We start from the raw sequence: 113,813 nt of genomic DNA on the forward strand, positions 1-113,813 counted from the left end.
GCTCTCGTTCACCGGCGCGGTGCGTGGCCTGACCGCCGAGCCGCCGTACCTGGTGGTGGACGTGGGCGGCGGCTCGACCGAGTTCGTGGTCGGCACGTCCACTGTGGAGGGTGCGATCTCGGTCGACATCGGCTGCGTCCGGATGACCGAGCGCTACCTGCACAGCGATCCGCCCACCCCCGCCGAGATCGCCGCCGCCACCGAGGACATCACGGCCACGGTCGACCGGGCGCTGTCCGCCGTGCCAGGCCGCGAGGCGAATACCCTCGTGGGGCTGGCCGGCTCGGTGACGACGGTCGCCGCGATCGCGCTCGGCCTGCCCAAGTACCAACCGGAGCGCACCCACCACGCCCGCATCTCGTACGACGAGGTGGCCAAGGTCACCAGCGACCTGCTCGCGATGCCCACCGCCCGGCGCCTGGAGATCCCGGTGATGCACCCGGGCCGCGCGGACGTGATCGGCGCCGGCGCGCTGGTGCTGCGCGTCATCATGGAGCGCGCGGCCATGCCCGCGGTCGTCGCCAGCGAACACGACATCCTCGACGGCATCGCCTGGAGCGTGAATAGCTGATGAGGAGCACCGATGAACGCGAGCCCAGCCATCGTTCCCGCGTCCGCGAGCTCGCCGCAGAGGTCGCTCGCCGCGACGCGGAGCTTCTGGATCGGCTGAGGAGCGAGCGAGGGCGCGGTCAGCCGGTGCGGCGGAGCTCGGCACGGGACTGCTCGCGGGGCTCGGACTCGTCGCGCGACCACCACCACGCGTAGCTGATCGCCCCCGGCTGGGGCAGCCGCAGGATGATCCTGGCCACCAGCGGCCCCTCGTACGCCGTGAACTCGCCCGGCTTGGTCTGCGTGAAGCGCACCACCCCGGGCAGCTCCAGGCAGGCCACGTGCAGCTCGAGCCGGCCCGCCTCGCCGGCCACGAGCACCGTGTGCTCCACGTGTTGGAGGCCGTTGTGGTCGTTGGTCGCCTCGTAGTCGAGCGTGACCGCGCGGCCGCGGACGATCGACGCCACCGCCATCCGACCCAAGAACGGCCCGCTTTCGGGGCCGTCGCCGCGCCCACGGTAGACGCCGGTGGCGTTTGCCAAGCGCCCCAACACATCCTCGGCCTGCACGGCGACACATTAGCTTCTCACCGCAATGCCGCGCCGCACCGCGGGTACCGCGCCGTCCTCGGCCGGATAGGCAGATTGCGCGATCGGGGTGGCGGCCGGCGGGCCGGCTCGCTAGGTTGCCACCGCCGACTCACATACAGCTGGAAGAGGACCCGCCGTGACCAACCTGCCACCCTCGCTGCCGGACCAGGAAGAGGGTGCGGCGCCGGAGACCGCGCCACCCCAGGAGAAAAAGGGCGGCGCGAGCAAGCTGATCATCGGCATCGTGGGCGTGCTCGCGGTCGTGGTCCTCGCGGTCGTCGCCGTCTTCGTGGTGCGCGCCCTGGTCGCCGCGAGCGACCCGACCCAGGACGCCAAGGCCGGCGACTGCCTCTCCAACCTGCCGCAGGCCCCGGAGGGCGAGGAGATCAACGTCGAGGACGTCAAGGTGGTGACCTGCGACTCGGCCGACGCCAGGTTCGCGGTGGTGGGCCGGGTTGACGACGTCACGGCGGAGCAGGCCTCGGTCGGTGAGGTGTGCGCCGCGCACGCGGAGACGACGATGCGCTTCTATGCGATACCGGCCGGCGGCAAGGGTTACGTGCTCTGCCTGAAGCCGGCCTGATTCCCCTCTTCCCCGCGACGGCGAGGCGTACACAGCGCGACAAGGAGGTGTACGCCACGCCGCCTTCGCCTTTCCCCGCCCCGGTACGGCATGACAGGCTACGCGCACGCAAGAACGCCACTGTGCGACCAGCCAACGATGACTGACCGGCAGGAGGACGGGCCTATGGGCGAAATGGTTAGCTTTCCCAGCAATGGCGGGACCAGTGAGGGATATCTCGCTCTGCCAGCCGCCTTAAGTGCCCCAGCCGTCGTGGTGATCCAGGAGTACTGGGGGCTGGTCCCGCACATCATCTCGCTGACCGAGCGGTTCGCCGAGGCGGGGTTCGTGGCGCTGGCGCCCGACCTGTACCACGGCCAGCATGCCACGGAGCCGGACGAGGCAGGCAAGCTCCTCATGGGCCTCGCGATGGACCAGGCCGCGAAGGACATCGCCTGTGCCGGGGCGTACCTGACGCAGCGGCCGGAGACCGGCGGCAAGGTGGGCGCGGTCGGCTTCTGCGCGGGCGGCAGCCTCGCGCTGTGGTCGGCCACGATCTCCGACGAGATCGTCGCGTCAGTCGGCTTCTACCCGGTACTGCCGTGGGAGCGGATGCGTCCCGACTGGTCCGGCTACTCCGGCAAGTCGGCCGTCATCCACTGCTCCGAGGGGACGGCACCTCGGCGGCGGAGGGTGTGGGGCTGGCCCGGCGCTCGATCGAGGCGGCCGGCGGTGACTGCGTCCTGTACGACTACCCGGGCACCAAGCACGCCTTCTTCAACGACGACCGGCCCGAGGTCTTCGACCACGAGGCGGCCGCGAGCTCGTGGGCCCGCACGCTCGACTTCTTCCGCAAGAGGCTGGGCTGACCGTCATACCCCGGATGACCCGTACCCCCGATGAGGTGGCCGACCGCGCGCGGCGGTCGGCCACCCTCGCCGACCTCGACTCCGCCGTCTCCTGCTGTTTCGCCTGCCCCCGGCTGGTGAGCTGGCGCGAGGAGGTCGCCGCGACGAAGCGGGCGTCCTTCCGCGACCAGGAGTACTGGGGCCGGCCGGTGCCCGGCTACGGCCCTGGCGACGCCCGGCTCGGGATCCTCGGCCTGGCGCCGGCCGCGCACGGCGGCAACCGCACCGGGCGGATCTTCACCGGCGACCGGTCCGGCGACGTGCTCTTCGCCGCGCTGTACCGGGCCGGCCTCGCCAACCAGGCGACAAGCGTGTCCCGCGACGACGGGCTGGAGCTGCGCGACACCCGCATCTTCGCCGCGGTGCGCTGTGCGCCCCCGGACAACAAGCCCACGCCGGGCGAACGGGACACCTGCGCGCCGTGGCTGCACCGCGAGGTCGACCTGGTCAAACCCACGCTGCGGGTCGTGGTCGCGCTCGGCGCGTTCGCCTGGGCCGCGTGGTGGCCGACCATGGCCATGGTGTACGGCGTACGCCCGCCCGTGCCCCGCCCGGCCTTCGCGCATGGTGCCCGTTGGAGCGGTCCGGGTGTGCCGGCGTTGCTCGGCTGTTACCACGTCAGCCAGCAGAACACCTTTACCGGGCGGCTCACACCGGCGATGCTTGACGATGTGTTCGCCGCCGCGAAGCGCCTGGCGGGGTTGGCCTGAGGCGGGGCGGTACGGTTACAGGCACGCCCGACGATTAACGTTTCGGACATAACGCCAAATGACTCTTGGTTCGCTGCGCAGGTTGTGGCCCCTGGCCGCGGTCGTGCTGCTGCTCGCCCTCGCGACGGTCGCGGCCGCGCACTCCTCGCCGCAGATCGGGCGGGTCGACGAGCCGGCCGCCGGCATCGATGGGCCCCGGCCCCAGCTCGAAGAGGTCGAGGTCCAGACGCCGCAGACGCCGGAGGACTTCGTCGACACCGACCCGGCCGAGGTGCCCGCCTGGCTCGGCAAGGCCGCGTTGGTCCTCGGCGCCATCGTCCTCGCCGTACTCCTCGCGGTGATGATCTGGACCCTCGCCCGCGAGTTCACCCGGCGGCGCGCGGGCGGCAAGATGCCACCGCGCCAGCTCAGCCGTACCGCGAGCGCCGAGGAGGTCGTCGCCGCGCTAGACGCCGGCCTCATCGACCTCTCCGACGCCGACCTCGACCCGCGGCGCGCGGTGATCGCCTGTTGGCTGCGGCTGGAGCAGGCGGCGGCCGCGGCCGGCACGCCGCGCCAGGCCACCGACACGCCGACCGACCTGGTCAGCCGGCTGCTCGGCGAGCACAACGTGAGCCGCGACGTGCTGGCCGGGTTCGCCGACGTCTACCGCGAGGCGCGGTACGCCACGCACACGGTCGACGAGCGGATGCGCGAGCAGGCCCGCACCGCCCTCCAGCGCCTGCGCGCCGAGCTGACCGCGGGGGTTAAGCCGTGAGCGACGGGGTTACCAGCATTGACGACCTGCTGGGGCACGAGGAGGAGGCGCCACAGCGGCAGAAGCAGGCCGCGTCCGGTGGTGCCGGCTGGTGGATCCGCACGCTGCTGATCGCCGGCGGGCTCGCCGCTGTCGCGGTCTTCGGCATGCGGATGGGCGGGCTGACGCTGTCGATCCCGCTCGCGTTCGCGGGCTGCCTCGCCCTGCTCATGCTCCGCCGCGTGGTCGCGCTCGTCGCGCCGCCGCCGCTGGTCAAGTTGGGGCTGCGCCGCGTGGTCGGCGAGGAGGACGGCACCTACAACTGGACGGCCAGCCAGGACGCGCTCCGCTTGGCCGTGCACCGCTGGGAGGTGCCGCTGGGCTGGTCCCGCCGCGAAGACCTGGACCGTTACCTGCGTACAGTGCCGAAGATGCTCCGCGAGCTCGCCGACGAGCGGCTGCGGCAGCGGCACGGCCTTACCATCGCCAGCGACCCGGAAAAGGCCCGCGTGCTGCTCGGCGAGGAGCTGTGGAAGCTTTTGGTCACCCCGGTCAAGCGCCCGCCGGCCGTACACGTCATGGCGGCGGCCGCCTCCCGTCTGGAGAAGCTATGAGTGAGGATGTCCAACCGGTACCCGTCTACGAAGTGGGCCGGCTCGCGCACGCCGTGCTGGACACGGTCGGCACGGTGGTGGTGGGCAAGCGCGGGGCGTTGGAGCTCGTCCTCTCCGGCATCCTCGCCGGCGGCAACGTGCTGCTCGAAGACCTCCCGGGGCTGGGCAAGACACTGACCGCGCGCTCGTTCGCCCAGGCGCTCGGGCTCGACTTCCGGCGGCTTCAGTTCACTCCCGACCTGCTGCCCGCCGACGTCACCGGCTCGTTCCTGTACGACCAGCGCAACTCCGACTTCACCTTCCGGGCCGGGCCGGTCTTCACCAACCTGCTGCTCGCCGACGAGATCAACCGCACGCCGCCGAAGACGCAGGCCGCCCTGCTGGAGGCGATGCAGGAGAAGCAGGTCTCGGTCGAGGGTGTCACGTACCGGCTGGACGAGCCCTTCCACGTGCTGGCCACCGCCAACCCGATCGAGTACGAGGGCACGTACCCGCTGCCCGAGGCGCAGCTGGACCGCTTCCTCCTGCGGGTCTCGTTCGGCTACCCCGCCCGCGACGAGGAGTGGGACGTGCTGCGCCGCCGCATGTCCCGCCGCCGCGAGGAGGCTGAGCTCCAGGCGGTTGTCAACCCCCAGACGCTGCGCGGGATGCAGGCCGCCCTGGAGGACATCGCGGTCGAGGACTCGATCGGCCGGTACATTGTGGACCTCACCGCCGCCACCCGCGAGCACCCCTCGGTACTTGTCGGCGCATCCCCGCGTGGCTCCCTGGCGCTGCTGTTGCTTTCCCGGGCGCGGGCCGCGCTCGCCGGTCGGGACTTCGTGATCCCGGAGGACGTGAAGGAAGTAGCCGCGCCGGCCCTCGCGCACCGCATCACGCTCCGCCCGGAGATGTGGCTGCGCCGCGTCGATCCGTCCTTTGTGGTCGGTGAGGTACTGGAGAAGGTGCCGGCACCCGCCAGCGGTGCCCTGCCCACGTATGCGGCTGGCTTCGGCGGGCCCGAGTCAGCCGCACGGGCCGGCGATTCGCTCGAGGCCGGCCGCCGCGAGCGCGGCCAGTGAGCGAGACGCGGTGACCGTCCTCCGGCCAGCCGTGCCGGAGGTCGAGCCGAGCGGCGATTTCCTCGACACCCAGCCCGAGTGGGCGCCCACCCGGGCACTTGGGCGTGCCGTGCTGGTGACCGGGCTGCTGCTGATCGCCGGGGTGCTGGCCGGGCGGGTCGACCTGGTGATGCTCGCCATCCCGTTCGCGCTGGGCACCGCCGTGGCGCTGTACCGCCGGCCCCGCGAGCGGCCGAGGATCGCTCTGGACGTCGACGAGGGGTACCTCGTGGAGGGCGCCGAGGCGGTGGCCGCGGTGACCGTCGGCAACCCGGACCCGCCCGCGTATGACCTGGTGGTGGTCCGCGCCCGGATCCCGCGCTGGCTGCGCATCAAGGACGGGGACCGGCCGGTTCTGCTGACCCTCGCGCCGGGCGCGGTCGATCAGGTGGAGCTGCGCGGGACGGCGCTGCGCTGGGGCCGCCACTCGCTCGGCCCGGCCGCCGCACGGGCCGCCGCCTGCGACGGGCTTCTCATCAGCCGGCCGGGCGTCGCCTACCCGAAGGACGTCAAGGTGTACCCGGTCACCGAGCCCTTCGACGCCGACGACGCAATGCCGCGTGCCGCGGGACTGGTCGGTGGCCACCGGTCGCGGCGCCCCGGTGAGGGCGGCGAGCTGGCCGGGGTACGCATCTTCCAGCCCGGCGACCGCCTGCGACGCATCGACTGGCGGGTCTCACTCCGGGCTCGGCAGCTGCACGTGGCCGCCACCCTGTCCGACCGTGACGCCGAGGTGGTGCTGCTGCTCGACGTACTCGCCGAGACGGGTGGCTCCGGCGGCGTCGGCGGCGCCGCCTCGGTGCTCGACACCACCGTGCGGGCCGCCGCGGCGATCGCCGAGCACTACCTGCACCGCGGCGACCGCGTGTCCATGCTGGAGTACGGCAGGTCCGCCCGCCGCCTGCGTCCCGCGACCGGCCGCCGGCAGTACCTGACCGTGCTGGAGTGGCTCCTCGACGTCGAGGCGCAGCCATCCCCGTACGAGCCGTACGACCAGGTCTTCGGCCCACATCTGCTCTCCTCGGACGCGCTGGTGGTGGTCTTCACCCCGCTCGTCGACGGGCGCTCGGCGGAAATGCTCGCCCGGCTGGCCCGCGCCGGCCGCTTCGTGCTCGCCGTCGACACGCTGCCGGAGGGCGTCGCGCCGGCACGGCGCAGCGATTGGACCGATGTGGCCCACCGGCTCTGGCGGCTGGAGCGGGACAACACGATCGGCCAGCTCCGCGAGCACGGCGTACCGGTGGTGCGCTGGGCCGGCGCCGGCAGCCTCGACCTGGTGCTGCGGGACGTCGCGCGGATGGCTTCGGCACCCAAAGGGGCGTTGCGATGATCGGCCGTGCGACGCAGGTACTGTCCCGGGCGACGGCCGGGCCGCTGCTGGCCCGCGTGGGCGTGTTCGCCGTCGCGCTGGCCGCGCTCGTGGTCGCGTTTCCGGCGGAGCTGCGGGCCAGCTACATCACCGGTGTGCTGGTGATCCTGGCCGGCATCGCCGCGATACTCCCGCGCAGCCGCTGGGTCACGGTGACGATCCTGGTCGCGGTCACGGGCTGGATGATCGCCACGATCGGCTACGAGGAGTCGGTCGAGCTGTGGCGGCTTGTCGCGCTGGCCTCGTTCCTCTACCTGACCCACAGCCTGGCGGCGCTCGCCGCGCTCCTGCCGTACGACGCGCGCATCCCGGCCGAGGTCACCGTGCGGTGGCTATCCCGGGCGCTCGCGGTGGTGCTCGGCTCGGCGGTGCTCACCGTACTGCTGCTGAGCGGGGCCAACCTGGGCGGTGAGCGCGACCTGCTGGTGGCCGCGCTGGCCGGGCTCGCGGTGGCGATCGGGGCCGCGACGCTGCTCGCCTCGCTCCTCCGCCGCCGCTGACCGACCCTGGCGCGCACACCCCACACTGCTTAGCCCTCTGGCTGGCCGCCAGACCCCGGATGGTGACGGCGTCCTGAGCAGATTGCGCGAAGAGAACGCGCACCTGAATCCGGTTTACGCCCCAGCGTTGTCGACCTATGCCGCGGATAAAGATCCAAAACCAAGGAAGTCGAGCTACCGCGATGTCCGCGGTGGTCCAGACCGTCGCTCCCGCGGCCTCACCCTTCGCGGTTGGCAAGCTCACCCCTGGGTCGTGGTCGGCCGACCGTGACCTTCGCTGCCAGGTCCGCGGTCCAAGCCCAACCTTGACCTGGCTCGGCGGTTGGGCCGGGGTCCATCCAAGACAGAGACGCGCCCAATAAGGCGCTCGGTTTGCTTGATCGACGCTAGGGCGGACGCCGTCTGGTAGATCGTGGTACTTAGTTGCCCCGGGAGGGGCGGTTGGGTACCACGATCTCTCGCATACCCGAGCGGACCGGGGCAAATATCGTGTCTCGAGAAATCGAACGTGAACCCGACTCTGAAAGATCTCTTGATCATGTGGGCGTAGCCGCCGTCACACCTGTCGTATCGGCGGTCACAGATGCCGGCATGGACCAGGTGTAACGGCGCACACAGGGGAATGATGGAGGTCGTGAGTCCGCAACGGATCCTTGTGGTGGGGGCCGGCCACGTCGGCCTGTACGCGGCCCTTCGGCTGTCCCGGAAGCTTCGGGCGCGCCAGGCCGAGGTCACTGTCGTCGACCCGCAGCCGCACATGACGTACCAGCCGTTCCTGCCGGAAGCGGCGGCCGGAAACATCTCTCCCCGGCACTCCGTGGTGCCGCTGCGTCGCGAGCTGAAGCGCTGCAAGATCGTCTCCGGTGCGGTCACCCGGATCGAGCACAGCCGCAAGACGGCCACTGTGCAGCCGATCATCGGCCCGCCGCTGGAGATCGAGTACGACCAGATCATCGTGGCGCCGGGCTCTGTCTCCCGTACACTGCCGATCCCCGGCCTGCGTGAGAACGGCATCGGCTTCAAAACCATCGGCGAGGCCATCTACCTGCGCAACCACGTGCTCGACCGGCTCGATGTGGCGGCCGCCACGACCGACCCGGAGACCCGCCGGCGCGCGCTGACGTTCGCCTTCGTGGGCGGCGGCTACGCGGGCATCGAGGCGCTCGCCGAGATGGAGGACATGGCCCGCGACGCGCTCAAGTACTACCCGGAGCTGAGCGTCGGCGACATGCGCTGGGTGCTGGTCGAGGCGACTCAGCGGGTGCTGCCCGAGGTCGATCGGGACATGGGTGCGTACACAGTGCAGCAGCTCCTCAATCGCGGCCTGGACATCCGCCTCGACACGCGGCTGGAGTCCTGCGTGGACGGCGTGGTCAAGCTGTCCGATGGGGACAGTTTCGCCTCGGACACGATCGTGTGGACGGCCGGCGTCAAGCCGTCGCCGATGCTCGACGACACCGACCTGCCGCGCGACGACAAGCGCCGGATCAGCTGCCTGCCCACGCTCCAGGTGGTCGACGGCGACAAGGTTGTCGAGGGCGCGTGGAGCGCGGGCGACTGCGCGGCGGTCCCCGACCTCACCGGCCCGCCCGGCACCTTCTGCTCGCCGAGCGCGCAGCACGCGGTGCGCCAGGCGGCGCGGATGGCCGACAACATCCGCGCGGTGATCCGGGGCAAGGAGCCGGTGCCGTACAAGCACAAGCACGCCGGCAGCGTGGCCAGCCTGGGCCTGCACAAGGGCGTCGCCCAGGTGTACGGCATCAAGCTCAAGGGCCCGATCGCCTGGTTCATGCACCGGACGTACCACGTGAGCCGGATCCCGTCGTTCAACCGCAAGGTGCGCGTGGTGATCGACTGGACGCTCGCCTTCTTCCTCAAGCGTGAGGTGGTGGCGCTCGGCCAGCTGCACGACCCGCGAGAGGAGTTCACCGAGGTAACGCCGCGGGTGGGCTAGCTAGCTAGCCCACCTTCCAGGTCCAAGCGTCGGCGATCTTGGTGCTAGGACCGTAGAGCGCCTCCAGCGTGGCCACCAGGTCCTCGTGGTGCGGCTGGTCCGCGGCCACGGCTACGCAGGAGGCGCCCCAGAACTCGACGTCCTCGCGCGCCTCCCGGCGCTGCGGCTCGCCGATCTCGGGGCGCCCGCCCTGCTTCGCGACCAGCGCCAGCAGCTGCGAGGTCGGCTGCTTGTACGTGCCCATCGACGCCCGACCCTCCCGGCCGTACGGCGCGATGAAGAAACCCTCGGGGACGCCGAAGTCCGTGTTGGCCGCCGCCGCCCACCTCATCGGCCACGGCTCCGGCGGCGTCGGCAGGGGTACCGGCACGAGCACGCCACCCGGCTCCACGCACTGCCGCCAGTACCCACCGCTAATGAACTGCGGCAGCGGCGGGCGGTCCTCCGTGGGCAGTGGCTTGGGGAAGATGGCGAGCAGCGATACGACGACCGCGGCCGGCACGAGCAGGCGCACCGGCCGGGACACGTGCGCCCGCGCCCTGTCGAACGCCACCACCAGCAGCGTCGCCACCAGCGGCAGCAGCGTCAGCGCGAAGCGCATCGGGAGCGCGCCCTCGACGACCGGCAGCCCGACCAGCGCGAGGTACGGACCGGGGATGGTCGTGCGCTCTCCGTCGATCACCAGCTTGGGCCCGAGCGCCAGCCAGGCCATGACCACCCCGGCGGCGGTGATCGCGCGGACCAGCGGCTCTCGGACCAGCCAGATCACGCAGCCGGCGGCGACGAGGACCAGGGGCCAGCCGAGGAACGTGTTGTACTCCGCGGACCCCGTGGAGAGCCGGGCCGACTCCTCCGAGCCGAGCACCGAGAGCGGGGAGATCGCGGTGAAGCTGGCCAGGTCGGCGGAGAAGAAGTGCGCGCTGAAGACGCCGTTGGGCACGCTCCCGGGCCCCGGAACTGGAACCAGAGCGGGTAGATCAGCGCCGCGCCGGACACGCAGACCGCGATCATCATGCCGGCCACGAACTTCGGTAGCACCCGGCGGGCGTAGTCGCGCCGGGCCAGCGCGTACCCGATCGCCAGGACCACCATTGTCACGGCGGTGAGGAAGAGGACCTCCTCGCCGATGAAGACCTGGACGATCACGACGGCGGCCAGCCAGAGCGCGGAGGTCACCACCCGGCGGCGGTCGACCCCCTCCGGCCGGGCGGCCGGGTCGGCGGCCCGGGCCAGCCGGATCACCAGCCACACCATCACCGGGACCAGCCACTGGGCGGTCATGTGGAGGTGGCTGTTGTTCTGCGAGACGATGCCCGGCCCGAAGCCGCACAGCCAGGCGCCGAGCGCCGCCGCCAGCCAACTCCCGCCCAGGACGCGGGAGAAGAAGAAATACCAGGCGATCGCGGTACCGGCGAGGCTCGTCCCGGCGATCAGCGCGAACGTCACGGGTACGCCGAACGCCAGCGTGACCGGCGTGAAGACCGTGCCAAGCGCGATCACCGTGGTGTTGTTGAGCAGGTTGACCCCGTCCGGCGCGTTGAGCCGGTCGGTCAGCAGCCCCCAGTCGCCGAAGGCGAACTTCGTGTCCGCGGCCAGAAACCACTCGTAGAGGGTCTGGTCTTCGGGGTTGAGGGCGAGCACCCGCCCATTCGGGTTGGGCCAGAGGCCGTGCGTGACCCAGCCGGCGAGCGCGACGAAGGCGAGGCAGACCGCCACGTCCCGCCCGTGTGACCTGGCCAGCGCCGCCAGTCTGGTCCGCAACGAGCCGATCGCCTCGGCGGTGCGGGAATTGGCCGGAGTGCTGGCATGTGCCTGGCCGTTGGCGGATTGCGCGGCGCGGGCTGTGCTGGTCACGGCCTCGACCCTAGTGCCCACCGTAGTGTCCGGGTGCGCCCCGGTGGGCGTCGACCGGCTACCGTGGCATTCTGCGCGACATTTGCACCTGCGTCGGCCCGGGTGGTGGAACGGCAGACACGGCCGCCTTAAAAGCGGCTGCCGCGAGGCATGCGGGTTCGAGTCCCGCCCCGGGCACAATTCGATACGCGATGGCCGCCGCGGTGCTGGATCAAGTCCCGGCGGCGTCCGCCCAGGGCATAAATACAATCGCGTGCCCAGGTCCGACGCCGGGCTCCCTGTTTGTCGTGATTGGCGTTTACCCTTGGTAGGGCACGAAGCTGTGCACCAACCCCTGTCAGGGAGGCTTGACGTGAAGACAACCAACCCGGTGCTGGCGCGGCTCGGCCAGGCGGCCGAGCGCGAGCGGGCCGCCGGGTACGCGCCGGTCGGCCAGTACGGGCAGCCCGGTTACGGCGGACCGTACCCGACGACCGATTACCCGGCCGCTCCCCCCACTGTGCGGCCGATGTCCGTCGACGACGTTGTCGTCAAGACCGTCACTCTGCTCGGCATCGTCGGCATCTCCGCGGCGGGCGCCTGGGCGCTGGTGCCCGACGCGCTGACCGGTGCGGCCTGGATCGGCGCGGCTGTGGTCGGTCTCGTTCTCGGTCTGATCATCTCCTTCGCCCGGATGGCCAACCCCGCGCTTGTCGTGGCCTACGCCGTCGTCGAGGGCGTCTTCGTCGGCATGGTGAGCAAGACGTACGAGTCGTTCTACGACGGCATCGTGCTCCAAGCGGTCACCGCGACGTTCGGCGTCTTCTTCCTCATGGCAATGCTGTACAAGCTCCGCGTGATCCGGGCGACCCCCGGTTCATCCGCGGTGTCGTGGCCGCGATGGCCGGCCTCTTCGCCGTGATGCTGATCAACCTCGTGCTCGCGCTGTTCGACATCAACACCGGACTGCGTGACGGCAGCCCGCTGGCGATCGTTTTCAGCCTCGTCTGCATCGTGGTGGCCTCGCTGAGCTTCGTGCTCAGCTTCCACGAGGTCGAAGAGGGCGTGCGGATGGGCCTGCCGCAGCGCTACTCCTGGGTGGCCGCGTTCGGCATCCTCGTGAGCCTCATCTGGCTCTACCTGGAGATCCTGCGCCTCCTCAGCTTCCTCCAGGGCGACGACTGACGGGTTTAGCGGTTGCGAGGGCGTCCCCGGGCTTCCGGGGACGCCCTCGCCGTGTCCGAGGCGTGTGTGAAAAGGAGCGTGGCGTGGACCTGCGGCGAGCGGTTGACCTCTTCGTCAGCCAGACCGGGCACTGGACGGCTTCTCGCTGGGTGCAGCCGGCCGGGCCGGCGGGGACCCGGGGTGACCTGACCCATGGGCTCGTGCAGCGGATCGCCGACCGCGCCGCTGACGCCGAGGGCGAGCCGCGCCGCCCGGTGCCGCGCCTGGTCGCCGACCCGGCGCTCACCGACCAGCTACGGGTGGTGGCCGCCGACCTGATCGCCGCCGCCCCGCCCGAGGACGTCAGCGCCGCGGCGGTCGCCGACGTCGAGACGGTCCGGGCCGCGCTCAGCTAGGCCTCCGGGTTGTGAAACCGCGAAGGGTGAGGCCGCGGGAGCAGCGGTCTGGACCACCGCGGACATCGCGGTAGCTCAAATCCTGAAATTGATCTTTTAGCTGACCCGCTCCAGGACCATGGCCATGCCCTGGCCGCCGCCGACGCACATGGTCTCCAGGCCGATTGTCTTGTCGTGCCAGTCGAGCGCGTTGAGCAGCGTGCCGGTGATCCGTGCGCCGGTCATGCCGAACGGGTGGCCGACCGCGATCGCGCCGCCCATGACGTTCAGCTTCTCCAGCGGGATCTCCAAGTCGCGGTAGGACGGGATCACCTGTGCCGCGAACGCCTCGTTGATCTCGACCAGGTCGACGTCGTCGATGGTCATGCCGGCCCGTTTGAGCGCCTGCTTCGACGCCTCGACCGGGCCCAGCCCCATGATCTCGGGGAGAGCGCGGTGACCCCGGTGGAGACGATCCGGGCCAGCGGCGTGATGCCGAGGTCGCGGGCGCGCGTCTCGCTCATCACGACCACGGCGGCGGCGCCGTCGTTGAGGGGGCAGCAGTTTCCGGCGGTGATCCGGCCGTCCGGGCGGAAGACCGGCTTCAGCGCCGCGACGCCCGCCAACGTCACGCCCGTGCGCGGCCCGTCGTCGGCGCTGACCACCTCGCCGGACGGGAGGGTCACCGGCGTGATCTCGCGGGCCCAGAAGCCGTCCGAGATCGCCTTCTCCGCGAGATTCTGGCTGCGTACGCCGAACTCGTCCATGTCCTCGCGGGTCACGCCCTTGATCTGGGCAAGGTTTTCCGCGGTCTGCCCCATCGCCAGGTAGATGTCGGGCAGGTCGCCGCCGTCTCGCGGGTCCTCCCACACCGGCGCGCCGGCCTGTGTCCGCTCCGCCGAGCGGGCCCGCGCCTTGTCGTAGCGCGGGTTTTCCCAGCCGCCGCCGACGAGTGCCTGCGCCTCGGACGGCAGCCCGTCGGAGCTGCCCCGCGCGTACCGGGAGACGCACTCCACGCCCGCCGAGATGAAGACGTCGCCCTCGCCAGCGGCGATCGCGTGGAACGCCATCCGGGTGGTCTGAAGCGACGACGCGCAGTACCGGGTCAGCGTCGCGCCGGGCAGCCGGTCGTACCCGAGCAGCGTGGCCACCACGCGGGCCATGTTGAAGCCCTGCTCGCCGCCGGGCAGGCCGCAGCCGAGGTAGAGGTCGTCGATCTCGGCTGGGTCGAGCTGGGGCACCTTGTCGAGCGCGGCGCGCACGATCGTGGCGGCCAGGTCGTCGGGGCGTACCTCCCGCAGCGAACCCTTGTGTGCCCGACCAATGGGGGAGCGGGCGGTGGCGACGATGACGGCGTTCGGCATACCGACACCGTACTTGCCGGTAACTTCAGCGGGACGTAGGGACCGCGGCCCGGATCACGGCCGGGAGCAGCGCGTGCGCCCACACCCGGTAGCCGTCGGCGGAGGGGTGGAAGCCGTCGTAGCAGAGCGTGCCCGCGTCGGCCCGGAACACCGCGCCCGTCTCGTCCGCCAGGTCGACCACCGTGCCGCCCGCCGCGCGTACGGCCTTGGCCTGTGCCCGAGCCATCCGCCGCCCCAGCCACCCGGTGACCTGCCGCAGGGGCGGGGCGATCGCGCGGACCGCACCGAGGTCGGGACACGTGCCGACCACTACCTCGACACCCGCGTCGCGCAGCCGCCGCACGGCCGCGCCGAGGTAGGCGGCCGATTCGGTGGGTCGACGCAGGGTGGTCGCGTCGATGGCCCCGATCAGGATCACCACCACGTCGGGGCGGCCGCCGAGCAGCGCCCGCGCGACCTGGGTGGCCAGATCCGTGGCACGGGAGCCGGACACGCCCACCGAGGAGAGCTGGACGTGCCGCGGGGGCAGGGTCTGGGTGCCGTCGGCGAGCAGCGTGGCGAGCTGGCCACCGACGGTGTCGGCGAGCTGCTCGACACCTACGCCGAGGGAGGAGGAGTCGCCCATCAGCACCAGCCGCAGGGGCGGGGCGCTGTCGGGACCCATCGTCGTGCGCAGCGCCAGCCCCATCTCCGGCTGGGCGTACCGCCGGTTGCGTGCGATCACCGCCTCGCCGGCCAGCAGTGCCGCGCTGCCGAGCGTACCGGCGACCAGCGTGATCACCGTCGCGCGGCTCAGCTGTCGCGCCGTGGGCATGCCGTGGTCCCCTCCTTCTGGTTGAGGTGGTACCCGCCCGCCCGCGGGTTGTACCACCGCCGCCCCGTTCAATCTCGCTCGTGGCCGCCGGGGACGGACCGTTCTAAGCGTACGGCGGTATCGATCGTGGTCTCGGGATCTCCCGGGCGCGGGTGGCCGAACCACGCCGAGCGCCGCCGAAGCCGCGCCCACCGCCCCGCCGGACCGCGGTCACGGCCGGCCACCTGTGCCCCACTGACCTCGGTGCCAGGCTGGCGGGCAGCCTCCTGCGCGGCCTGTGGCAGCGACCGTACGCCCTCGTCGGGCGCGAGCACCTGGCGCCGCTCCTCGGCCGTGCCCAGGGCCGCCAGCACGGTGGGAAACAGGGCGGACGCCGCCACCGCGTACCCGTCGGCGGACGGATGGAAGTGGTCCCACGAGAAGAGCCGGGTGGGGTCGGCCGTGAAGCGGGGCCGAGCAGGTCGCCGAGTGACACAGTCCAGCCACCGGCCTCGACCACCGCCATCGTCTGCGCGGTCGCGAGCTGGCGGCTCCAGTGCCGGGTCAGCCACCGCAGCGGCGGCTTGATCGGCCGGATCGTGCCCAGGTCGGGGCAGGTGCCGACGACCACCTCGGCGCCGGCCGCGCGCAGGTCCCGTACCGCGTTGACGAGATAGCGCACGGAAGTGCTGGTGGGCACGCGGTGGGTGACGTCGTTGCCGCCCACCAGGATGATCGCGAGATCGGGCTGGACCTCCAGCGCGGCCTCAACCTGGCGGCCGAGCCCGACGGACGTCGCGCCCACCACGGCGAACCTGTGCAGCCGTACCGGCCGGCGCAGCCGCCGGGACACACCTGCGGCGAGCATGGCGCCGGGCGTCTCGCGCGGCCGGTGCACCCCGTACCCCGCGGCGGAGGAGTCGCCGAGCACCACCATCGTGATCGGCTTCCCGCGCAGCCGCGGGCCGTAGACCCCGTCACCGCGCGGCGGCGGCGCCTCGGCCTGCGGGATCACCCGGCGGGCCGCCTTGGCCTGGCCGAAGAGCACGCCAGCGCCCACCGCCACGGCCGCACCGGTCATGCCGGCACCGACCGCCGTCACCTTCGCCGCGCGCCGCGCGCCGCGCAGCCACGGATCGTCCCGTCTCGGACTCATCAGCGCCCCCGCCGCCGTATAACCCCCTGAGGCTTACGAGGTTATCGCGGCGTGACGACACGCTTGGGGTTTGTCAGCGCGGGGCACACTGGGCCAATGGGTAGGACCTTGAACCGCACGGCGGCGTTCACCGCGCTGGGCCGGGCGCTGACCGCGGGGGCGCGGGGTGGGCCGTCGCTGGGCGCGCGCCTGGCCGCCCTGCCGCGCATGATGTGGGCGACGTTCACCGGCCGCTACGACGGCGGGATGCGGCTGGCTCTGATGGCGGCCGCGACGGCGTACGTGGCATCCCCGATCGACCTCGTCCCCGAGGCGGTCCTGTTCCTGGTCGGTCTGATCGACGACGCGGTGGTGGTCGCCTGGTTGGCCGGTGCGATCCTGGCGGAGACCGAGCGGTTCATCGAGTGGGATGCCAGGCGACGGAGCGTCGTCCCCGGGCACGTAGTCTGACCAGGTGCGCTACTACGACAACGTCGTCGAGTTGATCGGCAACACCCCGCTGGTCAGGCTGCGAAACGTTACCGCCGGCATCCAGGCGATGGTCCTTGCCAAGATCGAGTATGTGAACCCGGGCGGCTCCGTTAAGGACCGCATCGCGCTGAAGATGGTCGAGGAGGCCGAGGAGGCCGGCCTGCTCAAGCCGGGCGGCACGATCGTCGAGCCGACCAGCGGCAACACCGGCGTGGGCCTAGCGCTCGTCGCCCAGCTGCGCGGGTACCACTGCGTGTTCGTCTGCCCCGACAAGGTCAGCCAGGACAAGCAGGACGTGCTCCGGGCGTATGGCGCGGAGGTGGTGGTCTGCCCCACCGCGGTCGCCCCGAGGACCCCCGGTCGTACTACAACGTCTCCGACCGGCTGGCCCGGGAGATCCCCGGCGCGTGGAAGCCCAATCAGTACGCCAACCCGGCCAACCCCCGCTCGCACTACGAGACCACCGGCCCCGAGCTGTGGGAGCAGACCGACGGGCGGATCACGCACTTCGTCACGGGCGTGGGCACCGGCGGCACGATCTCGGGCGCGGGGCGCTACCTCAAGGAGGTCTCGGGCGGCGCGGTGCGGGTCGTCGGCGCTGACCCGGAGGGCTCGGTGTACTCCGGCGGCACCGGCCGGCCGTACCTGGTGGAGGGCGTCGGCGAGGACTTCTGGCCGGAGACGTACGACCGCGGGATCTGCGACGAGATCGTCGAGGTGTCGGACAAGGCGTCGTTCGAGCTTACCCGGCGGCTGGCCCGCGAGGAGGGGCTGCTGGTCGGTGGTTCCTGCGGGATGGCGGCCCAGGCGGCGCTGGAGGTGGCCCGCCGAGCCAAGCCGGACGACGTGGTGGTCGTACTGCTGCCGGACGGCGGCCGCGGCTACCTCTCCAAGATCTTCAACGACGAGTGGATGGCACGGTACGGCTTCCTCGACAGCGGCGGTGCGGAGCCGACCGTGCTGGACGCCCTGACCGCCAAGCCCGGCGGGATGCCGTCGCTGGTGCACGTACATCCGACCGAGACGGTCCGGGACGCGATCGACTACATGCGCGAGTACGCGGTCTCCCAGCTCCCCGTGCTCAAGGCCGAGCCGCCGGTGGTGACCGGCGAGGTGGCCGGCTCGATCGCGGAAAAGGATCTGCTCGACGCGCTCTTCACCGGCCAGGCCCACCTGCACGACACGATTGAGCGCCACATGGGCCCGGCGCTGCCGATGGTCGGCGGCGGGCAGCCGGTGAGCGAGGCGGTGCGCCTGCTGGAAAAGTCGGACGCGGCGCTGGTGCTCGTGGACGGCAAGCCCCAAGGCGTCCTGACCCGCCAGGACCTGCTCGCCCACCTGGGCGCCCGCTAGCGACCAATCCCAAGACAGAAGATTTGAGCTACCGCGACGTCCGCGGTGGTCCGGACCGCTGCTCCCGCGGCCTCACCCGCCGCCGTCCACAACCCCGCCGCGAGGCCGCCGCCGCATGCTCCCGACCAGTCGGGGCCGGATCAGATTCGATCAGATCTTGGTGTGGGACCGGGTGGTCCCACACCAAGATCCGCTGCCGCTGCCGAGCGGGGCCTGCCCCGGGCGCCCGGAAAGGGTTTGCGGTAATCGCTGAGGGCCTGAGGGCCTGGCGCGCGGACGGGACGAAACAGATCGCGGTATTTGTCGGCCCTTCGGGCACCTGCATATAACGATCCGTTTCATTAGCAGCGCCAAGGCGCCGATCATGGTGCTTGGTTGCGGATTTCCCTTGATCGCGCGCAAGCGGCATCGTCTCGCGCTGCGATCGTGGCGAATAATTGCCTCTCCAGAGCCTGTCGCAAAATTGCCCAACTACAGCGTGTGTCGAGAAAAACACGGCTGTGTCCGCCGCTGGCCGCCGAACGGCGGCCGGCGAGGGTCAACGAGACCCTCATTTCAAGCGAATCTGGCGATTCTGCGACAGGCTCTCCAGGGGCGGTAAATCGCCACGGACGATTAGAGCGCCCATTGATCAAGGACTTGTCCTTCGACGGGCCCGCCACTAACGACCCGTGGCAGAGGCGCAATGCGCAAGCTTGAGGGGAGCGGCCGGAGCGACGAGCTCACCTCAACTTCGACAGGTCTAGAGATCTTTCGGGGTCGAGGTGATCCCTGTTGTTGCGGTGCCGCGCGGCTCGGGCGGTTTTGTGAAGACTAATTGCTGTTCTGGCAGCAATTAGTCTTCACGATCCGATCGACGCGCAACCGCGCGCCCCTCATGTCGTGCGCATCTAGCGATTCTGCAACGGGCTCTAGAAGGGGCGGTTTTTATCGCGATCTGCTGGTGGGCGGGTTGTGAAACGCGGAGGGTGAGGCTGCGGGAGCAGCGGTCCGGACCACCGCGGACATCGCGGTAGCTCTGAACTGTTTTCTTGAATTGATCCCTTAGTGCCCCAGCTCCGCTGGCACGGTCACGACGTCGACGAGTGCGCCCTTGCGGAGCACGGTGAGCGGTAGGCGGGTGCCGATCGCCGGGCCGAGCATGAGCCGCTGGAGCGCCTGGACGTTGGAGACCGGGCTGCCGCCGGCGGAGAGGATCACGTCGCCGAGGTAGATCCCCGCCACGCCGGCGGGGCTGCCGGGCACGACTTCGACCACGCGCAGGCCCACCTTCTGGCCCAGCCGCTCAGCCAGTCCGGGCTGGAGTGGCATCGGCACACCGGCCACGCCAAGCCACGCCCGGCGTACCCGGCGGTTGGCGACGAGCTCGCCGATGATCTGGCGGGTGGTCGAGTTGATCGGGACGGCGAGACCCAGGCCGTAGCCGGCGACCGCGGTGTTGACGCCCACCACCCGGCCGGCGGAATCGGCGAGCGCGCCGCCCGAGTTGCCGGGGTTGAGTGCGGCGTCGGTCTGGATCACGTCGTCGATCAGCCGCATGTTGCGGCCGTCGCGGGCCGGGATCGACCGGCCGAGGCCGGACACCACACCTGCGGTGACCGAGCCGGCCAGGCCCATCGGGTTGCCCACCGCGACGACGAGCTGTCCGATCCGTAGCCCGTCGGCGTCGCCAAGCTCGGCCGGCGGTGCGCCGGTCGCGTGCGCGCGGAGGACGGCGAGGTCGGAGAGCGGGTCGGCGCCGACCACGTCGAACCGCGTCTCCAGGCCGTCGCTGAAGGTCGCCGTGCCGCCGGTCGCGCCGGCGACGACGTGTGCGCTCGTGAGAAGGAATCCGTCATCGGTAAAGGTGACCGCCGAACCGGCGCCACCACCACGCGCGGTACGTACTGCCAGGGCGGCCACGCTCGGTAGCACTCGCTCGGCCACACCGGTGACAACCTGCGAGTACGCGTCGAGCGCCGTCCGCTCGGCTTCGCGTTCGGTACTCATGAAGCTGGTAACGCCGGCCCTGGGCGGCCCATGCCCGGGCGGCATCCGCTCTGAGCGAACGCCCCAAAAGTGGCAATCTGGCCGTGTCGCACAGGCTGTCCGATCAAGGTCCTTGCGCACCACGTTGACTAAGCGTGGCTCCCGAAAGGGGGACGGACGGAAATGTTCAGCACTGACCACACGGACATCTTCAGACTTCTCACCCGCGGTTGACGCCGACGGTGCCCCGCCAGCACCTCGGCGCCCCGCAAACCCACCCAAGCTTGGGGACCGGCAAGCCTCCGTCGGTCCGCGCCTCCGGCCAGGCGTTCCCCCGGTTTGGGTTGGGGTACGGCGGGCGAGGGTACGTGATCACCGGTTCCCCGCATACATCGGTCACGTACTCTCGCCCGGCCGATTTCTCGGGCACACGAATGGCAGGCTCTGTGGGCATGCTGATCAGACATCGCGGCGCCCAGCCCACCGTCGACCCCACCGCCTACGTCGCGCCGAACGCGACTCTCGTGGGCGACGTCCGCGTTGGGCCAAGGGCCCGCATCATGTACGGCGCGACGCTCGACGCCGAAGGCGCGCACATCGAGGTCGGCGAGGCCTGCGTGATCGCCGAGAACGCGGTGCTCCGCGCCACCGCCGTCGCCGACCCGGCCCACCCCGTGGTCCTCGGCGACCACGTCTTCGTCTCACCGCACGCGACGCTGCTGGGCTGCCAGGTCGGCCGGTGCGCGTACCTGGCCACCGGCGTCACCGTCCTCCAGGGCGCACGGCTTGAGCCTGGCGCGGTGGTAGCGGTCGGCGCGCTTGTGCACGCCCGCGCCGTGCTGCCGGCCGAGTTCTTCGTGCCACCGATGTCGGTCGCGGTGGGCGATCCCGTCCAGGTGATCGGCTCAGATCGCCCGGAGGAGCTGACCGCCGCGGTACGGGACGTCAACTTCGCCGCCGCCGCGTTCGGCCTTCAGGCGGAGTGGACCGACCGGATCGCACGGTACGAGCGGATCACCGAGGTACGGGTGGCGGAGTTCGGCGCGCACGCCGACGACGAGGTGCTTTAGAGCGGCCTGGCGTACCGCACCTGGCGGACCGGCGCGGGGCCGACGAAGTCTTCGCGCTGTACGCCGTCGGGCGCCCAGCCGCCGTGCTCGTAGAAGCCGCGCGCGTGTGCGTTTTCCGCCAGCACCCACAGCACGGCGTGGCGCCACCCAGCCGCGGCCAGCTTGTCCAGCGCGTCGGCCATCAGCGCGCCGCCCAGCCCTCGCCCCACCACGTCCGGATCCAGGTGGATCGCGTGCAGGATTCCGGTGTCGGGCTCCTCGTCCGGCCCCAGGTAAGTGAAACCGACCACCTCGTCGCGCTCGGTGGCCACGGTCAGCTGGTGCGTGTCCTGTTCGTACCGCCAGCGCTCGGTCCAGTACTCCACCATGCTGGAGGCGGGAACGGCCTCGAGCGCGTGGGCGGGAATAAAGCTTGAGTACGCGGCGGCGCGCGACCGGTAGTGCAAGGTCCCGACGGCGGTCAGGTCCCGCTCACCCGCGGATCGGATCGTGAACGCCATTGTTCCGAGGCTATCGTCTGCGGTGGCGGCAGCTGTCGCCGCGGCGGCACCGGCACCCGCATCAGGTCCTCCGCGACCACCAGGTCACCGTCGTACTGCTCGCGCGCCTCGGCAACGAACCGGGCCGGATCGTCGTACCGCTGCGAAAAGTGGGTGAGCACGAGCTGCCGTACCCCCGACTCGGTGGCGACGCGCGCGGCCTGCGCCGCGGTGAGGTGCCCGACCTGCGCGGCCATCACCGCGTCCTCGGACAGGAAGGTGGCCTCGATGACCAGCATGTCGACGCCCTCAGCCAGCGCGAACACGTTGTCGCACAGCCCGGTGTCCATGACGAACGCGAACTTCTGCCCGGGTCGCGGCGCGCTCACGTCCGCGAGCTCCACGCGCCGCCCGTCGACGTCGAGGTAGCCCTGTTCGATGAGCACCCCCACGTCTGCGCCGGCCACCCGGTGGGCCGCCAACCGCTCCGGCAACATGCGGCGCCCGTCGGGCTCGACCAGCCGGTACCCGTAGGTCTCGACGGAGTGGTAGAGGCGGCGCGCTTCGAGGCTTGGCGCGATCGGGCCGTCACCGGTGATCGGCGCCTCGCGGATGTCGGCGTTGTCGTAGAAGCTGGTCGCGTACCGCAGGCGCGCGAAGAAGTGCGCGCCGCCAGCGGGAAAGTGGGCGGTCACCGGGTGGGGCACCCGGTCGAGCGAGATGCGCTGGATCACGCCCGGCAGCCCCAGACTGTGGTCGCCGTGAAAGTGCGTCACGCAGATCCGCGTGACGTCCGAGGCCGCGACGCCAGCCCGGAGCATCTGGCGCTGGGTCCCCTCGCCGGGGTCGAAGAGGATGCCTTCGCCGTCCCAACGCAGGAGGTACCCGTTGTGGTTGCGGTGGCGGGTGGGCACCTGGCTGGCGGTGCCGAGGACGACAAGCTCGCGCACTCGCCCTCCTCCGTCCGGCCCGTGTGTTTCGTTTGCTCAACCCCGGAATAAATAGCGACCCCCGGGGTTTCCGAGCGCGGACGCGCACGGGCCGGCTGGACTGGGCCGGCACCCCGGGGGTCGGGTGGCTGACTTGCATTCGCCGCACCGCTGCCACACGGTCTCGACGACGTGCTGTGTCAAGGACAGCGGCTAGCGGACAGCCACCTCACGAGTCCTATTGCTACACAAAGCCGGACCACCTCCCTTCCCGTGTACCGCAACGCTATCCACCAGGCCCGTTGATCGGCAACGCCTATTTCGCCACACGGGCGTGGCCGCTCCCGGCGGCCGTAGGCTCGCTCGTCACCGCTGCTTGGACGCGTAATCGGTCCAAAGGTCGACTGCTGCTCTACGACCTTGGCGAGGGCAGCGAGCTCGGGCCTGGCTTCGGTCGCGCCGCGGAGGCGCGCGGTCGCCTCAAGGTACATGTCACGGCAGGCGGGCGCCTGAGATCAGAGCTGTAGAACGGTGCGGAGCGCGTCGTCCACGGCCGACATCTCCTGGAGGGACAGGTGGCCCACGAGGCGGCCGAGGCGTTCCGGCTGTATCGCGGCGGTCTGCTCGGCGAGGACGTAGGTTGACTTGCCTTCGATCTCGATTTCGGGGCGGAAGCTTGCCGGCCGCGCGCTCGTCGACGTGGGCGCGACAAGCCAGGTTGACAGCGGCAGGAGGTCGGACTGGACGACGACAGCGTATCGGTTGCCGCGCTGCTCGTGTCCGCGTGCGTCGCGTGGAGCCTTCAGCTCGTAGACGTCACCACGCACGGAGGGACTCCATATCGGAGAGCACCGCGCGGGCCTCGGCTATGTCGTCTGGGTCGTTGGCGATGGCCTCGGCTTCGGCGCGGACCTGCTCGTCGCGGCGGGCCCGCCAGGCGGCGAGGATCGCCTCGCGAATGACCTGGGAGCGGTCTCGATCGCCGGATGTGAGGTCGGCCAAGGCCCGGTCGACATCTTCGTCCGCCCGGAATGTAATCGTGGACATAAGACAAAGTGTAATACAAGAAGTGTCGCGCGGCCATCGTCGCTGGCTAGCTCGCTATGGCCGCGCGACGCGATGCCCTAGGACTCGACCCTGCCCACGCCGATCGGGCAGCTCATGCCGGTCGGGCCGTGGTTGCAGTAGCCGTTCGGGTTCTTGGCGTCCGAAAGGTACTGCTGGTGGTAGTCCTCGGCGAAGTAATACTCGCCCAGCGGGGCGATCTCCGTCGTGATGTCGCCTCGGCCGGTGCGCTTCACCACCGGGGCGAAGGCGTCGCGGGACGCCTCGGCCACCACGCGCTGCTCGTCACTCGTGGTGTAGATGGTCGAGCGGTACTGGGTGCCCACGTCGTTGCCCTGCCGCATGCCCTGGGTCGGGTCGTGGTTCTCCCAGAAGACCTTGAGCAGGTCCTCGTACCCGATCATGCTGGGGTCGTACACGACCTGAACCACCTCGGCGTGGCCGGTCATGCCGGAGCAGACCTCCTCGTACGTGGGGTTCTGGGTGTACCCACCGGCGTAGCCGACCGAGGTGGTGATCACACCCGGCAGGCGCCAGAACAAGCGCTCGGCGCCCCAGAAACAGCCCATCCCGAAGACCGCTACCTCGGCGTTGGCCGGCCAGGGCCCGCGCAGAGGAGTGCCGAGCACCGTGTGGCGGTCGGCAGTCGGCATCTCGATCGACCGGCCGGGGAGGGCCTGGTCCGGAGTAGGTACCTCAAGCTTCATGCGCCGCAGAAACACTGCACGCTCCTTTCTCCGCTGTCTGCAACACCGTGTGCCCGCCAACCCTTACCCAGTGTCCGCGGGCGGCCGGGCCAAACCCGCGGCGGGCGGGCCAGACCCCGACACGCGCTCAGGACAGGGCGGCTGAGATCTTTTCGGCGTACTCGCGGGCCTCTTCGTCCGACGCGTACTTGGTGCGCGGCCAGAAGAAGCCGCGGAGGCCGTCGCCCTTCGTGCGGGGGACGACGTGGACATGGAGGTGGGCGACCGACTGCGACACCTTGTTGTTCATCGCCACGAACGTGCCGCCGGCGCCCAAACCCTCCTCGACCGCCACGGAGACGCGCTGCACAAGCCCGAAGTAGGGGGCGAGCTGGTCGGCGGGGAGGTCGGCGAGCACCACCGAGTGCCCGCGGGGGACCACGAGCGTGTGCCCCTTGAATACCGGCCGGATGTCCAGGAACGCGAACCCCGCCGGCTCGTCCGCCACCACGAAACCGGGCACCGAACCCGAAACGATGTCACAGAACAAGCACTCAGCCACCCGGAAGAGTAGGCCAGCGACCGGGCTAGCCTGGTGTCGTGACGAGGCGAGCGGTGATCGCGGTGCTGGGGCCGGTGGCCTGGAGCCCGCCGGGCGTAGACCTGGCGGCGTGGCGCGCGGCGCTCGCCGAAGACGTCGTGGACCTGCTGGCCACGCTCAACGAGGTGGAGCCGGCCATCGCCGCGCTCGCCGCCGACCGGGCACTGGCCGAGTCGGTGGCATGGCCTTCCATGCCGGTGTACGAGGTGCCGGACCTCACCGCGGGCGCGGTCTTCGCGGCGGCGGCCAAGGACGGGTACGAGCAGGCGGCCGCCGTGGTGGCCGACGCGCCCGACCTGCCCGGGCTGCTGGTCGGCAAGCTGCTGCGGCCGCTCACCACCCGGCCGCTCGCGGTGGCGCCGGCCGACCCGGGCCCCGGGCTGCTGGGGGTGGCGTCGCGGCTGCCGGCGCCGGACTGGCTGCCCGCCTTCGACCTCGATGATGGATCGATCCCGCAGGTGCGTTCGGCGGCGCCCCAGCTGCCGGACGTGGGGTCGAGCCCGGGGTGGCGGCGCCTGCGCGGCCCCGCCGACCTCGCCACGCTCGACCCCGCCGTCGAAGGCTGGGAAACGACGCGGGCCCTACTGTCCGCGTAAGGCAGCTACAGGCCGAGCTCGCCCAGGTCGCCGAGGTCGAGCTGGGACCTCGCGAACGTCTGCGGATCGGCGAAGTCCTCCTCCGACGGCAGCAGGTCCGGGTGGCCCCACAGCGCGTCGCGACCCGCTGTACCCCGGTGCTCGGTGAGCGCCGCCCACAGCGCCGCGGCCTCGCGGAGCCGGCGCGGGCGCAGCTCCAGACCGACAAGCGCGGCGAACGTCTGCTCCGCCGGGCCCCCCGCCGCGCGCCGGCGGCGGAACGCCTCACCGAGGCGGACCACATTGGGCAGGCGGTCACCGGCGGCCTGGTCGACGACGTGGCACACCCAGCCCTCGACCAGCGCGAGCGCGGTCTCCAGCCGAGCCAGCGCGGCCTTCTGCGCCGGGCTGTCCTCGGGCGTGAAGATGCCCTCGAGCGCCATCGCCTGCATCGACTCCGGGTTGGTGGGGTCGATGCGGCCCATCGCCTCCTCGACGGCCTCGCGGTTGACGGTGATGCCCGCCGCATACGTCTCCACGGCGGTCAGCACATGCCCCCGCAGCCACGGGACGTGCTGGAAGAGGCGCTGGTGGGCCGCCTCGCGCAGGGCCACGTAGAGGCGCACCTCGTCGAGCGGGAGCTCGAGGCCCTCGCCGTACTCCTTGATATTGGTCGGGACGAGCGCGGCCGTGCCGGCCGGTCCCAGGGGGAGTCCGATGTCGCCGGCCGAGAGCACTTCGGCGGCGAGTGAGCCGAGCGCCTGCCCCAGCTGGCCGCCGAAGAGCGCGCCACCGAGCGTGGTGACCATCGACTGCATCGGACCGAGCTGGGCGCGCGCCTCCGGCGGCACCAGGTCACCCATGGCGGCCACCATGCGGCCGGCGACCGGGTCGCACAGCTTGCGCCACACGTCGAGCGTGTTGTAGATCCACTCGTTGCGGGTCCAGGCGACCGAGGTGCGGATGCCCGAGGGAAGCGCGGCGGCGGGCTCAAGCCACAGGTCGGCCAGGCGGAGCGCCTCGTCGACCTCGTTGCGCTCGTAGATGTTGACCGCCGGGTCGGCCGCGCCGAGCTGACTCACCGCGACCTGGCGGGCAAGGTCCCAGTTGACCGGGCCGCTGCCCGGCGACGCGAGCAGCTGCTGCAACTGAGCCATGAACTGCTGCATCTGCTGCGGGTCGTTGGGGTCGGGTGGCTGTGCGCCCGGGAGGGCGAAGCCGAACGGGATATCAGGCACGTAACCCACGGTACGCCCGGCACTGTGCCCGCGCCCTGTCCGCGCTGTCAGCTCAGGGTGAAACCGGGGTATGTACGCTTCGCGCATGAGACGTCGCGGTGTCACGGTTCTCATCGGTGCGTTGATTACCGCGCTGCTGAGTGTCGGGGTGCTGGCCGCCCCGATCCCGTACGTGGTGCTCGGTCCCGGCCCAACCGTCGACACGCTGGGTAAAGAGGACGGCAAAGAGGTCATTCAGGTCAATGGCACACAGACCTCCACCTCGGCGGGACAGCTGCGGCTGACCACTGTGGGTGTACAGCCGGACGTCAAGCTGCTCGCCGCGGTCGTGGGGTGGTTCAGCGACGAGGAGGCGGTCGTCCCGCGCGAGCTGATCTACCCGCCGGACCAGACCGAGGAGCAGGTCGAGGAGCGCAACGCGGAGGACTTCAAGGCGTCGCAGAGCAGCGCGGAGACCGTCGCGCTGCGCGAGCTGGGCTATCCGGTACAGGTGACGATCACGAAGGTGACGGCGGGCGGACCCTCCGACGGCGTCCTCAAGCCCGGCGACGTGGTCACCAAGGTCGACGGCCAAGCGGTGACGAGCGCGCCGAAGCTCACCGAGCTGGTGCGGGCCAAGCCGGCCGGGACGGCGCTGACTATCGAATACACGCGGAGTGGCAAGGCGGCCGCGACCAAGATCACCACGCGCGCGGCCGACGGCGAGCCGCCGCGGATCGGGGTGGAGATCGAGTCGAAGCAGCCACACCCGTTCGAGCTGAAGATCGACCTGGGCGAGATCGGTGGGCCGAGCGCCGGCCTGATGTTCGCGCTGGGCATCATCGACAAGATCCAGCCCGACGACCTCACCGGCGGCAAGGTCATCGCTGGTACAGGCACCATCGACGACGAAGGCAACGTCGGCCCGATCGGCGGTATCGCCCAGAAGCTCGTCGGCGCCAAGGACGCGGGCGCGGTTTTCTTCCTGACCCCGGCCGACAACTGCACCGAGGCAAAGGCCAACGCGCGTCCTGGGCTCCCGTTGATCAAGGTGGGAACGCTCGACGAGGCACTCGGGGCCCTCAAAACGCTCCGTGACGGCGGTCAGCCCGCGCTCTGCTGACCTGGCGTGTCCCTGGCGACACGCCCTGGGACTCGACCCTCAGAAACACCCCGTACTGTAGGTGCCTGATCGGTGCGGATCAGACATCAAGCGTGCGGAGCATACCGTGGTCATGCGTAGTAGTCCTCTGCCGAGAATGAGCCGGCGGGGGCGCGTCACTGTCGGCGTCCTCATCGGGGTCTTCCTGCTCTTCACATTGATGGGCTGGGCAGTCGAGGTCTGGACCGACTGGCTTTGGTTCGACGAGGTCGACTACACGCAGGTCTATACCGGCGTGCTCACCACCCGGATCCTGCTCTTCTTCGCCATAGGGCTGGCCATGGCGGTGGTGGTCGGCGGCAACCTTTACCTGGCGTACCGGTTGCGCCCGCTACTGCGCCCCCACTCGGCCGAGCAGGCGACGCTCGAGCGGTACCGGATGGTGCTCACCCCCGCATCGGCACCTGGATCGCGGTGCTTTCCGTGATCATCGGCCTCTTCGCCGGCCTCTCCGGGCAGAGCCGTTGGCGTGACTGGCTGCTATTCCGTAACTCCGTGCCGTTTGGTGCCAAAGACCCGGAGTTCGGGATCGATGTCGGCTTCTACGTCTTCGAGTACCCGTTCTGGCGCTATCTGCTCGGTGTCGGCTTCACCGCGGTCGTGCTCTCGGTGCTCGGCGCGCTGGCCGTCCACTACATCTTCGGCGGCGTGCGGCTTCAGGGCATCGGTGACCGCATGACGGCCGCCGCGCGGGCCCACCTGACGTCGCTGGTAGCGGTGTTCGTGCTGCTCAAGGCCATCGCGTACGTGCTGGACCGGCGCGCCCTCCTCCTTGAGCAGGACCCGCCCAACCTCTACGGCGCGGGCTACGCCGACATCAACGCGCTGCTGCCCGCCAAGGAGATCCTGGCGTACATCTCGGTGGTGGTCGCCATTGCGATCATCGTGTTCTCCAACGCGGTCATGCGGAACCTCGTGTGGCCCGGTGTCTCCCTCGCACTGCTCGCCATCTCGGCGGTGGCGATCGGCGGCATCTACCCGTGGGCGGTGCAGACCTTCGAGGTCAACCCCAGCGTGCGGGACAAAGAGCGGGACTACATCGAGCGAAGTATCAACGCCACAAGAGATGCCTTCGGGATCACCGATACAAAGATGACCGGGTTCTCCGCCGGCAACCTGAGACCACCGGCGGAGCTGGCCACCGATCAGTCGGTGGTGCCGAACATCCGGTTGCTCGACCCCGAGCTCGTCTCCCAGTCGTATACGCAGCTTCAGCAGGTCCGCGGCTTCTACGACTTCGGGCAGAAGCTCGACATCGACCGGTACACGGTCAACGGCAAGACCCAGGACTACGTGGTCGGCGTCCGCGAGATCAACTACAGCCGCCTCACCGCGCAGCAGGGCAACTGGCTCAACCGCCACACCGTCTACACCCATGGGTATGGGCTTGTCGGCGCGCCGGCCAACGAGGTGGTCTGCGGTGGTCAGCCGTACTTCGTCTCCGGCTTCCTCGGCGACGACCAGACCTCGGAGGACTGCGCGTCGCAGGCCGAGCGGATCGCCGTCGAGCAGCCGCGTATCTACTACGGCGAGCGGGTCGGCGGCGGCCAGCAAGGGGCCGACTACGCGATCGTGGGGCAGACCGACCCTGAGCGCAACGTCGAGTACGACCGGCCGACCGGCGGCGGTGACGACCAGGGCATCAACTACACGTACACCGGGCAGGGCGGCGTCGAGATCGGCTCGTTCACGCGGCGGCTGCTCTACGGGATCAAGGAGCGGGAGTCCAACTTCCTGCTCTCCGACGCGGTCAACTCAAATAGCAAGCTGCTGTACGTCCGCAACCCCCGCGACCGTGTGGAAAAGGTGGCACCGTTCCTCACGATGGACGGCGACCCCTACCCGGCCATGGTGGACGGCCGCATCGTCTGGATCCTCGACGGCTACACGACCGCCGGCACCTACCCGTACTCCCAGCGGGTCAACCTCCAGACGGAGACGGCCGACGAGCTGACGAACGTGGGCACGTTCCAGCTCGCTCGGGAAAACGTCAACTACATCCGCAACTCGGTCAAGGCCACTGTCGACGCGTACGACGGCACGGTGAAGCTGTACGAGTTCGACGAGACCGACCCGGTGCTCAAGGCCTGGAACAAGGCCTTCGGCGGCGACCTCGTGACCCCGAAGTCGCAGATCCCGCCGGAGCTGAGCGCGCACTTCCGGTACCCGGCCGACCTCTTCAAGGTGCAGCGCAACCTGCTGGCCCGCTTCCACGTCACCGACCCGGGCGAGTTCTTCAACGGCTCGGACTTCTGGGAGGTGCCGAACGCGCCGGACGCGCCGGACTCGGGCGTGAAGCAGCCGCCGTACTACCTGCTCACTCAGTTCCCCGAGCAGAACGAGCCGCGTTTCCAGATAACTTCCGCGGTCACCCCACTAGGCCGGCAGAACCTTGCCGCGCTCATCTCGGGCTCCTATGTGGACGGGAAGCCACAGCTACAGGTGTGGGAGCTGCCTGACCAAACAGCGGTACAGGGCCCGGTGCAGGTCCATCAACGGATGACCAACACCAACGCCCAAATTAGACAGGACCTCAACCTGCTCTCGTCGAACCAGGCTCAGGTGCTGTACGGCAACCTGCTGTCCCTGCCCTTCGGCGGCGGCATGTTGTACGTCGAGCCGGTGTACGTGAAGAGCAACCAGGAAAACGCGTATCCGGTGCTGCAAAAGATTCTGATGTCGTATGGCGACGGCGGCTCGTATGTCGTGCTGGCCAACAACCTGGAGGACGGCATCAAGGAGCTTGTGGCGCAAGGCAAAGTGGGCGCGCCACCACCACCGGAGACGGGTGGTGGAAACAACCCACCCCAGCAGCCACCGAACCTCAGTGGCCAGCAGCTGACGCCGGAGCTCGCGGCCGCGGCCGACAAGGTCGAGGCAGCCTGGGCCGAGGTCAAGGCAGCACGGGCCGCGGGCGACTTCGAGCGCGAGGGCAGGGCGCTGAAGGCATTCGACGACGCGATGTCCGAGTTCCAGAGCGCCATGGACGCCGCCCAAAGGCCCGGCAACGGCAACGGAAACAACGCCACACCGGCCCCGACGGCCACGGCAACCCCGCCACCCGCAAGCCCGTCACCCACCCCAGGGGGCGGCTGAGCAGCACTTTTCCCGCGTGCGCCACGACACGTTCGCCCCGTTTTGCAGGTACGACGACGGGTGCGCTAGTGTTAACGAGCCGACGCGGGGTGGAGCAGCTCGGTAGCTCGCTGGGCTCATAACCCAGAGGTCGCAGGTTCAAATCCTGTCCCCGCTACGAAGAAGTTGCAGGTCAAGGGCCGGTTCTCGAAATCGAGAGCCGGCCCTGATCGTTTGTCCGTCATCCGCCTGTGGGACTGAACGTCAGACCATGGCACTCGGCGGCAGGCCGCGCCATCGCCTCGTGCATCGTGGCCGCCCGGCCGGTCGCCTGAATGGGGTCTGTCGCCGCCCGTACCGGTTTAGGGAGTGTTTGGCTCAGGACGGGCGGCGGTCGGCCTTTGTAGGCCGGCTCAGGGCTACTGGCCGGGTTTGCCGGTGGTGTGGGTGCGGCGGGCGTAGCGGCGATCGGAACCGCGTGATGCCGGGCGTCCAGAGGTCGCGGCGATTGACTGAAACACCGCGCGGTGGATCTGGCTGTGGGCATGATGAGGTCCGGAACGTCGAGCGGGGATGGCCTCGCGAAGGAGGTGTCCGGTGGCCGCCGTCCGGATTCCGGCGTACTTCTTCGGTATCCCCTTCGGCCTCGCCGGCCTGGGCAACACCTGGATCGTGGCCGGGCGTGACGGCGACGTGCCGACGTGGATCGGCAACGCCCTGCTGGCGCTCGCCGCGCTGACCTGGCTCGCCGTTGTGGTGGCGTACGCGGCGTACGCCCTGCCCAGACCGAGAGCCCTCGTCGGCGACTTGGTGGATCCGGTCGCCGGTGCCTTCGTCTCGCTTGCCGTAATCACCCCGATGCTGCTCGCCGCGCTGGGCGTCGCCCCGCACAACCTGGGGTCGGGCGGGTTCTTGTCGACGTGTTCCTGGTCCTCACGCTCGTCTTTGGTGGCTGGATAACCGGGCAGTGGATGTACGGCCGGATCGACATCGATCAGATCCACCCGGGATACTTCCTGCCTACCGTTGCCGGCGGGCTTATCGCCTCGGCCGCCGCCTCCGCCGTCGGGCAGCACACCCTGGCGAACATCATGCTCGGGCTCGGACTCATCTGCTGGTTCCTGCTCGGCTCGCTGATCCTGAACCGTCTCTTCACCCGGCCGCCACTGCCGGCGGCACTCGTCCCGACCCTCGCGATCGAGGTGGCTCCCCCGCCTTGGCCGCGCTCGCGCTCTTCGTCCGCAGCGGCGGCCGGATCGACATCTGGGTGACGCTGGCCTCCGGGTACGGGCTGTTGTTGGTCCTCGCGCAGATCCGCTTGCTGCCGCTTTACCTGCGGCTGGCCTTCGCGCCGAGCTTGTGGGCGCTCACGTTTCCTTGGGCAGCGGTGGCGACGACCGCCCTGCGCTGGATTACCGGCTACGAACCGCCGGGTCACCGCGTCTACACATACCTCGTCCTGGCGGCCGTCTCGGCGCTGATCGGCGGCATCGCCGTATGGTCGATCGTGGCCGCGGCGCGCGGACGATTCCTGCCGCCGGCCGCCCCACCGGCGGCGGCCTGACCGGGAGCCTGCGTCACCGCCGTCCGGAACCCGCTCCAGCCGGTCCAGCGCGGCGACCAGCGACCACTGCGAATCGGCTGCGGACCGGGTCTGGCGACGGGCAAGATGAGGCGATGGTCCGTTGACAACCGAGGTGGAGTTGGCCGTGACGGGACTGGTGACCAGGCGCAGCGCCCACGACGTCGCCGAGACGATCTCCGCAATCCATGCCGAGGCGGAACGCCGAGGCGCCACGGTGGTGGCCGTAGTCGACCATGCCGCCTCGGCGCGGAAGGCCGGGCTTACCATGCCCGAAACGCAGGTGATCATCTTCGGCAATCCCCGTGCGGGCACTGCGCTCATGCAGGCGAGTCCGGACATCGCCATTGACTTGCCGCTGCGGGTCATGGTCCGGGACGATGGCCACCCTGGTTCGCTGGTCTCGTGGCAGGATCCTGCGTACGTCCTCCAGCGATACGGGCTTGGCGAGGATCAAGGAACGCCACTGAACGTTCCGGCGGCCGTTGCCACCGCAGTGCTCGATGGCCGGTGACGCATCACAGACACGCCGACCTGGGCGCGGGTGACACGCCACAGGTTCGAGGTGTGTCGCACATCCGTCACTCTGTCCGCCAGGCACTAAACCCATTTACCATCGTTGGGCGTGACGTCGCCCGATTCGCCGCAATACCGTCGCCCACGGCATCCGAGAAGATGGACAATTGATACCGTTGGAACCCTGAGTATAATAGTCAGCCTCCTCGGTATTGTAATCGCGTTGGTAGCGTGGCTTTTCCCTCAGTCATTTCGTTCAGGAGGACAACAACCTCATGCGACACCTCCTGTAAGGACGAGCACGCCGGTGCCTACATCGCCACCGGCAGCAACCGCCGCGCCGACGACTACGCCGCCCGCTTCTACGACACCCGGTCCGCCAGTCCAGCGGGTCGAAATAGTCGTCATTCCTGGAACGCCGGCAGTGGATAGTCGAAGCCCCGAGAATGGGCCAGATTGGTTCTCGCGACTTGGCACGCTGGCTACCGGCCTCGGTGCACTATTCGCGGGCATGGCGGCGGTCGTCGCTCTGCGCCGCCGTCCTAACGGTTCTCCCTAAGCCTGACTTCCAATCCGACCCTTAGAGAGACGGGCGGCGGCCTTTCCGACTACCTTGCCTCGAAGAAGAAGACCTGGATCTGGACCTTGCCCACGGGGCCTTGAGACCAGTAGGACCTAAACCGTGCCCGTTCGAAGCCTGGGACGCTGCCCACCACGACCTCGTTGACCTTTTGGGCAAGGTTGCGTCCGAGGCTGTTCCGGTATCCGGGCTGTTCGGCGTAGCCGAATGTCAGCATGAAGCCCGCCTCGCGGCCGGCCAACCGTTCCGCCCGCAGCTTCCGTTTGAACTCTGCTACCAGCGCGCTCGACGCCGCGCTGCGGCCGCCCATCAGCGCGTCGACGTTCACGGTGAAATCGAACGTCACGGCGTCGAGCTCCAGCGCCGGCGGGCCAGGAGTCGCCGTCGGCGAAGGAGACAGCGATGGGCTGGCGGCCGCGGTCTCGGGGGACGGGCTCGGGTCGAGCGCCGCCATGGGCGCGATCGGTGCGGAGGCCAGCGTGATGATGAAGAGCACCAGCAGCAGGTCTGCGAAGAGCCAGCCGGCCAGGTGGCCGATCCAACGCCGGTCCCCGCCGCGGGGCGTATCGGAATCAGTGCCCATTGTCCGCGAGGTCCCAAAGGCAAACCGCCGCGCGGTCGTCGCGGCTGGTCTGGGAGTGGATGTTGAGCTGCCACAGGTACCTGGGTAGCGGCGCCGGGTCGATCCACTGCTCGGCCAGGAAGCCGCCCGTCTCCGGGTTGCGGGTCAGGCCGGCGGTGCTGGCCGTACAGAGTGCGACGACATCGCCCGGCTTGGTCTCGAACGCGTCCCACGAGACGTCCGGTGAATGGTGGGGCAGCGACGGCGTACTGCCGGTCGGGTCGAGGATCGGCGCCCACGACTGGTCCGGGCTCAGCCGCAGCACCGGTCCGCCACCCACCCCGAAGGCCAGGTGCTGCCGCCGGTCGGTGTCGCCCAGCCGGCTGAGTACACAGGTCAGCTCCACCGCCAGCGCATCCGGCGCCTGGTTGCGGCGGCGGCCCAGCTCGCTCAGCGGGTCAGTCAGCGCGGCCACCACCGCCGTCAGTACCTCGCCGAGCGCTCGCTTGTCGCCGTTGCCGGAGACGAGCGCCGTCCAGGCACCATCGAGGTCGGGCGCGCGCTCGTTGATCCGGGTCCGGATGCTGCGCAGCACCTGCACCGAGGAGAGCTGGGGACCGCGCTGCCCGGCCGCCCGGCGGCGACCGCCGACAGCAGCAGCGGCGGATCGCACCGGTTGATCACCGCGAGCGCCGCGTGCTGGCGGCGGAGCCTGCGGTCGCGGCGGGGGACCGCGCCGCGGGTGGCGCCGGCCCGGGCCACCAGCCGGCCGAACCGGGCGCCGTCCACCACGCTGTCCGGGATCGTGTCCGGCTCGTCGGGCAGCGCCTGCACCTCCCCGTGGTGCTCACCACCGTCCGGCAGCGCCTTGTCGTCGACCAGCGGTGCTACCGGTGCGGGCGCCGGGACGGGTACGGGGGCCAGGTCGGGCCGGGGCATCGGGTCGGGCTGGGGCACCGGCGGCAGGGGCACGGGTGGCACGTGCACCGGATACGGAGGGCCGGGCACCAGGACCGTGCGCGGGTGCGTCCACAGCCACAGCGCCGCACCGCCGAACCCAAGGGTCGTCAGAGCTAGCGCGAACACCGCGTACTCCATGTCAGCTCGCCTCTCCATCGCCGGCGCCGACCAGGTCGGCGCCTTCCAGGGCCGTCGGGACGTCCGGGCGCCGGGCCAGATCCCCGCGCAACGCGGCGACGTCCGCGCTGAGCCTCTCCATCGCCTCGGTGAGTACACCGGCGGCGGCCGCCGCATTCGCCGCCGCGCCCAGGTCGGCGGAGAGCTGTCGCACCGCGCCAGCCAGCGCTTGCTCCGTCGTGGTGCCGGCTTCGCGGGCGGCCGTGACGTCGGCGGAGAGCTGCCGTACCGCACCGGCGAGGGCGCCTTCGCTGGCTTCGCGGGCGGCGGCGACATCGGCGGAGAGCTGTCGCACGGCGCCGGCCAGCGCTTGCTCTGTCGTGGTGCCGGCTTCGCGGGCGGCCGTGACGTCGGCGGAGAGCTGTCGCACGGCGCCGGCGAGGGCGCCTTCGCTGGCTTCGCGGGCGGCGTCGACGTCGGCGGAGAGCTGCCGTACCGCCTCGGCCAGAGTGCCGGCGGCACCGGCCGTCCGGGTGGTGTTGTGTTCCAGCGCCGCGGTGTGCTCGGCCGCGCCCGCCGCCACGGCGTCGCGCAGCACGTCACCGGCACGGGCCATCTCACGGGCCAGTGACACGGCCGCCGCCGCGACCGCCTCCTGGTAGAGCTCGGTGACGTCGGTCGCCGCCCGTACCCCCGCGGCCTGGATGTCGGTGGCGAACGTGCCGGCGGCCTCACGCAGGCCGGACGTGGCCGCCTCGATCCGCGTGTGCAGGCCGGACAGCGAACCGTCGATGCGTTCGCCGAGCCCGGAAAGGGACGCCTCGATGCTCCTGTCCAATCCGGACAGTGAAGCCTCAAGGCGGTTCGTCGCGGCGGCCAGCGCGGCGGCGCCCGCGTTCTGGAGCTCGCGTACCTGGTCGAGGGAGGTGGCGGTGGCGGCGTCCAGCCGCTCCGCAGCCGCCGCGCTCGTCGTCGTGACGTCGGTACGCAGCGCACCGGCCGCCGTCTGGAGCGTCTGCGTAGCGGCCCGCACCTCGTTGCCGCCGGACTCGAGCGTGCCGGCGGCGCCGCGCAGCTCGGTAATCGCCGTGACCAGCCGCCGCGCGGTGTCGGCGCTCCGCTCGGCGAGCGTGTCCATCGTCCGCTGGGTACGGTCGGTGCGCTCGACCAGGTCGCCGAGGATCTGTGCTGCCTTGGTGAGCTCGCCGGCGAACCGCTGCGGGGACATCAGCCGCCGGCCGCCGAGCACCCGCTGGGCCCGTACCAGGACCCCGCGCAGCCGGCCCAGCGCATATTCAGCCCGGGCCGCCTCGGCCGCGCGGTCGCGGCGGTCGAGCGTCCAGCCGCCGACGGTCGCGATGATCAGGAGCAGGATGGCCGTCAGCGTGTATACGGCGACGTGGCCGAATGCCAGCGCGCCCGGCAGCGTGCCGCCGAAGCCGTCCTGCCACAGGTCGAGGAACGTCCGGCCGACGGCCATCGCGGCCAGCTCCGGGTCGCGCCGCATCCGGTCGTAGGCGGAGGTCGCCGCGGCGAGGCCGAACCAGGTCACCAGCACCGGCACGAATACCAGCACGGCGGGCGCGAGGTCGAGCAGCGCACGCAGCCGGCCGAGGCGTCGGGGCATCGGGGCCAAGGAGGAGCGGTCCACGTACGCGGCGACGAGGTCGACCTCCGTCCATCCCTCCCAGTCGACCGTGCGGGCGTCCGCGCGTAGCACCGTGGCAAGCGAACGCATGTCGTCGGCGATCGGCGCGAGCGCGGGTAGATCGAGGGCGAGCCGGTCGAGGTCGGCGGCGACCGCTCCCGCCCGCTCGTCCGGTCTGCCGTCCACAACGGACGGTCGAGCGGAGGAAGACGGTGCGGCCGGTGTGGACAGCGTGGTCACGCGCGCTCCGTTAGGGATTCGGTGCCGGGGCGAGTGGCGGTTGTCCTCACCCGGCGGCGGCAGAACCCAGTGAAGCATGAGGAGTGTTCGGAGAATCAATCAAAAGACGGCATCTCTCGGCGCGGTTGTCCGTAGAAAAGACGGTGTGACGATGCAGGAGGTCGCCGCCTTGCGGCGTGATGCCGAAGACCTGTTGACTGCGATCGGCGCCGACCGGTTTCCGGACGATCCGATCGTCGACCAGGTGCTGTCCAAAGTCGACCAGTTGGCCCGCGATCTGATCCGCCTGGCCAAGGATCCGATCACGATCGGTGTGGTCGGCGAGTTCAGCGTCGGCAAGTCGATGCTGGTCGGCACCCTGCTCGGCAAGCCCGACCTGCTCCCTGTCCACAAGAGACCGGCCACGGGCAACGTCACCGCGCTGCGGCTCGAACCCGGCGAGCAGGGGCAGCCCACCGAGCGGAGCGAACACGCGACGGTGCACTTCCTGAGCCGGCAACAGCTGATCGAGTGCGTCGCCGACATGGTCGGGGCGCTGGCCGAGCACGCCGCGAAGACCGGTGTCGACGTCGGCCCGTTGCGCGACTACAACCCGGTCACCGACGGGTGGGAGCGCCTGGAGCACTGGTGCCTGGCGCATCTGTGGCCACAGAAGGGCAACTACCTCGGCAACCTGGAGCAGCGCAAGATCGCACACGAGCTGCTGGTGCTCCGCGACGGCCACCTCAGCGCGATCAGCGTGCTCGGCAAGCCGGTCACCATCGCCCACCAGCTCGTCGCCAAGTCGGCGCTCGACCTCGGCGACACCGAGGAGCTGCCGCGGGCGCTGCCGCCCCGCGCGGTGCTGCCGGGGCTTACCGAGGACGATATGCGGCACGACCCCGCCGCCCTCCGCGTCGCCTTCCCACTGATCCGGCGGGTGGAGTACACGGTCAAGGTGGACCCCTCGGTCTGGCCCCTCACCGGCCTGCGCGACCGCAACGCCGTGGTGCTGCTGGACTTTCCCGGCCTGACCGCCAACCGCTCCGCGCACCGGGACGAGTACCTGAGCCGCATCGAGCTGCGCGATATCCACACCGTGCTGACCGTCTACAACTCCGGGCGGCCGGGGAACGACGTACCGCACAAGTTCTACACGATGCTCGAAGTGCACGACCGGGACGCCGCCGAGCTCTACGACACGATCCTCGCCGTGGGCAACGCCTTCGACCGGCTGGCCCCGCCGACGATCGACGAGACCACCGCCCTCACCCGAGGCCGCCTGCTCGACGCGTCACAGGACCTGGCCCAACTCGTCCACAGCGCCGCCGGCCTGGTGCAGAGCAACCACGATCGCATCCGGGTGGTCTCCTCGGTGGTCGCGATCGAGCGCGAGGGCTACGCGCCGGTGTTCGGCGACGAGGAAGAGGCGCGGGGGCTCAACGAGGCGCGGGTCGACGCGTTGAAGAAGGCCGAGGGATGGGCCCAGATCGGCCGGCAGCTCGCCCTCGGCGACCCCGCCGAACCATGGGCGGCTATCGTCGGCGACTTCGCGGTGGACGGCGGGTTCGCCTCGCTGCGGCGGCTGATCGAGGAGCACGCGCGTACCCACGGCGTCGAGAACAAGCTGCGCAACCTGCGCCGCATCCGCCGCCTCATCGACGAACGCCTGCCACAGCTCGAGGCCCTGCTCGGTGCCGAGACCCTGGCCGATGACGAGTCGTCGCGCGCGGTGCAGCTGCTGACCGCCCTGTTCGACGACTTCCGGGCTCGGCGCACCCACGTGGCCGACTCGGCGAAGAGGTTCCAGGACCCGTACCAGATGACCGTCGGCGACCGCAGCGTGATCGACGCCGCCCGGGAGGACGCGCTGGTGCGCGTGTCCCGCTGGCCGCACTGGCGGGCCATCGTGCGGCGGGCCGAGGGCGGCTACATCCAGCAGTCCACCGAGCGCAAGCAGGTGGGCTGGAGCCCGCTGAAGCGCGAGGCCGACGCCAAGGCGTCCGACGACGGCGACACAACCGCGCTCTTCGCGGCCGACTACCGCACCGCGTTCGTCGAGGCCGCGAAGGCCGCGCGGGTCAGCTTCCTGAAGGCGCTCGCCAGCTGGGTGGCGGAGCAGAACGTGGAGCTGTCGCCCATCCGCGACCGGCTCGGCGAACCCGAGGTGACCGGCCTGCTCGCGCTCGCCGACCCGCGGCTGCGGGAGCTGGACGTGGAGACCGACCAGGAGGTACGGGCGTACGCGTCTGACCTGAGCTGGCTGCCCAAGCAGCTGGAGGGAAGCCTGCCGGACCCCGCGGTGGACGCCTCGCCGAGGGCGGACGCGTCGTTCCCATTGCAGGCCAAGCACGCCCTGCCGTGGCACAAGGACATACCGGTGCCCGCCGACGACGTCCAGCAGCGGCTGGCCCGCCACCAGATGTACCTGTTCCGGGTGCGCCGTGAGCTGGCGAACGCGGTCGCCGACGGCGTCAGCGCCTGGGTGGCCGAGGACATCGGGCGGTTCGCGGCGGAGTTCCAGGAGGTCTGGCGGGACTTCGACGCGGTGCTGGCAACGCCCGACCAGGTACGCGAGGCGTTCACGCCGGCACGTCCGCCGGGCGGTGACCCCCCGCCGGACGACGAGACACCGGCCGATGGTGAGACCCAGGGCTCGCCGCTGCGAGACCTGCTGCGCGAGTGGAGGGCACGATAATGCTCAACCTGGTCTTCGAGTCGTCGAAGCCGCACGTAGAGGCGCTCGACGCAGACCGCTTCCACCTGTACGCCGACGGAGACCGGTATCCGCTGCCCGACGCGGTTCTCTACACCGAGCCCGGCGTCACGTCGGTCACGCTTCAGGAGGTCCGGATCACGGACATCACCCACAATGCGCTCGACCGGGAGCTGTTGCGCGGCGAGGTGCGCACGCAGTGGGAGTCCGCGGTCCGGATGGCCGGCGACGCGACGAAGCGGCACGTCCTGGTCGAGGACCGCGGGCTGACCGCGGCGCTCGTAGCCGCCATGGCCGCCACCACGGGTGGGACGCCGCTGGAGCTTGTCGTGACATGGCGGTACGCATACGCCGACAAGTCCGGGGTGCAGGCCGCGCCGGCCAGGGAGGTCCGCCTCACCTTCGCGGCGCGAAATGAGGCGCCGCCGGCGCGGCCGAGGGGACCATTCCCAGACCCCGACGCGGTACGCCTCGGCGTGCCCGCCGCGCTGCGGCACCGTTCCGGCCGGCCCTCCTACGGCGGCTTCGTCGCCGTCGACTTCGGCACCTCGGCGTCTACCATCACCGCGCTCGACACCCGCCGCCCGGTGATGCGGCCGGTCGACCTCGGGCAGGCCCGCCGGCTGCGCAGTCACATGGCCGCCATCCTGCGCGCGAATGCGCCGGCGGAGCTGTCCGGTCGCTGGCAGGAGCAGCTGGACGAGATACGCAAGCAGGTCACGATCGCCCAGCCCGACGTCGCACACCTCTCCCTGACCGAAGTCGCGGACCGGCTGGACGGCGGCAGTCGCGGGGACGGCGGTGCGCGGCTCGACGCGCTGCTCGACAGCGTGTGCGTCGCGGTGGAGGGCCGCCTCGCCGAGGCCGACGACGCGCTGCGCAAATGGCTGGCGCCGCGTGTGCTCGAGGCGTACGACGACGCCTTCCGGGTGCCAGCGCTCGACACGCTGAGGATGCGCCCGGTCGTGTTCGACAAGGACACCGGCGCCACCGAGATCGCGAGCGCGGTGTCCATCAAGGACGATCGAGAGCTCGACATCGAGCTGCCCTCGCGGGAGCTCGGCGCGATGCGGCAGCTCAAGGCGAGGCTGACCAACCGGAAGCCGATCGAGGGCCGGTTCGGCCGCGACGGGCGGGAGGCGACCACCGACGACGTCATCGCCCACGTCTACCTGCGCCTCGCCGAGGCGGCCGAGCACTTCCTCAGCGACGACGAGGACCGCGACCTGCAACTGCTCAGCCACCTCGTGGTCACGTACCCCACGACCACCCCACCGGAGGCGCGCACCCGGCTCCGCCGCATCGTGGGGCACTGCCTCGACCTGGACAAGGTCGTCACGAACTACGACGAGGGCGTCGCGGCCGCGTTGTTCTTCCTGATGCGCGACTTCGGCGGCGCCCGCGCCGAGTTCGGCGCGGAAGGGCTCCGCGCCCGCTCCCGCCAGGTCGCCACGGACCCGCCGACCTGGCATCAGAACATGCTGGTCGTGGACATCGGCGCGGGCACGACGGACATCGCTCTGCTGCGACTGACGCTGATCGACCGCACCCCGGCCGTGGCGGGCGGCAACGAGACAGTCCGGGGCAAGTACTACGTACTGCTGCCCGAGGTCCTCAACTCCACCGGGCATCCGCAGCTCGGCGGCGACTTTCTCACGCTGCGCGTCTTCCACTGGCTCAAGGCGTCGATCGTCGACGCGCTGCTGTTCGGCCCGGGACATCCGCAGGAGCGCGCGGCTCTGATGACCAAGGCCCGGCAGGCGCTGGGGCTGAGCGAGGGCGAGCTTGCCCCGTTCGCGCCGCAGGTGGTGGACCATGACCACCACGAGCGCCCGGTGCCGCCGGACGTCGAGCCGGTGCTCCGGGAGATCCTCAACACCCAGTGGGCCGAAAACGCCCCACCCAGTGCGCGCAATGGCTTCTACAACCTCTGGGAGGTGGCGGAGCAGGCGAAGATCGCGCTGGGCAGGCTGACCGACGAGGACGACCATTGGCCGGTCGGCGCGGCGGCGCTCGAGTCGGCGTTCGGCGCGATCAACCCCGACCAGTCGCGCACCTGGCTCAAGCTGCTGCCGGAGGAAGGGCTGCGGCTGAGCCGCGCCGACTTCGTCGGCCTGATCCGGCCGGTCCTGTCACAGGCTGTCGGGCTGGCCGGCTCGGTGGTGCGGCATTCGCTCGATCCGGCAAGCGGCGAACGCCTCGACAGGGTCATGCTCTCCGGCAAGACGAGCCTCATGCCCCTGATGCGGCAGGTGGTCGCCGAGGAGCTGTCCGCTGCGGCCGCTGACCCGAAGGGCGAAGCTGTCTGGAACCCCGCGTCGGTCACCGTCGAGGCCGAGTTCGCCAAGGAGGCGGCGTCGATGGGCGCCTGCTGGGCGCACTCGATCGTCGTGCGCGAGACCGGCGTCAAGGGCGACGACAAGCTGCTCAACCTGGGCCGCACGGTGGTCACGATCGACGTGGAGAACCTCTTCCACTCGTTGCCCAGCTCGTTCAGCCTGCTGCGCGTCGACACGTACCACGACGCGCTCCTCAACGCGGGCATGCCGCTGCGCGAGGTCGACTCTTCGGGGCGGTTGGCGGCCCGCGTGGAGTGGAGCGACGAACGGCCGTGGCCGGCGCTGCCGCAGTACGTCGACATACACCGGCCCGGCGACTCCACCCGGCAACTCCAGTGGGGTGTGTTCCGGTTCGAGAACGTCGCCAAGTCGCAGTCGTTCCAGTACGACCCGGAGATCTGGCTGCCGAGCGCCGACGGCACCGGGGGCGGCGCCCGCATCTGCTTCCAGCTCGAGGTCGACCAGGGACTCACCCCGCGCCTGCACCTCTCGAACGGCAAGCCGCACTACTACGTACCCGGTCAGCGGGCCCTGGAGATCCGGGATTTCCTCGACTCACAGTGGTGGGACAGGGCCGAGGGCCGGCTGCGTGGCCTGCCGGCGTCGGTGTGGGTGGTCGGAAGGGCGAGCAAGGGCAACCCGAGCGGCGCGGTCGAGCTCTTCCCGGCCTGGTTGAGCGGCTCGGACGAGCCCACCGCCGCTTACTTTCCGGAGTTCTTCCACGAGCAGCCGGGGCTGGACAGCGAGCCGGTGCCGGGTCGGATCTCCGCGGAGCTGCCGCCGGCGCCGGCCAACCGGGACTACCGGTTCTTCCTGCGGCTGCCCGGGGCGGAGAGCGGGAGCTGGGCGACATCCAGGCCACCGTGAGCGACGGGCGCACCTCCCGGCATGTGGTGACGCTCGACGTACGGGGGCGGCTCGAACTGCACCGCGGCTACCCGTCCTTCCTGACAGCGACCACACTGCGCGACGTTCAGGACTGCCCTGGGGCCGTCTACCGCACCGAGATGGAGCCCGGGGAGCGGGGGACCATCGCCGCATGGGACCCGTACACCGGCAAGCACTGAGGGAGAGAGATGTCGGTCGACAACGCCGATTTCACCGTGCCGCCGGTCGTCAGCCAGCTCGCGGCGCTGGAAAGGTGGCTGACAGACGCCTTCTCGACCGACGGCCCGCCACCGCCGGACGAGCGGCTGGCGGCCTGGCGGCAGATGCTGAACGCCGCGGACCGGGCCCGCAGCGCGCTGCGTGAGCTGGCCATCGAGGTCCGTCAAGCTGGCGGGGCCCCGCCGCCGGTGCCGTGGCCCGCCGACCCCTTCGCCGTCGAGGAAGTGGAGGCGGCGGCGGCGGAACTCGAGCTGGAGTCCCAGAGCGAGTCCCCGCCGGAGTCCGGGTCCGCGGAGCCGATCGTCGAGTCGAAGCCGGTCGAGCCGCCACCGCGACCCGAGGAGCTCTTCCGGCAGCGGCTCGCCACAGTCTGGACTGATGACGGCAGCTACGAGATGTACGCGGCGGCGCTCCTGCCCGACCCGGACGGCGCCACCTACGCCGAGCTCTGGCGTGCGCTGCATCTGGCCGATCTCCGCGTGCCCGGCACCAGGCAGGTCGGGGCCGGGGCGGTGGCGGCGCTCGCGGCGGCGCAGGAGGAATACGCGGAGGTGGCGGGCGAACAGGCGGCGTGGCAGCTGGACCTGGCGCCCGAGCCGCTTGCCGACGAGAAGCTCGTGGGGCTACTGCCGGAAACGATCGATCCGGCACGGCGCCAGCTACTCGACTTCGCCGCCCAGGTCAGTTGGCTCCTGGAGAACGACCGGACGCTCCGGCACGGTCTCGCCGACCTGCCCAGCGGTGAGCTACAGGAGGTGGACGGGCTGGTTCAGCGGAGCCACCGCGCCTACCTGGAGGGGGCCCTCGAAAACCTGGCCAAGGCCGAGCCGGGCTCGGCCGAGGAGTTCGACGCGCTCCTGAGGATCGACGAGCTGCTGCGCGGCGTCGTACCCGTTCCGCTCCCGGCCCAGGAGAGCTGGTGGATGAACCAGCTCGACCACAGCCTCCAGCTGCTGATCGACCACCCGGGCGGCACGATGGTCCGGCCGCCGGACGTGCCGCGCCCCTACCGGCCGGCGTTCACCGGAACGAACTGGAGCAGCGGTGAGCTGCTGATGCGCGTCCGCAAGGAGCAGGTCCACCTCATGAAGCCGGTTTCCGACAAGCCGGGTGACGTTGTGTGGATCCTGCGACTGCCCAGCAAGGGAAAGCCGGGCCGCGTTGTCCAGATCCCGAGCGGCCTACGGTGACATCGGCCGGCGAGTTCGGGCGCGAGCTTCGGCGGTGGCGGCGCGCGGCTGAGCTGTTCGACGCGCTGCCACCCGCCGTCGCGGAGGGCTCCGTGCCGCCGAGCCTCGCCGCGGACGTATCACTCGCCTCCGCCGAGCCGGCCGACGCGCGACCCGTCGACCTGCGGGTCGTACTACTTCATGCCGCCGGCCACGGCGTCGGCCGGCTCGCCGAGGCGTTAGCCGGCCGGGAGATCGTGCCGCTCCCCCGTGGGCGAGTGCTCTCGCCGGTGACGGCCGCGCTGCCGCTGCTCGTCGTCGACTCCCCGGGCCGTTCCGGTCCAGCGCTGGCCGCGCCGCGCGAGCAGTTGGCGCGCCGGCCGGCACTGCGCGGACTGGCCGCCCGCATCGGGCTGAGCGGCCTGCCGGCGGACGGTCTGGCCCGGCTCGACGTGGCGTTCGGCGCGGCGACCAGGTCGCCGGACGGCGCGCGGACAGTGCTCACCGGTTTCCCGGTGCCGGCGCCCGGCCCGCCCGACCCTCAGGGGTACCCGGACGAGTCGCTGGTCCGGAGCGCCCTGCTCGACGCGCACGCCGTTGTGGTGGCGGTCGACTACACCGACCTCGTGGCGGACGCGACGACGGCCGGCGACTACGCGGCGGTAGCGGCCTGGCTCCCGCTGGCCGTCGACGTGGTCGGCCCGGACCGGGTGGCGGTGTGCATCGACGGCTGGCACCAGCGGCGCACCGCCCCGGAAAACCGGCGGGACTGGGGCCGGCAACGGGCTCGGCGGCTGCTCGGTATGCCGGCCGTGCTCCCGGTCGACGCGATCGTCGAGGTCGACACCGGCCTGGCGCTGGCCCGCCACGCCGACGAACGGCTCGGCGCGCTCCGCGAGCGGCTGCTCGGACCGTTCCGCACCGACCCGCGCGGGGCGTTCGCGGCCGCGACCCTTCGCCGGCTGCACCGCACGGCACGAGCGATCGGCCGGCGCTGCGACGACCTGCTAGGCGTTCTGCCGGACGGGGCGGCCGTCGCGCCGGTGGCACCGGACTCGGTCACCGGGCCGGCGTACGCGGCGCAGCGCCGAGCGTGGCTGGTCGGGCGCGGCGTGGGCCCGTTGGCCGCGCGGGTGGCGGCTGCTACAGCCCCATCCACGCGGTCAACATCCACTGTGGACGACTCAGGCGGTACGTCCGGCGACCGGCTCCCGTACGGCGGCGCGTCGCAGGGCGGCCGCGTCGTGGACGAGGATGCCGCGGTAGCGGGTCATGATCGCGCCCATCCGGCGTAGCTCGGACAGTGCCCGTTGCACGCTCACCTCGGAGGCGTCGACAAGCGACGCCAGCTCGGCTTGGGTCAGCTCGATCTGGGGTTTGTCCGCGTCGATCGGGTCGGGCGTCTGGTCGAGAAACTCGGAGAGCACCAGCGCCAGCTTGGTACGTACCGGCTCGCCGATCAGCTCGACCCGGCGCTTGGTGCTGTCTCGCAGCCGCCGGGCGATGCTGCCGCTGAGCACGATCGCGGCGTCCCGGTGACGGTCGAGGAACGCCAGGAACTCGAGCTGCTTGATCACGCGGACTTCGGCCGGCGCGGCGGTCGTCACGGTCGCCGAGCGCGGGTGGTCGTCGAGGCAGGCCAGCTCGCCGACCAGGTCACCGCAGTGGCGCAGCCCCAGCAGGACGTCCCGGCCGGACTCGGTGGTGGCAACCACCTTCACCGAGCCGCGCAGCAGCACGACCACGTGGCGGGTCGTGGCGCCCTGCGCGATCAGCCGGCGTCCCGCCGGGTACCGGCAGGGCGCGCCGAGCGCGAGCAGGTCGTCACGGGCGGCGGGGCTCAGCGCCCCGAGAAGGCTGTGCCGCGGCCAGCGCGGCGGGGCCTCAGGGAGGGGCGATAGGAACCGTGGCATCCACGCCTCACGAGTAGCGAGCCTGCGTTTGGGATGTGTGCGCTCCGTAGACTGTGCGCACCCACATAATGGCGGAACGTGATGGGTCGAGCGTCTGCCGTTCAGTCAGGTTGCACCGGAGTACGGCAGCCGGGCACGGGCGGGAGTCGCCGACAGGGAGCCGTAGCGGTAGTTCCGCCGGCCGTTTGTCCGCGCTCCCATCATGCGAACCGCCGCGGATTCCGTGACTGTCCACTGACGACACTCGCGGCGACCCCGTCATCCTCACAGGCAACCCTGCACGAGGTAGGCGGCCGCGGCCACCGCCATGCCGCAGATCCACCAGATGGCCTTGATAATCAAGCGGTTCTTTGCCGTCGCGATGCCGGCCAGCAAGCGGTTGTGTCGCCAGGCGTCCGCGACAAGTTCCGCCGCTGTAACAGCGCCGGGCGCTGGCGGATCGGTTTGGGCGACCGTCGGGAACGCGAACGGGTTAGGGGCGCCGAGTATCGGGATGCGCGGCCGCAGCGCGCGTACGAGATACGCGAGCGCCGCTATCCCGCACGCCGCGAAGCCGGCGAGGTTGATCGCCAGCAGCGCGATCCCGACCGGGGTCGCCTCGGCGGCGATGGTCGCAGGTGGCTTGCTGACCACCGTGGTTACGCTCGCCAGGTAGATAACCAGGAGCACGTTGATCTTGCTGTCCGCCTGGCTGATCGAGGCCTGGAACGACACGCCGATCGCGCTTGCGATCTGGAGCTCCTCGACCGGCGTGAGCCGAAGCGCGGCGGGGGAGGGACGGATCGTGTCCATGGCGGCCTTCCGGTGATGGTCCATTGAGGACACCACATCGGCCACGCGGAAACCCCGTCAAACGCTGCCGTCCGGGCCCAAGAATTCTCAGTGGCGAGGGTGGTGGTCGACGGTGCCGCCGTCGTCGTGCGGGCCGTCGTACCAGATCGGCGGGATGTGTAGATGCCAGCCCGGCTCCTCGAGCGGGGCTGTGGTTTCGGTCGCGTCGTCGGCGACGACGAGCCCACTATCCGCGTCGTCAGCCATGGGATCGTGCGACGTGACCGGGTCGGGCGGACCGTAATGGTGTTGGTGAGCGCCGCTGTCCGGCGGGTGGCCGAGATGGTCGAGCGCACTGGTCAGGAACGCGCCGCCGGCGAAGGTCGCGGCGATCACGTCCTGCGCGTTGACCGTACGGCGGCTGGACCCTGGGCGGAGCCGGCCGGGTGCCCCCTCGGCACGCGACTGCGGCACCGCCACCCACGCGCTGCCCGCGTACTCCTTCACAGTGACCGTGACCTGGCTGAACTGCTCGCTGGCCAACCCCGGATGGTCGCGCCCGACCACGTCCTGGAAGAGGGCGTCGGTGACCCCGACGGCGAAGTCCCGGTCGGGCCGAGCGGTGAGCGCCGCGCGTAGCGCCGCCGAGTCGACGAGGCGGGCGGCCTCGACCACCGCCGGGCCGACGAAGCCCACGTCACCGACCTGGACCGCACCGCCGGCGAGGGCGCCGCGCATGCGTACCCGCTCGGCGCCCCGCGCGGACCAGTTGAGGGTGGCGAGGCGGTCGGCCACCGCGTGGATGAACGCGGGCAGCACACGGGGCAGGTCGACGCCGGTCGGCAGCACGATGAGCTGACCGTCGCCCCGATCCTGCCGATCGCTGCCCGTAACGCTGGCCCGAGCGCAGGCGTGGTCCACGATGTCGCGGATCTGCGACTGGATCCGTAGCTGCTGGGTCGGCGTACGGCCGCTGTAGGCCTCCACGTCGACGACCGCGCAGATCCGATGTGGACCAGGTGGCAGCCCGGTCATTTCTCCTCCTCAAGGGCCATCGCCTGGAGCGCCTCCAGGTCATGCACGACCAGGCGGCGGTAGCCGACCGAGAGCAGGCCGCGCTGGCGCAGGTCGGTGAAGACCCGGTGCACGCTGGCCTCGGCGCCGCCGACCAGCGAGGCGATCTCGGCCTGGCTGAGCGGCACGTCGATCGCGATCCCGCGCGGGCCCGGCCGGCCGTACCCCTCGGCCAGCTGGCACAGGACCCTCGTCAGGCGGGCCGGGATAGGCGCGCCGGTCAGATCGATCCGAAACCTGGTGGCCTGGCGCAGCTTGGCGGTGATGTTGCGGTGGACCGCCCTGGCGGCCGCCGGCCGCTCGGCCAGGAAGGCCTCGAACGCCCGCGGCAGGACCGCGCTGACCTCGGTCGGCATCGCGGTGGCGACGGTGGCCGAGCGGGGCTGCCCGTCTAGCGCGGCCAGCTCGCCGACGACGTCGCCGGCTACCCGGATGGCCAGCAGGGTGGTGCGCCCCTCGCGGGTGTCGCCAAGCACCTTGACGCAGCCGTCGAGGATGACGTAGACCTGCCGGTCGGTCGCGGCCTCGTGGATAAGGGTCACCCCGCGCGGCACCATCCGGCGGGTGCCGATGCGCAGCAGCTCCCGCAGGTCGTCGTCGGCCAGCCGCTCCAGGAGCGTGCCGTACGGCCACAGGGCCGACGACTCGGGAGGCACCTCGGCCTTCCGGTCCGGACTCGTTGGCATCGCGCGGGCTCCTGCTGTCCAGAATGTACCGGCATCACATCGCGGGGCCGTTCGCGCCGAGAATACGGGGCGCGGGAGGCACGGAAATCCATATGCACGGCGAGACCCGCGCGCCGAACGGACAATCCGCGGCCTTCCTTCACCGCACATGCCGTTCAAACGCGCTCGGCACGCAGGATCGCGGCACGTAAAGCACTACGAGAACGGCGTACCAGAGTGCGTACCGTCGCCTCCGGAATGTGGCAGAGCTCGGCGATCTCGGCGTACGGGCAGCCGAGGCGGTCGGCCAGCACGCTCACCACGCGGTACCGCTCGGGCAGCAGAGCCAGCGCCCAGCGCAGCTGGTGCTCCTCGACCACGACGCTCTCCGCCGAGGCGGTGTGTCTGTCCAACCAGGACGGATCATCGGTCGGTGCGGGCCGGCGCCCGCGCTGGCGGTAGCCGTCGACCGCGGCGTTCGCGGTGATCCGGTATAGCCAGGTGCGCACCGTCGAACGGCCGTCGAACGCGGCGATCCGGCGCCAGGCCTTGATCATGGTTTCCTGTACGAGATCGTCACGGTCGAACGGGTCGTCGTGGTACTTCCCCGCGAACGCCTCCAGATCGCCCCGGTAGCGGGCGATGAGCGTGGCGAACGCGTCGTCGTCTCCCGCGGCACTGCGATGTACGAGACCGGCGTCGACCGTGTCCAGCGCGGCGTAGCGGTCCAATGTGGATACAGGCATCAGCACTCCAGCCGGCAGAGGGCCCGCCCAGGATAGGAGCGTGAGGTTCCAACGATTCCGTCAGATGATGGCGTTGCCGCTGGTACATCCATTCGGGCGGCGCGGCCCGCCGGATCGCCCGCCCACAATGGCGCTCCGGGTGAAACATCCGCGGGTTTCCGGTCGTCCAACGTGTGTCATTCGGCAACACACGGAGGTCAATTTCCGGCGGCACGACGATCGGGGGCCCGAAATAGCAGTCTGGACGTTGGCGATCGATTTCGGCACCTCGTACACCACCGCGGCAGCGGCCACGGCGGACCAGGTGTCGATGATCGAAGTCGAAAACTCGCGCTACCTCCCGTCGGCGGTCTGCCTCGACGACGAGGGAGAGCTGCGTACCGGCCAGCTCGCCCTGCGGCTGGCGGCGCAGCGCCCGCAGGCGGCCGAGCGGGTGCCCAAGCGCGCCCTGACCACACAGTCCCAGGTGCGCCTCGGCAGCCGCACGTTCACGGCGGTGGACCTCGTCGCCGCCGTCCTCGACCGAGTGCGGTCCGAGGCGGTCGCGGCGAACGACGGCCAGCCGCCCGGCCGGGTGGTCCTGACCCATCCGGCCCGGTGGGGTGAGCGCGAGCGCGGGCTGCTCGGGAAGGCCGCCGCGGCGGCCGGGCTGCCGGAACCCGAGCTGATGGCGGAGCCGGTCGCCGCCGCACGCTACTACGCGTCCCGGCACCCGGTCGCCATCGACGGTCACGTCGGGGTCTACGACCTGGGCGGCGGCACGTTCGACGCGGCGGTGGTACAGCACACGGCCACCGGCTTCGCGGTCGCAGGCCCGCCGGGCGGCGACCCTGAGCTGGGCGGGGAGGACTTCGACCAGGCCCTGCTCGACCTTGTCGGCCGCCGGGCCGTGGACGCCGACCCGGAGCCGTGGTACCAGCTCTGGCACGGCGACGACGACGCGGCGATGCGCGCGCGGGCCGCCCTGACAAGGAATGCCCGCGAGGTCAAGGAGTCACTGACCGAGGTCACACTCGGCTACCTGGACGTGCCCGGCTACGAGCACCAGTTCCTGGTTCGCCGCCACGAGTTCACCGAGTCCGTCCTGGACCTACTCGACGAGACCGTCGACAGGTTCCTGGAGACGGTGGCGGCGGCCGGCGTGGCGCCGGGCGACCTGGCGTCGGTCGTCCTGGCCGGCGGGGCGAGCCGCATGCCGGCGGTCTCCGACCGGATCCATGACCGCACCGGGCTGCTCGCCAGTGCGGTCAACGACCCCAAGGGTGTGGTGGTCATGGGCGCCGCCCTCCCCGCGGACACCGCCAGGCCCGCACCGGAGCAGCGCCGGCGGCCGCGCGACGCACCGCGCTTCTTCACAGTGCGCAATCCCTTCGACAGCTGATTGGGAGAGGGGTGATCGGCGTGGACATCGTCATGCTGGGCCACAGCGCGGCGGGCAAGACCACGTACGTCTCACTGATGTACGCGATCATGAACGCGGGGGTCGAGGAGTTCGCCCTCCGGGCGGTCGACGACGACCACCACGCAAGCCTCGTCCGGGCGGCGACCGACGTGGTCAACGGGCTCTACCCGCGCCCGAGCGACCACCGGGACGTCTTCGAACTCGTGTTGCGCTACCGCGACACCGACATCTTCCCGTTCACCTGGCGCGACTACCGCGGCGGCACCCTGCGCGAGCACTCGAACAGTGCGCAGGCCGCCCAACTGCACAGCGACCTGCGGGACGCCGGCGGCATCGTGCTCTTCTGCGACTCCTACCAGCTGGTCCACGACGCCGGCGCCAAGCGCGACGTACGCGTCCTGGTCAGCCACGTCCAGCGGGCCATGGACGCGCGTGGCGAGCAGCTCACGCCGCTCGTCATCGTGCTGACCAAGGCCGACCTCGTCGACCTCGACGACGACAAGACCGTCGACCTGCTGCGCGGGCCGTTCGAGCCGCTGATCGCCGCCGTGGCAAACACCCGGCACATCCTCGGCACGATCATCCCGATCGCCTGCGGCAGGCAGCTGGTCAACGTCACCGTGCCGGTGCTGTGGATGCTGCGCTACGGCATCGTCGGCGAGGCCGCCCGGCTACAGAAGGTCATCGAGCAGAGCGTCGCCGCCGCCCAGAACGCGGCCGCGAAGGACACCCTGTGGGACCGGATCTCCAGCCCGTTCAAGGGGGAGCCGACCTGGAACCAGGTCGCCGAGTCGCACAGGCACACCGCCCGCACCCAGTACCAGCGGCTCGAGCCGCTGGTCGCCCCCGCCAACGAGCTGGGCAGCCTGCTCGAAGGCGTCCCGATGTTCTAAGTGGCCGAGATGTTCTAAGTGGCCGAGAAATGAAAGGAGTGCCATGTCGACACCACCCAAGATGACGGTCACGATGCTGGGTGCCCCGGGCTCCGGCAAGACCATGTTCCTGCACGGGATGTACGCCATCCTGTCCGCGGGCTTCGAGGGCTACTTCCTCTACACCGTCGACCCCGACCAGGACCTCGACCTGATGGACGCGTGGGACCTGCTCTCCGACAAGGGAGAGACCCCGCCGCCGAACGACCCTGAGCCGGTCCCGTACGACTTCGTCCTCAAGGACGGGCTCACCCCGCTCGTCGAGATCGACCTCGTCGACTTTCGCGGCGGCGCGGCGCTCGACCGGGTCGCCGAAGGCCCCGACGACGTACGCGTCCTGCGCGAGCGACTGGCCCGCAGCGACAGCATCTACCTGGTACTCGACGGTGCGAACGTCGGACGGACGGTGGCCAGCATCCTCGCGTCTGGCCAGACCGGGCCGGCAGTGCTCGACCGGGGGCAGGACAGCACGCAGGTGGCCCGACTGATGCGATTCATCAGCGACGCCACTCAGGCCCGCACCAGTCGCGGACAGGCGGCACCGTCGGTTGTCGTGCTGATCAGCAAGACCGACCTGCTCGCCCAGACCAGCGGCGTCAGCCGCGCCGAGGCCCTGGCGGTGGTGGCGAAGAATCTCGACCGGCTCGCGTCGATCGCCACCGTCAAGGGGGTGACCGCGATGGTCTGCCCGGTCAGCATCGGTGCCTTCGGCACCGGCGACTCGGACCGGGTCGACCCCACGGCGCTCAACCCGGAAAACGTGTACCACCCGATGATCTTCTCGCTGTGGCACTTCCTCAGCGAGGGGCAGGACGAGCATGCGCTCGCGCTCCGGCGGGACAACGCCCGCCTCTCGGCGGCGGCCGAGGTGGTCAGCGAACGCCGCGGCCAGCTCTTCGGCAGCTGGCGGCACAGCACCGTGATCAGCCAGAACGAACAGGAGATGGCCGCACTGCGCGAGCGCATCGCCGAGCTGAAGCAAACGATGTCCGAGGAAGGGCGGCGGGCCGTGACGCTGATGTCCGCGCTCGCCGGGATGCCGATCATCAAGGACGGGGAGTGGCAGTCGTGACCGATACGACGACGAAGGGATGGGCGCCGGTCGTCTACGGCCGCACCCTCAACGCGGACTCCTGGTGGCGGGCGGTGCCAGCCGGCACGGGCACCGACGGGTGGCTCGACACCGCGGTCAACGCCGCGGTGGACGGCGGCAACACGCTGGCCGACGGCCCGCGCTTCCTGCTCAGCCGGTCGCACGGGCGCCTGCTGGTCGGCGTGGCCTGCCGGGCCGCCGACCTGCACGCGGAGATGAACCAGCACAAGGGCCGGGCCCTGCACTGTTTCGTCGGCTGGCTGGCGCCGGCCGCTGCGGTGGGCGGGCCGGTGGCGCCGAGACTGTCCGACCTGGAAACCCACTACCGCCAGTGGGCCGGCGAGCTCTACGCCAAGTGGGTCGGCCCCGACTGGGACGAGCACCGGGCCAAGCTGCGCGGGCCACGCCCATCCGGACCGGTCGATGTGCCGTGGACCGGGGGCAGCGGCCGGTCCGCGCCCACCGGCTCTTCGCGGACCGGCCGGACGGCGCGGTCCTCGTGGCACCGGCGACCGAACGGTTCGGCCTGTGGGAGGCGGCGCTCGCCGCGTCCGGCGAGGCCACGCTGGTGACCGGCTGGGGCGCCGAGGGACGCACCCGGCTGCGCGGTGCCACACACGTCTGTGTTGTGGGCCTCGTCGCGCCGAGGCTGGAGCGGCCCCGGCCCGAGCCGGCACCGGCGCCACCGCAGCCGCCGCAGGTCGGACCGGTCGATGTGGACAAGCAGCCGGTCACCCAGCCCATCGCGCGCGAGCAGGTGCGGCCGCAGGGCCAGCTCCAGCGCCCGGCCCGGGTGGTGCACAACAGCGGCGACGGGCTGTGCGACTGCTGGGTCGACCGGGCCTCACGGGCGGCCGCGGGCAGTGCCCACTGGCTGTTCCACGTGTTCGTGCCCCGCTCGCCGCACGGTCGCCCAACGCCGGAGCGCCCGCAGGCGCGGCCTTCGTACGACTTCGACTCCTCGGCGTCGCGCGGCCGCCAGGCAGGGACGGGCCAGGGCGATTTCGAACGCCGCATGCAGTTTCCGGACCACGACTGACGGCACAGGGAGGCTCCCATGACGCAGGAACAGCCGGCCGACCGGCATCCGCTCACCCAGCCGGTCATCCGGCTCTGCAACGACGCGGCCGACGTGGTCGAGCAGTACGGCGAGACGTACCGCGACACCCAGGCGGCGCAGCTGATCCGGGCCGAGGCGGGGCGGCTGACCGCGGACGAGGCCACGGTGGTGGTCGTCGGCGAGAAGAAGCGGGGCAAGAGCTCGCTCATCAACGCGCTCGTCGGCGCCGCCAACCTGATGCCCGTCGAGGTCGACATCGCCACCAGCGTGCATGTACTCGTGCGCCACGCGCCCCACCTGCGGGCCGCGGCCCTCGTCACGGGTGCTGACGAGCCGATGCCCATCGAGCCGGCCGACATCCACCGGTACGTGGCGATGGACCCGGCCACCGGCGCTCCGTACCGGGACGACGTCACCTCGGTCGAGGTCGGACTGCCCAGCCCGATGCTCGCCGAGGGGGTCGCGCTCGTCGACACGCCCGGCGTCGGCGGCCTCGTCTCCGGGCACACACAGATCACCCTCGCGACCCTCGGCATGGCCGACGCGCTGCTGTTCGTCGTACACGGCGGCACCGAGCTAACCGCCTCCGAGCTCGCGTTCCTCGGGCAGGCCACGCAGCGGGTGGCCACCGTGATCTTCGTGCTCACCCAGATCGACAAGTACCCCGCCTGGCGGGAGATCCTCGGGCGCAACCAGGCTCTGATTGCCCAACACGCGCCGCGGTACCAGGCAGCGTCGTGGTTCGCGGTCAGCAGCCGCGCCAAGACCGACGCCGACCTCGCGCTCGCCGGGGGCAACGCGGAGGTGGCGGCGCGGCGCCTGGAGTTCAGCGGATTCCCGGCCCTCCAGGAGGCCATCGTCGAGCAGGTGGCCCGCCGAGCGGCCGCCGTCCGCCTCGCCAACGCCGTGCACGTGGTCACGATGGCGGTCGACCCGCTCCTAGAGATGTACGAGCGTCGCATGCGGTCGCTAACCCTCGACCCCGGGCTTGCCGATGAGCTGGCCACCCGCGAGGCGGCGGTACGTGACCTGGCCGACCGCGACGCGGTATGGCGCAAGACCCTCGCCAGCCGCCTGAAGGAGCTGGAGAGCGTGCTCCAGCTGGGCTTCCGGCGCAGCGTCAACGACCTCCGGGCGATCGTCGAGGAGAAGATCAGTACCGCCGGCCCGGAAGACTTCGCCGAGCTCGCCGGTGACCTCGAGGACGGCATCCGCGGTGTGTGGATGCAGCTTGAGAACGCGACCCGCGAGGGTCTCAGCCGGATCAGCCGGGAGATCGGCGGCGAGCTGCACAACGCCGGCGCGGTCGAGGTGGCCAACCACATGGCGCTGCCCGAGCGGCTCCAGCGGATGCCCGCCCCGGTCGTCGGCCCTCGCGACCACGTGGGCTTCTTCGCCGGTGTGGAGCGGCTGATGCCCGCGTACGGTGCGGGTTCCCTCGCGTTCACGGTGCTCGCCGTCGCGACCGGCGGGATCTGGATCCCGTTCTTCGTCGGCATCGGGGTGACCGCCGGTCTGATGGGCCGCCGCAAGCGGCTCCAGCAGCTCCACGAGGGACGCGCCGACGCACAGCGCTACCTCAACCGGATCACCAACGAGCTGAACACGGAGGTACCGCCGAAGATCCGCGAAGGGCTGGCCCAGGCGGGCGCACAGCTGTCCGAGTCGATTAGCCAGCGGCTGGCCGAGCAGCGGCAGGCGGTGGAGCGGGAGCTGGCCGAGCACCGGGACAACGTCGGCAAGCAGCAGGAGGAGCTCGCCACCCAGCACGCCTCGACCGCAGCCGACGTGGCATCGGTGACGGCGGTGGCACGTCGGGCGGCTGAGCTGCGCGGCTACCTCTCCGGCCCAGCGTGACCCGCTCGGCTGGCGGCCCGGTGGTGGCGGGACACCCGCCCACCGGCGCCGCCCCGGAGGCGGGCGGCGTCCCGGGCCCGCTGTGCCGGCGGGTCCGGGCGATCGCCGGGGCCGCGGCCGCCGAGCTGCCGCCTGGGCCGCTGCTGTCGGAGATCCACTCCGTACTCGACCGGCTGGCCGAGCCGGGACTACGGATCGCCGTCGGCGGTCGGATGAAAGCCGGCAAGTCCACGCTCATCAACGCGCTCGTCGGCCAGGAGGTCGCGGCGACCGCCGCCACCGAGTGCACGCTGCTGGTCGCCTGGTTCCGGGCGGGGCCGCAGAACAGGGTCGTCGTGCACAGCACCGACGGCCGGCGAGTCGAGACCGGCGCGCGCCCCGGAGGCGGGATCCCGTACGAACTGTCCGGCCTCGGCGTGCCGCTGGAGGAGATCCAAGAGCTGGAGGTCGAGCTGGCCAACCGGCGGCTGGCCGAGTACACCATCGTGGACACTCCTGGCGTCGACTCGCTCAGCGGCCTCGACGACGTGGCCATGGCGGCTCTCGCCCGAGCCGACGCGCTGCTCTACGTGATGCCCCATCCCGGGCAGGGCGAGCAGGAGGCGCTGGAGGCGTTGCGCCGCAAGGCGTCCGGCTCGATCACCGCCGCCACCGTGCTGGGCGTGCTGAGCCGGATCGACGAGCTTGGCAGCGGCACCGGCGACCCGTGGCCGCACGCCCGCCGCATAGCCGGCCGGTACTCCCGCTCCTTGACCGGCCTGGTCGGCACGATCGTGCCGGTGGTCGGACTGCTGGCCCAGGCAGCGGCCGGCGACGGGTACACCGATGACGACACCGCCCGGATCGCTCGCCTCGCCGCCACGACGGAGGCCGACCTCACCGAGGCGCTCTACTCCGGCGATGCCTTCCTAGCCTGGGACGCCGGCCCGTTGCCGGCGGGGGACCGCCGGCGCCTGCTCGGCCTGCTCGGCCGCCACGGCATCGCGGAGGCGTTCGCGGCCTGGCACAGCGGCACCCGCGGCAGCGCGGCGATGCTGAGCCACCTGCGGGCCGCCTCCGGCATCGACGAGCTGGAGTCGGAGATCCGCGGCCGCTTCGTCGCCTCCGCCGACCGCCTGCGCGCCGCCCGCGCGATCCACTCCCTCGATCAGGCGGCCGGGGGCGCCGGCGGCGACGATCGGGTACTCGTGGCGCTGCGGGCCGGGCTCGCCGAAGTGCGCACCCATCCGCTGATGCGCCAGGCCGAGCTCGGCACTGCTCTCGCCGACCTTGCCTCCGGCACGCTCACCCTGCCCGAGCCGGACGGGCGGGAACTCGTGGCGCTGGCGACCGGCGGCAGCCCGGCTGCCTGCCTGGGCCTTCCCGCCGGCACCGACCGCCCCACCCAGGCCCGCGAGGCCGACCGCCTCGCCGCCCGCTGGCGCGTCATCGAGAACACCGCCCGCCAGCGGGTGACCCGCCGCCACGCCCGCGCCGCCCGCGAACTCTACGAAGCTCTGTACTTCCTCGACTGAAAGCCTCCTACGCTGCCATTTGTGACGGCAGTCCCAGCAGCTCCTCCGCCCATGGCCACGCCGCGGGTCGCGGCGGCCGCGCTCTTCTTCGATCAGGCCGGCCACGTCATGCTCGTCCACCCGACCTACAAGGACTACTGGGATCTCCCGGGCGGGATCGTCGAGCCTGGCGAGTCGCCGATGGCGGCTTGTGCGCGGGAGGTCAGTGAGGAGATCGGGCTGACGGTCCCCATCGGTGGGCTCCTGGTCGTGGACTGGGCGCCTGCCGAGCGTGAGGGCGACAAGATGGTCTTCCTCTTCGACGGCGGCGAGCTGAGCGAGGAGGACCGGGCGCGCATCGCCTTCGTGGACGGGGAGCTGGACGAGTGGCGGTTTGTCGCGGCGGAAGACCTCGACCAGTACACGATCACGAGGCTGGTCCGGCGCATCCGCACCGGGATCGGTGCCAGAGCGCGGGGGCGGGCGGCCTATTGCGAGTACGGCGTCGAGCCGGTCAGGTAGGCGGTCCAAGATTTTCTGCCGCGCGTTGTCGATCTGACGGTGTCCGGGCTCGTCGTAGGGTAGGAGGCCCGCCGGGGCCGGTCACGATAGGACATCGACATGGCCAAGTACATCATTCTCATCTACGGCGACGCGAAGCAGTGGGAGGCGATGACCCCCGCGCAGCAAGAGGCGAACGAGGCGGCGCACGCGGCGTTTCGCGATGCGGGCGGTTCACGGGTCCTTGGCGGCCACGAGTTGGAGCTGGCGCCGATGGCGACCACGCTGCGCACCGACGGCGCTGACGGGGTGACCACGACGGACGGGCCGTTCCTCGAGGCGAAGGAGGCGGTTGGCGGCTACTACCTGGTCGAGGCCGCGGACCTCGACGAGGTGCTGGCGCTCGCCGCCCGGCTGCCCGAGGTGCACGTCGCTCACAGCGGCGTCGAAATCCGGCCAATAATCGATCACGGATAGCAACGTGACCGAGGCGATCGCGAATCGCACGGTGGGCGAGGCGGTGGCGGAGGCGCACCGCACCGAGTGGGCGCGGGTCTTCGCCACCACCGCGCAGCTCACCCGGGACCTCGACCTGGCGGAGGAGTGCGCGCAGGAGGCGTACGCTCAGGCGCTGCTCACCTGGCCGGAGACCGGCATCCCGGATCGGCCCGGCGCCTGGCTCACCACGATCGCCCGCAACCGGGCGCGGGACGTGCTGCGGCGGGAGTCGAACTTCCGGCGGGCGATGCCGCTGCTGGCGGCCGACGAGCGGGTGCCCGGGCCGGAGGACGGCTTGGACGACGACCGGCTGCGGTTGATCTTCACCTGCTGCCACCCCGCACTCGGGCGGGACGCGCAGGTCGCGTTGACCCTGCGGCTCGTGTGCGGCCTGTCCACCGCTGAGGTAGCGCGGGCGTACGTGGTGCAGGAGGCGACCATGGCCGCGCGGATCACGCGCGCCAAGAAGAAGATCGCCACGGCCCGCATCCCGTACCGGGTGCCGGCGCCCGACCAGCTGGGCGAGCGGGTGAGCGCGGTCCTGGAGGTCGTACACCTGATCTTCACGACCGGGCATACCGCGCCGACCGGGGCGCAGCTGATCCGGCGGGACCTGACCGGGAGCGCCATCCGGCTGGCCCGCATGCTGCACCTACTGATGCCGAACGAAGCGGAGATCACCGGCCTGCTCGCCCTGCTGCTGCTCGTCGAGGCGCGGGCGGACACCCGCACGTCCGAGAGCGGGCGGCTGCTGCTTCTGTCCGAACAGGACAGAAGTCGATGGGACAGCCAGCTGATTAGCGAAGGCACGGCCCTGCTCACCGACGCGCTGCGGCGGCGGGCGCCGACCCGGTACGCGGTGGAGGCCGCGATCGCCGCCGTGCACGCGGAGGCCCGTAGCTGGGAGGAGACGGACTGGACGGAGATCGTCTCGCTCTACGGCGTGCTGCTCCAGCTCTGGCCCTCGCCGGTGGTGAAGCTCAACCGCGCGGTCGCGATCAGCTTCCGGGACGGCCCAGCCGCCGGCCTCGACGCGCTGGCGCCGCTGCTGGCCGATCCGGCGCTGGCTACGTACGGCTACCTCAGCGCCGTACGGGCGGACTTGCTCCGGCGGCTGCACCGCTGGGCGGAGGCGGCCGGCGCGTACGAGGAGGCGCTTGCCCTGACCGACAACGAGGTCGAGCGCGCCTTCCTCATCGAACGGCTCCGAGAGGTCCAGGCACGTTGACGTCCAGTGCGATCCGGCGGTCCGGGGTGGCGAGGTAGTACTCGATCACGTGCGCGAGGTGCTCGTTCGAGATCGAGTAGTCGTGGCCACCCACGGTGACGTACCGCACCTGGTCCCGCAGGCGCAGGTGGACGCCCTTCTTGTCGCGCAGCACCGAGGCGATCCGCTCCCACGGCAGCGCCTCGTCCTCCGTCGTCACGCCCGTCGAGGTGATAGCGACGAACCTGGGACGGCGCAGGCTCCGGAAGACCGCGAACGCGGACACGAGCAGAGCCGCGACGCCCACCGCGGAGCTGATGCGCCCCTCCCAGGCACCTATCGTCGAGCCGCCCCAGACCAGGCCGCTGCCGACGACGGCGCCCCCAGCGGCCACCTCGATCGCCCATGCCCACCTGGAACGCCGCGCGAGCAGGCCCGGTCGGGTGCCGCCGGGTAGGACGAGGGCGGGACGCCAGCGGAGGCGGCCACGCCGGGTGCGGCTGCGCAGCGCCGCCTGCACGCCGAGATGCCCTATGCCGGCGAGAAACAGCACGTCGTGCGGATCGACGGGTGTGGCAGTGCCGGCCCGGCGGCCGTACTCCCACAGGGCGGCGCCGGCGACAAGGACGGCGAGCGACGCGAATGCCGCCGCCACCGGGCGGAGCCACCGCGCCAAGTCGCGGCCCACCTCCTCGACCACCGCGCCGGCGGTCACCGGCGGGGCGAGGAGTGCTGCATTCCTCTACATATACGGCAGCCGAGCAACCGCGAGAATCCGCCGGACGTGCGGCTGGGTGCCGCGCAGGCGGAACTCGACCGCGGCCCGCCGGGCCTCCTGGTAACCGGACACCAGCGCCGCGATCCCGGCCGCGTCCAGGAACGGTACGGCGGACAGGTCGAGGTGCAGGCGGTTCGGCCGGCGGGCAAGCCCGTTCAGGATTGCCTGCCGCAGCTCGTCGGCGCTGTCTCGGTCGACCTCGCCGCCGACGGAGACGGTCAGCGTGCCACCGCCGGCCGGTGTTGTCGTCACCCGCAGGCGAGGTGCGCCGAGCCCGGTGTCGTCCACTTCGCCCCAGTGCGGCGGCGTGTCGCTGAGCATGGCGTGGCGCAGCCAGGTCAGCGTCTTGGAGAGCAGGCGCGAGACGTGCATCTGCGAGATGCCGCACCGCTGCGCGATCTCCACCTGGGTGAGGTTGCCGTAGAAGCGGAGGATGAGGATCCGCCGCTCCCGCTCCGGCAGCCGGTCCAGAAGGGACTGGATGGTGAGCCGGTCGTCGATCGCGGCCAGGTCACCGTCGACCTCGCCGATCAGGTCACCGCGTTCGGCCGTACCCCCGCCGGAGCCAGGGCTGGTGACCGGCGCGTTCAAGGACAGCAGTGTGTAGCCGGCGGCCGAGAGCATCGCCTTGTCCACCTCGTCGGTGGTGGTGTGCAGGCGATCCGCGAGCTCGGTGGTGCTCGGCGCGCGGGACAGCGTGTTGGTCAGGTCCGAACCCGCGTGGCGGATCTGCACGACCAGGTCCTGGAGCCGCCGCGGCGCGCGTACGCCCCAGGTGCGGTCGCGGAAGTGCTTGCGCAGCTCGCCGAGGATCGTGATGACCGCGAACGCTGTAAAGGAACCGCGTTCCGCGTCATACCTGTCGACCGCCTTGACCAGGCCTAGGCGGGCCACCTGCTCCAGGTCCGCGAACGGCTCACCCCGCCCGCGGTAGCGGTGGGCGAGCCGATGGGCAAGGGGCAGGCAAAGCTCCACGAAATCCGCCCGAGCGGACGGTTCATCCGCGACGCGTTCGCCGTACCGCGCCGCCTCCTCGTCGAGGTTCAGCTGGGCAGTGTCCTGTTCCGAGTGCATCACCGCCTCCTTGATGACAGAAAGCCCTTGGATGGCACGGGGCCCCGAGTGGGCGCGGGCGAACTCGCGGTTCCTACCCAGTCGGCTGGCCGATATCCCAATGGATCAGATACGCGAACGTGCCATTAGATGAAGGCTTGCCCACGTGACCTTACCGTCGGGCAAGAGAGTGCAACCCCAACTTGCCGAGACAGCCTCGACGAGCAAAAGACCACGCCCACGGGGCCCCGTCGCGCCGTCCGAACCGATGCGCCGCGCCCGTCGTTGGTGATAGTCGCGCACGGCGAGATGAAGGTATCGGCGGCCACGTGTGACGGTCAGCTCGATGGGCGTACCGGCATGGCGTACCGCGTTTGTGACCAGCTCGGTGGTGACAAGGCGAGCCGGTTCGACCACAACCGCCAGGCGCCAACGCTGGCACGCTCCTGACACGAGGGTGCGCGCGGCGCGTACCGATGCGGCGGCGGGCGGAAAGCGGTCGCGCACCTGCGCCGGCAGCTCGCGCCGCGCGGCGACGGTGCGTCCGTGGTCGAGGTCGGTGCAGAGAGTCAGCTGCCGGTCGGCGCCCAGCCTGCGCAGCGCCGCCCGCAGGTCACGCGATGGCGCGCAGACGAGCAGCGGAACCCCGGGCCACGCGGCCGCGTGCCGGGACGCCGCCATGAACGCTGTGAGGCTCAGATCTTCCTCGACGGTGAGTCCGGCGACGTCGACGAGGATCGCGATCGGCTGCTCCGCAAGGCATTTGAGCAGCGCGGTACGAAGCTGTGCCGCGTTCCGCAGAGTGAGCTGGCCGTCGATGTGCAGGATGGCCAGCGGTGGCTCATGGGCGGGGGTGCACCGCAGACGCCTGAGCATCACCTTGCCCCGACCGGCTTTCCAGCCAGTACAGCGAATACACCCGTCATCTCCAGGACCCGCCGGGGCAGACCGCGCGCGCCACGCACCACTAAAGTTTTCCCCTGCCCGTGCGCGTCATTTCGCGCAGCGAGCAGGGCACCCACACCGCAGGCATCGATGAATCCCACCGCGGATAACTCCACCTCGACAAAACGGACCCCGTCGGCGCGGAGAACGCCGAGCACACTCGCCGAAAGCGCCTCTGTTACTGCCATGTCGATCTCGCCGCTGACGACTACCCGTGCGGTGCCCCCGCTCGGCATCTCCACCCGGAGGTCGAAGTCGTATGTCATCGACCATCCCTCCGCAACGGACCGTACCCGAGGAGGGCGGACCGGTAACCCCCCTTGGATAAGGACGAATCATGGTGCCCCGGGCCTCGTGGCGACCGCTGCCTTCGGATCATCACCTTTTGGTGATCGACGCAGTCGTCGCGGAGCATGCCCAACCTCCTTCCTAACCCACAGTGATCACGGTTTTCCGGGGCGAACGGCGGGTAACCTCGCGTGGAGGCCCCCTGCGGACAACGAGGTGCCATGCCGACAGCCGTCCAGTGTCTGATTGACGATCGCCAGGCGTACGCGGTGGCGCGTGTGGTGGGAGTCTTGGACGTCAAGGGCGCCAACGCGGTCCGTTCGGCCCTCATCCAGTGTCTGGCCGCACAGCCCGAGGCGGTGCTTATCGACCTGTCCGGTATGCGCCTCGCCGACCCGAGCGCCCTGTCGATCTTCGTCGCGGTGGCGCGGCAGGCGGAGCAGTGGCCGGCCGTACCGCTCGTGCTCTGCGCGCCGCAGGCCGACGCGGCCGAGATCCTGCGGCTCCGCTCGATGGACCGCCGGCTGCCCGTGCTGCCCAGCCTGGCCGACGCGGTGCGGTCGCTCCCGCTCGGCTCGGCGGCCCCCTCCGTGAGCGAGGATCTGCTGCCCGTGGTCGGCGCCGGGCGGCGCGCCCGCGAACTCGCCACCGAGGTGTGTTTCCAGTGGGACGTGCCGGAGCTTGTGGGGCCGGCGTGCACAGTGGTGACCGAGCTGGTCAACAACGTCGTCGCGCACGCGAACACGATGATGACGCTGCGCCTGTCGCTGCGGGATCGCTACCTGCACATCGCGGTACGGGACGGCAGCACGGACGAGCCGGTCCTGCGCCGCGAGGTCTCGTTCACCTCTCTCTCCGGCCGCGGGCTGGCGCTCGTGGACGCGGTCTCCCAGCACTGGGGGAGCCTGCCCGCCGAGGGTGGGAAGGTCGTCTGGGCCGTCCTCGGCGTGGCGCCGCGCCGGTAGGCCCGGCGCCACCGCCGATTCACGGTGTGGCCAGCGCCTCCGTCGGGGCCAGCCGGGCGGCGCGGATCGCCGGGTACAGGCCGGCGACCGCCCCGATCAGGAGCGTCGCGCCCACCCCGCCGGCCATCGCCCAAGCCGGCATCACCGACGGCCACGAGCGGGTGCCCGCGTACACCGTGGTGACCGCGATACCGAGTACGACCCCACCCGCCCCGCCGAGCGCCGACAGCAGCAGCGACTCGGCCAGGAACTGGACCCGGATCTGGCCGCGCGTGGCACCCAGCGAGCGGCGCAGTCCGATCTCGGACCGCCGTTCCAGCACGGAGATGACCATCGTGTTGGCCACCCCCACACCGCCCACGAGCAGTGCTACCGCGCCGAGCCCCAGCAGCAGCCCGGTGAACGCCCGGTCGGTCGCCCGCTGCGCCTCCAGCGCGTCCGACGGCCGGGACACCTCCACCTCGCTCGGTGCCTCGGGGTTGGCGGTCGCGGCCAGCACGCCCCGTACCGCCTCCACGGCCGCCTCGTCGGAACGCGTGTAGACGGTCGTGGGGTGGCCGTCGAAGCCCAGGTAGGACTCCGCGGCCGGCCAGCCGACGAGCGCCGCCGAGTCCAGCTCCGGTGCGAGCGGCACCCCGTCCAGGATCCCGACGACCGTAAACCACTTGCCGCCGATGTACACCTGGATGTCCGGCCCGGCCGCGCCGACGCCCAGCCGGCGCGCCGCCGAGGCGCCCAGCACCGTGGCGGGGTAGTGGGACGTGGCCGCGTTCAGCCACGTACCGCTGGCGAGCGTGGCGCCGACCGTGCCGAGCAGGTCGAGGTGGGCGGCCTGCACGCTCATACCACCGGTCTCCGCCTCCGGGATCCGGTCGCTACGGTACACCTTCGTGTCCGGCACCTTCCCGATGGCGGCGACCTCGTTCACGGGACCGATCCGTGCCACCATCGCCACCGACTCGGTGGGCAGTGTCGCGTCCTCGCCGAAGACCGTCTTGCCCGGCCCCGCGGTCAGCAGGTTGGTGCCGAGCGCGGCCAGCTCGCGGTCGAGCTCGGCCCGGCTGGACGAGGAGATGCCGACCACCGAGGTCATCGCGGCGATGCCGATCGCGATGCCGAGCGCGGACAGGAACGCCCGCATCGGCCGGGTCTTCAGCCCGGCACCGCCGACCCGCAGCACGTCGCGCGGGCGGAGCCGGGAAGGGGAGAGCACCGTCGCCACTCAGACCACCTCCCGTCCAACATGGACACCTGTCGGGGCAGGCTGGCCGCGATGTCGTGGTCGTGGGTGATGACGAGGACCGTGGTACCGGACGCGTGCAGCTCGCGCAGCAGCGCCATCACCCCGCCGCCCGAGGCGGAGTCGAGGTTTCCGGTCGGCTCGTCCGCGAGCAGCAGCGCCGGCTCGCCGGCCACTGCGCGGGCGATCGCCACCCGCTGCCGTTCCCCGCCGGACAGCTCGTGCGGCATGTGATCCAGGCGGTGCGCCAGCCCGACCCGGTCCAGCGCGGCCTCCGCCCGCCGCTTCCGCTCTTTTAGGGGTACGCCCGCGTAGAGCAGCCCGTCCGCGACGTTGTCCAATGCCGACTGTCCATTCGCGAGATGGAACTGCTGGAACACGAAGCCGATCCGGCGTGCCCGCAGCGCGGAGAGCTGGCGGTCGGAGAGTGCGGCAACGTCGTACCCGTCGATCCGGACCACGCCGGCCGAGGGGCGGTCCAGCGTGCCGATCAGGTGCAGCATCGTCGACTTGCCCGAACCGGACGGGCCGACGATCGCGGCCACCTCGCCGTACTCGACGCTCAGCGAGACGCCGCGTACCGCGACCACCCCGCCCGGGTACTCCTTCGTCACCCCCTCCAATTCGACAACCGCCTTCACGAGGGCATCCCCACGGTCATGCCCTCGGCGATGCCGTCGCCAGAGACCTCCACCCGGCCGGTGGCGAACATGCCGGTCTCCACCGCCACGATCCGGGTGGCGGTGCCTTCGACCACCTGTACCCCGTACCCGCCCTCGGCGAGGGCGAGCAGCGCGGCGACCGGCACGGTGAGCACGTTCTCCCGCTCGGAGGCGGTGAACGTGACGTCGACCGTCGCCTGGTCGAGGCCGGCCACCGCCTTCGGGTCGTCGACCGCGATGGTCACCTCCACCGTGGTCGAAGCCGGGTCCTGACCCTCGGCCGGCTTGATGACCAGCTCGGTCTTCGTGATCTTGCCCGGGGCCTCCTTGCCGTCCGGCAGCGTCACGCTGACTGCCGCGTCCTTGCGGGCCAGCCGCTGGTCGGCGACCTCCAGCTCGACGCTGACCACGCGGGCGGTAGCCGTGTAGGAGAGGACCGCCGTGCCCGGCTGGACCGGCTCGCCCACCTCGGCGCCTTGGCTGTCGACCCGTACCTCGCCGGAGGCGAAGACCACCCGGCCCAGCTCGACCGTCCCGGTCTCCGGCAGGCCCAGGTCCTCCTGCCACTCCTTCACGGCCTCGGCGGTCGCGCTTGTGTACTCGTCGTCGACCGTGAACCCGTCGTACCCGAGGGCGTTCAGGTTCTTTTCGAGCTGGGTGACGTCGGCGCCTTCGGTGTCCACGGCGAGCGCCCGGTACGCCGGCAGCGACCCGTACAGCAGCACGACCGGTGCGTTGTCCAGCCGGTAGAGGGCCTGCCCCCGTTTGACCGACGCCCCCGTCGCCGGCAGACCCGTCACCGTACCGGCAGCGCGGGCGGCCGCCGAGATCGTGGCGCCGTACCCCAACTCGCCACTCTCCACCTGTGTGTCCACCAGCGTCTGCCGGGTCACCTCGGCCGTTGCCGGTGGCAGGTCGCTGCCCGCCTCACCCGACGCCTCGCCACCCGGCAGTCCGAGGCCGAGCCCTGTAGCGACGACCGCACCGGCGACCACCACCGCGCCCGCGGCGGCCACCACCCGGCCGGTCCGGCGGCGGCGCCGCCCGGTCACGCGTTCCTCCGTTCGGTACGGGTGCCGCCGCCAGGGCCGTCCGGCCGGACCGAGCGGCACTTCTCCTCGGCCGCCTTGAACGCCGGGCCCTCCGGGTCGACCTCGCCGCCGTTGATCCGCATGCCGCCGTCCTCCTGCGGGTCCGGAAACTTGGGGACGCCGTTCTCCCGCATGCACTTGGCGTACTGGCGCATCTGCTCCAGCCGCTCAGGGTCGACCTTCGGCGGCTCGCCACCGTTCGGCATGAACCGCTTGCACTTCTCCTGTGCCGCCTCGAGCTTCACCCGATCGATTCCGTCGGGCAGCGCCAGCCGGAACTCGCCGCTCTCGCCCACCTCGGGATCAGGGAAGTTGGGGACGCCGTTCTGCCGCATGCACTTCGAGAACTCGAGTGCCGCCTCCCTGTCGTTTCCGCCGCTCGGCTCGGCGCTCGCCGTTGGCTCCGCGCTCTTGCCGCCAGCGGTGGCCACCTGGCCGCCGCTGTCACCGCCCCCGGCGCAGCCGGCCGCGCTCAGGGCCAGCAGCAGCCCGAGCAGGAGGCCTGTTCTGATTCGCATGATCCTCTCCCCGGTCGTTGGTTGGCGGCGGCCGGCTCATCCGGCCGCCATCGCCGAGTAGAGCGGGGCGGGGATCACGGGGGCGTTTCCGAAAATGGTGACGCTCGCTTGACGTCACCGTGGGTCACCATTGGGGGTATGCGGATCCTGGTGGTCGAGGACGAGCCGCTGCTCGCCGGCGCGGTCGCCGAGTGGCTGCGCGGCGACGCGCACGCTGTCGACGTCGTGCACGACGGCGGCGCCGCGCTCGAACGGATCGATGTCAACGACTACGACGTGGTGGTGCTCGACCGTGACCTGCCGGTCGTACACGGCGACGACGTGTGCCGCGCGGTCGTGGCCGGCGACTCCCCGGTGCGGGTACTGATGCTCACCGCCTCCGCCGGGATCGACGACCGGGTGGCCGGGCTGAGCCTCGGCGCCGACGACTACCTGCCCAAGCCCTTCGCCTTTCCGGAGCTCGCCGCCCGCGTCGTGGCGCTCGGCCGCCGCTCCCGTCCGGCCGCGCCGCCGGTGCTCCAGCGCGCCGGGATCCGGCTCGACCTGCACCGCCGCGAGGTGTACCGGAACGGGCGGTACGTCCCGCTGTCCCGCAAGGAGTTCGCGGTGCTGGCCGAGCTGCTCCGGGCCGAGGGCGCCGCGGTCTCCGCCGAGCTGCTGCTGGAGAAGGCGTGGGACGAGCACGCGGACCCGTTCACCCACGCGGTGCGGATGACGATCCTGAAGCTGCGCCGCAAGCTCGGCGACCCGCCCGTCGTGCTCACCGACCCGGGAGTGGGGTACCGGATCCCATGAAGCGCGCCGCTCCCGGCTGGTCCCGCCTGACCATCCGCGCCCGCCTGACGCTCGTCTACGGCGGGCTCTTCCTGGTCGCCGGCGTGCTGCTGCTCGGCGTGACGTACGCGCTCATCGCCCAGCGGATGCCAGACCCCGACCAGCGGATCGTCACGCGCCAGGGAACATCCCAGCTCCCTCCGGGGCAGGAGATGCCGCAGGGGACTGGTGGCACGTTCGAGTCGAAGGTCGTACAGAACACCTGGGACGACGCGCTCGACGCGCTGCTCACCCAGGGTGGGATCGCGCTGGTGCTGGCCGGCGCGGCGGCGACCGCGTTCGGCTGGATCATCGCCGGGCGGCTGCTCCAGCCACTACAGCGGATGACCGAGACGGCCGCCCGGATCGCCGACGCCCCGGCCGCCGACCGCGGGCTGCACGAGCGGATCGCCTTGGACGGGCCGCACGACGAGGTGAAGAAGCTGGCGGACACGTTCGACGTGATGCTGGAGCGGCTCGACAGGTCGTTCGACGGCCAGCGGCGGTTCGTGGCCAACGCGTCGCACGAGCTGCGTACCCCGCTGACGATCAACCGGGCGCTGCTGGAGGTGGCCGTACACCGGCGGACCGCCTCGCTGGAGGTGCGGCAGCTCGGCGAGACCCTGCTGGAGATCAACGGGCGCCACGAGCGGCTGCTGGACGGCCTGCTGGTACTGGCCCGCTCCGAGCGCGAGGTGACCGAGCGCTCCTACGTGGATCTCGCGGACATCGTGGAGCACGTGGCGGAGCAGGCCAAACAGGGGGCGGCCTCGATCCTCACCGAGGCCGGTACGGCGCCCACGACCGGCAATCCGGTGCTGCTGGAGCGGCTGGTGCAGAACCTCGTCGAGAACGGTGTGCGCTACAACGTGCCGGCGGACGGCTGGGTCGGCGTCACCAGCGACACGCAGCCGGACGGCTCGGTCGTGCTTGTGGTCACCAACACCGGGCCGGTCGTGCCGCCGTACGAGGTACCCCGCCTCTTCGAGCCGTTCCACCGGCTGGAGGGCGACCGGATCGGCGCGGCCGCACCCGGCGCCGGCCTCGGCCTGTCCATCGTGCGCGCGGTGGCCCGGGCGCACGGCGGCGAGGCGACCGCGCGGCCACGGGATGGCGGCGGGCTTGTGGTGACGGTGACGCTCCCGGGCACCTCGGCTATCGCACTGGAATGAGCCGCCGCAGCAGCCGCCCGGCCGGCTCACGGGTGCGGGGCAGCCAGATCCAGGCCACCGCGACGACAAGCGCCAGGTCCAGGAACGCACCGGGCAGCTTCGTGAGCGTGGCCACGCCGAGCCCGTTCGGCAGGATGAGAAAGGTGAGCGCGCCAGTGGTGATCGCGAGCCAGCGCCGCGCCGGGGCCTCGGCCGCGGCGGCGAGCACGGCCAGCGCGGTCAGTGCGTACCAGGGGTAGAAGACAGGGGAGAGCAGCGCGAGTGCGGCGAGCGCGGCACCGCAGCGAAGCACGACCGCGCGGGTATCGACGCGTCGCCGCCAGGCGCTGGCAGCCAGCCCGAGCAGGACGAGTGCGAGGAGCGCGAGGCCGGCCACGCGGGCGACGAGCACCGCGTCGTCCGCACCCGCCCCGGCGCCGAAGCCGCGCAGCACGTACCCCACGCTCATCCCGACCCCGGTGGGCAGGGACGTCCACTGTGTCTGGTCGGTGGTGCCGGATACCGCCGCGACCCAGCCGAAGCCGAGCCCGGCCGCCAGCGACGTGGCGGCGAAGGCGCTACCGGCCGCCCCAGCGAGCAGCCAGCGCCGGGCGGCGCCGGCCACCAGCAGCACCGCGAACGGCAGCGCCACCACCGCGGTCACCTTGACCGCGACCGCCAGCCCGAGCAGGAGGCCGGCGCCTAGGGCCTGTATCCAGGAGACAGGCCCTAAGGGTCTGCGGGTGGTCGCGGCGGCCAGCCCGGCAACCACGAGGCCGGCGACGAGCGCGTCGTGGTGCGCGCCGGCGATCGCGTGTACGGCCACGAGCGGCGTGCACACCCCGAGCCAGGTGGCGCGGGTCGGCTCCACGCCGCAGGCGCGGGCGAGGCGGGGCAGCGCGACCGCGGCGAGCACCACCCCGGCGACCGCGACGAGCCGCAGCGCGCCGACCGACACGAGCAGGCCGCCGCCCAGCCAGGCGGCGGCCGCGGCGAGGGCGATCGCCACCGGACCGTACGGCGCGGTCGCGTCCTGCCAGACCGGCGCCACCGCGTCCACCCACGGGCATCCGCCGGCCGCGGGACTCAGGCTGTACGGGTCGGCGCCGTTCGCGAAGAGCCAGCCCTGGCAGGCGTACGAGTAGACGTCGCGGCTGCCCAGCGGCGCCGCTACGACCAGGGGAAGCGCCCAGAGGACGCCGGTGACCGCCAGCGCGGGGGCGCCGACAGTGCCGGCCCGGACCATCGCACCGAGCCGCCACCAGGCCACGACAAGCCCGACCAGCCCCAGCACACAGGCGGCCAACCCGATCTGGAACGACACCGGGGTGGCGTCGAGACCCAGCCGGCGCAGGTCGGCACCCGGGTCACCGCCGGGGAGCGCGCCCGCCGCGTACGAGCCCACGGCGAGCAGGACCGCGGCGGCGAACCCGGCCCAGCGGATCACCGCGCCCGCCACACCGCGAGGACCTCGTCCCGGTGCTCGCCGGTCGGGCGGCTGTCCTGGATCTCGTGCCACCGCATGACCAGCCGCACCTCGACAACCCGGGGCGCGCCGGGGTGGCGCCGCGCGTACGCGTCGGCGATCTCGGCGAGCAGGGCCGGCTGGGCCACGTACTGATCCTGCTTGGCCTCCACCTCGGCCCGGCGGATGCCGGTCTCGTTCTGCCCGAGGGGCGTCGCCGCGCCGGTGGCGAGCGTGCCCTCGACGCGCGGGTCGGGAGCGTCCTCGTCCGGCGGGTTCACCCCCGCGTACATCCGGAACGGCGCGAACGGGAAGTCGTCGTCCGAACCCCAGAACGTGCCCCCGACCAGCAGCGCCAGCCCGACGACGGTGGCCAGGACGCGCGCCGCGACACCGGCGCGCGACAAGCTCGCCGGTCGCGGATCCATGGGTTACAGCATGCCTCGCCAGGTGGCGCCCGGCGGGGCGCCCCGTCGACTTGGGGGACAATCGACGCATGGGTGACGCCGTAGTGGTGGTGGAGGACCGTCCAGCCAGCCGGTTCGAGTTGCTGGTGGACGGGGAGGCGGCGGGTTTCGCGTCGTACCGGCGAAACAAGTCCGCGATCTCCTTCCTGCACACAGAGGTCGACGAGCGGTTCGAGGGGCGCGGGTTCGGCTCGGTGCTCGTGCGCGGCGCGCTCGACGCGGCCCGTGCGGAGGGGGCGGCGGTGCTGCCGTTCTGCCCGTTCGTGCGGCGCTACATCTCCCGGCACCACGAGTACCTGGATCTGGTGCCGGTCGACCAGCGGGCCCGCTTCGAGCTGCCTGAAGGCAACTTAACGTGATTGTCTAATTTGTACTGAGTAACGTCACGAGAAGGTCACAACCGTTCATGGGGCAGTGACACCCATTGTCGGGAAGCGAAGGATCTCGCCTGTCGCGCCCTGCACAACAGGGCACCTGCACTCCGGAGGAACGGTACGTGAGAAAACTCCCCAAGTGGGGGCGGCGTAGCGCTGCCCTGCTGCTCGCCTCAGGCGTAGCGGCAGGCATGACGCTCGCGGGTCTTCCCTCACCCGCCAGCGCCGACCCGACGGACTCGCCTGAAATCATCAAGAGCGCACCAGCGGACACCCTCGACGCCCACGACGCCGACCTGCTCGCCCAGGCCAAGGCGAAGGGCGAGCAGCACGTCATGCTCATCGTCGCGACGGACGACGGCGACGCCAAGGATGTCGCGACCGAGATCACGAAGCTGGGCGGCAGCGTCGCCAAGCAGTACGACTCGATCGGCTACGTCCGCGCCCGCGTCCCCACCGGATCCGTGGAGAAGGCCGCGAAGCTGCCGGGTGTCACCGCCATCGACCTGAACGAGTCGATCCCGCTGCCCGACCCGACCCCCGACCACAAGGCCGCCGGTAACGGCGGCAAGGCGCAGACCGTCGCCGGCCCTGGCGCGGACACGCCGGCCGCGAACCCCTTCATGCCGACGCACGAGACGGGTGCCGTCAAGTTCAAGGAGCAGCACCCGACCTGGGACGGGCGCGGCGTGACGATCGGCATCCTCGACGCCGGTGTAGACCTCGACAACCCCGCCCTCCAGACCACGACCACGGGTGAGCGGAAGGTCGTCGACTGGTTCACCGCGACCGACCCCATCTTCGACCCGGACGGCACCTGGCGGGCCATGCTCACCACCGTGACCGGGCCGAGCTTCACGTTCGCTGGCGCCACCTGGACCGCGCCGGCTGGTTCCTACAAGATCAACCGGTTCAACGAGGCGATCACCGCTGGCGGCGACCCCGCAGGTGACGTCAACCGCGACGGCGACACCGCTGACCTGTTCGGTGTGCTGTACGACCCGGTGAGCCACGACATCCGTGTCGACACCAACCAGAACCTCAACTTCACCGACGACGCTGTCATGCGGCCGTACGCGGAGAAGTTCGACGTCGGCCACTTCGGTACGGACAACCCGGCCACCGCGGTGCGCGACCAGATGCCGTTCGTGGTCGAGTACCGCGAGGATGTCGACACCACCCCGGCCGGCCTGCCGGGCGTCGCCGACTTCGTCAACATCGGCATCATCGAGAGCAACCACGGCTCGCACGTCGCCGGCATCACCGCCGCCAACGACATGCTCGGCAACTCGGTCTTCGACGGCGCTGCCCCGGGCGCGAAGCTCGTCTCCGGCCGGGCCTGCAACTGGACCGGTGGCTGCACCGCCGCCGCGCTCCTGGACGGCATGGCCGACATGGTCATCAACCGCGGCGTCGACGTGGTCAACATGTCGATCGGCGGCCTGCCCGCGTTCAACGACGGCGGCAACGCCCGCGCCCAGCTCTACAACCGCCTGATCAACGACTACGGCGTCCAGCTGGTCATCTCGGCCGGCAACGACGGCCCGGGCGTCAACTCGGTCGGCGACCCCTCGGTGGCCACCGACGTGATCAGCGTGGCGGCCAGCGTCAGCAAGGACACCTGGCTGGCCAACTACGGTTCGGCCGTGCGGGTCAAGAACGCGCTGTTCAACTTCTCCTCGCGCGGTCCCCGTGAGGACGGCGGGTTCAAGCCGAACATCACCGCGCCGGGTGCGGCCATCTCGACCGGGCCGCTGTGGCAGCCGGGCGGGCCGGTGGCCGAGGCGGGCTACCCGCTGCCGCCGGGCCTCCTGATGACCAACGGCACCTCGATGGCGTCGCCGCAGACGGCGGGTGCGGTCGCGCTGCTGCTGTCGGCCGCCAAGGCGACCGACCGGGGCGTCAGCCCGGCCGCCCTGCGCCGGGCGCTCTACAGCTCGGCCAAGTGGATCGACGGCGTGCCGGCGTACGGCCAGGGCAGCGGCATGGTCAACGTGCCGGGCGCCTGGCAGCTGATCCGTGGCGGCATCGAGACCCGCACGTACACCTCGTCGGCGCCGGTCTGCACCGAGCTGTCGGACTTCCTCACCCCGCCCGACCAGGGCACCGGCCTCTACAACCGGTGCGGCTCGGCGAGCGGCGGCCACAAGGCGGGGCAGTCCAAGTCGTACACGGTCAAGCTGACCCGTACGAGCGGCCCGGCCAAGAACATCCGGCACGAGCTGAACTGGCTCGGCAACGACGGCACGTTCTCGGCACCGCGGAACGTGGTGCTGCCGCTGAACCAGACCGTCAGCATCACCGTCAAGGCGAAGCCGTCCATCGGCGCGCACGGCGCGATCCTCCAGGTCGACGACCCGGCGACGTCCGTTGTGGACTACGAGGTGCTGAACACGGTTGTCGCGTCGAACGACGTGAAGCAGCCGAACTACTCGTTCAGCGCCGCAGGCGAGGTGGACCGCAACTCGTCCAAGTCCTACTTCGTCACGGTGCCGGCGGGTGCCGCCGCGTTGCAGGTGAACCTCTCCGGCATCGCGACCGGCTCGCAGACCCGGTTCATCACGTTCAACCCGCACGGTGTGCGGCAGGAGGACAACAGCAGCCCGTTCTGCTACACGAACTTCTCCGACCCGGCCGTCTGCAAGCCGCAGGAGCGGTCGTACGAGAACCCGGTCCCGGGCGTGTGGGAGATCGAGGTCGAGTCCCGGCGTACCTCGCCGACGCTCAACAACCCGTACTCGCTCACGGCGCGGGTCCAGGGCGTCAAGGTCGAGCCGCAGGTGATCGAGCTGCCGAGCGTCGTTGCTGGCCAGGCCAACCCGGTCAGCTGGACGGTGACCAACCAGTTCGGCCCGATCAACGTGACCGCCCAGGGCGGCTCGCTCGGCAGCGCCTCGGTACAGCGTCCGACCATCGCCGACGGCGAGGTCCAGACGTTCGACGTGGAGGTGCCGGCGGGCGCGACCCGGCTGGAGGCGAAGATCGGCAACCCGAGCGACCCGGGTGCGGACCTCGACCTGTTCGTGATCCGCAACGGGGCGATCGTGGCCTTCGCCGCCGACGGTGACTCCGAGGAGGCGGTGTCGATCGCCAACCCGGCGCCCGGCACGTACACGATCGAGATCGACGGGTTCGCCGTTCCGGCCGGCTCGACGGCGTACGACTACCGCGACGTGTTCTTCGCGGCGTCGCTCGGCACCATCGCGGTGCCGTCGACGGTCGGACCGCTGGCGAGCGGCGCGTCGATCACGGTCAGCGGCACGGTGACCGCGAACTCGGTGCCGACCGGCGGGCGCAGCCTCTTCGGCGAGGCGGTCCTGTCGACCGACGAAGGTGCCGTGGTGGGCCGCGCCGGCGTGGCGATCGGCTCGGTCAGCTGAGTCACATCAAGTAGGTGAATCGGGGCGTCCTCACAATGAGGGCGCCCCGATCACGTAGCGTTTGCCCCGACAAGGGACCATGGGGCTATGTCGTTATTGACTCGATGGTGGGCGCGCGCCACGGCCGTGCTCATCGGCACTATGGTCGCCGTGCTCGTACCGGCAGCGGCGTGGGCGGCCGACAACGAGGTTGTCCTGGAGGTGGCCCGGCGCCGGCCCCGCTTGGGCGGCTTCGGCCTCTTCGCTGGTCTCTGCTGCCTGATCGTGGTGGCGATCGTGGTGATCAGCCTGCTGGTGCTGACCCGGGACGCCGCGACAAGGGCCGCTGAGGCTCACGCGCCCCTCGAGCGGTGCTTCCAGCGCAGTCGGAACGGCATGACCGCGCTTTCGACCTTCGTCCGCGTGGTCATCTTGGAGGCACCGCTGGTGCGCTCCTCGAACCGGATCGGCACCTCGATGATCGTGTGTCCGAGCTGCGTGGCCAGGTAATGCATCTCCACCTGGAAGCTGTACCCATTCGACTGGACCCGGTCGAGGCCGATGTCGCGCAGCACGTCGGCCTGCCACACCTTGAAGCCGGCCGTGAGGTCCCGGATCCGCACGTTGAGCAGGGTGTGCACGTAGAAGTTGGCCCAGCCGCTGAGCGCGCGGCGGTAGAAGGGCCAGTTTTCGTCGAGCTGGCCGCCCGGCACGTACCGCGAGCCGATCACCACGCCGGCCCGGGTGGACAGCAGCGTGCCCAAGAGGCCGGGCAGCGCCTCCGGCGGGTGGGACAGGTCGGCGTCCATCTGCGCCACGTAGTCAGCGCCGGCGTCGAGTGCCCTGCTCATGCCGTCCACATACGCCCGTCCGAGGCCCTCCTTGCCCGCCCGGTGCACCACCGTGACCCGCCCGGGGTTCTCCGCCGCGAGCTTGTCGGCGACCTCGCCCGTGCCGTCGGGCGAGTTGTCGTCGGCGATGAGCACGTGCAGACTCGGCATGGGCAGCGCGAGGAGCCGCTCGACGAGCGACACCACGTTGTCCACTTCGTTATACGTCGGCACGACGACGGTCAACCGGGCCTCCCGCCAGGGCGAGGGCAACTCGACAGGATTTGTCACCGCGTAAGGGTATCGCTGCCCGCCAGAACGTGCCCGCCGCCTATGCAGGCCGTACTCGCGGCTACGGTGACCGGGTGGAGCTCCTGCATTCCGGCAAGGTCCGCGACGTGTACGCGGACGGCGACGATCTGATCCTCGTCGCTTCAGATCGCGTGTCCGTTTACGACGTCGTGCTGCCCACTCCGATCCCCGACAAGGGCGCGGTACTGACCCGCTTGTCGCTGTGGTGGTTCGAGCAGCTCGCCGATCTTGTGCCGCATCACGTGATCTCGGCGACCGACGTGCCGCCGGAGTTCGCCGGGCGGGCGATCCGGTGCCGCCGGCTGCGGATGGTGCAGGTCGAGTGCATCGCGCGGGGCTACCTCACCGGCCTGGGGCTAAAGGAGTACGAGAAGTCCGGCGCGGTCTCCGGCGTACCGCTGCCGGCCGGGCTTGTCGAGGCCGACCGGCTGCCGGAGCCGATCTTCACGCCGACCACGAAGGCGCCGATGGGCGAACACGACGAGTTCATCACGTACGACGACGTGGCCGCCGAGGTTGGCGCCGAGACCGCCGAGGAGCTGCGCCGGATCACCCTCGCGGTGTACAAGCGGGGCGCCGAGATCGCGGCCGACCGGGGATCGTGATCGCGGATACCAAGCTGGAGCTGGGCTGGGCGCCGGACGGCACGCTGGTGCTCGGCGACGAGGTACTTACGCCGGACTCGTCCCGGTTCTGGCCGGCCGACTCGTGGCAGCCGGGGCGGGCGCAGTTTTCGTTCGACAAGCAGTTCGTCCGTGACTGGGCGGCCGGCACCGGCTGGGACAAGCGGCCCCCGGCCCCGGAGGTGCCGGCCGAGGTGGTGGCGGCTACCCGGGCCCGGTACATCGAGGTCTACGAGCGGCTGACCGGGCTTTCCTGGTAGACCCACCGGTCCCGGACGCTCGACCAGTCCGGCGCCGGGCCGGGGAGGATACCGGCGCCGGGTGCGCGCAGCCCGTCCAGCACGAGCGCCAGCCAGCGGTGCCGGTACGGCCCAGCCGGCAGTGCGCTCATCTCGCTGATGGTGAGGACGATGTCGGCGCTCGTCACGTCGGCGCGCAGGGTGCCCTCGGCCTTGGCCCGGCCGGTGATCTCGTCGATCACCTTCTGCCCCCGCTCGGCCAGCGCGAACATCTCCGCCGTCGCCGGGAACATGCCGGCCAGCCGGGCCAGCGAGCCCACCCGTAGGTCGACGCAGCGCCGCATGTAGCGGGTCAGCGCCGACCAGCCGTCCGGCTCCTCGGCGAGCGCGCGGTCGGCCTCGGCCATCGACCGTTCCATCGAGGTCGTGCAGACAGCCCGCATCAGGTCGACCTTGCTCGGGTAGCGCCGGTAGAGCGAGCCCATGCCCACGCCCGCCCGGGCCGCGATCGCGGACATCGGCGCGTCCGCCCCGACGTCGGCGAAGACGTCGCGGGCGGCGAGGAAGACGGCTTCGTCGTTACGGTCGGCCTCCGCGCGGCGGCTCATGTGACACACCTTACTCGTGACCGGAACGGATCGCTCCGTTAGCGTAGCGGAACAGAACGCTCCGCTCCGCTTGGGGGTTGCCACCGTGAAGCTTCTGGTCACCTGCGCGGCACAGTTCCTGGTCGTCCTCGACGTCTCGATCGTCAACGTCGCCCTGCCGGCGATGCGTGACGACCTGGGCTTCGGTCCCAGCGGCCTGGAGTGGGTGGTGAATGCGTACGCGCTGGCGTTCGCCGGCTTCCTCCTGCTCGGCGGCCGGGTGGCCGACCTCTTCGGCCGCCGCCGCGCGCTGATCGCCGGCCTGGCGCTCTTCGCCGGCGCAAGCCTGGCCGGCGGCCTCGCGACCGCGCCCTGGGCGCTGGTGGCCGCGCGGTCGGTGCAGGGGCTCGGCGGCGCGCTGCTGATGCCGGCCACGCTCGCGATCCTGACGGCGACGTACGCGGAGGGGCCCGCACGCGCCCGCGCGGTGGCGATCTGGAGCGCGGTCGGCGCGGCCGGTGGCGCCGCCGGCTCGGTCTTCGGCGGGCTCCTGACCGACCTGCTCTCCTGGCGCTGGACGCTGCTGATCAACGTGCCGATCGGCGCCGCCGTGATCGTCGCCGCGCTGCTCGTGCTCGACCCCGGCCGGGATGGCGGCGGGCGGCGCCTGGACGTGCTCGGCGCGGTGACCGCCACCGCCGGCCTGACCTCGCTCGCGTACGGCGTGACCCAGACCCGTGAGCACGGCTGGGGTTCGGTGCCGACGCTGGTACCGGTGGCCGCAGGAGTGCTTCTGCTGGTGGTCTTCGTGGCCGTACAGCGCTGGGTGGCCCGCGAGCCGCTGATGCCGCTGCGGCTCTTCCGCTCGCGCTCCGTCTCCGGCGCCAACGTGGTGATCCTGCTGACCGGCGGCGCGGGCTTCGCGATGTGGTACTTCGTCTCGCTGTACCTCCAGAACGTGCGCGGTTACGGCGCGCTGGAGGCCGGGCTGGCGTTCCTGCCGCACACGCTGGCGATCATCGCGGCGGCTCGGGCGGCGCCGCGGGTGATGGCCCGGCTCGGGATCCGCTCGACGGTGGTGCTCGGCTCCCTGGTGGCCGCGGCCGGCTTCTTCTGGCAGTCCCGGCTCACCGTGGACAGTGGACTCGTCACCGGCATCCTGCTGCCCGGCATGGTAATGACGGCAGGTATCGGGTTGACCTTTACGCCGCTGGCGGCCGCGGCCACGACCGGCGCGGCGCGCGGCGACAGCGGCCTCGTCTCCGGGCTGTTGAATTCCTCGCGCCAGATCGGCGGGTCGGTCGGGCTGGCGGCGCTGGCGACCATCGCGGCCGCGCATACCCAAGATCTCGGCACCTCCGGCGCGGACGTCACTGCCGGTTACGGCCGAGCGTTCCTGATCGGGTCGATCCTGCTCCTGGTGGCAGCCGCGGCGACCGTGCTACTTCCCCCGCCACCCCGCACGCCGCCGAAGGCTCCCGCCCCAGGGCGGGCCTCCTGGATCATCGGCGGGCTGCGGCGGGCCCAGACGGCGACCGGCGGCACCGGACGAAAGGCCACATACAACACCGGTATGCGACCTTCCGCCCGGCACCCCCGGACGCCGCCTGGACCTCGCCTCGCTCCACCGAGATCCAGGAGGCCCGCCCTGGCCGAAACGGCGCGGGCGGGAGCCGCCTGAGCGAGAGTTCTCAGGCGCGGCGCCACTTTTGGGCGGCGGTGCCGTTGCAGGTCCAGATCTGGAGCCGGGTGCCATCGGCCGAACTGGCCCCGCGGGCGTCGAGACACTTGTTGGACGCGACATTGACGATGTCGCCTGCGGCCTCGACCCGCCACTGTTGGGCGCCGGTGCCGTTGCAGTCATACATCTGCACGGGCGTGCCGTCCGCGGTGCCGGCGGCGGTGACGTCCATGCACTTGCCGAGCGCGCGGAGCGAGGAGTTGGCGCCGTTGGTCCAGCTCTGCGCGGCGGTGCCGTTGCACGTGTAAAGCTGCACGGCGGCGCCGTTGGCGCTGCTCGCGCCGGCCACGTCGGCGCACTTGTTGCCAAGCCCGACGATCGTGTTGCCGCCGGGCTGTGGGTTGCCGCCGCCGGTGTTCCAGGCCCACGCCCGCACGTAGTCGACCGTCAGCGTCTGCGGGAACGTCGTGCTGCCGTCCGGGTAGCCCGGCCAGTAGCCGCCGACCGCGAGGTTGAGGATCAGGAAGAACGGGTGGTTGAAGACCCACTGGTTGCCGTTGAGCGAGGCCGGCGTGATCCGGAAGTACTGGTTGCCGTCCACGTACCAGGTGATCGAGTCGGGCGCCCAGTCGATGGTGAACGTGTGGAACGCGTCGGCGAAGCGGGGTCCGCTGTAGCCGCCGCCGATACCGCCGGCGCCCGAGTAACCCGGCCCGTGCACCGTGCCGTGCACGGTGTTTGGCTCACGGCCGATGTTCTCCATGATGTCGATCTCGCCGCTGGTGGGCCAGTTGACCGGGGTCCCGAGCATCCAGAACGCCGGCCAGATGCCCTGCCCGAAGGGCAGCTTCATGCGTGCCTCGAAGCGCCCGTACGTCTGGGTGAAGGTCCCGGACGTGAGCAGCCGCGCGGACGTGTACTGGCAGGTGCCGTAGTGGCACTGGAAGTTGGAGGGGTTTTCCCGGCGCGCGGTGATGACAAGGTTGCCCGCACCGTCCATGGCCGCGTTGCGCGTGCTGTTCGTGTAGTACTGCTGCTCGTTGTTGCCCCAGCCGCTGCCGCCGATGTCGTAGCGCCACTTGCTCGGGTCCGGTGCGCTGCCGGCCGCACCGTTGAACTCGTCTGACCAGGTCATGGCCCCAGGTGCGGCGATCGCCGGGCTGCTCGTCACCGGCACGAACAGGCCGGCCGCCACGAGCGCCAGGACCAACAGGGCTCTCCGCATAGCTTCACCTTCCTCGACGTAGTTAACAAACCTGTCAGATCGATGAACGTGATGTCAAGAGAGCGTTTTCTGCCAGCACGTTAGTGGCGATACCTGGACGCTTCCGACCACGATTGCGTTACCGCCGCAAAAACATCGGCGGACCCTGGGAGGGTGGGTCAGTGAGCGCTCTCGCCGGCAAGCGCGGCGCTGATCCGGACGGTCGTGCCACCGGGACCGGTGTGCACCTCCATGCGGTCGCTGAGCTTGCCGGCCAGCCACAGCCCCCATCCACCGGGCGTGTCGGCGGCGGGACGGGCACCGCTCGCGAGCCGCGCCTCGTCGAAACCACCACCGTGGTCGGAAACCTCGCAGACGACCTCGTCACCCCGGCGCCACAGCCGCAACCGGCCCTTGCCACCCCCGTGCCGTACCGCGTTGGTGAGCAGCTCGTTTACCGCCAGCACGAAGTCGTCGAGCCGCTGGCCGACCATGCCCGCCTTGCCCACGCACGACGCGACCGCATGGCGCAGCCGGGTGACCTGGCTGCGCTCGAAGGTCTCGGTGAGGAGCGGGACCGTGTCGATGGGCCAACCGTACCGAAACGGTGAGGCTGCTGCCGTCTTGTGGTGCGGTCATCGCCGTGCGTCATCCCTGAGTCGGATTGTTCGCGCGCAAGCTCGCTCACTGTCGCCGGTCACGGACCGTGTATGGGATGGTCAAGGGGTGCCAAAAAGCACCGCGAAGAGTATGGCCGAGATCATCGAGCGGCTCGCGCGCACCGAGAGACTGGGCAACCTGGGCTGGGCGGAGTGGGACCTCACCACCGACACGGTCGAGTGGTCCGACCATCTCTTCGAGATCTTCGAGCGGGACCGGGCGGCCGGTCCCGCCACCCTCTCGCGCGCCCGGGAGTACATCTTTCGGGAGGACCTCGGTCGGGTGGACAAGGCGGTCCAGGCCCTGATCGGCGACGCGCAGCCGATCGACGTCACCTTCCGGATCCACATTCCCACCGGCTTGCGCCACATCCGGGCGATATTCGAGGCCGAGCGGGGACGGGACGGGCGGGCTCGCCTGGTGTACGGGATCATCCAGGACGTCAGCGTCTTCGAGGCGGCCGAGCGCGACCGGGCCCGGCTCGCCGACATCGAGGCCGAGTCGGCCGAGCTCCAGGCCAGCCTCCGGACCGAGCACCGGGTCGTGGCGGCGCTCCAGCAGGTGATCCTGCCGGTGCCGGCCGGTACCGTGTACCGCCCCGGACTGCACGCGGCCGTGCGCTACCAGCCCGCCGAGGAGGTGGCCCGGGTCGGCGGCGACTGGTTCGACCTCGTGCACCTGCCCGGCGACCGTACGCTGCTCGCGGTCGGTGACGTGGCCGGGCACGGTATGCCGGCAGCGGCCACGATGGCTCGGCTGCGGCACGCGCTCTCCGCGCTCGCCGTCACCACCGACGACCCCGCCCAGCTGCTCCGCTACCTGAACCAGATGGTCTGCGACGACCCGGCCGGCCCGACCGCGACCGCCGCGGTGGTCCGCTTCGACCCGGAGACCTCCTCGGTCACCTGGGCGCAGGCCGGCCACCCGCCGCCGGTGCTGCTCACCCGGGCCGGCGCGGCACCGCTCGACCGGCCGGACGGCATGCTTGTCGGCGCCCTGCGCACCTCCGAGTACGCCACGGCGACCACCGAACTCGCCCCCGGCGACACGATGCTGATCTACACGGATGGGCTGATCGAGCGGCGCACGTACGACAGCGACTGGCTCGGCCCGGTGTTGCGCGCGGTCACCGGGGCGGCCGAGCTGCCGCTGGGCGCCCTGCTGGCCCGACTCCAGCCGGCCAGCTCGGACGACGACACGTGCGTACTCGCCCTGCGCGCGGTCGTCGATGGCTGAGCATCCCAACGGCACGTTCCAGGTCCCCCTCTGGCGGGCGATTGCGATCTTCCGGTTCGCCTCGATGGCGTACGTGGTGGCGATGGTCGCGATCAACGTCACCGACTACGCCCACCCGATCGGGGCGATCCCGGCGCTGACCGTGATCGTCGGTTGGTCGGTGGCGGCCACGTACCTCTACGCCCGTCCGGCCTGGCGCGGCTGGCCGCTGCTCGGTACCGACCTGGCCGTCACGCTCGTACTGCTGCTCGCCTCGCCCTGGGTGGTCGGCCGCACCGCGATCGACCACGGCATACCCTCGCTCGCCGTGGCCTGGGAGGCGTGCCCGGTACTGGCCTGGGCGGTCTCCGGGGGCCGCCGCCGGGGCGCGATCGCGGCCGTGGTCGTCGGTGCGGCCGACGTGACGGTACGGCCCAACCTCACCCCCGCCTCGAACACCGGGCTGATGCTCATGCTGCTCGCCGGTGTGGCCGTGGGGCACGTGGCACGGCTCGCGGCCGAGTCCGAGCAGCGACTCCAGCGGGCGGTCGAGCTGGAGGCCGCCACCCGCGAGCGGGAGCGGCTGGCCCGGGGCATCCACGACTCGGTGCTCCAGGTGCTCGCGATGGTGCAGCGGCGCGGCGCGCACCTGGACGGCGAGGCCGCCGAGCTTGCCCGGCTCGCCGGCGAGCAGGAGGCGGCGCTGCGGGCGCTGGTGGGCGGCCGTGCCCCTCGGCAGCGGGCCGGGCCAGAGGTCGACCTTCGCGCGATCCTCGACGGGTACGCCTCGGCGTCGGTGTCGATCGCGGCGCCCGCCACGCCGGTAAAGCTGCCGGCCACCGTCGCGCGGGAGATCGGCGCGGCCGTCGGCGCCGCCCTCGACAACGTCGCCCGCCACGGGGGCAGCGACGTACGCGCGTGGGTGCTGCTGGAGGAGGAGGCCGGCACGGTGACGGTGTCGGTACGCGACGACGGGCCAGGCATCCCGGCGGGGCGGCTCGCCCAGGCCGCGGAGGAGGGCCGGCTCGGCGTCGCGCAGTCGATTCGCGGCCGGATCGCCGACCTGGGCGGCTCGGTGGAGATCATCTCGGCACCTGGGGAAGGCACGGAGGTGGAGCTTCGCCTTAGGGTGACCGAGTGACCGACAGGCCGTTGAAGGTAATGGTGGTGGACGACCATCCAATGTGGCGACAGGGGGTCGCCCGCGACCTGGCCGAGGCGGGATACGACGTGGTCGCCACGACCGGCGAGGGCGCCCAGGCGGTACGGATCGCGCCGGCGGCCAGCCCCGACGTCGTGGTGCTCGACCTCCAGCTGCCCGACATCTCCGGTGTCGAGGTGATCCGTGGGCTGCTCGCCGCGCTCCCCGGCGTACGGGTGCTGATGCTCTCGGCCAGCGGCGAGGAGCAGAGCGTGCTCGACGCGGTGAAGGCGGGCGCGACCGGCTACCTGGTCAAGTCGGCGGGCCCGGAGGAGTTCCTCGAGGCGGTACGCCGTACCGCCGCCGGGGACGCGGTCTTCACACCAGGGCTGGCCGGGCTGGTGCTGGGCGAGTACCGGCGGCTGGCCAAGGGCGGCGACCCGGCGGAGGACGACGCCACGCCCCAGCTGACCGACCGGGAGACCGAGGTGCTGAGGCTTGTGGCGAAAGGCCTGTCGTACAAGCAGATCGCGGCCCGGCTCACGCTCTCGCACCGCACAGTGCAGAACCACGTACAGAACACGCTCGGCAAGCTCCAGCTGCACAACCGGGTGGAGCTGACCCGGTACGCCATCGAGCGGGGACTCGACTCTCCCGACTGAGTGCAACCGCGCCGCCGCGGCACTGGTCCTTCTGGTAGCCGTGAAGGGAGCGTGGATGGACGCGGACGAAGCGGTACGCGAGGTTTACGAGGCGTCGTACCGCCGGCTTGTCGGGCAGCTCTTCGGCGTGACCGGAGACCTGGCCGAGGCGGAAGACGCGGTGCAGGAGGCGTTCGCCCGGGCGGTGGCCCGACCACGGGTGTTCCTGGAGTTGGCCGACCACGAGGCCTGGCTGCGTACGGTCGCGATCAACGTGGCTCGCAACCGGTACCGCCGTCGTTGGGTCTTCGACCGCCTCCTGCGGACCGGTCGGGTGTGGACGCCACCGGAGACTGTGCCCGAGCTGGCGGCGGACGGGCTGGACCTGATCGCCGCCCTCCGCACGCTGCCCTACCGGGTGCGTACCGCGCTCGTGCTGTACCACGTCGTGGATCTGCCGGTCGACGAGGTGGCCGCGACCCTCGGCGCATCGCCCAACACGGTCAAGTCCTGGCTGGCCCGGGGACGGGCCGCGCTGGCGCGCGAGCTCGGCGAGCCGCGCGTCGAACCAGCGAAGGAGTCGGCACATGATTGACCAGCGCTATCGCGATCTTGCCGGGGCAGCCGAGGAGGCGGCCCGGCCACCCGAGTTCGCGGCGGTACGCCGCCGCGCCACCCGCTTCCAGACCCGGCGGCGAGCCGGTGGCGCCCTTGCCGTGGCGGTCGTGGCGGCTTCCGGCGCCGCCGGGGTGGCGGCGCTCCGCCCCTCGGCTGCCACGTTGGACGCGGCGGCACCGGACCGGCGGATGGTGGCCGTCGGGGCCGCTGACGCGGAGCACCTCTACGCGGCCGTGGCGGACTGCCCGGCGTGCCCTACGGAACTGCTCGCCTCGGGCGACGGCGGACGGACGTGGGAGGAGCGCCCGCGCTCGGAGCCGGACCGGGGCACGTTCGCACTGAGGGTCCTCGCACCGCGGATCGTGGTGGAGAGCACGGCCGTCTGGATGAGCGGCACACCGAGCCCCGTACCGGTGGCGCCCGGCAACGACAACGGCATGCGGGTCACCATCGACGGCGGCCGTACCTGGAGCGGAACCACCATCTCGGAGACCGCGGTGGCGGCCGTCCCACCGGGTACCCGGGCGGTCGACTGCCACATCATCGCCGCCGAGGTCAGGACCGACGAGTGTCCCGTGTACGCGGTCGATCCTGAGTCCGGGGGGTTCCGCCCGCTCGCCAAGCAGCCCGAGCTGGACGTGACCGCCGTGGCCGACCTACCGGCCGGGGCCGGCGTGTGGGTGGTCGGTACGGATCCAGTGACGGAAAAGCCGGCGACCGCTGTCAGCAAGGACGGTGGGCGTACCTGGAAGCGGTTTGTGTTCGAAGGGGAGCCGCCCGCGGAGGAGCAGCGGGACAACTCGTCCGTGGTGTACCGAAACTTCGGGCCGGAGCTGGCGACCACCGACGGAAAGCTGGCCTACGCCACGTTCATCGGGGCGGGGACGGTCACGGTCTACCGGACCACAGACGGCGGGGTGACCTGGGAGAAGACGCACCCAGCGGGGGCGTTGACCGCGCCGCTCGCCGGGCCGCACTCCATCGTCACCGCGGACGGTACGCATGTCGTGCCGGCGACCGACGCCTCCGGCTTCCAGTACCTGGGGAGCCGGGACGGCCGGTCCTACCAGCCGATCGACCTCGGCGACCTGCCCGCTCTGGGGAACTCCCCGGTAGCGGTCACCGACCGGTTCTACGTTTTCCAAGGCGTGGACGCGCTCTACACCTCGACGGACGGGCAAAGCTGGCAGCGCGTGCTCGAGTAACTGCGACCTTGGCTGTCTCGCCTCGGGCCCCGGACGTTCGCCGGGGCCCGTCAGCGTCGGGCCGCTGGCACGGGGTGGTGCAGGCGTACTGTGCGGCGCTGGCGGACGGCCGCGACCTCGTGGTGGTGCTGTGGCTCGGCGTAGCGGGTCAGGCCGATCACCGCCGCCAGCGTGACCAGGAAGCCGACCATCGCGAGCCACTCCCGGCCCGGCCAGATCTGGTCGCCGAGGAAGAGCAGGCCGATGATGGCGGCCGGCACCGCGCCGGCGGCGTCCATGGCGGCGACGGCGGCGGTCGTGGAGCCGCGCTGCATCGCGAGGCCGAGCAGCAGCTGGCCGACCACCGAGTGGGCCACCAGCAGGTACAGCAGGGGGTGCAGCAGCAGCGCCTCGAACGAGTGCACGGCCGCGAGCGGGCGGGCCGCCACCGCCGCCCCGAGAAGGCGAGGCCGGCCAGCGAGCCGAGCGCGACCGACCCGGGCGCGCCATGCAGCCGTACCGCGAAGAAGCCCACCACGCCGATCAGCGCGAGCGCGATCGCCAGGGCGGCGAGGCCGAGCGGCCCGATCTGCCGGGAGGGGCGGGCTGAGCGGCCAGCACGAGCGCGCCGATGCCGGCGAAGAGCAACACCAGCAGCGCCACCTCGGCCGCGGGGAGCCGCCACTTGAGGATCATCACGCCGAGCACGGCGGTCACGCCGAGACCAGCGGCCATGCTCGACTGCACGAGGAAGAGCGGCAGGTCACGGCGGGCCAGGAAGGCGAGCAGGAAGCCGAGGGCCTGGCAGGAGATGCCGATGACGTACGTACGGTGGCTGACCAGGCGGAGCAGCAGTCCCGGGTCGAACGTGTGGTGGACCGTGGTGCGGGTGGCGGCCATCGACTGGAGGAGGTTGGCGACGCCGTACGCGAAGATCATCGCCGTGAGGAAACACCAACCGCCAGTGGATGCCACCCGGCGACTCTAGCGGGATTGCCCGGCCCTCGCCTCCGCGGCTCGCGCCAGATCAGCTGTCAGAGCACTTCGATTCCCGGCGCGGAGAGGCGTTCGAGCACGTCGCTGTGAAGCTTGCCATTTGTGGCCACCGCGCTGCCGCCACCCGGCCCGGGGCGACCGTCCAGATCGGTGAACGAGCCGCCCGCCTCGGTCACGATCGGTACCAGCGCCGCTACGTCCCAAAGGGACAGTTCGGGCTCGACCATCGCGTCGAGGGCACCTTCGGCCAACAGCATGTATCCGTAAAAGTCGCCATACGCGCGGTTGCGCCAGGTCTGCCGGAGGATGCCGAGCATCGCGCCGAGCCGGCCGTTCTCCTCCCAGCCCATGAGGTCGGAGTAGCAGAAGCTGGCGTCGGCGAGCCGGTTTACGCCAGACACCTTGATCGGCGTGGCCGCGGCGGTGTGCCGCCCCGCGTACGCCCCATGGCCGACCGCCGCCCACCAGCGGCGCCCCAGCGCCGGCGCGGAGACCAGCCCCACCACCGGCTGGTCGCCCTCCATCAACGCGATCAGCGTGGCCCACACGGGCACCCCGCGGATGTAGTTCTTCGTGCCGTCGATCGGGTCGATCACCCACTGCCGGCTGCCCGGACCGGCGGCCGCCTCGGTCGCGCCGTACTCCTCGCCGAGCACCGCGTCCCTCGGTCGGGTGCGGGCGAGCGTGGCACGCAGGGCGCGCTCCACGGCGGTGTCGGCGTCGGAGACCGGTGTGAGGTCGGGCTTCGACTCGACGTGTAGGTCGAGCGCCCGGAACCGCGCGGAGGATATGGAGTCGGCGGTGTCCGCGAGCACATGGGCGAGGGAGAGGTCGTCGGCGTACCGGGCCATGGCGGGAAAGGTAGCTGATCGCGACACCCGGTACGCGATAGCGTCCCCGTTATGAGACCGGATGCGCTGTGTGGGTTGCTCGCCGAGCCGGACAGGCTGACCACCTTCGCCGCCCTCGTGCTGGGCGCGGCGACCCCGTCCGAGGTCGCGGCGAGCACCGGCCTGCCGGCTCGCCAGATCGTCGCCGCGCTCCGCCGCCTCGAAGCGGGAGGCCTGGTGACCAGCGTGGACGGGCGCATCGTGGCCGAGGCCAACGCGTTCAAGGAGGCCGTACGGGAGCACGCCCCGCCGCCGGCCGTCGAAGAGGACCTGGACCCGGACCGAGCCAAGGCGGCGGTGCTACGGGTCTTCGTCCGCGACGGCCGGATCTTGCGGATGCCCGCCGCGCGCGGCAAGCGGCGGATCATCCTGGAACACATCGTCGCCTCGTTCGAGCCGGGCATCCGCTACCCCGAGCGAGCCGTCGACGCGATCCTCCGCGCGTGGTACGACGACCACGCCGCGCTCCGCCGCTACCTGATCGACGAGGGCCTGATGTCCCGCGAGAACGCCATCTACTGGCGCACCGGCGGCTACGTCACGCTCTAGCGCTTCCCAGGTCAACGCGGCGGGGCGTCCAACGGGGCGTCCGGTGAGGCCTCAGGGTCGGGGTCGCCGGACCGGGAGGCCAGCAGGCGGCGGTACGAGCGGAGGCGGCGCTCGTCCGCGTGCCCGGCGGCGACCCAGGCGTCCAGGGCGCACTCCGGGTCGCCGGCGGTGTGCTCGCAGCCGGGCGGGCAGTCGACGGTCGCCTCGACAAGGTCGGGAAATCCGTGCAGCAGGCTCTCCGCGGATACGTGGGCGAGGCCGAAGCTGCGTACCCCCGGGGTGTCGATGATCCAGCTGGGCTTGTCGACCGGAAGCTGGAGCGCGACCGCACTTGTCGACGTGTGCCGCCCCTTGCCCACCGCGCTGACCGCGCCGACCGCCCGGTCGGCGTCCGGCACGAGGCGGTTGACGAGCGTGGACTTGCCCACTCCGGAGTGGCCGACGAGCACCGAGATCCGCCCGGTGAGCGTGGCGCGCAGGTCGTCGAGGTCGGCGTCCGGGCGGCAGAGCACGTGCGGGAGGTCGAGCTCGGCGTAGTAGCCGAGCACGGCGTCCGGTCCGGCGAGGTCGGCCTTGGTGAGGCAGAGCAGCGGGTCGATGTCCGCGTCGTACGCGGCAACGAGGCACCGGTCGATGAACCCGGTACGCGGCGGCGGGTCGGCCAGTGAGCTGACGATCACGAGCTGGTCGGCATTGGCGACCACGACCCGCTCCAGCCGCCCTTCGTTCGTGGTCTCGTCGTCATCGGCGGTACGCCGCAGGACCGAGGTGCGCTCGGCGATCCGGACGATCCGGGCGAGCGTGTCGGGCGTCCCCGATACGTCGCCGACCAGCGCCACCCGGTCACCGACCACCACCGACTTGCGGCCCAGCTCGCGGGCCCGCATCGCGGTGACGCTCGTGTCGCCGACGTGGCACGTGTACCGCCCCCGGTCGACCGCGACCACGAACCCCTCGACCGCGTCGGTGTGCTTGGGGCGGGTGCGGGTGCGCGGGCGCGTAGAACGGGACGGGCGTACCCGTACGTCGTCCTCGTCGTACTCCCGCCGTTTCCCCGTCAGAGCCCCTCCCGCAAGCTTCCTAGTGCCCGGCCACCATTGCCGACCATAGCGCCGGAAACTCGGGCAGGGTCTTCGACGTGCACGCTACGTCGTCGACTTCGACGCCGGGGACGGCCAGCCCGATGACCGCGGCGGCGTGCGCCATCCGGTGGTCGTCGTACGTCTGGAAGAGTCCGCCACGCAGCGGGCGGGGCCGGATCTCCAGCCCGTCGTGGCTCTCGGTCACGTCGGCGCCGAGCGCCTTGATCTCCCGGGCCAGCGCGGCGACCCGGTCGGTCTCGTGACCGCGGATGTGCGCGACCCCGCGCAGGCGGGACGGCGAGTTGGCGATCGCCGCCAGCGCGGCGAGCACCGGCGTCAGCTCGCTGACGTCGGACAGGTCGGCGTCCAGCCCGTGCACGGCACCGGTGCCGCGAACCGTCAGCCCCTCGGTGCCAAGCGAGACCTCGCCGCCCATCTCGTCGAGCAGGGCGCGGAGCCGGTCGACCGGCTGGGAACTCGTGCGCGGCCAGCCGAGCAGCGTCACCTCGCCGCCGGTGACCAGTGCGGCGGCGAAGAACGGGGCGGCGCCGGAAAGGTCCGGCTCGATCACCCAGGCGCGCCCGGAGAGCCGGCCGGGCTGCACCGCCCACACGTCCGGCGTGGTGTCGTCGACCGCCCCGCCGGCCGCGCGCAGCATCAGCGCGGTCATCCGCAGGTGCGGGGCCGAGGGGACGGGCGGGCCGGCGTGGCGCACGACCACGCCCCGCTCGAACGCCGCGCCGGCCAGCATCAGCCCGGAGACGAACTGGCTTGAGGCGGATGCGTCGATCTCCACCTCGCCGCCGGTCACCCGTCCGGTGCCGTGCACGGCCAGCGGCAGCCCGCCGGTCTCCGAGGAGTCGATCTGGACCCCCAGCGAGCGCAGTGCGCCCACGAGCGGGCCGAGCGGCCGCTGCCGGGCGCGGGGGTCGCCGTCGAACGTGACCGTGCCGTCGGCCAGCCCGGCCAGCGGCGGCACGAAGCGCATGATCGTGCCGGCGAGGCCGACGTCGATGTGCGCCGGGCCGGCCAGCGGGTTGGGGCGGACCACCCAGCGGTCGTCGTCCAGTGTGGACACCTGTGCACCCATGGTGCGCAGCCCGGCGGCCATGAGCTCGGTGTCGCGGGCGCGCAGCGGTCGGCGGAGCGTGGACGGGCCATCGGCGATCGCGCTGAGCACGAGCGCCCGCGCGGTCATCGACTTGGAGCCGGGCAGGCGCACCGTGGTCGCGACCGGCTCCTTGGCCGTCGGCGGGGTCCACGGGACGGGGGCACGGGTCGCGGTCACCCGTACAGTCTGCCGTCCGCGGCGGACGACCGGTGATCGCCGATCTGGCTTCTCCCGAGTGTCGAGACGGGTTGGGTAGCGTGGGTGCCATGTGCGGCCGGTACGCGACCACCCGCAGCGCGGCGGACCTCAGCGCGCTCTTCGAGTCGTTCGACGATACCGCCGGGTCCCTGGTGCCGGACTACAACGTCGCGCCGACCGACCCGGTACCCATCGTGCGGATGTCCACCTCGCGCGGCGAGCGGGTGTTGGCCGCGGCCCGCTGGGGTCTTGTCCCGACCTGGGCCAAGGACGCCAAGGGTGCGGCCCGCATGATCAACGCTCGGGCGGAGACCGTGGCCACTTCGAGCGCGTACGCGAAGCCGTTCGCCAAGCGTCGCTGCCTCGTGCCGGCCGACGGCTGGTACGAGTGGCTGCGCCGTCCAGACGGGCGCAAGCAGGCCTACTTCATGACGCCCGCGCACGGCGGCGTGCTCGCCATGGCTGGACTGTGGTCGCCGTGGGGCGAGGGGCTGACTTTCAGCGTGGTGACGACCGCGGCGATCGGCGACCTGGCGCTGGTACACGACCGGATGCCGCTGCTGCTGCCCTGGCAGCGGTGGGCCGACTGGCTGGCCGGCGGCGGCGAGCCCGAGGAGTTGCTGACCGCGCCGAGCGACGAGTTTCTCGCCGGGCTGGAGATCCGCGCGGTGGGTCCGGATGTCGGCGACGTACGCAACGACGGCCCGCATCTCGTCGCGCCGGTCCCCGGCGTGACACTCGCCGGGCCGCCGGAAGAACCCGTCGAGTTGACGCTATTTTGATCGTTTGTGTTTCTGATTGGTTACCCCGTCTTCTGACGCGCGGTGATCAGTAAAAGCACCGAGTGATAGCGCTCGGGAGCGTTCCCATCACGCTGTGTATCGATTACCACTATTCGTGGTTAATAGATGCATGGCCTTTCGGCCAGGATCTATGCAACCCCTTGAATTGCGAGCCGCGAATGCGATAGAACACAGCGCCGGCAGAGGTGTCGATTCGCAGTGGGCGGGACGGCAATGACCATTACTTCGCCGGTCCCACGGGGAGGTGGGTGCATGACACGGGCGCGGATGCCACGCCCGCATGAGGTTGCCGCCGCACGGCGCGACCCGAGACTGCTCCGGGCACTGACCGAGCGGCAGCTCGATGATGCGTGGCGCACGCGAGGCGTGTGCCAAAGCGTGGATCCCGAGACGTTCTTTCCGGCTCCCAGCGAGCCGGCGGACGCTGCGGTGGCCCTCTGTCGCACGTGCGACGTCCAGGGCGCCTGCCTGGCGTGGGCGCTCGAGGTGGGCGACTGTCACGGCGTCTGGGGCGCCACCACGCCGCGCGAGCGCCGGGCGATGCTCGTCGCCTGGCGCGGCCAGGTGCAGCGCGACGGCGAGGCGATGGAGGGGGTGGGGGCCGGCCCGCCGGTCCGCGACCAGCTCCTGACCTTGGTCCCGCTGACCGCGCGCTAACCATCCCGCCTGAGCCACTATGGGCGGGTGCCTGACACCAGCCGCGAGATCGTCACGCCCCGTGGGCCTGCCCTGGTCGACCTGACCCCCGCGTCCGGCCGGCCGAAGAGCCTGCTCGTCCTGGGGCACGGCGCCGGCGGCGGGGTCAACGCGCCCGATTTGGTGGCACTCCGGGACGCGGCGCACGACGCCGGCATGATCGTGGCACGGGTGACCCAGCCTTACCGGGTCGCCGGCCGCCGCGCGCCGGCACCCGCCACGCAGCTCGACGAGGCGTGGACCGCGGTCGTGCGCGCGCTCGTCGCCGACCACCCGAAGGCGCGGCTGGTGATGGGCGGTCGCTCCAGCGGGGCCCGGGTCGCCTGCCGTACCGCCGTTGACCTCGGCGCCGCGGCGATCATCTGCCTGGCGTTCCCGCTGCATCCGCCGGGCCGGCCGGAGCGCTCCCGCCAGGAGGAGCTGCCGGCCGAGGTGCCTACGCTCGTGCTCAACGGCGACCGTGATCCGTTCGGCATTCCGGTCGGCGGCCCGGACATCCTGATCGAGGTACGCCCGGGTGAGGGACACGACTTGCGGCGCGATCCCAAGGGCACCGCCCGTATCGCGGTCGACTGGCTCCGCGAGCGCGGGCTCGCCCGGTGACGTTTGACCTGCGTCGCGGGGGAATGGACCCCGTGGAGTACGTGTTCTAGCCCGCGGAAGCACTAACTGCGGAAGGGGCAGAACCGGTGCAAACCAGTACGCGACCCTCTTATCGAGTGGACCCCGAGGTCGAGCGCGTGCGTCAGCTCCTGGACGGGCCGGCCTGGCTCACGGCAAACCCGGTGACAGGTGAGCCTTCCTCAGGCGCCGACCAGGCGTTCCGCGTATCCTCGGCGGGACAGTCGAGGGGGGACGTTCGGTTGACCCAACCGGAGAAGACCGACGAGCGGCGGACGCGCTTCGAGCGCGACGCACTGCCGTTCGTCGATCAGCTGTACGCCGCGGGCCTGCGCATGACGCGCAACCCGGCCGACGCCGAGGATCTGGTCCAGGAGACCTACCTCAAGGCGTTCGCGGCCTTCCACCAGTTCGAAGAGGGCACCAACCTCAAGGCCTGGCTGTACCGCATTCTCACCAATACGTACATCAACTCGTACCGGCGGCGGCAGCGCCAGCCGATCCAGGCGCCGACTGAGGAGATCACCGACTGGCAGCTCGCCGAGGCGGAGTCCCACACGTCGAGCGGCCTGAAGTCGGCGGAGACCGAGGCGCTCGAGCGCCTGCCGGACAGTGACGTCAAGGACGCTCTCCAGCAGCTGCCGGAGGAGTTCCGCCTCGCGGTCTACCTCGCGGACGTCGAGGGCTTCTCCTACAAGGAGATCGCCGACATCATGGGCACTCCCATCGGCACCGTGATGTCCCGGCTGCACCGTGGCCGGCGTAACCTGCGCAAGCTGCTGGAGCGCTACGCTGCCGAGCGGGGGTTCAACCGGAGTCCGGCGCCCGACACCGCAGCAGCTGGCCAGGAGGTGTGACAGACCGTGAGTTGCGGTGAACCACACGAGACCGACTGCCGGGACGTGCTCGCCGAGGTGTACCTCTACCTTGACCTGGAGTGCTCCGACGACCGTCGCGACCTGATCCGCACCCACCTCGACGAGTGCTCGCCGTGCCTTCGGGAGTACGGCATCGAGCAGGAGGTGAAGGCGCTGGTCGCCCGGTGCTGCGGCGACGAGCGGGCGCCTACCGAGCTGCGTGAGCGGCTGCGCGTCCGGCTCAGTGAGCTTGTGTTCGAGGCCGACTCCCGGGAGTATCTGCCCGACTGATCGGATTCGGATCGCCCGCTGGAGTCCTGCGTGCTCACAGACCGGTTGCGCCGTTGGGTGCGACTGCCCGACGTGGTGTTGACCGGCCTGCTGGCCGTCTTCGTGGCCGCCCGGGTGTTCATCTGCGTACGGGGAAACGTCTTCACCTCGTTCGACACGTTCTCGTACGCACATCGCGGCGACCCCGCCTTCGACCGTGGGGCGCTGCTTTCGCTGACCGGACACGCCCCACGGCTGTGGGGCGTGCCGCTCTTCTACGCGATCTTCCCGAGCGACGGGGCCCGCGCGGTCGGGCAGTGGGCGGTGGGCACGGTGGCGTGGGCGCTGCTGGCCTGGGCGCTCTGGAGTTGCCTGCGCACGCTCGTGGCCCGCGTCGTGGCGGGCCCTGCGGTGCTCGTCGTCGCGCTGCTGCCCCAGGTGGCCAACTGGGACTTCGCGATTCTCTCCGAGTCGCTCTCCATCTCGCTGGGCGTACTCACGCTGGCGCTGATGCTGCTCTGGGCCCGTACCGCATCGGTCTGGTATCTCGCTGGGGCGACCGCGGCGGCGGTCTGGTGGACGTTCACCCGGACCGACATCCGGGTCTTCGTGGTCTTCCTGGTCCTCGCGCTCGCGGTGGCTGCCTGGCGGCGCCCGGCGCGGCGCCGGCACGCCCTCGTGGCGGCCGGCACGCTTGTGCTCGCGACAATCTGGTGTACGGCGATCACGCCGGTCGTCGACCGCACGTACACCGGCTGGAGTGCCACGCCCGAGGTGCGGCACGAGGAAGGGTTGATGCTCTTCCGGCTGCGGCTGCACGTGCTGCCCGACGCCGAGGTGAAGGCGATCTTCCAGCGGGAGTTCGGCATGCCGTCCTGCCCCGGCATGGAGGAGATCGCCGCCGGGCCGGCGTGGGAGACCGCCAAGTTCGCGGCGGCGTACGAGCAGTGTCCTGAGTTCAAGTCCTGGGGCGAGCGAAACGCGGCCGACGTGTGGCAGCGGTACGCGCAGGCCGAGCCCGGCGTGTTCGCGCGGCAGACGCGCGAGGTGGTGCGGCTCTCGGTGGCCGGGTCCGACTACGCCAAGACCGAGCGCGTGGTGCCGGCGGTGGTGGAAAAGGTTGTCTTCCCGCCCCGGAGCCTCGTGCTGAAGGTGCTCGGCGGCGCGTTGCTGCTCATGGCGGCGGCGCTCGTCTTCGTGGTCCGGCGCCGGCCCGACCTCGCGCTCACCGGGGCCGTCGTGGCGGTCGCCTCTGGCGTGAGCCTGCTGGCCGGCATCTGGTTCGGCGCGGGGGAGTACTGGCGCTTCGGCATCCAGGAGGCGATCGGCCTCCGGCTGGCCGTGCTTATCGCGGTGGTGGCAGTGGTGGACGCGCTGCTGGTCGCCCGGCGCGACCGGGCCAGATCGGCAGCGCAAAACGCCCCCAAAGTCGTCGTGCAGACGACCTCAGGGGCGCCCTGATTACGCGCCTCTTCAGGAGTTGGGGCGCTTGCCGTGGTTGGCCGCGCTCTTCTTGCGTGCCTTCTTCTTACGAGACTTCTTAGCCATGCGGGCCTCCCGGACGTCTGCTGACCTTGCGGTTACCGCCTCCGCACCGCCATTGTGGGCGGGCGCCGCGTGCGCGGAGTCGGCGGATATCACGGATCCTAGCCCGGCATGATTTGATACCGAACGCACGCACACTCCGCTCACGAGGGAGGGCCGACGATGGCCGAGGAGATCCGCGCCGAGATGGTGGCGAACGTCTGGAAGGTCGTCGCGTCCGCCGGTGACACGGTCGCCGAGGGCGACACGCTGGTCATCCTGGAGTCGATGAAGATGGAAATCCCCGTGGTCGCCGAGGTCGACGGCACGGTGCAGCAGCTCGCGGTCAACGAGGGCGACGTCGTCCAGGAGGGCGACCTCATCGCGGTGATCGAATGACGATAAGGATCCGGCCCGCGGAGTCGTCGGACCACCCGGCGATCTCGCGGATCAGCGTGGCCGCGTACGAGGCGGACGGGCAGCTCAAGGACGAAACCCCGTACGCGGCAACGCTCGCCGACGTGGCCTCTCGGGCGGCCGCGGGCGAGATCTACGTGGCGGTCGACGCCGACGACACGGTGCTCGGCGCGGTGACGTTCGTGCTGCCCGGCTCGCCGTACGCGGAGCTGTCCGGGCCGGGCGAGGCGGAGTTTCGGATGCTGGCGGTCGACCCCGTCGCGCAGGGCCGGGGCGCGGGTGAGGCGCTGGCCATGACCTGCGTCCGCCGGGCGCGGGAGCTCGGCTGCGCGGCGGTCGTCATCTGCGTGCGTGACTTCACGGCACCGGCACAGCGGCTGTACGCCCGGCTGGGCTTCGTGCGCGTGCCGGAGCTGGACTGGTCGCCGCTGGCGGGTGTGCGGCTGCTGGGGCTTCGGCTCACGCTCTAAGCAGCCTGTGCCGTCTCGCCGATCTTGTCGAGCAGCTCGTAGGCGAGCTTGAGGCTGATCTGGCGGCGGTCCTCGTCGGTGACGCTCGGGTCGCGGATGGCGAACCAGCTGCTGTGCACGGCGAAGAGTGCCAGCGCGGCGCGCACCTGCGCCTCGTGTGAGGTCTCCGGGCGGGCCAGCAGGTCGGCCACGCGGATCATCCGCGCGCGCATTTCCTTGCCCGCGGAGAGGCTTTTCAGCGCCGTCTGGTTTTGCTCGAAGAAGCGCATGACCGTGTGCCGGTTGGTGCCGAAGAACTGCTCGGCGTAGCGCACCACCAGCGTGCGGCGGGACTCGACGGTCGGCGGCTGGGCCTCGCCCCACTCGATCAGCTCGTCCATGAGCCCGATGCGGTCCTCGACGAAGCTGTTGACGATCTCGTCTTTGCTCTTGAAGTGGTAGTAGAGCGCCGCCTTGGTCACGCCGAGGCGCTCGGCGATCTCCCGCAGGGACGTCTTCTCGTACCCCTCCTCGGTGAACAGCTCCAGTGCCACGGCCTGGATGCGCGACCGCGTATCGCCTGTGCTCTCGCTCACCTTCATCACCTTACCCAGCAAACTTACTTGACGACCGGTTAGTGGCGAGCTTACCGTACGGCAAGTAAGGATTCTACAGGGGGAGGCGTGACATGAGCGTCACAGACCAGCCGACGGCCACTCAGTCGTCCGCCGGTCCCAAGATCCGAGTCGTGCTGGTCGGTCTCATGATCGCGATGATGCTCGCGATGCTCGACAACATGATCGTCAGCACGTCGCTGCCGATCATCGTGCGCGAGTTCGACGGGCTGAACCACTTCACGTGGGTGGTAACGGCCTACGTGCTGGGCACCACGGTCTCGACACCGATCTGGGGAAAGCTCGGCGACCTGTACGGGCGGAAGACGGTCTTCCTCACCTCGATCGTGATCTTCCTGATCGGCTCCGCGCTCTCCGGCATGGCCGGCTCCAGCATGCTGGGCGGGCCGGAGGACGGCATGATCGAGCTGATCGCTTTCCGGGCCGTTCAGGGCCTCGGCGCGGGCGGCCTGATCGTCGGCGTGATGGCGATCATCGGTGACCTCGTGCCGCCCCGGCAGCGGGGTCGCTACCAGGGCATGATGGCCGGCGTGATGGCGATCGCGATGGTCGCCGGGCCGCTGCTGGGTGGCTTTATCGCCGACAACCTCTCGTGGCGGTGGGCGTTCTACATCAACCTGCCGCTGGGCGGTCTCGCGCTGCTGGTCCTGGTTACCCAGATGCACCTGCCGAAGTACCGTACCGAGCACAAGATCGACTGGCTGGGTGCTGGCCTGCTTTCCGTGGGCATCACCGCGCTGGTGCTGATCACCACGTGGGGCGGTAACGAGTACGAGTGGGACTCGCCTCAGATCTTCGGCCTGGTCGGGCTCGGGGCGGTGGCGCTCGCGCTCTTCGGCGTCGTCGAGCGGCGCGCGGCCGAGCCGATCCTGCCACTGGGACTGTTCAAAAACCGCAACTTCGCGCTCATCTCGGCGGTCGGCTTCCTGCTCGGCTTCGCGATGTTCGGCGCGATGAACTTCCTGCCGATCTTCCAGCAGTACGTGCAGGGCGCCTCGGCCACCGGCAGTGGCCTGCTCCTGCTCCCGCTGATGTTCGGCATGCTGATCGTGTCGATCCTGAGTGGCCGCGCCATCACCCGCACCGGTCGCTACCGCCTCTTCCCGATCATCGGCGGCGTGCTGATGACGGTCGGCATGCTGCTGCTGACGCTGCTGGACGCGCACACGAGTCGCATCGAGCTCGGGGCGTACCTGGTGGTGCTCGGCGCCGGCATGGGCTTCCTGATGCAGACGACGATGCTGATCGCGCAGAACAGCGTCGAGCAGCGTGACCTGGGTGCCGCGAGCGGCGCGGCGACGTTCTTCCGCTCGATCGGTGGCTCGTTCGGCGTGTCCCTCTTCGGCGCGATCTTCGCCACCCGGTTCCAGGACCAGCTGACGGACAGGCTCGGCGCGCAGGCGGCCGAGCAGTTCAGCGGCGGTGGCGGCGCTGGCACCTTCGACCCGGCGGTGCTGGCCGGCCTCCCGCCGGCGGCCCGCGACGGCCTGCTGACCAGCCTGGCCGACTCGATCGCCGGCGTCTTCTGGTGGGCGGTCGCCTTCTCGGTGCTGGTGCCGGTGCTGGCCTGGTTCGTGAAGGAGATCCCGCTGCGCGGCGCCCCCGAGGTCCCGCCCACGGCGACCCCCGAGGAGCAGGCCGAGCGCGCCTTGGCCGACGCGCCCGCGGTGCCGTAGCGCCGATCACGCACAGAAAGGGCGCCCCTTGCCGCACGGCAGGGGCGCCCTTCGCCGTCTCGCGCCGGCAAAGACAGAGATTTTGAGCTACCGCGGCGTCCGTCGTGGTCCAGACCGCTGCTCCCGCGGCCTCACCCTCCGCGGTTTCACAACCACGACCCGGGAATCCGGCAACGAGGTGAGTGTGTGAAGCGTGCGCGATGCGTTGTGTTTGTGGGCGACTCAGTGCAAGAATGAGCACGCAGTGAGCAGATTTCGCGCATGAGTGGGCCGGGAGGACATGGTGGGGACGCCGGGAGCGGGCATGGCCGCGGACATCGCGGAGCAGCCGGAGGTTTACGCGCGCCTGCTGGAGCCGGCACACACGGAGGCCATCGCGCACGCCGCGGCGGTCATCGCGGAGCGCCGCCCACGCCACGTGGTGCTCACCGCGCGCGGCACGTCCGACCACGCCGCCCTCTACGGGGCCTACCTCGCGGAGATCCGCCTCGGGCTCCCCGCCGGGCTGGCCTCGCCCAGCGCGGTAACGGTGTACGGCGCTCGTCCCGACCTCTCCCACGCGCTGGTCATCGGCGTCAGCCAGAGCGGCGGGTCGCCGGACCTCACCGAGGTCGTGCGGGTGGCCCGCGAGTCGGGCGCGCTCACGCTCGCGATCACCAACAACCCGGACTCGCCGCTCGCCGCTGCCGCCGAGCTGTCGGTGGACGTGGTGGCGGGGCATGAGCGGGCGGTGGCCGCGACGAAGACGTACACCGCTGAGCTTTTGGCCCTGCTCCTGCTCGTCGAGAGCGTGCGCGCGGGCGGTGGCCAGCCACCCGCGGAGCTTGCGGCCCTGCCCGACCTCGCAGCGCGGGTGCTCGCCGACCCCGCGGCAGAGGCCGCCGCGGGCCGCTACAGGTTCGCCGCCCGCCTTGTCACGACCGGGCGGGGGTATGCGTACGCGACCGCCCGCGAGGCCGCCCTGAAGCTCATGGAGACGTCGTACCTGCCGGCGCTCGCCTTCTCCGGCGCCGACCTGCTGCACGGCCCGCTCGCGATGACCGACCCGGACGTGCCGGTGCTGGCGGTGGTGGGTTCGGGGCCCGGCGGCGCGGCGATGGCTGACGTGCTGGCGCGGCTGCGCGAGCGTAAGGCCGACGTGCTCACGGTCGGCGCCAAGGGCGAGCTGGCCGTACCCGACGTGGACGAGCGCCTCGCCCCACTGCTCGACATCCTGCCCCTCCAGCGGCTCGCGCTGGCACTCGCGCTCGCGCGCGGCGAGGATCCCGACGCGCCCAGAGGCCTTAAGAAGGTGACTTCCACACTCTAGAGTTGCGCTGTGTCCACGCTGCGCGACCTGGTTGAAGAGCACACCTCGCTCGGGTCTGAAGACATCGACCACCTGCACCGGCTCGCCGGCGACTGGCAGTTGCTCTCCGACCTCTCCTTCGCCGACCTGCTGCTGTGGGTGCCGGTCAACGGGGACGAGTCGTTCCTCTGCGTGGCGCAGGTGCGGCCGACGACCGCTCCGACGGCGTACCAGGACGACCAGGTCAGCCGCACGGTCGGCGGGCCGGAGGTGGCGCACCTGACGATCGCGTACCGGCAGGGGCGGATCTGGCGGGAGGGCGACCCGGTCTGGTACGGGGACACCCCAGCCCGCCACGAGGCGATCCCGGTGCGGCTGCGGGACGCCGACGGGGAGCCGGGCGGGGTGATCGCGGTCGTGGGGCGAGACACCAACCTGTCCACGGCCCGCACGCCCAGCCAGCTCGAGCTCAACTACCTCACCACCGCTGACGACCTGGCGCAGATGATGGCCGACGGCACGTTCCCGCCGATGAGCCACCGGATCGAGACGACCTCCGCGCCGCGGGTGGGTGACGGGCTGATCCGGCTCGACGCGAGCGGCAAGGTGACGTACGCGAGCCCCAACGCGCAGTCCGCGTTCCGCCGGCTGGGCTTGCCCTCCCATCTCGTGGGTGAAGACCTGGCCGCGCTCTTCGCGCGCCTTGCCGACGACCCGCTGGAGGGCACCGACGCCTCGGCCCGGGTGCTGGCCGCGCTCGGTGGCGAGGCGCCCTCGCGCAAGGAGATCGAGGCGCGGGGTGCCACCGTGCTGACCCGCGCGCTCCCGCTCAAGCCGGCCGGCGTGCCGATCGGGGGCTGGTGCTGGTGCGCGACGTGACCGAGGTGCGCCGCCGGGACCGGGCGCTGGTCACCAAGGACGCCACCATCCGCGAGATCCACCACCGGGTGAAGAACAATCTCCAGACCGTCGCCGCCCTCCTGCGCCTCCAGGCCCGCCGGGTCGAGACGCCGTCCGCCAAGGCGGCTCTGGAGGAGTCGGTACGCCGGGTCGCCTCGATCGCGCTCGTCCACGAGACGCTGTCGATGTCGAGCGACGAGGCGGTCGAGTTCGACGGGATCGTCGACCGGGTGGCGGCGGCCGCCGCCGAGGTCGGCACGACCGCGTCCAAAGTGGCGATGCGGCGCAAGGGCACGTTCGGTGTGCTGCCCGCCGAGATGGCGACCTCGCTGGTGATGGTGCTCAACGAGCTGCTGATCAACGCGGTCGAGCACGGCTTTCCGGAGATCGACGGCGTGGGCGCGGTCGGCGAGGTGGTGGTCTCCGCTCACCGCCAGCGCAAGGAGCTGCACGTGACCGTCGTCGACAACGGCACGGGACTGCCGGAGGCATTCGACGCCGAGCGGAGCGGGCGGCTGGGCCTCCAGATCGTGCGGGCGCTGGTCACCGGCGAGCTCAGCGGCACGATCGAGCTGCGCGCCCGGCCAGAGGGAGGCACCGAGGCGGTCCTCGCGCTCCCCCTGACCAAGCGCTGAGGCATCAGCCTCCGGTCTTCAGGCCCTCGAGCATCTCGGCGAGGTCGAACACCTCGGCCGCCGGCGGCGCCTGGACGTTCACCGGCTTGCCGTAGTCGGTGTAGTCGACCGTCACGTCCGTGCCCGTACCCATCACCACGTGCACCCGGCGCGGCTGGTACTTCTGGTCCACCCAGATGTCGGTCTTGATGTCCTTGACGCCCTGCTTGGTCAGCTCCTTCTCGGTGATCGCGCGCAGGTCGGCGTCGATCTGCTCGAGGTGGGTGGCGAGCGGGATGGTGACGGTGTAGTGGACGGTCTTCACGCCGTCGATCGTCTCCTCGCCGACCACCGTGACCTGGTCGGCCGCGAGCAGGGTCTTGACCTGCTTGACCGGGTCGATGTCGTCGAGCTGCTTGGTGAACGCCGCCCCGCCTGGTCACCGGCCGCGCTCAGGTCCATCTTCATCCAGCGCTTGCCCTGCATCTCGGCCCGCTCCGCCTCGGGGACCTCGATGTACATGACCGGGCCGAGCAGCAGCATCTTGATGGTCTCGCCGCCGGACTGCATCGTGAACTCGGCCTTGGGGTCCTTGCCGTAATCCAGGACACCCTCGCCCTGGAACGTCTCGCCTTCCCCCTTGCCGTTCATCTTCATGCTGACGGTCTCGGCCTTGGTGGCGCTGTCCATGACCTTCTGGAGCGAGCCCTTGGCGTCGCTGACGAGCGTGGCCAGGACGCTCTGCTCTTCCTGCGCGGCCGAGTCGCCGGGGGTGGAGCCGCACGCGCCGAGCGCCAGCACCGAAAGCGAGGCAGCCGTCAGCAAGGCGGCTTTGGTCCGTAGTGACACGGTGTCTCCCCGTAAATTGATCGAGTCAATAAAGGCGCGGGCATGCTATACCGCCAGATGGCCTGTCCTCTTGCCCGTATGCCGGAGCCGTCCGATTGATCCCTTCATCACGGGGGCCACCTGTTGCCGAGGTGTTACAGACCACACTCCCGGCATCTGGGCCGCTGGTTGGCGGTCCGGAGTCGCTGTGAGACGCTAAGCCTCGTGACCGTTGCTGAGCGCCGTGCCGTGTCGCTGGGGTTGACCTCCCGGCGCCACGTTGACTACGGCCGCGTGCGCAGCGCCATCTGTCGGGCCCACTGACGTCGCCCGATCCGATCTGTTCCCGGGCGCGTAGAGAGCGCCGGCCCTCAAGTTCAGCGCCGTAGCCTCGCGCGTCCATCCTGACCAAGTACACGGAGGACGCCGAGGATGGCGGTCACAAGCTCGGAAGGCCGGCCGGCCGCACGCCCTCGTAAGGCGCGCGGCGAAGGGCAGTGGGCCCTGGGACACCGCGAGCCACTGAACCCGAACGAGCGCACCAAAAAGGACGACAACCCGCTCAACGTCCGAGCCCGGATCGAAAACATCTACGCGCACCGCGGCTTCGGCTCGATCGACCCGCAGGATCTGCGCGGTCGTTTCCGCTGGTGGGGGCTCTACACACAGCGCAAGCCCGGGATCGACGGCGGTCGCACCGCCATCCTGGAGCCGCACGAGCTCGACGACGAGTACTTCATGCTGCGCGTGCGCGTCGACGGCGGCCAGCTCGACCTCGCCCAGCTGCGCACGATCGCCGGCATCTCGCAGGAGTTCGCGCGGGACACCGCCGACATCACCGACCGGCAGAACATCCAGCTCCACTGGATCCGCGTCGAGGACATGCCGGAGATCTGGCGGCGCCTGGAGGCGGTCGGGCTGGAGACCACCGAGGCGTGCGGTGACTGCCCGCGGGTGGTGCTGGGCAGCCCGGTGGCCGGCATCTCGGCCGACGAAAAGCTCGACGCCACGCCCGCCATCGACGCGATCGTGGAGCGCTTCGTCGGCGCCCGCGAGTTCTCCAACCTGCCGCGCAAGTTCAAGTCGTCGATCTCGTGGCTGGCCGACATGCCGTACGAGGTGAACGACATCTCCTTCCTCGGTGTCGACCACCCGGAGTACGGTCCGGGCTTCGACCTCTGGGTCGGCGGCGGCCTCTCGACCAACCCGATGCTGGCCCAGCGCCTCGGCGTGTGGGTGCCGATCGACGAGGTGCCCGACGTGTGGGCCGGCGTGGTCAGCGTCTTCCGCGACTACGGGTACCGGCGGCTGCGCCACCGTGCGCGGCTGAAGTTCCTTGTCGCCGACTGGGGCGTGGAGCGGTTCCGCGAGGTGCTGGAAAAGGAGTACCTCGGCCGTACCCTGCTCGACGGGCCGGCGCCCCAGCTCCCGGACAAGCCGATCGACCACATTGGCGTGCACCAGCAGGCGGACGGCCGCTTCTACGTGGGCGCCGCGCCGGTGGTGGGGCGTACGTCCGGCACCCAGCTCGCCCAGCTCGCCGACGCCGTGCAGGCGCACGGGAGCGAGCGGGTGCGGCTCACGCCGTACCAGAAGCTGCTGGTGCTCGACATCGAGCGGGATCGTGTCGACGCGCTGGTGACCGCGCTGCGCGGGATCGGCCTGGAGGCTCATCCGTCGACATGGCGGCGCGGCACCATGGCCTGCACCGGCATCGAGTTCTGCAAGCTGGCGATCGTCGAGACCAAGCGGCGCGGCGAGGAGCTCGTCGCCCGGCTCGAAGAGCGCCTCGGCGACATGGACGCCGACATCTCCATCCACATCAACGGCTGCCCCAACGCCTGCGCCCGTACCCAGACCGCCGACATCGGCCTCAAGGGCCAGATCGTCATGGGTCCGGACGGCCAGCAGGTGGAGGGCTTCCAGGTCCACCTCGGCGGTGGCCTCGGTATGGCCGAGGGCCAGAACGCCGGGTTCGGGCGCAAGCTCCGCGGGCTCAAGACCACCGCGGACGAGCTACCCGAGTACGTGGAACGCCTTGCCCGCCGCTACCTGGAGAGCCGCACCGAGGGCGAGGCGTTCGCCAGCTGGGTCATGAGGGTCGAGGAGGAGGCACTTCGATGAGCGCCGAAGACCGCGCCGCACCCTTGTACTGCCCGTACTGCGGAGAAGAAGACCTGCGCCCGTCCGAGGAGGGGCACGGGACCTGGGAGTGCCGCGGCTGCGCGCGTGCATTCTCCGTCAAGTTCATCGGATTGGTGCGAAAGGCGGTTACTCGATGAAGGGCGCGGCGCTTGGGCTGGTGACCCTCGGGAGTCCTGCCACCACCATCGGCCGCGACCCGGAGGAGCTGCGCCGGCTCGCCGAGGACGCGGGGCGCGAGCTGGAGGGCGCGCCGGCCGAGGAGATTGCCCGGTGGGCGGCTGAGACGTTCGGCGACAGGTTCTGCGTGACGAGCTCGATGGCCGACGCGGTGCTGGCCCACATCGTTTCCCGGGTGGCGCCCGGCGTCGACGTGGTCTTCCTCGACACCGGCCTGCACTTTCCCGAGACGCTTAGGGTGCGCGACACGGTGGCCGCCACGCTGCCGGTCAACGTGCGCTCGATCCGCCCGCGGCTGACGGTGGGGCAGCAGGACGGGGAGTACGGGCCGCGCCTGTTCAACAAGAGCCCCGACGACTGCTGCTTCCTCCGCAAGGTGGAGCCGCTGGAGCGGGCGCTCGCCGACTACGACGCGTGGGCCGCCGGGCTGCGCCGCGACGAGTCGCCGACCCGGGCCAACACGCCGGTGGTCGCCTTCGACGCCAAGCGCGGCAAGGTCAAGGTCCACCCGATCGCGGCGTGGAGCCAGGCCGACGTCGACGCGTACATCTCGCGGTGGAACGTGCCGGTCAACGAGCTCTTCAAGAAGGGCTACACCTCGATCGGCTGCTGGCCGTGCACCCGCCGCACCAAGGCTGGCGAGGACCCGCGGGCCGGCCGGTGGGCGATGTTCGAAAAGACCGAGTGCGGCCTGCACACGTGACGCCCATCCTCCTGGTGGTGCACGGCAGCCGCGATCCGCGGGCGGCGCGGGCGACCCGTGCCCTCGTCCGCGCGGTCGCGGTGGCCCGCCCCGGAGTGGACGTGCGCGCGTCCTTTCTGGACCACACGTTGCCTCGCCCCGGGCAGGTGCTGAGCGCGCTGGAGACGGCCGGCCACGGGCGGGTGACGCTGGTGCCGTTGCTGCTCACGGCGGCGTACCACGGGCGGGTGGACGTGCCCGACGCGGTCCGCGCCGCCCGTGCCGCCGGCCTGCGCCTCCCGGTCGCGGTCGCGGACGTGCTGGGCCCGCCCGCTGGCGGCCCGGTCGACGAGCTGCTGCTCGCCGGCCTGCGGCGCCGGCTGGCAGCCGCGGGTTCCGGTTTTGACGCCGTGGTGCTGGCCGCGGCGGGCACCCGCGACGCGGCCGCGCGGCAGACCGTGGTGCGGGCCGCGGACGCGCTCGGCGCGTCGCTGGGCGTGCCGGCCCACGTGGCATACGCGTCGGCGTCCGCCCCCACCGGGGCCGAGGCGGTCGCCGAGCTGCGCGCGGCCGGGGCGGAGCGGATCGGCGTGGCGGCGTACTTCCTGGCGCCAGGCCTGCTCTACGACGCCGTGGTCCGGTCCGCGCTGGGTGCCGGTGCGGTCGCGGCGGCGCAGCCGCTGGAAGGCGCCGCCGAGCTGGCCCGGCTGGTGCTGGCCCGGGCCGATGCGGCCGACGCCTCGGTGCCGGCGGCTGCCGCCGCCTGAGAACCACCAGCGGCGCTGCCCCTGGTTCTGCCGCCGGCAGTCGTGAGACCAGCCCGTATCAGCGTGCGGTGTGTGGGCTCCTCATCCCCGAGGGACGTCCCGACCACGCCTCAGGGTGTCTTTCTCACGTGCGCGGGACGATATTCGGCAAGCGTCCCGCGCAGAGCGCGGCCGGCCCGGGTGTCAGGGCCAGGTCCGGAACGGCCGGGGGGCGATCCGGACCGGTGGGGGCCTGATGCCAGGGCCGGTCGCGCGCGATTGATAGGCGTGTTCAAAGGAGAAGGGCCGCACCGGATGGCGACAAGCAAACCGAATGGGGACAGCAAAACGCCCCGGTGGCCTGGAGCCCGGGGCGTTGATGCTGTGTGTAGTGCTGTTTGTCAGGCGGAGTGAGCGCGGACCCGCAGGCCGCCGCGACGCTTGACGGCGCGCCGCTCCTCTTCGCTCATCCCGCCCCAGACGCCGGCGTCCTGACCGGAGTCGAGGGCCCACTGAAGGCACTCGTCGGTCACGGAGCACCGCCGGCAGACGGCCTTGGCCTGCTCGACCTGCAGGAGCGCCGGGCCGGACGTCCCGATCGGGAAGAACAGCTCCGGGTCCTCGTCGCGGCAGACAGCATGGTGGCGCCAGTCCATGGCGGCAACACTCCTCGTTCTGGATCGGTGGCAATTAATGCGGTGGAACTCTATTTGCGTCCGCGCGCCGATCGCGACTTTGCGCATTCAGCCGATCTGCAGCGCGTTAGCAGGCCTTTGGACCGGTCCGGCTGCGTGAACTTGCCACTTGGCGGGCATGCCCGCGCAACTTCCCGGTAACTCGTTTCGCTTGTGAATACTTTCACGAACTCCCGCGATGTCAAGAGGGACGCTCGGAAAAAATCTGAGCGGGTGAGCAAGCCCACAACCCCTTTGTCCGGATTTTGACCTTCCGTCAGCACCCGGTTTGCGACAGTCACCAATCAATGTAGTACAGTCCGCGCCACATTGCCGACATTTCCGGCGTACTCCTCTGGTGGATCACCCACCAGGGGACGTGAGGCGCCCCTCAGCAGATTACGCGCAGTGCGCCCGGGACGCTCGTGAACCGGACTTTTTCTCGCTCACCGAGATAGTCGCCGTCCAGCTGGAACGCCTGCGGACGCCCCGCTAGCAGGGAAAACTCCGAGACGTCATGCAGTCTCACCACTTGTGACCCATGCGGCTCACGATCGGGGGACAGGAGCTGAGTCACTGTCCGTGTTGTGCTATGCACGCGCAGTCGGCGCAGGGCGAGCACGTCGAGGCCGAGGTCGAACGACGAGCCCGGGTTGGGGTTGATCGCCCGGTCGCCGATGAAAGTCCAAGGAGCGGTGTTCTGGATGATGACGGTCGATAGCTCCGGCTCGGCTGTCTCGCCCGGCCGCTCCAGGGTGATCGGCGGGTGCCGCCGATCCATCTCGGTGAAGTATTGGGTGACTGCGGAGCGCATATAGAGAGCGGGAGTGGAGGTACGCCCCCGCAGTCGCGCCTGCTCGACCCGGCGTACCACCGAAGCGTCGAGCCCCAATCCCGCGCAGAACGTGAAGTACCGGTCGTCGGCGCGTCCCAGTCCGATCGTCCGCACCCGCCCGGCGCGCAGCGCCTCGAGGATCACGCTCGCACCCTCGGCCCAGCCCTTGGGGAGCCCGAGTGCGCGGGCGAAGACGTTTGTCGAACCCCCGGGCACCACGGCAAGGGCCGGCCGGGTCTCGAACGGAGCGCCGGTCATCAGGCCATTGACCGCTTCGTTGATCGTGCCGTCCCCGCCGAGCGTGACGAGCACGTCGAGGCCGTCGGCGGCCGCCTCCCGGGCCAGCGCGGTCGCGTGCCCCCGCCGGCGAGTGCGCTCCACCACGAGGTCGAACTCGCTGCGGAGCGCCCGCACCAGTACGTCACGAACACGCTCGCTGGTCGTGGTCGCCTTGGGATTGACGACCAGTAACGCCCGCATGGGCGGGACTGTACTCCGCGGCGAGTATCGTTTGCGCGTGATCCAGGACTCCCCGCCGCTCCCCGGCACGCTGCGCTGGGCGGTGTGGCTGCTGATCGGTGAGGCGGCCGCGGTCGCGCTCGTCGCCGCCTACCTGGTGTACGAAGACCTCACCGGTACGGCGAACAGCCTGTCGGTGGCACTCATGGTGACCGTCTTCGCGGTGGCCGGTGCCGTGCTGCTCTTCGTGGTGGCGCGAGCGCTGGGCAACCGCCGCTCCGCCGCCCGCGGGCCGGCCATCGTGCTCCAGCTGATGCTGCTGCCGATCGGCTACTACATGATCCAGGGCGGGCTGCCGTGGGCCGGCGTACCGATCATCGCGATCGCCGTCGCGGTGGCGGGCCTGCTGGTCACCCCATCGAGTACCAAAGCGCTCGGTCTAGGTTGAACACGACACCCGAACGGATGGCTCTGCCCCCGTTTGGGCCCCACCGCCCCTAAAGTGCAGCCGTGCGGCTACCGGCGTACCAGACGCTCGCGGAAGACCTGCGGGCCGAGATCACATCAGGGCGGCTCCAGCCGGGTGAGCGGCTGCCGACCGAGCCACAGCTGTGCGCCCGTTCAGGGGTGAGCCGCAGTACCGTGCGGGAGGCCCTCCGCCTGCTCGCCAGCCAGCACCTCATCGTGACCACCCGCGGCGTGACCGGGGGCAGCTTCGTCGCCCACCCGAGCCCCGCGGAGCTGTCCGACACGCTCTCCACCGGGCTCAACCTGCTGATCAGCGCCTCCACCGCCGGCCTCTGCGACCTGCTGGAGGTGCGCGGGTCGCTGGAGGTACCGGCGGCGGCGCAGGCCGCGCGGCGGCGCACGGAGGAGCATGTCGCCGACTTGGAGGCGGCGCTCTTCGACCCGGAGACGGCGGGCGTGACGGAGATGCTCGCCGCCCACCGGGCGTTTCACGCCGCCCTTGTCGCGGCGACCGGCAACCCACTCCTCGAGCTGCTGTGCCGGCCGCTCTACCAGGTGTCGAACGAGCGCGAGGTGGTCGCGACGGCACCGCCCGGCTTCTGGCGCCAGGTCGACGCCGACCACCGGGAGCTCCTGCGCCGCGTTCGGGACCGCGACCCGGAGGGCGCGACGGAGGCCGCCCGCGCGCACATCACCTTCATCAAGAACGCGCTCGTGCCGCAGGGCCGCCCGTGATAAAAGCTCCACCCGCGCCGCTCTCGCGACGTGGACAGAGCTTTGATAACTGAAAGGTCAGGGCGTACGGCGGGTCAGCAGGCGGATCGACGCGCGCTGGTCCTCGACCTTGGCGGTCGCCGATGTGGTGAGCGCGGTGAGCACCTTCCACGCGAAGGACGACTCGGCCGGCAGCCGCGCGCCGCGAACCGTATTGACGGCCACCTCGACGCTCAGCGCGTCGTCGGTGACCGAGAAGCGGCACTCCAGCTCGGCACCCCGGCTCGCGATCGCCAGCAGCATCGCGCACGCCTCGTCAACCGCGATGCGCAGATCTTCGATCTCGTCGAGTGCGAAATGTAGGCGTGCGGCTAGGCCGGCCGTCGCAGTGCGTAGCACCCCCAGGTAGCCGACGTCGGCCGGCACGGTGAGCAACACGACGTCGTCTTCGATCCCCGGCTCCAGATGCACTGTCAGCTGACTCACCCCGCCCAGCGACTCTACCGGTTCACGACCGATCGGCGGGTTCCCGCATCCCTAGTTTGTGTAAGGCCGGCCCGGAAAGCCGGTACGGGATCCACTCGTCCATCGCCGCCGCACCGAGCGCGCCGTAGAAGTCGCGGGCCGGGTTCCAGTGCAGGACCCACCAGTCGAGTCGCTGGTACCCGCGTTCCACGCAGATCCGCGCGAGGGTGGTGAGCAAGAGCCGGCCAGCCCCGGTCCGCCTGGCCGCCGGGCGTACGTAGAGGTCCTCCAGGTAGATCCCGTGCACGCCTTCCCAGGTGGAGAAGTTCAGAAACCACAGGGCGTACCCGATGACCTGGCCGTCGCCGCTGACCGCGACGTGGCCGAAGAGCGCCGGCTGCGGTGCGAAGAGTGCGGCGTGGAGCTGGGGCTCGGTGAGGTGGCACTGCTCGGGCGCCTGCTCGAACTCGGCGAGCTCGTGCACCATGGCGACGACGGCCGGCACGTCATCGGGACGTGCCGGCCGGATCGTGACCTCGGAGGGAGCGGGCGTCACGCCTGCTTGGTCTCCCAGAAGATCTTGGAGATTTCCTCGATCTTGCTCAGCAGCTCATCGGCCTTGGCCGGGTCGGTCGAGCCCTTGGCGCCGGCGGCACCCGCGAGCTTGGTGGCCTCGTTGAAGAGCTGGTGCAGGTGCGGGTACTTCTCGAAGTGTGGCGGCTTGAAGTAGTCGGTCCACAGCACCCACAGGTGGTGCTTGACCAGCTCGGCCCGCTGCTCCTTGATGATCAGGCAGCGAGTGCGGAACTCGGCGTCGGTGTTCGCCTGGTACTTCTCGGCGATCGCCTTCACCGACTCCGCCTCGATCCGAGCCTGCGCCGGGTCGTAGACGCCGCACGGGAGGTCGCAGTGGGCGCTAACGACCGTGCGCGGAGCAAGGAAGCGTGGAAGTCGCATAAGGACCCTCCATGACGTTTGCGATGATCCGGGAAAGACCCTACTCCTCGTCCGGCTGCCCCATGTGCGAGAGGTGAAACACACATGCCGTTCGCAGTTCTCGTGCGCGGCCCCTCGATGGTGCCGACACTGCGCGACGGTGACGCGCTGATCGTGCGGCGCGGCGGCCGTCCGGTACGGCCCGGCGACGTCGTCGTGGCGCGGTTTCGCACCCGACCTGACCTGCTCGTCGTCAAACGCGCGGTCCGTGCACAGGACGGCGGCTGGTGGGTACTCGGAGACAACGGGCTGGTCACGGATGATTCCCGGGCTTATGGGGTAGCAGACGTAGTGGGTCGGGTGGTGCTGCGCTACTGGCCGCGGCCGGGGTTTATGCTCAGGTTTCGGACCGGGTGACCCCGCACCACGCACCGCCCCTCGTGCACTCACCGTGGCGTGCACAGCCGGCGGGCCGCACCGTTCGCCGCCAGGGGGCGAGCGAGGAAAACCACACGTGGGGAGTTCACACCGCATGTCATCGTCCTCTTTGGATCCGTCGTTGGCGAAGGATCCGGTTTTCGAGCTGCACCGGGGCGGCAAGATGGCCGTCGCCGCAACCGTTCCGCTGAACAGCCGTGACGATCTCTCGCTGGCGTACACGCCGGGCGTGGCCCGCGTGTGCGAGGCGATCGCGGCCGAGCCGGACCTGGCCGCCGAGTACACCTGGACCGGAAACACCGTGGCGGTCGTGACCGATGGGACTGCCGTGCTGGGGCTGGGCGACATCGGCCCGCGCGCGGCGATGCCGGTCATGGAGGGCAAGGCGGTGCTGTTCAAGCAGTTCGGCGGCGTCGACGCGGTGCCGATCTGCCTCGACACAAAGGACGTCGACGAGATCGTCTCGGTGGTGACCGCGCTGGCGCCCTCGTTCGGCGGGATCAACCTGGAGGACATCTCCGCGCCCCGGTGCTTCGAGATCGAGCGTCGACTGGACGAGGCGCTGCCGATCCCGGTCTTCCACGACGACCAGCACGGCACCGCGATCGTGGTGCTGGCCGCGCTGCGTAACGCGATCACCCTGCTCGACCGCAAGATGGACGACCTGAGCGTGGTCGTCAGCGGCGCGGGCGCGGCCGGTGTCGCGGTCACCAAGATGCTGATCGCCGGCGGGGTCGACGCCGACCGGGTCGTGGTCGTCGACTCGCGCGGGATCATCCACGGCGGGCGTAGCGACCTCACGCCGGTCAAGGCGGAGCTCGCCGCCACCACCAACGGCACGATCGGCCACCGCCAGGTTGCCACCGGCGGCATCGCGGACGCGCTGGCCGGCGCGGACGTGCTGATCGGCGTCTCCGGCGGCCAGATCCCGGAGGAGGCCGTCGCTCGCATGGCGCCGGAGGGCATCGTCTTCGCGCTCGCCAATCCCACGCCCGAGGTGCACCCGGACGTCGCGTCCCGGCACGCGGCGCTGGTCGCCACCGGCCGCAGCGACTTCCCCAACCAGATCAACAACGTGCTCGCGTTCCCCGGTGTCTTCCGCGGTGCCCTGGCCGCGCGGGCGACGACGGTCACCGACGGCATGAAGGTCGCCGCCGCCGAGGCGATCGCCGGGTGGTCGCCGACGTGCTGCGCGCCGACGCGATCGTGCCGTCGCCGCTCGACCCCAGGGTGGCGCCCGCGGTGGCAGAGGCTGTGGCCGATGCCGCTCGGCGTGACGGAGTCGCTCGCCTGGCGTGAGCCCTTTGCTAGCGTGCCGGTCATGCGTGCCGCGTACGCCTCAGCGTTCGACGACGACAACCCGCTCGCCGCGCTGGCGGTAGGGGAGCAGCCGGAGCCGGCCCTGCCCGGCTCCGACTGGGTGACGGTCGAGGTCAAGGCCAGCTCGCTCAACCACCACGACCTCTGGTCCCTGCGCGGCGTCGGGTTGTCCGCCCAGCAGCTGCCCATGATCCTGGGCTGCGACGCGGCGGGCGTCGACCCGTCAGGGGCGGAGGTCGTCGTGTACCCGGTGGTCACCGACCCGGCAGACCCGCGCGGCTACTCGATCCTGTCCGAGCACTACGCGGGCACGCTCGCGGAGCGGGTTGCGGTGCCGCGGGCCAACCTCGTGCCCAAGCCGGCCGGAGTGTCCTTTGCGGACGCCGCCTGCCTGCCGACCGCGTGGCTGACCGCGTACCGCATGCTCACCACCCGCGGCCGCGTCGACGAGGGCGAGGTCGTGCTGGTGCAGGGGGCCGGGGGCGGCGTGGCCACCGCCGCGGTGGTGCTGGCCGTCGCGCTCGGCAAGAAGGTGTACGCCACGAGCCGGGACGCCGCCAAGCGCGCGCGCATCGCCGAGCTGGGTGCCATCGCGGTGGAGCCCGGCGCCCGCCTGCCCGAGCGGGCGGACGTGGTGATCGAGACGGTGGGCGCGGCGACGTTCGACCACTCGCTCAAGGCGGCTGGCTTCGGTGCCCGCATCGTGGTCTCGGGCGCGACCTCCGGCCACGAGCCGAAGGTCAACCTCCGCCGCGTCTTCGCGATGCAGCTGGAAATCCTGGGCACCTCGATGGGTACCCCGGACGAGCTGGCCGGCCTGCTAGCCCTCTGCCAGGAGCGCGGGATCCGGCCGGTGGTCGACGGCGTCTACCCGTTCTCCGACGTGGAGGCCGCCTTCGCCCGCCTCAACTCGGGCGACGTCTTCGGCAAGGTGGTCATCGACCACACCCGGTAGTGGCGGGCGCGGGTCTCATCCGAGGTTGTCGTCGAGGCGGCCCAGGCCGGCGGACTGGGCGTCCTTCGGGAGCCGTCGCTTGGCGTCGGGGTCGCCGTACAGCGACCAGCGCCAGAAGTCCAGCGTTGACTCGGCCACCATGTCGAACGCCTGGCTCCCCCGGCGCAGCGACTCGCCGTGGTCGCCGTTCGGCAGGGTGAGGAACGCCTTGGGCCACGGCACGCTGTCGTAGGCGGCCTTGCCCGACGCGTAGGAGACGACCGAGTCCCGCTGCCCATGTACGAACAGCAGCGGCGCTGGCGGGCCGACGAAGCCCAGCCCCACGCCGAGCGCGCTGCCGGCGAGCACGACGCCCGCGTCCAGCCGCTCGTCCCGGGCCACGCTGAAGAGGCCGATCGTGGTGATGCCGCCCGCGGAGTGGCCGGCCGCGGCGAGGCGGTCGGTGGCGAGGCGCCCGCGCAGGGTGTCGCCCGCCCGCCGGTCCAGCTTGAGGACCTCGGTGAGCACGTACGTGGCGTCGGCCGGCTGGTTGATCACGTCGAGTGGTTCGATGCGCTCGGCGCCCCGGCTCGTGTGCGGGTACGTCGGCGCCGCGACCACGAACCCGGCCGACGCC

General features: G+C 71.1%; 105 protein-coding genes, 2 tRNA genes and 13 pseudogenes (2 of these 120 cut by a window edge). 70 read left to right on the forward strand and 50 right to left on the reverse strand.

Annotated elements, in window-relative coordinates; translation table 11 throughout:
* Positions 1-571, forward strand: a pseudogene (locus Pflav_RS37555) (Ppx/GppA phosphatase family protein) (it extends 343 nt beyond the left edge of the window).
* A gap of 118 nt (positions 572-689) precedes the next feature.
* On the opposite strand, the gene Pflav_RS37560 reads toward Pflav_RS37555, so the two are convergent.
* Positions 690-1,118, reverse strand: coding sequence for a hypothetical protein (locus Pflav_RS37560; RefSeq protein WP_173041368.1), 429 nt, complete (start codon positions 1,116-1,118; stop codon positions 690-692).
* 157 nt (positions 1,119-1,275) lie between these two features.
* Between Pflav_RS37560 and Pflav_RS37565 the strand changes: the two genes are divergently transcribed.
* The 9 genes and pseudogenes from Pflav_RS37565 to Pflav_RS37605 all read left to right on the forward strand — a co-directional run bounded on the left by Pflav_RS37565 (position 1,276) and on the right by Pflav_RS37605 (position 9,592).
* Positions 1,276-1,722, forward strand: coding sequence for an LppU/SCO3897 family protein (locus Pflav_RS37565; protein WP_173041369.1), 447 nt, complete (start codon positions 1,276-1,278; stop codon positions 1,720-1,722).
* A gap of 165 nt (positions 1,723-1,887) precedes the next feature.
* A pseudogene (locus tag Pflav_RS37570) lies at positions 1,888-2,570 on the forward strand (dienelactone hydrolase family protein).
* 14 nt (positions 2,571-2,584) lie between these two features.
* A complete protein-coding gene (locus tag Pflav_RS37575) occupies positions 2,585-3,319 on the forward strand; it encodes a uracil-DNA glycosylase (RefSeq protein ID WP_173041370.1) in 735 nt (244 codons plus the stop codon).
* A 58-nt stretch (positions 3,320-3,377) separates the two neighbouring features.
* Positions 3,378-4,076 carry a DUF4129 domain-containing protein gene (locus tag Pflav_RS37580; RefSeq protein WP_173041371.1) on the forward strand — a complete coding sequence of 233 codons (699 nt, stop codon included), beginning with the start codon at positions 3,378-3,380 and terminating at the stop codon, positions 4,074-4,076.
* A complete protein-coding gene (locus tag Pflav_RS37585; RefSeq protein WP_173041372.1) occupies positions 4,073-4,669 on the forward strand; it encodes a hypothetical protein in 597 nt (198 codons plus the stop codon). Before Pflav_RS37580 ends, Pflav_RS37585 begins: the two co-directional genes overlap by 4 nt.
* Positions 4,666-5,658 (forward strand): annotated as a pseudogene (locus Pflav_RS37590) (AAA family ATPase); the annotation flags it as partial. The gene Pflav_RS37585 and the pseudogene Pflav_RS37590, both read left to right, overlap by 4 nt.
* Before the next feature lie 103 nt (positions 5,659-5,761).
* The gene (locus tag Pflav_RS37595) at positions 5,762-7,099 is read left to right on the forward strand and encodes a DUF58 domain-containing protein (protein WP_232072788.1); all 1,338 of its coding nucleotides are present in this window, start codon (positions 5,762-5,764) and stop codon (positions 7,097-7,099) included.
* Positions 7,096-7,638, forward strand: coding sequence for a hypothetical protein (locus tag Pflav_RS37600; protein ID WP_173041375.1), 543 nt, complete (start codon positions 7,096-7,098; stop codon positions 7,636-7,638). Before Pflav_RS37595 ends, Pflav_RS37600 begins: the two co-directional genes overlap by 4 nt.
* Before the next feature lie 634 nt (positions 7,639-8,272).
* Positions 8,273-9,592: an NAD(P)/FAD-dependent oxidoreductase gene (locus tag Pflav_RS37605; RefSeq protein ID WP_173041376.1), complete on the forward strand. Its 1,320-nt coding sequence runs from the start codon at positions 8,273-8,275 to the stop codon at positions 9,590-9,592.
* 4 nt (positions 9,593-9,596) lie between these two features.
* Here the strand turns inward: Pflav_RS37605 and Pflav_RS46715 are convergent, their stop codons facing one another.
* A complete protein-coding gene (locus tag Pflav_RS46715) occupies positions 9,597-10,457 on the reverse strand; it encodes a hypothetical protein (RefSeq protein ID WP_232072364.1) in 861 nt (286 codons plus the stop codon).
* Positions 10,358-11,446 carry a hypothetical protein gene (locus tag Pflav_RS46720; RefSeq protein WP_232072366.1) on the reverse strand — a complete coding sequence of 363 codons (1,089 nt, stop codon included), beginning with the start codon at positions 11,444-11,446 and terminating at the stop codon, positions 10,358-10,360. Before Pflav_RS46720 ends, Pflav_RS46715 begins: the two co-directional genes overlap by 100 nt.
* Before the next feature lie 96 nt (positions 11,447-11,542).
* On the opposite strand from Pflav_RS46720, the gene Pflav_RS37615 reads away from it, so the two are divergent.
* The 3 genes and pseudogenes from Pflav_RS37615 to Pflav_RS37625 all read left to right on the forward strand — a co-directional run bounded on the left by Pflav_RS37615 (position 11,543) and on the right by Pflav_RS37625 (position 13,005).
* Positions 11,543-11,623: transfer RNA gene (locus Pflav_RS37615), tRNA-Leu, on the forward strand.
* Positions 11,624-11,798: 175 nt separating this feature from the next.
* Positions 11,799-12,610, forward strand: a pseudogene (locus Pflav_RS37620) (Bax inhibitor-1/YccA family protein).
* Positions 12,611-12,693: 83 nt separating this feature from the next.
* Entirely contained in the window at positions 12,694-13,005 is a 312-nt protein-coding gene (locus tag Pflav_RS37625) for a hypothetical protein (protein WP_173041377.1), read from the forward strand.
* Positions 13,006-13,101: 96 nt separating this feature from the next.
* Here Pflav_RS37625 and Pflav_RS37630 read toward each other — a convergent pair.
* The 3 genes and pseudogenes from Pflav_RS37630 to Pflav_RS37640 all read right to left on the reverse strand — a co-directional run bounded on the left by Pflav_RS37630 (position 13,102) and on the right by Pflav_RS37640 (position 16,297).
* A pseudogene (locus Pflav_RS37630) lies at positions 13,102-14,348 on the reverse strand (acetyl-CoA C-acetyltransferase).
* 25 nt (positions 14,349-14,373) lie between these two features.
* Positions 14,374-15,162 carry an SGNH/GDSL hydrolase family protein gene (locus tag Pflav_RS37635; RefSeq protein WP_173041378.1) on the reverse strand — a complete coding sequence of 263 codons (789 nt, stop codon included), beginning with the start codon at positions 15,160-15,162 and terminating at the stop codon, positions 14,374-14,376.
* Positions 15,163-15,230: 68 nt separating this feature from the next.
* Positions 15,231-16,297, reverse strand: a pseudogene (locus Pflav_RS37640) (SGNH/GDSL hydrolase family protein).
* Positions 16,298-16,393: 96 nt separating this feature from the next.
* On the opposite strand from Pflav_RS37640, the gene Pflav_RS37645 reads away from it, so the two are divergent.
* On the forward strand, positions 16,394-16,747 hold the full coding sequence (locus tag Pflav_RS37645) for a YkvA family protein (RefSeq protein ID WP_173041379.1): 354 nt from the start codon (positions 16,394-16,396) through the stop codon (positions 16,745-16,747).
* Positions 16,748-16,751: 4 nt separating this feature from the next.
* Positions 16,752-18,121, forward strand: a pseudogene (locus tag Pflav_RS37650) (cystathionine beta-synthase).
* 1,044 nt (positions 18,122-19,165) lie between these two features.
* Here Pflav_RS37650 and Pflav_RS37655 read toward each other — a convergent pair.
* Positions 19,166-20,110: a S1C family serine protease gene (locus tag Pflav_RS37655; protein ID WP_173041380.1), complete on the reverse strand. Its 945-nt coding sequence runs from the start codon at positions 20,108-20,110 to the stop codon at positions 19,166-19,168.
* 431 nt (positions 20,111-20,541) lie between these two features.
* Between Pflav_RS37655 and Pflav_RS37660 the strand changes: the two genes are divergently transcribed.
* Positions 20,542-21,159 carry a gamma carbonic anhydrase family protein gene (locus Pflav_RS37660; protein ID WP_197938837.1) on the forward strand — a complete coding sequence of 206 codons (618 nt, stop codon included), beginning with the start codon at positions 20,542-20,544 and terminating at the stop codon, positions 21,157-21,159.
* On the opposite strand, the gene Pflav_RS37665 is transcribed toward Pflav_RS37660, so the two are convergent.
* The 6 genes from Pflav_RS37665 to Pflav_RS37690 form a co-directional block, all read right to left on the reverse strand.
* Positions 21,156-21,659 (reverse strand): GNAT family N-acetyltransferase, encoded by a 504-nt coding sequence (locus Pflav_RS37665; RefSeq protein ID WP_173041382.1) that lies wholly within the window; start codon positions 21,657-21,659, stop codon positions 21,156-21,158. The genes Pflav_RS37660 and Pflav_RS37665 overlap by 4 nt on opposite strands.
* Positions 21,620-22,588, reverse strand: coding sequence for a ribonuclease Z (locus Pflav_RS37670; RefSeq protein WP_173041383.1), 969 nt, complete (start codon positions 22,586-22,588; stop codon positions 21,620-21,622). Before Pflav_RS37670 ends, Pflav_RS37665 begins: the two co-directional genes overlap by 40 nt.
* A gap of 494 nt (positions 22,589-23,082) precedes the next feature.
* Positions 23,083-23,394 (reverse strand): type II toxin-antitoxin system PemK/MazF family toxin, encoded by a 312-nt coding sequence (locus Pflav_RS37675; protein WP_173041384.1) that lies wholly within the window; start codon positions 23,392-23,394, stop codon positions 23,083-23,085.
* Positions 23,384-23,614 carry an OTU domain-containing protein gene (locus tag Pflav_RS37680; RefSeq protein ID WP_173041385.1) on the reverse strand — a complete coding sequence of 77 codons (231 nt, stop codon included), beginning with the start codon at positions 23,612-23,614 and terminating at the stop codon, positions 23,384-23,386. Before Pflav_RS37680 ends, Pflav_RS37675 begins: the two co-directional genes overlap by 11 nt.
* A 77-nt stretch (positions 23,615-23,691) precedes the next feature.
* A complete protein-coding gene (msrA, locus tag Pflav_RS37685) occupies positions 23,692-24,354 on the reverse strand; it encodes a peptide-methionine (S)-S-oxide reductase MsrA (protein WP_173041386.1) in 663 nt (220 codons plus the stop codon).
* A gap of 112 nt (positions 24,355-24,466) precedes the next feature.
* Entirely contained in the window at positions 24,467-24,868 is a 402-nt protein-coding gene (locus Pflav_RS37690; protein ID WP_173042859.1) for an HIT family protein, read from the reverse strand.
* Positions 24,869-24,918: 50 nt separating this feature from the next.
* Here Pflav_RS37690 and Pflav_RS37695 point away from each other — a divergent pair, with 50 nt between their 5' ends.
* Positions 24,919-25,515, forward strand: coding sequence for a hypothetical protein (locus tag Pflav_RS37695; RefSeq protein ID WP_173041387.1), 597 nt, complete (start codon positions 24,919-24,921; stop codon positions 25,513-25,515).
* A 5-nt stretch (positions 25,516-25,520) separates the two neighbouring features.
* On the opposite strand, the gene Pflav_RS37700 is transcribed toward Pflav_RS37695, so the two are convergent.
* Positions 25,521-26,732: a zinc-dependent metalloprotease gene (locus Pflav_RS37700; protein ID WP_173041388.1), complete on the reverse strand. Its 1,212-nt coding sequence runs from the start codon at positions 26,730-26,732 to the stop codon at positions 25,521-25,523.
* Between the two features lie 85 nt (positions 26,733-26,817).
* Between Pflav_RS37700 and Pflav_RS37705 the strand changes: the two genes are divergently transcribed.
* The 7 genes and pseudogenes from Pflav_RS37705 to Pflav_RS37725 all read left to right on the forward strand — a co-directional run bounded on the left by Pflav_RS37705 (position 26,818) and on the right by Pflav_RS37725 (position 33,044).
* Positions 26,818-27,834: a YlbL family protein gene (locus Pflav_RS37705; protein WP_173041389.1), complete on the forward strand. Its 1,017-nt coding sequence runs from the start codon at positions 26,818-26,820 to the stop codon at positions 27,832-27,834.
* A 112-nt stretch (positions 27,835-27,946) separates the two neighbouring features.
* Positions 27,947-30,969 (forward strand): annotated as a pseudogene (locus Pflav_RS37710) (UPF0182 family membrane protein).
* An 83-nt stretch (positions 30,970-31,052) separates the two neighbouring features.
* Positions 31,053-31,126, forward strand: a tRNA-Met gene (locus Pflav_RS37715).
* A 419-nt stretch (positions 31,127-31,545) separates the two neighbouring features.
* Positions 31,546-31,908 carry an SLAC1 family transporter gene (locus Pflav_RS47730; protein WP_197938838.1) on the forward strand — a complete coding sequence of 121 codons (363 nt, stop codon included), beginning with the start codon at positions 31,546-31,548 and terminating at the stop codon, positions 31,906-31,908.
* The gene (locus tag Pflav_RS47735) at positions 31,869-32,219 is read left to right on the forward strand and encodes an SLAC1 family transporter (RefSeq protein ID WP_197938839.1); all 351 of its coding nucleotides are present in this window, start codon (positions 31,869-31,871) and stop codon (positions 32,217-32,219) included. Before Pflav_RS47730 ends, Pflav_RS47735 begins: the two co-directional genes overlap by 40 nt.
* The gene (locus Pflav_RS44305; protein WP_197938840.1) at positions 32,216-32,512 is read left to right on the forward strand and encodes a TDT family transporter; all 297 of its coding nucleotides are present in this window, start codon (positions 32,216-32,218) and stop codon (positions 32,510-32,512) included. Before Pflav_RS47735 ends, Pflav_RS44305 begins: the two co-directional genes overlap by 4 nt.
* A 145-nt stretch (positions 32,513-32,657) precedes the next feature.
* Positions 32,658-33,044, forward strand: a complete 387-nt coding sequence (locus Pflav_RS37725; protein WP_173041390.1) for a DUF302 domain-containing protein — start codon at positions 32,658-32,660, stop codon at positions 33,042-33,044.
* 610 nt (positions 33,045-33,654) lie between these two features.
* Here Pflav_RS37725 and Pflav_RS37730 read toward each other — a convergent pair.
* The 4 genes from Pflav_RS37730 to Pflav_RS37745 all read right to left on the reverse strand — a co-directional run bounded on the left by Pflav_RS37730 (position 33,655) and on the right by Pflav_RS37745 (position 37,153).
* Complete coding sequence (locus Pflav_RS37730) at positions 33,655-34,209, reverse strand: hypothetical protein (RefSeq protein ID WP_232072370.1); 555 nt, start codon at positions 34,207-34,209, stop codon at positions 33,655-33,657.
* A complete protein-coding gene (locus tag Pflav_RS37735) occupies positions 34,199-34,783 on the reverse strand; it encodes a hypothetical protein (RefSeq protein ID WP_173041392.1) in 585 nt (194 codons plus the stop codon). The genes Pflav_RS37730 and Pflav_RS37735 overlap by 11 nt, the downstream gene beginning before the upstream one ends.
* Complete coding sequence (locus Pflav_RS37740) at positions 34,672-35,169, reverse strand: hypothetical protein (protein WP_173041393.1); 498 nt, start codon at positions 35,167-35,169, stop codon at positions 34,672-34,674. The genes Pflav_RS37735 and Pflav_RS37740 overlap by 112 nt, the downstream gene beginning before the upstream one ends.
* Before the next feature lie 118 nt (positions 35,170-35,287).
* A complete protein-coding gene (locus Pflav_RS37745) occupies positions 35,288-37,153 on the reverse strand; it encodes a coiled-coil domain-containing protein (protein ID WP_173041394.1) in 1,866 nt (621 codons plus the stop codon).
* 151 nt (positions 37,154-37,304) lie between these two features.
* Here Pflav_RS37745 and Pflav_RS37750 point away from each other — a divergent pair, with 151 nt between their 5' ends.
* The 5 genes from Pflav_RS37750 to Pflav_RS37770 are packed head-to-tail and all read left to right on the forward strand — an operon-like array spanning position 37,305 to position 45,758.
* Positions 37,305-39,830 carry a dynamin family protein gene (locus Pflav_RS37750; protein WP_232072789.1) on the forward strand — a complete coding sequence of 842 codons (2,526 nt, stop codon included), beginning with the start codon at positions 37,305-37,307 and terminating at the stop codon, positions 39,828-39,830.
* Positions 39,815-43,054, forward strand: a complete 3,240-nt coding sequence (locus tag Pflav_RS37755; protein WP_173041396.1) for an acetate and sugar kinases/Hsc70/actin family protein — start codon at positions 39,815-39,817, stop codon at positions 43,052-43,054. The genes Pflav_RS37750 and Pflav_RS37755 overlap by 16 nt, the downstream gene beginning before the upstream one ends.
* Positions 43,051-43,254, forward strand: coding sequence for a hypothetical protein (locus tag Pflav_RS37760; protein ID WP_173041397.1), 204 nt, complete (start codon positions 43,051-43,053; stop codon positions 43,252-43,254). Before Pflav_RS37755 ends, Pflav_RS37760 begins: the two co-directional genes overlap by 4 nt.
* Before the next feature lie 9 nt (positions 43,255-43,263).
* A complete protein-coding gene (locus tag Pflav_RS37765) occupies positions 43,264-44,484 on the forward strand; it encodes a hypothetical protein (RefSeq protein WP_173041398.1) in 1,221 nt (406 codons plus the stop codon).
* Entirely contained in the window at positions 44,481-45,758 is a 1,278-nt protein-coding gene (locus Pflav_RS37770; RefSeq protein ID WP_173041399.1) for a hypothetical protein, read from the forward strand. Before Pflav_RS37765 ends, Pflav_RS37770 begins: the two co-directional genes overlap by 4 nt.
* Here Pflav_RS37770 and Pflav_RS37775 read toward each other — a convergent pair.
* The 5 genes from Pflav_RS37775 to Pflav_RS37795 all read right to left on the reverse strand — a co-directional run bounded on the left by Pflav_RS37775 (position 45,648) and on the right by Pflav_RS37795 (position 49,632).
* Positions 45,648-46,376: a Crp/Fnr family transcriptional regulator gene (locus Pflav_RS37775; protein WP_173041400.1), complete on the reverse strand. Its 729-nt coding sequence runs from the start codon at positions 46,374-46,376 to the stop codon at positions 45,648-45,650. The two genes, Pflav_RS37770 and Pflav_RS37775, sit on opposite strands and share 111 nt — an antisense overlap.
* A gap of 264 nt (positions 46,377-46,640) precedes the next feature.
* Complete coding sequence (locus Pflav_RS37780; RefSeq protein WP_173041401.1) at positions 46,641-47,213, reverse strand: hypothetical protein; 573 nt, start codon at positions 47,211-47,213, stop codon at positions 46,641-46,643.
* Between the two features lie 42 nt (positions 47,214-47,255).
* On the reverse strand, positions 47,256-48,182 hold the full coding sequence (locus Pflav_RS37785) for a hypothetical protein (protein WP_173041402.1): 927 nt from the start codon (positions 48,180-48,182) through the stop codon (positions 47,256-47,258).
* Positions 48,179-48,907 carry a Crp/Fnr family transcriptional regulator gene (locus tag Pflav_RS37790; protein ID WP_173041403.1) on the reverse strand — a complete coding sequence of 243 codons (729 nt, stop codon included), beginning with the start codon at positions 48,905-48,907 and terminating at the stop codon, positions 48,179-48,181. Before Pflav_RS37790 ends, Pflav_RS37785 begins: the two co-directional genes overlap by 4 nt.
* Before the next feature lie 155 nt (positions 48,908-49,062).
* Positions 49,063-49,632 carry an RNA polymerase sigma factor gene (locus Pflav_RS37795; protein ID WP_173041404.1) on the reverse strand — a complete coding sequence of 190 codons (570 nt, stop codon included), beginning with the start codon at positions 49,630-49,632 and terminating at the stop codon, positions 49,063-49,065.
* Between the two features lie 247 nt (positions 49,633-49,879).
* Between Pflav_RS37795 and Pflav_RS37800 the strand changes: the two genes are divergently transcribed.
* The 9 genes from Pflav_RS37800 to Pflav_RS37840 all read left to right on the forward strand — a co-directional run bounded on the left by Pflav_RS37800 (position 49,880) and on the right by Pflav_RS37840 (position 59,696).
* Positions 49,880-51,013, forward strand: coding sequence for an Hsp70 family protein (locus Pflav_RS37800; RefSeq protein ID WP_173041405.1), 1,134 nt, complete (start codon positions 49,880-49,882; stop codon positions 51,011-51,013).
* Between the two features lie 20 nt (positions 51,014-51,033).
* A complete protein-coding gene (locus Pflav_RS37805) occupies positions 51,034-51,927 on the forward strand; it encodes a TRAFAC clade GTPase domain-containing protein (RefSeq protein WP_173041406.1) in 894 nt (297 codons plus the stop codon).
* A 43-nt stretch (positions 51,928-51,970) separates the two neighbouring features.
* Positions 51,971-53,038, forward strand: coding sequence for a hypothetical protein (locus tag Pflav_RS37810; protein WP_173041407.1), 1,068 nt, complete (start codon positions 51,971-51,973; stop codon positions 53,036-53,038).
* Between the two features lie 451 nt (positions 53,039-53,489).
* Positions 53,490-54,098: a hypothetical protein gene (locus Pflav_RS37815; protein ID WP_173041408.1), complete on the forward strand. Its 609-nt coding sequence runs from the start codon at positions 53,490-53,492 to the stop codon at positions 54,096-54,098.
* A gap of 18 nt (positions 54,099-54,116) precedes the next feature.
* On the forward strand, positions 54,117-55,976 hold the full coding sequence (locus Pflav_RS37820) for a dynamin family protein (protein WP_173041409.1): 1,860 nt from the start codon (positions 54,117-54,119) through the stop codon (positions 55,974-55,976).
* Positions 55,973-57,490, forward strand: coding sequence for a dynamin family protein (locus Pflav_RS37825; protein ID WP_173041410.1), 1,518 nt, complete (start codon positions 55,973-55,975; stop codon positions 57,488-57,490). Before Pflav_RS37820 ends, Pflav_RS37825 begins: the two co-directional genes overlap by 4 nt.
* A 51-nt stretch (positions 57,491-57,541) precedes the next feature.
* Positions 57,542-57,991: an NUDIX domain-containing protein gene (locus Pflav_RS37830; RefSeq protein WP_173041411.1), complete on the forward strand. Its 450-nt coding sequence runs from the start codon at positions 57,542-57,544 to the stop codon at positions 57,989-57,991.
* A gap of 99 nt (positions 57,992-58,090) precedes the next feature.
* The gene (locus Pflav_RS37835; RefSeq protein ID WP_173041412.1) at positions 58,091-58,447 is read left to right on the forward strand and encodes a YciI family protein; all 357 of its coding nucleotides are present in this window, start codon (positions 58,091-58,093) and stop codon (positions 58,445-58,447) included.
* Positions 58,448-58,463: 16 nt separating this feature from the next.
* The gene (locus tag Pflav_RS37840) at positions 58,464-59,696 is read left to right on the forward strand and encodes an RNA polymerase sigma factor (protein ID WP_173042860.1); all 1,233 of its coding nucleotides are present in this window, start codon (positions 58,464-58,466) and stop codon (positions 59,694-59,696) included.
* Here Pflav_RS37840 and Pflav_RS37845 read toward each other — a convergent pair.
* The 4 genes from Pflav_RS37845 to Pflav_RS37860 form a co-directional block, all read right to left on the reverse strand.
* Entirely contained in the window at positions 59,662-60,390 is a 729-nt protein-coding gene (locus Pflav_RS37845) for a hypothetical protein (protein ID WP_173041413.1), read from the reverse strand. The genes Pflav_RS37840 and Pflav_RS37845 overlap by 35 nt on opposite strands.
* A 27-nt stretch (positions 60,391-60,417) precedes the next feature.
* Entirely contained in the window at positions 60,418-61,527 is a 1,110-nt protein-coding gene (locus Pflav_RS37850) for a SigB/SigF/SigG family RNA polymerase sigma factor (protein WP_173041414.1), read from the reverse strand.
* A gap of 105 nt (positions 61,528-61,632) precedes the next feature.
* Positions 61,633-62,382 carry an ATP-binding protein gene (locus Pflav_RS37855; RefSeq protein ID WP_173041415.1) on the reverse strand — a complete coding sequence of 250 codons (750 nt, stop codon included), beginning with the start codon at positions 62,380-62,382 and terminating at the stop codon, positions 61,633-61,635.
* Positions 62,382-62,717: an STAS domain-containing protein gene (locus Pflav_RS37860; RefSeq protein ID WP_173041416.1), complete on the reverse strand. Its 336-nt coding sequence runs from the start codon at positions 62,715-62,717 to the stop codon at positions 62,382-62,384. Before Pflav_RS37860 ends, Pflav_RS37855 begins: the two co-directional genes overlap by 1 nt.
* Positions 62,718-63,017: 300 nt before the next feature.
* On the opposite strand from Pflav_RS37860, the gene Pflav_RS37865 reads away from it, so the two are divergent.
* Entirely contained in the window at positions 63,018-63,704 is a 687-nt protein-coding gene (locus tag Pflav_RS37865) for an ATP-binding protein (RefSeq protein ID WP_173041417.1), read from the forward strand.
* 19 nt (positions 63,705-63,723) lie between these two features.
* Here the strand turns inward: Pflav_RS37865 and Pflav_RS37870 are convergent, their stop codons facing one another.
* Genes Pflav_RS37870 through Pflav_RS37885 form a run of 4 tightly spaced genes read right to left on the reverse strand, consistent with a single transcriptional unit; the run spans position 63,724 to position 67,215 of the window.
* Positions 63,724-64,917 carry an ABC transporter permease gene (locus tag Pflav_RS37870; RefSeq protein ID WP_232072791.1) on the reverse strand — a complete coding sequence of 398 codons (1,194 nt, stop codon included), beginning with the start codon at positions 64,915-64,917 and terminating at the stop codon, positions 63,724-63,726.
* Entirely contained in the window at positions 64,857-65,585 is a 729-nt protein-coding gene (locus Pflav_RS37875) for an ABC transporter ATP-binding protein (RefSeq protein ID WP_173041418.1), read from the reverse strand. Before Pflav_RS37875 ends, Pflav_RS37870 begins: the two co-directional genes overlap by 61 nt.
* Complete coding sequence (locus Pflav_RS37880; protein WP_173041419.1) at positions 65,582-66,658, reverse strand: efflux RND transporter periplasmic adaptor subunit; 1,077 nt, start codon at positions 66,656-66,658, stop codon at positions 65,582-65,584. Before Pflav_RS37880 ends, Pflav_RS37875 begins: the two co-directional genes overlap by 4 nt.
* Positions 66,655-67,215: a hypothetical protein gene (locus Pflav_RS37885; RefSeq protein WP_173041420.1), complete on the reverse strand. Its 561-nt coding sequence runs from the start codon at positions 67,213-67,215 to the stop codon at positions 66,655-66,657. Before Pflav_RS37885 ends, Pflav_RS37880 begins: the two co-directional genes overlap by 4 nt.
* A gap of 138 nt (positions 67,216-67,353) precedes the next feature.
* Here Pflav_RS37885 and Pflav_RS37890 point away from each other — a divergent pair, with 138 nt between their 5' ends.
* Positions 67,354-68,010 carry a response regulator transcription factor gene (locus Pflav_RS37890; RefSeq protein ID WP_173041421.1) on the forward strand — a complete coding sequence of 219 codons (657 nt, stop codon included), beginning with the start codon at positions 67,354-67,356 and terminating at the stop codon, positions 68,008-68,010.
* A complete protein-coding gene (locus tag Pflav_RS37895) occupies positions 68,007-69,200 on the forward strand; it encodes a sensor histidine kinase (RefSeq protein WP_173041422.1) in 1,194 nt (397 codons plus the stop codon). The genes Pflav_RS37890 and Pflav_RS37895 overlap by 4 nt, the downstream gene beginning before the upstream one ends.
* Here the strand turns inward: Pflav_RS37895 and mptB are convergent.
* Positions 69,184-70,638: a polyprenol phosphomannose-dependent alpha 1,6 mannosyltransferase MptB gene (mptB, locus tag Pflav_RS37900; RefSeq protein WP_232072372.1), complete on the reverse strand. Its 1,455-nt coding sequence runs from the start codon at positions 70,636-70,638 to the stop codon at positions 69,184-69,186. The two genes, Pflav_RS37895 and mptB, sit on opposite strands and share 17 nt — an antisense overlap.
* Positions 70,623-71,072: a hypothetical protein gene (locus tag Pflav_RS46730; RefSeq protein ID WP_232072374.1), complete on the reverse strand. Its 450-nt coding sequence runs from the start codon at positions 71,070-71,072 to the stop codon at positions 70,623-70,625. Before Pflav_RS46730 ends, mptB begins: the two co-directional genes overlap by 16 nt.
* A gap of 68 nt (positions 71,073-71,140) precedes the next feature.
* Here Pflav_RS46730 and Pflav_RS37905 point away from each other — a divergent pair, with 68 nt between their 5' ends.
* Positions 71,141-71,470 carry a GNAT family N-acetyltransferase gene (locus tag Pflav_RS37905; RefSeq protein WP_173041424.1) on the forward strand — a complete coding sequence of 110 codons (330 nt, stop codon included), beginning with the start codon at positions 71,141-71,143 and terminating at the stop codon, positions 71,468-71,470.
* A 137-nt stretch (positions 71,471-71,607) separates the two neighbouring features.
* The gene (locus tag Pflav_RS37910; RefSeq protein ID WP_377310354.1) at positions 71,608-74,865 is read left to right on the forward strand and encodes a S8 family serine peptidase; all 3,258 of its coding nucleotides are present in this window, start codon (positions 71,608-71,610) and stop codon (positions 74,863-74,865) included.
* Positions 74,866-75,197: 332 nt separating this feature from the next.
* On the opposite strand, the gene Pflav_RS37915 is transcribed toward Pflav_RS37910, so the two are convergent.
* Positions 75,198-75,965: a polyprenol monophosphomannose synthase gene (locus tag Pflav_RS37915; RefSeq protein WP_173041425.1), complete on the reverse strand. Its 768-nt coding sequence runs from the start codon at positions 75,963-75,965 to the stop codon at positions 75,198-75,200.
* 74 nt (positions 75,966-76,039) lie between these two features.
* Here Pflav_RS37915 and Pflav_RS37920 point away from each other — a divergent pair.
* Positions 76,040-76,869, forward strand: a pseudogene (locus Pflav_RS37920) (phosphoribosylaminoimidazolesuccinocarboxamide synthase).
* Here the strand turns inward: Pflav_RS37920 and Pflav_RS37925 are convergent.
* The gene (locus Pflav_RS37925; protein ID WP_173041426.1) at positions 76,839-77,456 is read right to left on the reverse strand and encodes a TetR/AcrR family transcriptional regulator; all 618 of its coding nucleotides are present in this window, start codon (positions 77,454-77,456) and stop codon (positions 76,839-76,841) included. The pseudogene Pflav_RS37920 and the gene Pflav_RS37925 sit on opposite strands and share 31 nt — an antisense overlap.
* Positions 77,457-77,541: 85 nt before the next feature.
* Here Pflav_RS37925 and Pflav_RS37930 point away from each other — a divergent pair, with 85 nt between their 5' ends.
* Positions 77,542-79,116: an MFS transporter gene (locus Pflav_RS37930; RefSeq protein WP_232072375.1), complete on the forward strand. Its 1,575-nt coding sequence runs from the start codon at positions 77,542-77,544 to the stop codon at positions 79,114-79,116.
* A gap of 10 nt (positions 79,117-79,126) precedes the next feature.
* On the opposite strand, the gene Pflav_RS37935 is transcribed toward Pflav_RS37930, so the two are convergent.
* Together Pflav_RS37935 and Pflav_RS37940 are read right to left on the reverse strand one after the other, a co-directional pair.
* Positions 79,127-80,341 (reverse strand): glycoside hydrolase family 16 protein, encoded by a 1,215-nt coding sequence (locus Pflav_RS37935; RefSeq protein ID WP_173041428.1) that lies wholly within the window; start codon positions 80,339-80,341, stop codon positions 79,127-79,129.
* A gap of 158 nt (positions 80,342-80,499) precedes the next feature.
* The gene (locus Pflav_RS37940; RefSeq protein ID WP_173042863.1) at positions 80,500-80,907 is read right to left on the reverse strand and encodes an ATP-binding protein; all 408 of its coding nucleotides are present in this window, start codon (positions 80,905-80,907) and stop codon (positions 80,500-80,502) included.
* Between the two features lie 163 nt (positions 80,908-81,070).
* Between Pflav_RS37940 and Pflav_RS37945 the strand changes: the two genes are divergently transcribed.
* The 5 genes from Pflav_RS37945 to Pflav_RS37965 are packed head-to-tail and all read left to right on the forward strand — an operon-like array spanning position 81,071 to position 85,800.
* On the forward strand, positions 81,071-82,216 hold the full coding sequence (locus Pflav_RS37945; protein ID WP_173041429.1) for a PP2C family protein-serine/threonine phosphatase: 1,146 nt from the start codon (positions 81,071-81,073) through the stop codon (positions 82,214-82,216).
* Positions 82,209-83,336, forward strand: coding sequence for a MacS family sensor histidine kinase (gene macS, locus Pflav_RS37950; protein WP_173041430.1), 1,128 nt, complete (start codon positions 82,209-82,211; stop codon positions 83,334-83,336). Before Pflav_RS37945 ends, macS begins: the two co-directional genes overlap by 8 nt.
* 20 nt (positions 83,337-83,356) lie before the next feature.
* Positions 83,357-83,998 carry a response regulator gene (locus Pflav_RS37955; protein ID WP_173042864.1) on the forward strand — a complete coding sequence of 214 codons (642 nt, stop codon included), beginning with the start codon at positions 83,357-83,359 and terminating at the stop codon, positions 83,996-83,998.
* 55 nt (positions 83,999-84,053) lie between these two features.
* Positions 84,054-84,572, forward strand: coding sequence for an RNA polymerase sigma factor (locus tag Pflav_RS37960; protein ID WP_173041431.1), 519 nt, complete (start codon positions 84,054-84,056; stop codon positions 84,570-84,572).
* Entirely contained in the window at positions 84,565-85,800 is a 1,236-nt protein-coding gene (locus Pflav_RS37965; protein WP_173041432.1) for a sialidase family protein, read from the forward strand. The genes Pflav_RS37960 and Pflav_RS37965 overlap by 8 nt, the downstream gene beginning before the upstream one ends.
* 86 nt (positions 85,801-85,886) lie before the next feature.
* On the opposite strand, the pseudogene Pflav_RS37970 reads toward Pflav_RS37965, so the two are convergent.
* Both Pflav_RS37970 and hisN read right to left on the reverse strand, forming a co-directional pair.
* A pseudogene (locus Pflav_RS37970) lies at positions 85,887-86,718 on the reverse strand (hypothetical protein); the annotation flags it as partial.
* Between the two features lie 95 nt (positions 86,719-86,813).
* The gene (gene hisN, locus Pflav_RS37975; protein ID WP_173041433.1) at positions 86,814-87,626 is read right to left on the reverse strand and encodes a histidinol-phosphatase; all 813 of its coding nucleotides are present in this window, start codon (positions 87,624-87,626) and stop codon (positions 86,814-86,816) included.
* Positions 87,627-87,677: 51 nt separating this feature from the next.
* Between hisN and Pflav_RS37980 the strand changes: the two genes are divergently transcribed.
* Positions 87,678-88,214: a DUF2087 domain-containing protein gene (locus Pflav_RS37980; protein ID WP_173041434.1), complete on the forward strand. Its 537-nt coding sequence runs from the start codon at positions 87,678-87,680 to the stop codon at positions 88,212-88,214.
* Positions 88,215-88,225: 11 nt separating this feature from the next.
* On the opposite strand, the gene rsgA is transcribed toward Pflav_RS37980, so the two are convergent.
* Together rsgA and aroA are read right to left on the reverse strand one after the other, a co-directional pair.
* Complete coding sequence (gene rsgA, locus Pflav_RS37985; protein ID WP_232072377.1) at positions 88,226-89,161, reverse strand: ribosome small subunit-dependent GTPase A; 936 nt, start codon at positions 89,159-89,161, stop codon at positions 88,226-88,228.
* Between the two features lie 133 nt (positions 89,162-89,294).
* Positions 89,295-90,584 carry a 3-phosphoshikimate 1-carboxyvinyltransferase gene (gene aroA, locus Pflav_RS37990; protein WP_173041435.1) on the reverse strand — a complete coding sequence of 430 codons (1,290 nt, stop codon included), beginning with the start codon at positions 90,582-90,584 and terminating at the stop codon, positions 89,295-89,297.
* Positions 90,585-90,673: 89 nt separating this feature from the next.
* On the opposite strand from aroA, the gene Pflav_RS37995 reads away from it, so the two are divergent.
* The 6 genes from Pflav_RS37995 to Pflav_RS38020 all read left to right on the forward strand — a co-directional run bounded on the left by Pflav_RS37995 (position 90,674) and on the right by Pflav_RS38020 (position 95,313).
* A complete protein-coding gene (locus Pflav_RS37995) occupies positions 90,674-91,387 on the forward strand; it encodes an SOS response-associated peptidase (RefSeq protein WP_173041436.1) in 714 nt (237 codons plus the stop codon).
* Positions 91,388-91,660: 273 nt separating this feature from the next.
* A complete protein-coding gene (locus Pflav_RS38000; RefSeq protein ID WP_173041437.1) occupies positions 91,661-92,065 on the forward strand; it encodes a WhiB family transcriptional regulator in 405 nt (134 codons plus the stop codon).
* A gap of 27 nt (positions 92,066-92,092) precedes the next feature.
* Positions 92,093-92,707 (forward strand): alpha/beta hydrolase family protein, encoded by a 615-nt coding sequence (locus Pflav_RS38005; protein WP_232072379.1) that lies wholly within the window; start codon positions 92,093-92,095, stop codon positions 92,705-92,707.
* Positions 92,708-92,793: 86 nt separating this feature from the next.
* Positions 92,794-93,582, forward strand: a complete 789-nt coding sequence (locus Pflav_RS38010; RefSeq protein ID WP_269474578.1) for a sigma-70 family RNA polymerase sigma factor — start codon at positions 92,794-92,796, stop codon at positions 93,580-93,582.
* Between the two features lie 6 nt (positions 93,583-93,588).
* Complete coding sequence (rsrA, locus tag Pflav_RS38015) at positions 93,589-93,873, forward strand: mycothiol system anti-sigma-R factor (protein WP_173041439.1); 285 nt, start codon at positions 93,589-93,591, stop codon at positions 93,871-93,873.
* A gap of 30 nt (positions 93,874-93,903) precedes the next feature.
* Positions 93,904-95,313 (forward strand): hypothetical protein, encoded by a 1,410-nt coding sequence (locus tag Pflav_RS38020; protein WP_173041440.1) that lies wholly within the window; start codon positions 93,904-93,906, stop codon positions 95,311-95,313.
* Between the two features lie 12 nt (positions 95,314-95,325).
* Here the strand turns inward: Pflav_RS38020 and Pflav_RS49190 are convergent, their stop codons facing one another.
* Entirely contained in the window at positions 95,326-95,400 is a 75-nt protein-coding gene (locus Pflav_RS49190; protein ID WP_369814844.1) for a 50S ribosomal protein bL37, read from the reverse strand.
* Positions 95,401-95,559: 159 nt separating this feature from the next.
* On the opposite strand from Pflav_RS49190, the gene Pflav_RS38025 reads away from it, so the two are divergent.
* On the forward strand, positions 95,560-95,775 hold the full coding sequence (locus Pflav_RS38025; protein WP_173041441.1) for a biotin/lipoyl-binding carrier protein: 216 nt from the start codon (positions 95,560-95,562) through the stop codon (positions 95,773-95,775).
* Positions 95,772-96,263, forward strand: a complete 492-nt coding sequence (locus Pflav_RS38030) for a GNAT family N-acetyltransferase (RefSeq protein ID WP_173041442.1) — start codon at positions 95,772-95,774, stop codon at positions 96,261-96,263. Before Pflav_RS38025 ends, Pflav_RS38030 begins: the two co-directional genes overlap by 4 nt.
* Here Pflav_RS38030 and Pflav_RS38035 read toward each other — a convergent pair.
* The gene (locus tag Pflav_RS38035) at positions 96,260-96,844 is read right to left on the reverse strand and encodes a TetR/AcrR family transcriptional regulator (RefSeq protein ID WP_173041443.1); all 585 of its coding nucleotides are present in this window, start codon (positions 96,842-96,844) and stop codon (positions 96,260-96,262) included. The two genes, Pflav_RS38030 and Pflav_RS38035, sit on opposite strands and share 4 nt — an antisense overlap.
* A gap of 86 nt (positions 96,845-96,930) precedes the next feature.
* Here Pflav_RS38035 and Pflav_RS38040 point away from each other — a divergent pair, with 86 nt between their 5' ends.
* From Pflav_RS38040 to Pflav_RS38050, 3 genes and pseudogenes are all read left to right on the forward strand, one after another.
* The gene (locus Pflav_RS38040; protein WP_173041444.1) at positions 96,931-98,553 is read left to right on the forward strand and encodes an MDR family MFS transporter; all 1,623 of its coding nucleotides are present in this window, start codon (positions 96,931-96,933) and stop codon (positions 98,551-98,553) included.
* Positions 98,554-98,857: 304 nt separating this feature from the next.
* The gene (locus tag Pflav_RS38045) at positions 98,858-99,862 is read left to right on the forward strand and encodes an SIS domain-containing protein (protein ID WP_173041445.1); all 1,005 of its coding nucleotides are present in this window, start codon (positions 98,858-98,860) and stop codon (positions 99,860-99,862) included.
* Positions 99,863-99,871: 9 nt separating this feature from the next.
* Positions 99,872-101,376 (forward strand): annotated as a pseudogene (locus Pflav_RS38050) (sensor histidine kinase).
* Positions 101,377-101,380: 4 nt separating this feature from the next.
* Here the strand turns inward: Pflav_RS38050 and Pflav_RS49375 are convergent.
* Positions 101,381-102,204 (reverse strand): annotated as a pseudogene (locus Pflav_RS49375) (SCO4651 family lipoprotein).
* Positions 102,205-102,615: 411 nt separating this feature from the next.
* On the opposite strand from Pflav_RS49375, the gene Pflav_RS38065 reads away from it, so the two are divergent.
* From Pflav_RS38065 to Pflav_RS38075, 3 genes are all read left to right on the forward strand, one after another.
* Complete coding sequence (locus tag Pflav_RS38065) at positions 102,616-104,307, forward strand: nitrite/sulfite reductase (RefSeq protein WP_173041448.1); 1,692 nt, start codon at positions 102,616-102,618, stop codon at positions 104,305-104,307.
* Positions 104,308-104,461: 154 nt separating this feature from the next.
* Positions 104,462-105,208 (forward strand): phosphoadenylyl-sulfate reductase, encoded by a 747-nt coding sequence (locus Pflav_RS38070; protein WP_173041449.1) that lies wholly within the window; start codon positions 104,462-104,464, stop codon positions 105,206-105,208.
* Positions 105,190-105,954 carry a sirohydrochlorin chelatase gene (locus Pflav_RS38075; protein ID WP_415624358.1) on the forward strand — a complete coding sequence of 255 codons (765 nt, stop codon included), beginning with the start codon at positions 105,190-105,192 and terminating at the stop codon, positions 105,952-105,954. The genes Pflav_RS38070 and Pflav_RS38075 overlap by 19 nt, the downstream gene beginning before the upstream one ends.
* Before the next feature lie 380 nt (positions 105,955-106,334).
* Here the strand turns inward: Pflav_RS38075 and Pflav_RS38080 are convergent, their stop codons facing one another.
* Both Pflav_RS38080 and Pflav_RS38085 read right to left on the reverse strand, forming a co-directional pair.
* On the reverse strand, positions 106,335-106,589 hold the full coding sequence (locus Pflav_RS38080; protein WP_173041450.1) for a WhiB family transcriptional regulator: 255 nt from the start codon (positions 106,587-106,589) through the stop codon (positions 106,335-106,337).
* 409 nt (positions 106,590-106,998) lie between these two features.
* Entirely contained in the window at positions 106,999-107,922 is a 924-nt protein-coding gene (locus Pflav_RS38085; RefSeq protein WP_173041451.1) for a diacylglycerol/lipid kinase family protein, read from the reverse strand.
* Between the two features lie 37 nt (positions 107,923-107,959).
* Here Pflav_RS38085 and Pflav_RS38090 point away from each other — a divergent pair, with 37 nt between their 5' ends.
* Positions 107,960-108,349 (forward strand): hypothetical protein, encoded by a 390-nt coding sequence (locus Pflav_RS38090; protein ID WP_232072383.1) that lies wholly within the window; start codon positions 107,960-107,962, stop codon positions 108,347-108,349.
* Positions 108,350-108,411: 62 nt separating this feature from the next.
* Complete coding sequence (locus Pflav_RS38095) at positions 108,412-109,104, forward strand: FadR/GntR family transcriptional regulator (protein WP_173041453.1); 693 nt, start codon at positions 108,412-108,414, stop codon at positions 109,102-109,104.
* Between the two features lie 57 nt (positions 109,105-109,161).
* Here Pflav_RS38095 and Pflav_RS38100 read toward each other — a convergent pair whose 3' ends face one another.
* The 3 genes from Pflav_RS38100 to sodN are packed head-to-tail and all read right to left on the reverse strand — an operon-like array spanning position 109,162 to position 110,505.
* Positions 109,162-109,569, reverse strand: coding sequence for an ATP-binding protein (locus tag Pflav_RS38100; protein ID WP_173041454.1), 408 nt, complete (start codon positions 109,567-109,569; stop codon positions 109,162-109,164).
* A 22-nt stretch (positions 109,570-109,591) separates the two neighbouring features.
* Positions 109,592-110,104 carry a GNAT family N-acetyltransferase gene (locus tag Pflav_RS38105; protein WP_173041455.1) on the reverse strand — a complete coding sequence of 171 codons (513 nt, stop codon included), beginning with the start codon at positions 110,102-110,104 and terminating at the stop codon, positions 109,592-109,594.
* Complete coding sequence (gene sodN, locus Pflav_RS38110) at positions 110,101-110,505, reverse strand: superoxide dismutase, Ni (RefSeq protein ID WP_173041456.1); 405 nt, start codon at positions 110,503-110,505, stop codon at positions 110,101-110,103. Before sodN ends, Pflav_RS38105 begins: the two co-directional genes overlap by 4 nt.
* Before the next feature lie 84 nt (positions 110,506-110,589).
* Between sodN and Pflav_RS38115 the strand changes: the two genes are divergently transcribed.
* From Pflav_RS38115 to Pflav_RS38125, 3 genes and pseudogenes are all read left to right on the forward strand, one after another.
* Positions 110,590-110,901, forward strand: coding sequence for a S26 family signal peptidase (locus Pflav_RS38115; RefSeq protein ID WP_173041457.1), 312 nt, complete (start codon positions 110,590-110,592; stop codon positions 110,899-110,901).
* 115 nt (positions 110,902-111,016) lie between these two features.
* Positions 111,017-112,221, forward strand: a pseudogene (locus Pflav_RS38120) (NAD(P)-dependent malic enzyme).
* Positions 112,222-112,234: 13 nt separating this feature from the next.
* Entirely contained in the window at positions 112,235-113,197 is a 963-nt protein-coding gene (locus tag Pflav_RS38125) for a zinc-binding dehydrogenase (protein WP_173042868.1), read from the forward strand.
* Between the two features lie 15 nt (positions 113,198-113,212).
* Here the strand turns inward: Pflav_RS38125 and Pflav_RS38130 are convergent, their stop codons facing one another.
* Positions 113,213-113,813, reverse strand: partial view of an alpha/beta hydrolase family protein gene (locus tag Pflav_RS38130; protein ID WP_173041458.1) — the 3' portion only. Its footprint extends 323 nt past the window's final position; 601 of the gene's 924 nt are visible here — the last part of the coding sequence; its start codon lies beyond the right edge, outside the window; the stop codon is at positions 113,213-113,215.

It is taken from the genome of Phytohabitans flavus (assembly GCF_011764545.1).
GTDB classification, from domain to species: domain Bacteria; phylum Actinomycetota; class Actinomycetes; order Mycobacteriales; family Micromonosporaceae; genus Phytohabitans; species Phytohabitans flavus.

Excerpts from the sequence above, each read along its gene's own strand:
- Pflav_RS37575 (WP_173041370.1), top strand. The coding sequence starts at position 2,585 with ATGACCCGTACCCCCGATGAGGTGGCCGACCGCGCGCGGCGGTCGGCC.
- Pflav_RS37580 (WP_173041371.1), top strand. The coding sequence starts at position 3,378 with ATGACTCTTGGTTCGCTGCGCAGGTTGTGGCCCCTGGCCGCGGTCGTG.
- Pflav_RS37600 (WP_173041375.1), top strand. The coding sequence starts at position 7,096 with ATGATCGGCCGTGCGACGCAGGTACTGTCCCGGGCGACGGCCGGGCCG.
- Pflav_RS37635 (WP_173041378.1), bottom strand. The coding sequence starts at position 15,162 with ATGCCCACGGCGCGACAGCTGAGCCGCGCGACGGTGATCACGCTGGTC.
- Pflav_RS37645 (WP_173041379.1), top strand. The coding sequence starts at position 16,394 with ATGGGTAGGACCTTGAACCGCACGGCGGCGTTCACCGCGCTGGGCCGG.
- Pflav_RS37655 (WP_173041380.1), bottom strand. The coding sequence starts at position 20,110 with ATGAGTACCGAACGCGAAGCCGAGCGGACGGCGCTCGACGCGTACTCG.
- Pflav_RS37660 (WP_197938837.1), top strand. The coding sequence starts at position 20,542 with ATGCTGATCAGACATCGCGGCGCCCAGCCCACCGTCGACCCCACCGCC.
- Pflav_RS37665 (WP_173041382.1), bottom strand. The coding sequence starts at position 21,659 with ATGGCGTTCACGATCCGATCCGCGGGTGAGCGGGACCTGACCGCCGTC.
- Pflav_RS37680 (WP_173041385.1), bottom strand. The coding sequence starts at position 23,614 with ATGTCCACGATTACATTCCGGGCGGACGAAGATGTCGACCGGGCCTTG.
- Pflav_RS37705 (WP_173041389.1), top strand. The coding sequence starts at position 26,818 with ATGAGACGTCGCGGTGTCACGGTTCTCATCGGTGCGTTGATTACCGCG.
- Pflav_RS37730 (WP_232072370.1), bottom strand. The coding sequence starts at position 34,209 with ATGGGCACTGATTCCGATACGCCCCGCGGCGGGGACCGGCGTTGGATC.
- Pflav_RS37750 (WP_232072789.1), top strand. The coding sequence starts at position 37,305 with ATGCAGGAGGTCGCCGCCTTGCGGCGTGATGCCGAAGACCTGTTGACT.
- Pflav_RS37765 (WP_173041398.1), top strand. The coding sequence starts at position 43,264 with ATGTCGGTCGACAACGCCGATTTCACCGTGCCGCCGGTCGTCAGCCAG.
- Pflav_RS37775 (WP_173041400.1), bottom strand. The coding sequence starts at position 46,376 with ATGCCACGGTTCCTATCGCCCCTCCCTGAGGCCCCGCCGCGCTGGCCG.
- Pflav_RS37785 (WP_173041402.1), bottom strand. The coding sequence starts at position 48,182 with ATGACCGGGCTGCCACCTGGTCCACATCGGATCTGCGCGGTCGTCGAC.
- Pflav_RS37790 (WP_173041403.1), bottom strand. The coding sequence starts at position 48,907 with ATGCCAACGAGTCCGGACCGGAAGGCCGAGGTGCCTCCCGAGTCGTCG.
- Pflav_RS37795 (WP_173041404.1), bottom strand. The coding sequence starts at position 49,632 with ATGCCTGTATCCACATTGGACCGCTACGCCGCGCTGGACACGGTCGAC.
- Pflav_RS37810 (WP_173041407.1), top strand. The coding sequence starts at position 51,971 with ATGTCGACACCACCCAAGATGACGGTCACGATGCTGGGTGCCCCGGGC.
- Pflav_RS37820 (WP_173041409.1), top strand. The coding sequence starts at position 54,117 with ATGACGCAGGAACAGCCGGCCGACCGGCATCCGCTCACCCAGCCGGTC.
- Pflav_RS37830 (WP_173041411.1), top strand. The coding sequence starts at position 57,542 with ATGGCCACGCCGCGGGTCGCGGCGGCCGCGCTCTTCTTCGATCAGGCC.
- Pflav_RS37835 (WP_173041412.1), top strand. The coding sequence starts at position 58,091 with ATGGCCAAGTACATCATTCTCATCTACGGCGACGCGAAGCAGTGGGAG.
- Pflav_RS37850 (WP_173041414.1), bottom strand. The coding sequence starts at position 61,527 with ATGCACTCGGAACAGGACACTGCCCAGCTGAACCTCGACGAGGAGGCG.
- Pflav_RS37855 (WP_173041415.1), bottom strand. The coding sequence starts at position 62,382 with ATGCTCAGGCGTCTGCGGTGCACCCCCGCCCATGAGCCACCGCTGGCC.
- Pflav_RS37860 (WP_173041416.1), bottom strand. The coding sequence starts at position 62,717 with ATGACATACGACTTCGACCTCCGGGTGGAGATGCCGAGCGGGGGCACC.
- Pflav_RS37885 (WP_173041420.1), bottom strand. The coding sequence starts at position 67,215 with ATGCGAATCAGAACAGGCCTCCTGCTCGGGCTGCTGCTGGCCCTGAGC.
- Pflav_RS37890 (WP_173041421.1), top strand. The coding sequence starts at position 67,354 with ATGCGGATCCTGGTGGTCGAGGACGAGCCGCTGCTCGCCGGCGCGGTC.
- Pflav_RS37895 (WP_173041422.1), top strand. The coding sequence starts at position 68,007 with ATGAAGCGCGCCGCTCCCGGCTGGTCCCGCCTGACCATCCGCGCCCGC.
- Pflav_RS46730 (WP_232072374.1), bottom strand. The coding sequence starts at position 71,072 with ATGGATCCGCGACCGGCGAGCTTGTCGCGCGCCGGTGTCGCGGCGCGC.
- Pflav_RS37905 (WP_173041424.1), top strand. The coding sequence starts at position 71,141 with ATGGGTGACGCCGTAGTGGTGGTGGAGGACCGTCCAGCCAGCCGGTTC.
- Pflav_RS37925 (WP_173041426.1), bottom strand. The coding sequence starts at position 77,456 with ATGAGCCGCCGCGCGGAGGCCGACCGTAACGACGAAGCCGTCTTCCTC.
- Pflav_RS37935 (WP_173041428.1), bottom strand. The coding sequence starts at position 80,341 with ATGCGGAGAGCCCTGTTGGTCCTGGCGCTCGTGGCGGCCGGCCTGTTC.
- Pflav_RS37945 (WP_173041429.1), top strand. The coding sequence starts at position 81,071 with ATGGCCGAGATCATCGAGCGGCTCGCGCGCACCGAGAGACTGGGCAAC.
- macS (WP_173041430.1), top strand. The coding sequence starts at position 82,209 with ATGGCTGAGCATCCCAACGGCACGTTCCAGGTCCCCCTCTGGCGGGCG.
- Pflav_RS37955 (WP_173042864.1), top strand. The coding sequence starts at position 83,357 with ATGGTGGTGGACGACCATCCAATGTGGCGACAGGGGGTCGCCCGCGAC.
- Pflav_RS37960 (WP_173041431.1), top strand. The coding sequence starts at position 84,054 with ATGGACGCGGACGAAGCGGTACGCGAGGTTTACGAGGCGTCGTACCGC.
- Pflav_RS37965 (WP_173041432.1), top strand. The coding sequence starts at position 84,565 with ATGATTGACCAGCGCTATCGCGATCTTGCCGGGGCAGCCGAGGAGGCG.
- hisN (WP_173041433.1), bottom strand. The coding sequence starts at position 87,626 with ATGGCCCGGTACGCCGACGACCTCTCCCTCGCCCATGTGCTCGCGGAC.
- Pflav_RS37980 (WP_173041434.1), top strand. The coding sequence starts at position 87,678 with ATGAGACCGGATGCGCTGTGTGGGTTGCTCGCCGAGCCGGACAGGCTG.
- Pflav_RS37995 (WP_173041436.1), top strand. The coding sequence starts at position 90,674 with ATGTGCGGCCGGTACGCGACCACCCGCAGCGCGGCGGACCTCAGCGCG.
- Pflav_RS38000 (WP_173041437.1), top strand. The coding sequence starts at position 91,661 with ATGACACGGGCGCGGATGCCACGCCCGCATGAGGTTGCCGCCGCACGG.
- Pflav_RS38025 (WP_173041441.1), top strand. The coding sequence starts at position 95,560 with ATGGCCGAGGAGATCCGCGCCGAGATGGTGGCGAACGTCTGGAAGGTC.
- Pflav_RS38030 (WP_173041442.1), top strand. The coding sequence starts at position 95,772 with ATGACGATAAGGATCCGGCCCGCGGAGTCGTCGGACCACCCGGCGATC.
- Pflav_RS38035 (WP_173041443.1), bottom strand. The coding sequence starts at position 96,844 with ATGAAGGTGAGCGAGAGCACAGGCGATACGCGGTCGCGCATCCAGGCC.
- Pflav_RS38040 (WP_173041444.1), top strand. The coding sequence starts at position 96,931 with ATGAGCGTCACAGACCAGCCGACGGCCACTCAGTCGTCCGCCGGTCCC.
- Pflav_RS38045 (WP_173041445.1), top strand. The coding sequence starts at position 98,858 with ATGGCCGCGGACATCGCGGAGCAGCCGGAGGTTTACGCGCGCCTGCTG.
- Pflav_RS38065 (WP_173041448.1), top strand. The coding sequence starts at position 102,616 with ATGGCGGTCACAAGCTCGGAAGGCCGGCCGGCCGCACGCCCTCGTAAG.
- Pflav_RS38070 (WP_173041449.1), top strand. The coding sequence starts at position 104,462 with ATGAAGGGCGCGGCGCTTGGGCTGGTGACCCTCGGGAGTCCTGCCACC.
- Pflav_RS38080 (WP_173041450.1), bottom strand. The coding sequence starts at position 106,589 with ATGGACTGGCGCCACCATGCTGTCTGCCGCGACGAGGACCCGGAGCTG.
- Pflav_RS38085 (WP_173041451.1), bottom strand. The coding sequence starts at position 107,922 with ATGCGGGCGTTACTGGTCGTCAATCCCAAGGCGACCACGACCAGCGAG.
- sodN (WP_173041456.1), bottom strand. The coding sequence starts at position 110,505 with ATGCGACTTCCACGCTTCCTTGCTCCGCGCACGGTCGTTAGCGCCCAC.
- Pflav_RS38115 (WP_173041457.1), top strand. The coding sequence starts at position 110,590 with ATGCCGTTCGCAGTTCTCGTGCGCGGCCCCTCGATGGTGCCGACACTG.